Genomic DNA, 115,343 nt, shown 5'->3' on the forward strand with positions numbered 1-115,343 from the left:
GGCGGAAGGCCAGCAAAATGAGGAATCAAGCACCGTGCAAACCACCGGCGAAAATAGCTGCCCGCAGTATTCCTCAAACCGTGATCATATTATTGCCAATCACTCCAATATTGTCGACAATGGAAACGGTACAGCTACTGCGACCTTCCAGACGACTCAAGATTGCGTGCGAGTAAGCTTCTCCGCGTATGGATGGGAGGAAGGAACTACTCCAAACAGCAACGGTACGCCATACGAGAAGCAGTACCATTTTGACGGAAAATCCAATGTATACGCCAAGGCTGGAACCTACTCCATTACCATTAACATTCCTCCTTGCGCTCCATATCAGCTTGACATCTACAGCGGGGACTTATTGCTCAAACTCGGTGTAGGCGGGCACGGAGACAAAATACTAGCGTGGAAATTAAAGCTTAATAATACATGTACTACTCCAACGCCGACACCAACACCAACACCAACACCAACACCGACACCGACACCGACACCAACACCAACTCCAACACCAACACCAACACCGACACCGACACCGACACCGACACCGACACCGACACCAACACCGACACCAACATCTACACCAACACCGACACCAACATCTACACCAACACCGACACCTACACCTACACCTACACCTACACCAACACCAACACAGACACCGACACCGACACCAACACCGACACCAATACCGACACCAACACCGACACCAACACAGACACCGACACCAACACCAACACCGACACCGACACCAACACCGACACCAACATCTACACCAACACCAACACCAACACCGACACCGACACCGACACCAACACCAACACCGACACCAACACAGACACCGACACCAACACCTACACCTACACCAACACCGACACCAACACCAACACCGACAGCTACGCCTATAATCGAGGTCATTGACGATCAAGACGACCAGCCGCCAACCGACACGAATATTGCTGAAGAGGAAACCGTTCCGCTCGACACCTTACCGAAAACAGGCCAATCCAGTTCTGTTCCCTATTATCTGATCGGTGCATTTGCCATAACTACCGGTTTCATTTCACTTAGAAAGCAGCGTCATAAGAAGCAAAGCTAACCTCAATCGGCTAGCCGTATCCCTGCTATTATACCAAGTCCCCGGAGCTCCCAATTGGCAGCTTCGGGGATTTTTCAATATCCGGGAACCTGCCTAACACCTGCTCCGATCTCACTTGAGTATGTTCAGCACTCCAGCTATCCCACGAACCAGCTTTATCCTATACTGTTTTTCTCCTTTGCTCCACTATCCCTTCTGCTCAGGTGAAATCCACCATCACTTCAATCAACATATTTAGAATGCGGTCCAGATACTGCGCCAATCTTTTTCCTGAGCTAATGGGATAGTGAAGCAAAGAGAAAATAAAGCAAGTCTGGCTTGCTCTTCAAATTTTCGAGGTGTTCAATTTTAGTCACAAAACAAATAATCCCGCATCTAAGAGACACGGGATTTCACAGTTTATGTAGATAGTTGCAACTTCTGGTTGTATTCATACGTTTTAAATAGAAAGAGAAAAAAGGCCGTTACAATGTAACCCAGCCAAATTTAATCGAATGAATAACAGCTTGCGTACGGTCGTCAACTTCCATTTTTTGCAAAATGCTGCTCACATGGTTTTTGACCGTTTTTTCGCTAATGAACAAAAATTCCCCAATCAGCTTGTTGCTCTTGCCTTCTGCCATTAATCGCAATACTTCGGCCTCACGACGCGTCAACGGGCTCTCATCGCCAGCAATGAATTTAACTCCCGGCTCTTGAGCCGCTGCCGCTCCCGATACGATTCCCATTTCATCCAAATAAGTCATACGGCGCAATTGATTAATCAGCTTACCCGTTACTTTAGGATGGATGTACGCATGGCCTTGAACGACGGAACGAATGGCGTTAATCAGCGCCTCTGCCTCCATGTCCTTAAGCAGGTAGCCTGTAGCCCCTTTGCGAAGCGTCTCGAACACATAGCTCTCATCATCATGAATGGATAAAATAATAACCTTTACATCGGGAAACATGTTTTTTAAACGTTCCGTTGCAATGACACCGTTCTCGGTTGGCATGTTAATATCCATAAGCACGATTTCAGGAATCGTATGATTGCAAAATTCTAATACTTGAATGCCGTCACCGCACTCGCCAATGACTTCCAAATCATCTTCCATATTCAGAATACGTTTAAGCCCTTCACGAAACAGCTGGTGGTCATCCGCAAGTAAAATTTTAATTTTATGGTTACTGCCTGCAGGTCTCTGATTTATCATTATATTACTCCTTTCTATGTTCGACAGTAGTAGTCGGTATATCTATTATAATTTTCGTCCCACTTCCGGGATTTGAGTCTATATCCATCCTTCCTTCTATCAATTCCACACGTTCTCTCATTCCCACCAGTCCAAAATTCGCGTTCCGGCTGGCAGCTTGCTCGATCACCTCGCAGTGGAAGCCTATTCCGTTGTCTTGTATGATCAGTGAAATCCGTGCAGGCTGATAGTTGATCTCTAACATGACGTGTGAAGCGCTCGCATGCTTATACGCATTTGTAAATGCTTCCTGCACTAAGCGGTAAATCGCCGCTTCCATAGCTGAAGGCATTCGAACCTCTTTGCCGACAAGCTCGAAAATGGTATGTATCTTTGTTTTTTCTTCAAAATCCTGCGTAAATTTGCGAAGTGTCGGTACAAGTCCCAAATCATCCAATGCCATCGGACGCAAATTAAAAATAATTTTGCGTATTTCCTCCAGACCGGAACGAACCTGTCCCTTCAAATCTACTAATTCTTCCTGCACCATAACAAATTCCTGCTTAATGAGCATCCGTTCTGCAATTTCCGTGCGTAGCACGATATTTGCGAGCGACTGCGCAGGGCCGTCATGAATCTCCCTGGCTATACGTTTGCGTTCTTCCTCTTGAGCCAAAATGATTTTCAAGCCCAGCAGCTGTCTCGTCTTGGCAGATTCCAAAATCCGTGTAACCTGATTCAAGTCGCCTGATAAATATTCTAATACGACATTTATTTGGGACGCAATCATTTCTGCCCGCTCAATGGAGTTTTCTACATTTCGGACCCGCTTCTGCAAATCATCCCTGCGGGCCTTGAGGTAAGTTTCCTTCTCGCGGTACACCATTAAATCGAGTTGAATTTGTGTCGCTTTCTCATACGCGGACTTGATGTCCTCTTCCTTGTACCGAACAAAATCCCGGCTAACTTCCGTAAGCCGGATTCGGGCGCGCCGGTAGTCCTGCTCGAGCTGATCGACTTTTTCGATCGTCTTCACGGTCTCTTGGAGCACGAACTCGAGCTCCTGCTCCAGGGACTCGAGCTCCATGCGCGCCGATTCGCATATCTCAAAAATTTGGTATTTACTGCTTTCCATCACTTCGATGGCATTTTTAATGACACGATTAATATCAACTGTTAGGTGGTCCACGAAAGATCGGCAACCTTTCTCTATTAAAGGTTAATCTATTCTATCATACCACAGATTGGTTCTCTTTCGTCTATCGTTAATCGATGGTAATCTTTTTTAGCTTCGGATCATATCCAACCTTTAATCCAAGCTTCTCCGAGAACAAGCGTACCGGAATTAATGTTCGGTTATTTCGAACGATCGGAGTGATATCGGATGACTGAAGGACCCCGTTCAGAATGAGATCTTTTTTGCCAAGCGTCATCTCCATCAGCTTATTGCCGCGCAGCACCGTTATTTGTCCGGTATTGCCGTTAAATAGAAGCTTAGCCCCCATTGCATCCGATACGAAACGAACCGGCACGTACGTCGTTCCATTGAATATAATTGGCGCTGAATCGAGCTTCATCGTGTTGCCGTTCACGGTCGCCGCCATTTTTCCAACGGTCATTTCGACCTTTGTATTTGTATCGACCGTTGCCGCAGCCGAGTATTGCAGCTCCATATTATCTAATCCGACCGCACCCGTCGACGAACGTTCATCCTGACCTTCTGCAAGCGTTACGACATACACGCGCTTTAGCTTGACTGGATATTTCATGCCGACGGATGACAAATTCACTTTCACCGTCTTCCATCCGCTCCAATCGAGCTGCTTGGCGAGGTCGAGCAGATGTGCCTTTCCGTCCGCATCTATAAATTCCGCACGTACCCAGTTCAAGCTTTTATCGCTATAGAGGTCAACCGTCATCGATGCCGGCGATCCCGCCAAAGTGATGCCAGTTGAATTAAATACCGCATAGGATGCTTTCGTCCCGGTACCATTCGTGAAATCATAGTCAAGCTTTAATGCTTTCGATGACGTTTGTCCAGGAAGATCGGATACAATGTTTACGCTTCCTGTCGTTGTGGCTGGCGTTACTTGAGAAGTTATCGCATATGTCGAATTCTCAAAATCTTCTAACGTTTTGACCGTTTCTCCCTGCGTGAACGGAATCATTGCCGGATAGCCGTCATAACGGGCAATCGCATATCCTGTGCTCGTTCCGGCATTTACCGATTGTACCGTCAGGCTATCGCCATTCTTAGCAGCGGTAAAACCGATGTACTGCCATTTCAGGTAGTCGCTGCTAAGCTTGTACGCTCTACCGTCCTTCAGCTTTACCGTAACCGGAACAGCAATTGAAGCACCCTCAGCTAATAATCCTGCGGCCGTGTCGATTGACAGCGACGCAATTTGATCCTGTCCAATTACTTCAACTTCATATTGGGTCGAGATGGCGCCCGACCTCACGCTTATCGACGTTTTACCCGGCTTAGTTGCCGTAAATTCATTGCTATGGAAGGTTCCAATCGCCTTCGTAGAGCTCCATAGCGCTGACGAATTATCCACATCAACCGGATTGTAATAGGTATCATAGCCTTTTAGAGAATAGGCGGCCTTCTGTCCTATAAACATGACATTAGCACCACTTACCGTAACACCTTTTAGCGTTCCTTGCGGCGCATTCGTGAATACGCCGATACCGTTCGCAACACTGCGCTGCGTCGATCCATATTGCGTTGCATGCGCAAGCTGTAAGGAATAGCTGCCGAGCGGACGCTCGATCATCGTGGTCGAGCCGCCGCCATCCAGATTGACGCCTTTGAATACGCCAAGCAGCAGCATAATTTGCTGCAATTCCTTCAGGCTGACACCCGTGTTGCTGCCGTTTCTCTCACTTGTAATCAGATATACCTTGGTGCCGTCCTCGGAATAACCGACTGCCGAACGTGACGTATACGACGAGCCGCTCACTCCCGTAATATCGCGGGAAAATGGTGCAGCCGCACCGGCATTCACCAGCAGCGTATGCCCGCCAACCAGCATTTCAAAAGCTGTTGGATCAATCTTTGCCCCTGTTGTTTGAGAGACAAGGGAATAGTCGGCACTAATAGTCTGACCGATTTGCAGGTGCTCCTTGACATATGTAGCCGCCAGACCATGTGTCCGAAGGATGTAACCGTCCTCTGGCGCTTGTATGGCAAGCGCTTGGCCGATCGATATTTCTTCGATGATGCCGTTACGAACCAGCACTTCCGTCGGCGTGGCGCCCGAGTTTTTAGGACGCTCAGCCCCGCCCCATGCACTTGTATAAATATACATCATATTAACATGGCTGTAGCGGGACCCTGTCGTTTCCGGGTTATAGGCCGATTGATTCAGTCCCTCTAACGGGAATGTAGAGCCATCCGCTGCCGTCACCATGCCTTCAAACGTATAGTTGTCTATCATCGGCTTGCGATTTTTGGAAACGGAAAAAGCATACATGCCTTTAAGCCTAGCCGGGCTCGACAAAAATGTGCCGCTTGTGATTTGACCGCCAAGTGGCGCACCTTCATGGCCCATGACGAATACGTCCGCATTAATGGCCGCTACCGCTTCATTTTCTTTTGCCATGTTAAGAATCGTATTTACTTTGCCAATATTGTTATTTTTACCGCTTATCGCGTTTAAGGATACGTAAGGATTGTTTAAATCAATTTCAATGACATGCACATCGGTTTGCACCTTCGCGCTGCCCCGCGTCGTGTGCCATTCATAATCCAAACGTCTTGCTCCCGAAGTAACGAATGATTGTTTTGTCAGCTTAAGCACCGGAGCGGTTGCATCAGCTGCTTCAATAACTGCAGAATGCCAGCTTCCAGGCAAGATTGACGCTATTGGCTGTACCAGCAATGTTCCACCTAACACGACGATTACGACACGTTTCCCCATGCTTCTCGTCTTCCGTCCAATGATGTTTCTAACCCTACCCATTATCTTAACAACTCTCCCATCTCATAATCTATTACATATAGACTACAAGAGTGGTATAAAAGTTCCTTATGATAAAATACTGCTATCGCTTTTCACCAGTTGAAAGATATCGCCTATGCATTTGTAAAAAAGAAAAATCTCTATCCGCTCGCAATGATTGCGGGGATAGAGATTTTTTGATTTTTGTTATGGCGTAATGAATTTAATATGCTGCAATAAACGCATAAGCATGACAGCCCCTTCAGCGCGTGTCGCGTTCGCGATCGGGCTCATCGTCGTATTCGTTTTGCCGTTCATAATACCGGCGGATACGGCTTTGGCGACATCCGTCTGCGCATAGGAGCTAATTTTGCCACGATCCGTATATTTCGTCAAATAGCTTACCGCTGATGACGGCAGCGATATCGTCACATCTGCTGACTTAGCTGCTCTAACCATCATAACGGCCATTTCCTGCCGGGTAATCGGACTGTTCGGCTTGAAGCTGCCATCCGTATTGCCCGTAACTATGCCTGCTGCAGACGCGGCACCTATATAAGCACCCATTGCTGTGTTTTCATTAACGTCCGTATACGCTGCAGCAGCGCTTTTGTCACCGCTAAGACCTAGCCCCTTGGCAATGTAAGTCGCAAATTCGCCGCGTGTTATCGCGCTTTGAGGTGCGAACTTCGTCGTCGTCCGCCCTTCGACAATGAACTTGCGCGTCAACGTATTAATCGCGCTTGCCGCCCAGTGCGACGTTACGTCCGAAAAGCTGGACGAATTTCGTACAAACGCGTACGCGCTGTTTCCTTTGCGTTTGAATGTGGCGATCGTCTTCCCGCCCGTTGTCGTAATGGTCGTAGGAACGTAGGACAAAGCTCCTGCTTGCGGGTCATACCATACGACGCTCGATTGACTCGCATTTACGGAGGAGCTTGTTTGAATTGTTCGGGTCAAGTAGCCGTTAAAGGTCGTTAACGGGACCTCGTTTGCGCCATTAAGGACAGAAAGCTCAAAGTTTGCCGGTCCGGCAATGACCTGCGCACTTGAGACGCCGAGCATCGTCGATAGTCCCGACGTTTTGGATGACGCGCCCGTGTCGATCTCAACGAGCAGATGATTCGTTGCGCTGCTGCCGCCCGCCATCGATGACATCGCGGTGTAATTCAACGCATTAAGCGAGAGCTCATAAGTCACATCACCGTGCTGCACCGCAAAAACGGGAGAACCGCCTTGACGGTAGACCGTCCCAAGGGCGAGAAGCGGAATCGCCACGATTGCTGCGCGCTCGGTGCTCGGCACTTTAAACGCAACGCGAGGATTGGTCATTCCCGATGCGCGGGCGGTCTGGTATGCGACAATAATTTTGTCGCTTTGCACCGTATATCGAAGCGCAGAGTTGCCGCCAGCCGATACATCCGGCATCGTGATGGCGGTTGTCGGCTTTAAGCCTACGCCTCCCCCGTCAGACGCTTCATAATCGCCGGTCAGGCTGTCTAAGAGCGAGGTCGAATTAAGTACACTTACGTTAGAGAAGCTAGCTATCATTTGGCCCCCGTTCGTACGCAAGCCCGAAGAAGTCGAATAATAGGTAACTGTGACCCGATCATTTACGGCTACAGGCGTTGCCAGCGTAAGCGTTACTTCCGATCCGCTGACAGCCACTTTTGTGATGACTTTGGCCAAATCATTGACCATCACCAGAAACTGAATCGATGGCGGAATATACGATGCGTTTAAAGACTCGCTGTACGTCATCGTAAGCGTCGATCCTTTCACAGAAGCACCGTACATCATGCCCGATGATCCCGTACCGCCATTCGATTGCATGCCGTTAAAGGAAGGGGCCGGATTACCGATTAGGTCGGTTAATAACGTAGAGCCTGCCACATAGGATACCGATACATTTTGACCTGTTGTAACTGCAGGACTAACGGTCAAGATCACTGAATCTCCCGACACGCGTACCTGAATAACCGGACGCGAAATGTTATCCACGTACACGCTATACTGTCCGCTGGAAGGCACGCTAAGCGGATTTAAGCTCTTGTTATATTTCAGCGTAACCTGCGACCCGCTGGCGCTAACCGATACTAAGCTTGGCGCTGCCGTATCCGTTCCGCTCGAGAGATCAAAGCTGCTGACCGCAGCCGTATTATTTCCGCTGACGTCCTTTATGGGATATGAGCTTGGCGCATAGGAAACCCGGACGATTTGCCCGGACTGAATCGTCCCGTTAATCGTCAGCATGACGAGACTGCCGCTGCTTATAATCGAGGTTGGGCTGTACAGCGTGCCGCCGACATTAACTGTAAATTGCAAATAAGCGTTGCTGTTCACCGACAAAATATCTTCACTGTACGACAGCGTTATCGTACTGCCCGCAGCAGTGCCGCCGATCAGCCTTGGAACGGTTGAATCCGGCGCATTGGTCACATCGCGGTTCGATAGGCTAACCGCTTCGTTCCCGGATATATCTTGAATCAGGCCGATTACCGGTTTAGAGTAATTCAGTTTCACAAGCTGTCCATTAATGATGGGACTCGACAAAGTCAGCAAAACCGTGTCTCCAACAACCTGCGTGTTTGTAACCGTCCTTTGAGCGTCATTAACCGTTATATAAAAGCTTCCCGGCGACGGCTTCTTATTCGAATCGAGCTGTTCGTTATACGTCATAATGATGGTCGAGCCGTTCGACTCCAGTTTACTGATCGCAGGAGGAGTCAAGTCAGATCCAATCGTCTTAAACGTCCATTGATATTCGTTCAAAACACCGACGAACGCATTGCCAACCAAATCCGTAACCGCATCTTCATCTATATAAACAAAGTAAGACGCGCCTTGGCTTAAAATTTGCGTCGGCGTAATGACTATTTTGCGGTTATCCAGACTATCCACATCAAATGTCGTTGTAATGATACTCGGAGATCCGGCGCCGATACGATAAATCGTAATCGCCCCCGTGCCTTTCATGACCGCTTCACTAAACGTAGCTGTGAACTTCGCATTTTCCGCTACCGCTGATGCATTATTATTCGGGCTTAACGTGGTGACCGTCGGTTTAACGGAGTCTTGCGTAATCGTAAACGACCATTGATTCGAGCTCGAAAGGCCGGTATAGAAGTTGCCTGCTGCATCCCGAAAGGCTCTATTGCCGATGGTTACGTAATATCTCGTATTATTAACTAACGCTTTGGCGCTTTCTGTTCCAACCGCTTTGTTTGGATCAATGGTAATCGTCTTGCTTCCACCGCCCGTAACGCGCTCTGACGTGACGGAAATGGAACGGAACAACGCGCCGCTGCCGACAGCACGGATTTCAATCGTTCCGCTGCTCGGATATACGGCTTCATCAAAAGTCAGCTCCAGCTGCGTATTCAGACTGCCAACCGAACCATTGTTCGTTGGGGTCAGTTTTGTTACATATGGAGCATTCGTTTCATTCCCCGGATCTGTTGTAAAATTCCATATATTCGCACCGGATATTCCATAATACCACTGGGTCGTATCCGCCTGTGAAAAGGCGCCTGCGTCAATCAGCACATAATAGGACGTACTCGCCTCTAATGCCGGACTAGGTGTAATCGTTACGACGCTGCTATTTACATTGATGCGGCCATCGACTGCTTCTATGCGTTGAAAGGTCGAGTTATTATCAACTCTGCGAATTTCCACATACTTATTGCTGCGTGCAAATACGGCTTTATCAAACGTAATGCGAAGCGGTGAATTAACAGGCACTGAGGTAGCATTATCCGCAGGCGAGAATGGCGCAAGCGCATTCACGGGTGCGACATCCGTCGTGAAATTCCACGACGTACCATTGTAATAGTTGCCTGCTGCATCCTGAAACACAGTGCTTGGTACGGTAACTGTGTAAGTCGTGTTGGGCTGCAGCGCAGCAGGCGTTTGAATGATGATTTGATTCGTACCGCTGCCCTGGACCGAACTCGAAGTTACCGATACCGATCTTGAATCGTCTGTTGAGGTCAACAAGATATTACCGCTTACCGCATAAACGGCTTCATCAAAAGTAATGGTAACCGGCGTTGTGACGGCATTTAACGTAGACAGATGGACCGGAAGCCTAGCCGTATGCGACGGCCTGATCGTATCCACCTCTTCCAACGTGCGGAAATTCCAGCTGTTTGCGCTGTAAATACCCGCATAGCTCGCTCCGTTCGACACATTTACTAATGCGCCCGTATCAACTAACACATAGTAATTTTTTTTAATGACAAAATTGTTCTGAGGATCAATGGTAACGATTCGTTGTGTCGAATCAATGGTTACTCTGCTCGAGGTGACGCTAATGCTTTCCACCAAATTATTTGTAGAGGATTCATAAATCGATATAGTGGCCGAATTTAAGCCCTTTGTAACCGTTTCGTCAAACGTCATTTTCAAATCAGCAGTTAATGGAACATTCATTAGATCATCGGCTGGGCTTAAGCTTAACGCGACCGGACCTGCAGAAGCGGCGGTGGCGAGCTGCGGACCTGCGGACCCGCCTGCCAAGCTTATTTGCAGCAGCAGCATAACGGCGATGAACAAAGACAGCTTGCTGGTACGATTCATTTCAATTCACTCCTCAAAAAATTACACTCGTACCTTATTTGTCGGTCACTCAGCATGAAAAATTTAGGTTATTCGACTTATTTGTGTCGAAATATAAAAAAAGCCCATTCCTCGTAAAAGGTATGGGCCTTATCAATTATTTTAACTTTTATTAAACGCCAGCATCCGATTTCAACTTATCTGCTTTGTCGACGCGCTCCCAAGGAAGATCGACATCTGTACGGCCGAAGTGACCGTATGCAGCTGTCTGAGCATAGATTGGACGACGCAGGTCAAGCATCTTGATAATGCCTGCAGGACGAAGGTCGAAGTTGCTTGTAATTAGTTCTACAAGCTTATCTTCTGCAATTTTTCCTGTTCCATACGTATCCACGTTGATCGATACCGGTTTAGCTACACCGATAGCGTAAGCCAATTGGATTTCGCATTTGTCTGCAAGTCCTGCAGCGACGATGTTCTTCGCTACATAACGAGCGGCATAAGCTGCCGAACGGTCAACCTTTGTAGGATCCTTGCCGGAGAATGCTCCGCCGCCGTGGCGAGCGTAGCCGCCATAAGTATCAACTATAATTTTACGGCCAGTCAGGCCTGCATCGCCTTGAGGTCCGCCAATAACGAAACGTCCTGTCGGGTTGATGAAATATTTGGTGTCCGCATCAAGCCATTCCACCGGAACGACTGGTTTAATAACTTGCTCAAGAATGTCCTCCTGAATTTGTTCAAGAGTGATTTCTTCAGCGTGCTGTGTCGAAACGACGATCGTATCTACGCGAACCGGCTTACCATCCACGTACTCGATTGTAACTTGCGTTTTACCATCTGGACGGAGGTAACCAAGTGTATCGTTCTTACGTACTTCCGCCAAGCGGCGTGCAATACGGTGCGACAATGCGATCGGAAGAGGCATAAGCTCAGGCGTTTCGTTCGTAGCAAAACCGAACATAAGACCTTGGTCACCTGCACCGATATCTTCATTCTCTTGCTTCATGTCCTTACCATCACGAGTTTCAAGCGCAGCGTTAACGCCTTGCGCAATATCAGCCGACTGTTCATTAAGCGACGTCAAAACCGCACATGTGCTGGAGTCAAAGCCGTACTTTGCGCGCGTATAACCAATTTCCTTAATTGTACGGCGAGCGATTGCCGAAATATCGACATAATCCGCACGGCTGCTAATCTCACCAATCACCAAAACAAGACCTGTTGCTACAGAAACTTCACAAGCGACACGCGCATATGGATCTGCTTCCAGGAATGCATCCAAGACAGCATCAGATATTTGATCACAAATTTTATCCGGGTGGCCTTCCGTAACTGACTCCGATGTAAACAAGTGGCGTCCTTTAACCGACATCCGTATCAACCTCCTATAACCTTAGTATGAAATAAGTTCTTACTTTCTACACAAAAAATGAACCTTTTCCGCAAAGGAAAAGGTTGTTAGACAACTCTTCTAAAACAGTATGATACCGAAAATGTCGGTTAGTGTCAATGGACGCCTTCATTACTGATCGTTATTGGTAGCCACCCAAAACTTGTTCCGCTTGTGAAATCAACCTTCTTGTGATCTCGCCGCCTACAGATCCCGCTTGCCTTGTAGACAAAGTTGTCCATTGTACGCTTTGTCCACCGCTTGCACCTGCTGATGCACCAAGCTCGCCTGCGAACTCGGTATCTGCGCCAACACCGGCAAAGGCACCTGACGTCAATCCAAATTCAGCAGCAATTTCATACTTTAATGAATTAAGGGCAGCTTTACTTGTTGGTACTACAATTTTATTCGAACGACTCATCGGTAGTACACCTCCATTGATTGTAGGAACACATTTGTATTGTGCATCCTTCCACTCCTTTTGAAGCGTATAACCTATTGTCAACTCGGGTAAAATGTAGGACAACAACCCATGTTATTGCAATGTATAACTGCCTCTTACCAATAAGGTCAAACCATTCTTTTGTGACGGATCAGGCAAAATACCTCGACCTCCACGCGGGAATAAGATCAGATGATTGGCAGGAACCGCCATACCCTTCTTTAGCTCTGCACCATCCGTCAGATCTGAGATACCATTGCTGTCTGAGCTGTATGCAATGGCTTTGCCAACACGCACAATGACTTCAGTTCCTTGGCCAGCCATTAAGGTCCTACCAGGAGGAATGGCTACAACTTCTAATGAAGCGTCCGCAACAGTGCCTGTATCACCGCCTACAGCGCCTCCAGACAGCTTGGCGAGCTGTTCATCCACATAACTCTTCGTTACGACAGGATCCTCGACAGAGCCCGGAGTCAGCGCATTTGATTCTGCTTCTAAAGGGGAAGCAAATTGTACGCCGACCCATATGCCTGCTCCAATCAATAAAGCGGATATAATTCCACGAACTGCATATTTCTTCACTTGGTACTCTCCCTTCAAATCTAGCATCTCTTATAAAGATACTAGATTTGAGTTGGAGAAACCAGATTTTTCTTATTTTTATTTGTTTTCTACCCAATTGATATAGGTGGACCAACTGATATCTACGGATGCGAGCTTTTTCTTGTGACCCTCAAAAGTTTCATAGATATTTAGAGTATAGTTATCCCAAACCGGCGTAGTCGTCATATCTTTCTTTAATTCTGAATAGTTTTCACCAACCTTCCATGTTGTTCCTCCTTCCGTGTTACCTTCTAAATCAATAGTATGCGTCAAAATGACTTCATTTGTTCGTTCTTTCTCAAGGACCATTGTCAACTTACTTTGTGTAAAGCCATCATACATGCGGTCTTTCTCAACGGTTGCACCCATATCAATATCGAGAATGTAACCATTCATAAAAGCATTAAAGTACGTCAGATCGACAGTATATGGTCCTACCTTCATTTGTTTAAAACTAGATATATCTACCTTTTCAACAGGCAGTTCAACATGAATAGGACGAATATATCCCTTGGCTGTACCAGTTCCCTTAATAACGCCATTATCATCGTAAGCCTCACCAATAAGAAGCTGTATACCTTCTTTATTTGCATTAACAGGTAAATCTGCATATAAAACTAATTGTTCCTTATTGGAAGGTTTGATCACATTGTTAGCCTTAACCATCTTAACTTCATAATAATTACCGTCTATTGTTTTAAAATAGCCAGCCCATGTTGGAAGAAGGCTGCTTCGATTTTGTTTATTTGTCACATCGACATAGACAGCGTACAAATCACTATCTTCACCTTTGTAGGTTCTAACGTCAGTTACTTGAGCGGTAAGTTGAGATCCAGCAACAGATTGTGTATATACAGAACCTGCTTTCACGATTGGCACAGCTGCAAGTGAAGATTTTGTAAGATCAGCGAGTAAAGTTGTTTGTTCCCCTATCTTCTCATTTAATTGAAGATTGAATTGTTTCCAAGAATACGTGAAAGGAATTTCTCCAATAAAATGAACTGTCGCCGAAGCACCTGGTGCTAAACCAATAACCTCTAGTCCTGCTACTGTCTTAGATTCAAGCTTAATGTTCTCATCAATAACAAATTGTCCAGTCAAATCTGGCAAGGGAACAAATACCGATTCTTTGTTACGAATGACCATCTCAGCGATAATATGATCCTTGGTCGTCCATGGTAATCTCTGAACAGATTTGAGAGTAACCTCATATGTACCACTGTCGTTAGTAAATGTGGTAACCGAAGAACCAACGGGAGTGGTAGTTAAATTAAATGGTATATCGAATGTAACAACTGGAAGTTCTACTTTGCTCGTCTCAGAACCAACATCATTTGTAATGATAAGCTTCCAGTCTGTAATAGCTAAAGAAGATGGAATGTTACCTGTTAGTCTTACTGCATTTAATACAGTAGGTTCTAATAAAAGGGTTTCATCTGTTTTATTTTTTAAAGCAAGTTTATATAATCCTGCGGAAGTTTGAACATAATAATTATATTGGGGCAGTGTTACACCAAATTTACTAGTATTTCGCGCCACATAACTTAAGTTAAAAACATAATTTTTATCTTTTTTTGTCACGTTGATTTGATCAATTCGTACATTTACGTTTGAGTTATTGATCTGAATGGTTTTGAAGCCGCCGGCCTTCACAAAATTCGAATACCCTTTTGGGAAAGTATATTTTGCAACCGTCCGCTCATAACCAGAAACAGTAAAGTCAAACTTTATAATGTTGATAACTAACTGGTCCAAAGTCACTTTGGAGCCGACTTGACTATAAAAAGTCAACGTTGCAGACGATTTAGGGGCTATTTTCTTTTTTGTTTGATCAAGAAGCGTTAACGTATATTTCGTACCACCTATAGATTTCAAACGTGCCCAATAATCATTAAGGATAATATCTTTATTATCTCCATTGTAAAAAGTAAAAGTAAAACTTGCAGTACCTCCACTTGAGCTTGGAATCAAATTAGCATCAATTAGCTGCACATAAGATCCTTTTGTTATGTATACCTTTTTATTAACTATCGTTGCTGTATTAGCTGCCGCAAAACTGGCAGGAACAACACTAAGCAAGAAAACTAGAGCTACGATGGCAGATACAAATATAGATGCTTTTCTAAAGCTGTCTCGCATGGTAATAATCACTCCTAATTTTTAGCGTTTCATATTTAGACGGTATAAATAATGTTTTTGTTTCGCTTGAAAACCAATTGTTTTTTAAACATTTCAAACAGGTTTTCAAAACTTAGTTAACCTCCTATCCTAACTAATAAAACGTTATAATTATTAATTAAACTATAACCTTTTATTATGAACTGCGTATGAACAAAAAAAGAGCCACCGGTTACCCGGTGGCTCTTCTCTTACTTGTTCAACTTCTATTACGGAAGTTGTGTGATAACGATAGCTCCTACTTCAGCAAATCCGCCACCAACAACAGTTCCAGTTGTTGTGAAAGCTACTGTGTAGTGTGTACCAGCAGTACCAGTTGCAGCGAAAGATACTGCATCGAAACCAGCTACGGACACGTTACCGTCTTTATCGATTACATAGTATTGCGTGTTAGCAGTTGCTACGTGATCAACTGTAGCGATTTTGAATGTTTTTGTAGTAGTGTTTACATCGCTAACTTGGTCAGCAGCAGTAGCTACTGTTGCAAGTGTCTCATAACCAAGTGTTGCAGGAGCGGAATCAGTAAGAGTTACTAGTTGTTTAGCAGTAACTGCAGTACCGAAAGCAGCGTTAGAAACAACATAAGTTTTCTCTTCGCCAGCAACATTCAGTTTAACGCTGTAAGTAGTACCAGAAGCTGTTGCACTCTCAGTTTTCGAAACGAACAGACCGGAAACTTTAGCAAGCTCGGAGCTAGCTTCGTTGTCTTTAGTCAATACGATGAACGAAGCGTTGATGCTGTCGTTAACGATGACTACTTTATCGTTTTTAGTGATGTTGGAAAGAGCACCGACAGATACGTTGTTGTTAGCAAGGTCAAGAGCATTTACTACAACAGTGTTCGAAGTTACATTGTATACCGAAGTTGTTTTGATTGCAGAAGCCGAGATTTCAGTAACATCTGCAGAACCAGCTTCAGTCAATGCTTGTGGTACAGTGATACCTGTTACTTTACCAGCAGAGTCATAAGAGAATTTAGCAATGAAATCAGCATCGCTATCAGCAGCTGCATAAGTGTCAACCAGGTAAGCTACTTCTTTTGTGTTTGTTTTCAAGGAGAAGTATTCAACTTTATCCTTAGTATTTACTTGTACGCCATCAAGAACAGCTACGTTATTAACTACTTTAGTGATAACGCCGTATGCAGGAGCGCCTTCAGCAGCTGTTACAACAGTTGCTTTAACAATCTTGCTATCTTTGTTAAGAACGAAGTTGTACTCAGTACCGATTACAAGGTTAAGAGCCGATACTTCTACATAGCTAGTGCCGTTAACAACATAAGACTTGTCAGCGCCAGTAGTGGAAGTCGAAGCTACTTTACCAGTTGCTGTTTTACGAACCGCTTCGATGGATACAGCTTTCGAACCGCTAGCAACTACATCGATTACATCGTCTTTTTTCAGGTCAGTTGCAGCAGCAACCTTGCCGTCAAGTTTAATAACTGTGTTCTCATCTACAGATACAACGCCACCATCGTGAGTGATTTGAGCTGCACGGTATGATGTTTTTGCATCGTAGCTTACGAACAATTTGTTAGTTGCAGTGTACTCAGTAACAACTACTGCGCTTACTTCGTTGCCAGCAGCGTTCAGGATCAATGTTACGCTAGCGCCTGCAGCGATGTCTTTGTCAGCAGCAACAGTAACAAGTGCACCGTTTTTGATGAAGAAGAATCCAGGAGCGATTTGGAATGGAGTAGTTACGCCATCCAAAGTGATTGTACCAGCATCAGTAAGATCTACTGCTGCAACTTTGTTTTTACCAGTTGCAACTTTAGCTGCATCTTGTTTGTCGGTAACTGCTACTACTTTACCGCCAACTTTGATTACGGAAACTGTACGTCCAGCAAGCTCAGAAAGCTTTTTGCCGCCAGTTACAACAAAGTCTGCAGCAACTGTGTGTAGAGCTCCACCAACACGAATTTGTGTATTGTTGCTTTCAAGAGCTACGTTTTCAAAAACGCCTTGTGTTACTGCACCGATTAGTTCAATCAGTGTTTTAGCTGGAGTTACAAGAACTAGATTTTTGTCTGCATCGTATTTAACCAAAGAAGCGTTAAGTGTGTTGGATACCAATTGAGCTACAACACCACGGTTAGCAGATTCACCTTTAGTGATGTCAACACCTTTGAACATGTTGATTTCAGGCGAGTTAGCTTGCAGCAATACGTTATTAGGCCATGTACCGGAAAGGTTAGCGTCTTTGTAACCAAGAGCACGTACCAATACCGCTACTACTTCTTCAAACTTAACTTTGTCGCTAGGACGGAATTTTCCGTTGTAGCCTTGAACCAATTTTTTTGCTTCAGCTACGTTGATGTAGCCAGTGTACCATTGGTTAGCTTTAACGTCTTTGAAGACAGGCTTTTGAGATTTCAAAAGATCAGCGTTGCTTGCGTTACCAGTTGCAATAACGATTACTTTAGCAAGTTCTGCGCGAGTAATGTCGTTTCCTGGTTTGAAAGTACCATCTTCGTAACCATTGATTACGCCTAGTGCAGTAAGTTCCTCAACCGCGGATTGTACCGGCTTGCCAACAACGTCAGAAGGCGTTGCTGCGAATGCTGGAACAGCTACGGAAAGTACTAGCGAGAATGCTAGCACGAATGCTAATAAACTTTTTTTCATAACCTTTTTGTCATCTCCTCTAAATTGTTTCGGTTGTTGAGAGTTTTGTTTGGAAAATAAATTGCTCGTTTCCCTCATAGCCGATTCACCCCCTTCCCAGAGTAGAGCATTGATTTAGTATAATGATGTCTGCGGGTCATGCTTAACCCTATGTAAGAACATGTCGCAGAAACTTGTAAATAAAGAGAGAAAATTGCTAGAGTCGCTGCACCACTATAACATTATACAATGGGCGCACCCTACCGTAAAGAGGAAGTTGAGAATTCATTCCAATTCAATTCCAATTCAGGTTAGGTCTAATGCAGCATTTCGCGTGTTTGTTTGAGCGTCATGTATTTAAACGCATCGTTGCGGGAAAAGTTGCGACTGTTTGAAAAAAAGTTTTTAATTTTTTTCCTTTCAATTATGTACTCCCCTCACCACGTTGTTAGTATAGCTTGTTTTCATAGAACACGTCGATGCTAAAGTTTTTCCATGGATAAAACATCTAATATGAAGCTAGTCCTAAAAAAAAAGAGCCGGGCCATTCCCGGCTCTTCCATATTATAGAAACTTGAGTTTGCGCATCACACGCTCAGCAATAACAGCTGCATCCGCACGTTTTAACGGTGAATCCGGATCAAAACGGAATGTCTGTTTGCCGGCTGTTTGTGTGTTAGGCATACCTTCAATATACTTTGCTTTCGTTATCGCTAGAACGGATGCAAGTGAATAGTTTTCGATAAGATTCGAGTCTGTAAACAGCTTCTGCAGCGCTTTGCGATCCTTGTCGAAATTTTCCGCACCATTCTTAACCAAATTGCCGGCTCTTGCGATCATTACGGCTGCTTCTTCGCGGCTCAAATCTTCGTTCGGCTGGAACAACCGCGGTCCGCTTCCCCGTATGATCCCTTTTCTCGCTGCGGTTTCAATATAACGGTAATCCCACAGATTGCTTAAGCCTAGTATTGGCCGCACATCGTCGAACGTCATATTGTTCGGATCGTAGTCAAGCGGGATTTGGAACATCTTCACGAGAAGCTGTGCGAATTCGCCGCGTGTTATGTTGTCATAAACGCCAAACTCATTGTTGTCCTTATAGTTCATCAAACCGTGAGAGAACAGCAGCTCAAGCGAGTTACGCGCATAGTTATGGCCTACAACGTCCGAGAAGCTGTAACGGATCGTCTTGACGACGTAATAACCGAAGCCATCCATATCCGCCGTAATGGTTTTCTTGCCCGTGTTTACTTTACCACCTAGGTTTGACCAACGGCCATCATAGAAGCGCCAGATGCTCAAAGTAGCAGCCGTCACATCTCTAATAGATGAATCGTATTTAATGGTAACCTGACCTTTATTCGAAGGCTCAAGCCATTTCGTTAAAGGACGGGTAAAGAAGAAATTGTTCGTCACATAAGGCTGTGCGCCTTCGGAGAACGTATAGCCTTGCTGTTGCGAGCCCTGTACATAACCAGGGTCGATCCAGAACAGATTTGAGGCAAAGCCGAAATGCGCGGACGGTCTTAGCATCGCAGCGCCGATCTCGTCGTAACTTACCGTCTTAAAAGTTCCGTCTAATGCAACGTTCTGTGCATTGTCCTCAACGGCGTTATATACTTTGACCGTCCGGCCATCATTGCGATCAGCGATTCCGAACAAAATTTCTTGTGAATCGAACAAGTCGGAATTCGTAATAGATTGACCAGGATTCAAATTCGCCGAGCGCAGGAACGTGTTTTTCGGGAACGATAATGCCAGTTCACCTTTGAATGCCGATACTTTTCCATTGCTGGTAAGCGATGCTTTGTATTGGGCTCCGATTGTATTATCAGCCGCATAGTTGACGGAAAATTCACCGTCTATCTTCTCAGTGCCCCTAAAAACAGTAAATTTGATTTTGTTCGTGCCGGCTTTCAGGTTCTTCACTTGATAGCGGAACAAATCTTCCGTTACCTTCTTCGTCATCTCTGCTTTACCGATCAACACGCGGTCAGCGCCTTCTGCGCGAATACTAACATTGAGGAAGTTTTGGTTAATAACTTTCTCCTGCGGAAGCTTCGGCGAAAGCAACTCGTAAGGCGATAACTCTCTCGTAATGGTAATCGTCTGCGTGATGCTTTCGGAACCGACCAATGCGGTAATCGTAATGCTCATCGGTCCTGATTGCGGTAAGGTTAGACCGAATAGACGAAGCTTGTATGTTTTATTAAGTATGTCGCTGTTTTCAGTGTACAAATAGTTTTGATATATAGGCGAAGAGTAATTCAGCACACCGCTGGCATCAACCGAAGCCGTAGCTAAATCTTTACCGTCTACTTTAATGATCAGATTCTCCAAATTCGCTACCGTAAACAGCAAGTCTGCTTTTTGCTGCGTTGTGGTGAAGCTGTTTGTTTGCAGTTTCGTAAACTGATGATCCAAATCGGAAGTGTACCGTTCACTGCCCACGTCAAGCCTCGGATCAATCTTGTAGGGCACCGGCTGCATATTCGTAATAGCCGGTTGTGTCTTGGAGAAGCGATACAGCGTTAAAGTCGTGGATACGAGCACGCCGTTCGCCGATCCGGATAGAACCATTTCGTTGGATCCGAATACAAGATTAAGTCCAAGAGGAAAAATGAAATCGCCGGACGTCAGGTCGACTTCGCCATCCTCTAAAACTCCTTCGCTATCTGCCGCAGCAAGCGTCATCGGAATCGTAACGCCGTTCAAGCTCAGCTTTAGGCTGCTCAAATCGGCAGGCAATTTGAAATTAATGAGCTTTCCTGCAACACGGCTCACCGGTTGATTGTCGTCATAATAAATCGCCCCGTCATAAAGATTTGTAACTTGGATCGATGAGATAGGCGAATTAATGAATGTTCTCGACTCTGTATAGCTATCCGTGCCATTCGTGATGGTGAAATCGAGCTTCACTTCACCGGGAGGCAGCGCGTCTATCCGGTAAACCCTTTTCTGAATTGCGCCTGAAGCTGCCCTAAATTCTTTAATCGAATAGTTCGAGCTGCTGACTGGCAATCCATTCACACTTACTCCAACTGTTGTTGTTGTATGGTTCAAAGTAGCTAAATTAAAGTTGTTCGCATCGATTGACAGCCAAAGAGGAAGCTGGCTGACCGTCGCGTTGTTGGAAAACTTCGTATCCGATTCAAAGGTTACAATCCCTTGTGCAGCTTGATCGGACGGCGTTACGCTGTAAAGCTGTCTAATGTCGGAAATATACGGCGAACTTGCGCTCCGTACCGAGAAGTTTACCGGGAAAACCGAGGTTACTCCGTCGTATGTGCTTGTTACTGATAGGCTGTAGTAACCGTTACCTGCCGTAGAAGATGTCGTCGTTGAGACGAATTTATATTCCCTGTGCGTTGCCGTTACATTCAGAAGCGTAACTGTAGTATTATACGTAGTCGCTGGGGCGTTATCTTTGCTCAAGCCTAGCGTAATAACCGGAACAGGCGGAGCCGGGGTTACACTTGGATCGGGATTAGCCAATATTATCGTGCCTTCAAGCGTATGATTCACGAACGGCGCGACGACTTGCTGACCGTCTAGCTGAATCGAAGCACCGCCAGATTTCGCATACACATGATGCGCCGTTGGGCGTCCTGCCGGGAAATAAACGATTTCGCGGTAGACTGTATAGGACTTGCTGCCATTGCGCGAAACGATTTCAAGCTTATTCACACCTGGCAATAGCGTTATATCGGAGTGGATAAAAGTACCGCCGATTCCTTCGAACGTAACGGAGCCGTTAATCGCAACCTCTTTTGCATTCGTTGCTTTGACCATAATCGTCGGCTCCTCGGTCGTAACAATCTCCGGTTTGCCTTCCACCAGCTTCACGCCGCCCGCAAGCTCAATGCTTGTAATGACAGGTACATTGCTAAATGAAACGTAACTGGATGCAGAAACCTCTCCGCCATTCAGGCTTACGCCGCTAACTGTAATTTCATTGAGACCGTCAAAGAGCTGCACGCCGGTGAAAACAAAGTTTTTGCCGGAAGTCAGCGGTTTAGAAGTACCGATGGAAGGAACGCCAACAGGCGAGCCATTGACCATGCGTTGTACCTTATACGTAATGGATTCCGATGATACATCGCCAAACGTACCCGAGAGGCTGACGATGTTCGCATTTACAACTGTCGGACTAGCTTGAACCGTACTGAAATCCGTAAATTGAAAAAAAGTTGAGCCTGCCGCCTGAGCAGGACTAATGGGTGCCATAGTGATTAACAATGCAATAGCAACAAGTATACTTAGAGCTTTTTGAACAGGCCTAGTCAATCTACTTCCTCCTCTAACCATTTTTATACGATATTTATCGGCTGGGAGGGGAAGATTCATTAGCTTTATTATCCTTTTTTCAGATGATTTGGATTGGAATTTTGTTACATTCAAGGCTGGTGATTGTGCTTTTCTGCATATCAAAAAAGCTCTGAACCCTTCTGGGGTCCAGAGCTTTTATATTATTTCGTACGCGATTCGGCGTTTACCTTCAGCCGAAGGCGCATGCGGTTTAAGAAGTTAATGAGTGGTCTGCGCGTTTTGTCTACGATGCCGATGACCTCTGCGCCAATTTGCAGGAAGAACATGAGCATGCAAATAACGGCAAACGTAATCCAGTTAGCAGCGCTTGACTGCACGACAGCAGATTGTACGATTGCCAGTGCGCCGAATACGGCTGCAACTCCCCAAATGATGAGGACGGTGCGGCGGTGGCTGAAGCCAAGGTCGCGCAGGCGGTGATGCAAATGGCCTTTGTCCGGAGCGAAGATCGGACGTTTGTTGACCCAGCGGCGAACGATGGCGAAGAACGTATCCGAAAGCGGAACACCGATAATGAGCAGCGGCGTTACGAAGGAGACGATCGTTACTTGCTTGAAGCCAAGCATCGACAGCGTCGCGAGACTGAAGCCCAGGAACAACGAGCCGGAGTCACCCATAAATATTTTTGCTGGATGGAAATTGAATACGAGAAACCCGGCAATTCCGCCGAGGAGCAGCGTGCTGAGCAGGATGACAGGCTGGAAGCCCATCAGCGAGGCCATCACAACGATCGTTGCAATCGCGATACCGGATACACCCGCAGCAAGCCCGTCCAAACCGTCGATCAAGTTTATGGCGTTCGTTACCCCGACGATCCATAGAATCGTAAGCGGAATGCTGATCCAGCCGGCAATCGGCTGCATCGTTTCGCCGAACGGAATGTTGAGTAGATCGATTTTCACGTCAAAGACGAATACGACAACGCATGCGGCTGCAATCTGGCCCAGCAGCTTCACCTTGGCCGACAGCTCAAAGCGGTCATCGAAGGCGCCAAGGATGATGATGATCGTTCCGCCGACGAGCAGCGCGTTAATCATGTTCGAATCCTGCGCGCGAAGCAGACCGTCAGGAATGAACGGCGAGAGCAAGAAGTAAGCTCCCACGAAAGCAATATAAATAGCTAGACCGCCAAGACGCGGCATAATCCGCGTATGTACTTTGCGGTGGTTTGGTTTGTCTATTGCGCCTACCTTGAAAGCAAACTTCTTCACTAGTGGCGTCATCGCGAGCGCTAGTACAAGAGCTATAATAAATCCAATCGTATACAGCAGGCCAACCGGCATGTGTGCAACTCCCCTTTTCTTTCTACCGAAGTGAATTATACTCCGATTGAAAAAGAAACTCCAATCCCGTTTTCAACCGATTTTCACGGTTTAGCGGGATTTTTACGGTGTAGGCCGAGGTTTTGTTACGTTTTCTTTGTCGCGAAGCACTTTCACGACGAATTTCGGCAAAACAAGCATTCTTTTATACCGTTTTGGCTCTTGCAGCAAGCGATATAACCATTCCAAACGCAGCTTCTGAAAAATAATCGGCGCCCGCTTTAATTTACCCGATACGACGTCAAAGCTGCCGCCGACACCCATAATTAGCGGCACGCCGAGCTGCTGCTTGAACTTGACGATCCACGGCTCCTGCGTATCCGCGCCGCGTGCCACGAACAATAAATCGGGCGCTGCCTTCCGGATTTCTTCAACCACTTCCTCGTCCTGATCCGGTCCAAAAAATCCGTTGCGGTAACCGACGATCCGCACCTGAGGGTACTGAAGCTGCAGCTTCTCAGCCGCCGCTTCAATGACTTCCTGAGATGTTCCAAGCAAATAGGCCTTCCACCTGCGTGACTCCCCTTGCTGAAGGAGACGGTGCATCAGATCAAAGCCCGTCACCCGTTCCGCCACCGGGTTTCCTACGTATTTCGCTGCCCATACGACTCCTGCCCCATCCGGCACGATTAGGTCGGCGCGCTTGATCATTTTTCTGTAGCCCGGATCATCGACCGCGGACATAATCATAATTGGATTAGCCGTAATGACATGTGTCTGACGTCTTTCCTCAATTGCTTTTGTTAAGTAGCTGACCGTCTCGTCCATATTCATCTTCGAGAACGGTATGCCATAAATCGGCACGGTTGTTAATGTCTTCGACATGAGGAAAATCACCTCGATATGGTATGACGCAATAACTGAACGATTTGTTGCGCCGGTTTTTGCGATTGTTGTTTTAAAAGGTCGATGGCTTGCTTATGCCTAGCCTGCCAGCCATCCCGATTATCCAGCAGCGCGCACGCCGCATCGGCGAATGCTTCCGCGTCGAGCTGTTCCGTGGTGCCGATAGCCGTTATGCCCAATCGATGCAGAAACTGATCGATCTTCGGATCGTAGGACAAGCCAAGCATCGGCACCATTCGGTTGGCGGCATAGATGAGCGCATGGAGGCGCATGCCGAACAAAGCGTCGCACCGGCTGACCTCCAGCAGCATTTGCTGGGGGTCGTCGCCGGGCGCGGCCAGCTCGGCGGTGCTTCCCTCGCCGAGCCGGCCGCGCAGCCGTTCCATCACCAGCTCCGACGATTCCGTGTCGGAGGGGGTGTGGAACGGCAGGAAGCGCAGCCGCACAGGCTTGCGCTTCGACAGCGCGACTAGCGCTTCTGCGGCGCGCGCGAGGTCGGCGCCGTCACTGCGCCAGCGGCGCAGCGAGACGCCGACGAGCGGCGGCTCCTCCGCGCGGCGCGCGGACAAGCCCGCCGCTGCTGCATTAGCAGGCAGCGGCAAGCCCATGACCGGATCGGGTACAACGTCGATCCGCTCCGGTGGAACACCGATCCGCTCTAGCAATGCAGCGGATTCAACGTCTCGCACCGAGACGTACGCGCTGCGCTTCATGACATCGCGAATCATCGGATCCATCCAGCGGCGGTTTACGGGCCCGATGCCCTGCGAATAAGCGAACGTCGGCTTGCCCAGCAGCTGAGCAAGCTTCATGACTCCCGTATAATACGGGATCGTCTTCGCGCTTGTCGCATCCTGCAGCAAGCTGCCCCCGCCGCTAATAAGACCGTCACTGCCGCGCAGCGCATGCCATAAGTCGCCAGGATGCATGCGGCGAACCGACTCTACGCCGTACATTTGGCTTGTCCAAGCCGGATCAGCCGAAAGCACAACCGGTTGTATCTGTACGCCCTGCGCGCTGCCCTCTGCTTCAAGGGCAAGCAGGATCGATCGAAGCACCGCTTCATCGCCGCTATTGCTGAAGCCATAATAGCCGGAAATGACTATCCGACGAATTTGCGAATGATTGCCGGTGCCCATTTACGTAATGCTCCTTCCACAAGCTGCCACGCTGCAATCAGTAAGCATCCGATGATGATGCCTGTACCGAGACCAAGCATAATGCGAATGATCGAAATATAAAGCGGCGTGTGTATGTGCGCGAATGTATCCACCATGGTCAGCTGCCCAAGCGAACCAGCGATAACGAGCAGCCACGCCGCACGGTAACGAAGCGATAAGAACAAGCCGAGCAGCAGCAGCGGATGCCCCAGCAAAAACTCTTTAAAGCGGGGTCTTACGCCGAACGTTGTTTCCAAGAAGTTACGGATCACGAGTTCGATAGACGATACTTGGCCGGCATTGCCTGTACGCGACAAGTAATAATAACCGATCGCGCCAATGACCGCCGCAAGCAAAATCCATGTCAATGTAATCGGCTGCGACAGCAGCGTGCGAAGCTTATTAACCGATGTTTGTCCATTATAGAAAAGAACATAGACCGCTACGAGCGCAATCGGAGCCAAATGCAGCACACTTACGCCGCGGAATTGCTCCAACACCAGATTGTACGTAATGTCGTTTAACAATCCGAAAATCATCGGCACCGCCACAAGTGAAATAAGCGTCGTAACAACAAACCAGCTTAGCGCCATTCCGAAGCGGCGTCCCATCGAATGAGCAGGGAACACCCATTTCATCCGGCTTCCGCTATCAGAAATAGCGCCTGGCTGATTCGGCACCTGCGATGATTTGCTGCGGCCAACCGCCCAATCGTCTCCGCCAACTATGCGCCGGTCGCCAATGGTTCGGGAATAAATCCGGTTCATCACCCAGACAAGGGCAAGCGTCGGGGCGCTGACGGCAGCTCCCAGCGCAAGCGCCTGCTCCATCGTTGAGCTGTTAAGCACATACAAACCTGAGCTTCCGACCAAGCCCAATAAGAACACCGGAATGTAAACCCCAGGAACAAAAGCCCCGACTAGCAGTGTAATGAGCGCGATTGCTCCAACTGCTACGATGCCCCGGGCCGGTTTTGCCCATGACGGCTGTTCATAATCAAACGGCTTCGGCTCGCCAGACGTAAAGCCCGCCTTCGAAAGCTTAGCGGCAACGCCGTTCTCTCCGCCCATCGCTAGGATCAGCTTGTCCACGTTATGAACGAATTTCCCGGTGTCCGTATCTCCTTCAATCTTACCATTAAGGAAAAACATTCTAATATTACGGTCTTTCGCCGCAAGCTGAAAACGGTCGGCAATAGCGCCTGGCGTCATTTCCATGCCGTCATCAGGGGACAATGAATACAGCCGTACAACATTATAATTTGTAATATATGCTAATTTATTTATGCCCTCCTGAGGTTTTTTTAAATTTTCTATGGTTGCTATGCCAATGCCATATTTATTAAGCAATTCTCCAAAGCTATCCAAGCTGCCGTCCATCGCTTGATCGGTAGCGCCCTTTACCTTGTCGCCTTCGAATAATATACGGCTAACGCCAAGCTTCTTAAGCTCTCCGAGAGTCGTATCCATAACAGCCTGATCATAAGGCAGCACACGATCGGAGAAACGCGGCAAAATACGGAAGCCTGCGTCATGAATCGCTTGCAGAGCCATCGGGTCAAAATCCATCGTTTTCATAAGCGCTTCCGCGACCGGCATTTCAACGACCATGCCGTTCCGTCCACCATAGGACCAATTGCCGTACGGTACATCCAGACGGTCAAACGCCGCGCGTACGATAGGTCCGATCATCTCTTCCTCTTGCTCGCCATTAAATAAAATATAAGTAAAGTTTTGACCGACCGGTTCAAACTTTCCCTGCAGCAGCGCTGCGTCTCTTGAGCTGTAATACGTAAGTCTGCCTGACTGCACCAGTTCCTTCATTGTGCTCTCGTAAACGGACAACGTCGTAACGCCTGCCGCCTTCAGCTTGTCCATATGCTCGGCAAGAAACGCTTGAGGCCTGGCCTGAAGCTCTGAAACCTCCACCAAATCCCGGTAATCAAAAATATATTCCACTTGCTTCGAGGTCTGTTCCATTTCCATCCGCACGGCGCCGAGCGGCAATGCTGCCGCGACGCCGATCAACGTAATGACCCAAAGCGCGAATCTTACTCGCCGATTCCATTGCTGCCAACGTAAAAGCACGTAATTCCTCCGTTCCAAACAGGTTGATTATCAGGTCTATTCGCTACGGTCTACCCGTTCCATAACGGCTGTCCTTAACGTTTGCAAAGCTGCGGCTGCAGTATCATTGGATTCGCCTTTGACCCCAAAATAAACTTTAATTTTCGGCTCAGTGCCGGAAGGCCGCAAGCAGAACCAAGAACCGTCCTCAAGCAAATATTTTAAAACATTTTCCGGACGCAGACCGTCATGGCCCTTGCCGTAGTCAAGCACACTCTCCACTTTGACGCCGCCTATCTCCACTGGCGGGTTTTGGCGCCAATCATTCATAATGGCAGCGATTTTTTGCACGCCGTCTAGGCCTTTAAGCGTCCGGGATTCCAAAGCTTCCAAATAGAAGCCGAACTTCGCATATAGCTCCTGCAGCACATCGTACAATGTTTTACCTTGACTGCTATAGTATGCCGCAGCCTCGCAAATCAATAACGCTGCAACGATCGCATCCTTGTCGCGTGCATACGTTCCTGTGAGATAGCCATAGCTCTCTTCGTACCCGAACAGGAAGGAATGCTCACCCGTTTGTTCGTATTGAGTCATTTTTTCCCCGATATATTTAAAGCCTGTTAACGTATTCTCAACAGCTGCGCCATATGAACGCGCAATGTCGGCTCCGAGCTCGCTCGTAACGATCGTTTTGATTACAACACCGTTATCCGGAAGTTGGCCGCGCTCTTTCAATTGGCTGAGCACATAATGAACCATTAATGCTCCCGATTGATTGCCCGTCAGTACAACGTACTCGCCTTCGTTGTTCTTAACTACCGCGCCCATCCGGTCCGCATCGGGATCTGTCCCGATAATAATATCCGCATCCACCTGCTGCCCAAGCTGAATAGCGAGCGTGAACGCTTCGCGTTCCTCAGGGTTCGGCGACTTCACCGTGCTGAAATAGCCGTCCGGCTGTTCCTGCTCCGGTACGATGTGAACGTTGCTGAAACCAACCTGCTTCAATACTTCGCGAATCGGCATGTTGCCCGTTCCGTGCAACGGCGTGAAGACAACGCTGAACTTTTCGCCGATACCGTCCTTCAGCAAGTCGGCGTTTAAGCTTTGAGCCACTACCGTATCTATGTACTGCTGATCAGCCTCTTCGCCAAGCCAGCGCAGAAGCCCCTGAGCTTCAGCCTCCTCGCGGCTGATCCGTTTTACTTCATCAAAACCCGTAACTTGACCGATCGACGTAATAACCTGCTCTGCTTCCTCGGGGATAAGCTGACAGCCGTCAGCGCCGTATGCTTTGTACCCGTTATACTCAGGCGGATTGTGACTCGCGGTAATAACGATACCGCTCGAAGCGTTCAGCGCACGAACCGCATAGGAAAGCTGAGGCGTTGGACGAAGCGCGGAAAATAAATAGGTTGTAATGCCATTCCCTGCCAGCACTAGCGCAGAATCAAGCGCAAACTCCGGCGAGTGGTTACGCGAATCGTGAGCAATGACTACTGAAGGACGAGTGCCATCAGCAGTTGCCCCAGACAGCAGCCAGTTAGCAAGCCCTTGCGTCGCTTTCCCTACCGTATATGCGTTCAAACGGTTCGTTCCCGCACCCATAACCCCGCGCAGGCCGCCCGTACCAAATTCGAGATCACGATAAAACCGGTCCGTTATTTCCTTCTCTTGTCCCGCAATACCGCGAAGCTCTTCTTTCGTTGCGGCATCGATAATCGGATCATTCAGCCATGCTTCGTATTTAGCGATAACTGCATTATTCGTAGAATTAGTCATAATTAACAACCTCTTTCATTTATTATTTTTGACTACCTATTAAGAAGGATCGGACAAGGCAAACATAAGCTCGCCTTCGGCAACAACCTGATCGCCAACCTTCGCGGTTGCTTGTCCTTTTCCAATCGGCCCTTTAAGACGAGTGATCTCCACCTCCAACGTTAGTGTATCGCCCGGCTTTACTTGACCGCGGAAGCGGAAGCCGTCGATGCCTGCAAAAAAGCCCAGCTTCCCGCGGTTTGCTTCGACCATAAGCATCGCAACCGAACCAACCTGCGCAAGCGCTTCTACAATGAGGACGCCCGGCATAACCGGATAGCCTGGGAAGTGTCCGACGAAGAAAGGCTCATTCATCGTGACATTTTTGAGACCGACAGCGCGTACGCCAGGCTCTACCTCCAAAATACGGTCAATGAGCAAAAATGGCGGGCGGTGCGGAATGATTTCTTGAATTTGATTAATATCCAACATTTACAAATAGCTCCTTTCAATAGTTAGGTGGTATAAAAAATGTCCAAATGTGTGAAACTATATATATCCTTCATGAAACTGCAGTTTATGAAGGTTAAGATAAGGGGCTTGGCTGTCTGGACCCGAAGTGTCCTTCGCCAAGCCTCTTTGTTCATAAGCAGAAGCTTTGGTCACAAATGTCCAGGCGGAGTCCCCGTTACAGACTTATTAAGCGCCTTGAACATCACGATGTACATAATAGAAGTAATGAATGAAAATACGATAACGCCCCACAAATACGAATGAGCATGCGGCGCCTCAAAGAAAATAAGCATAATTGCTGCATAAAACAGTACGGTTGTCAGCTTCCCCATCCAGTTTGCAGGCACGGTCTTCTTCCCCCGGAAATGATAAAACAATCCACCCGCTATCATACCCAGGTCGCGTAAAAACATCGCTGCAGCAGCCGCCCACGAAATATGACCGGAAATCAACAGCGATACAATAACCGTTATGAGCATCAGCTTGTCGGCAAGCGGATCCAGCATCATGCCTACCGCTGTAACCTGACCGTTTCTGCGCGCGATATAACCGTCAAGCACATCGGTAATGCCGGCTGCTACCATAATGAGAAAAGCAGGGATCATATGCCCATTTACGAAAACCGCTATGTAGACAGGAATTAAAACAAACCGCAATGATGTTAATAGATTCGGCAGATTCAAACGTTCACGCTCCTCCACCTAATTGCTGACAGTCCCACCATGGTTCCCAACTATTATACAACTACCTCTCATAAAAATAAAACTCTTGCTGTTCCCCATACATGCAAAAATCCGGCCAAGCCGTTTATTCTTACCTTTTTTACAAAACCTTTATTTACATATTGTAACATCGTTGTTCAATATCGCCATCACTGAGCAAGAAAAAAAGCAGATCAGGATGGAAGTCCATGATCTGCTTTTTCTATTGTTTCTGTTACGATTCCGCAAAAATCAAGTCATATAGATGCTGCCATGTGGACCAGTGAAACACGTCGCCATCCGGCTGTTTGCCGGCAACGACATATCCAACATACAGTCCCGTAACAAGCATAATAATCATTATGAGCGGTACGATGCTTTTGCGTAAAGTCCACAGCAGCATCTTCACCCCTTTGGACCGTTGCTTCTTATTAGAAGTCCCTACATTTTTAGCCCGTTTGCGGCGCTTCTTCCTGTCGGTGCTTCCTTCATCAGCTTGACTCTCGAACCTGTCACGTTCGATTCGTTCATCGGCCATACTCATCTACATCATCCTATCCTTACGCACGCAATCCGTTTGCCAGACTCATCATCGTATCACTGGATGATAATGCTCTTGCTGCCAATTGATAAGCGCGCTGCACATTTATAAGCTCGGTCATCTCGTCCGTCAGCTCGACATTAGATTGCTCCAAGTAGCCTTGGCGCAACGAAATAAGATTTTCCGAATCCGGTACGATCTCTTGAACGACATCGCCCACGTTAATCCCGTCCGCAATAACAAATAAGTTATCCGAGACCGCAGTTAAAGCCGCCGGACGCGATGCCTGCAGCAGCTTAATGCTGCCAAGCTCAATGGTTCTTGCAGAGGAGACGCCAAGCACCGTTCCATCAGGATTAACGCGAAGGCTATAGCCTTGCGGCACTACGATATTGCCTTCAACCACGTTACCGGTTTCTGCATCTCTAACATTCGCGACAATGGGATATCCGTCTTCCGTTGCCAAAATCGTATCACCGTTTGCCCCTACCGTCAACTGAAACGCCCCGTTTCGGGTATACGCACGATTGCCGGCAGAGCCTACTTCAACCTCGAACAACGCATTTCCCTCAATTGCAATATCCGTTTCCTTATCCGTTCCCTGCATGGGACCCTGGGACAGATTCGGCTGAACCATCGTCATCTTCGAGCCCCAGCCTTGGTTAAAGTTCATTGGAGTCAGACGTCCCACCTGACTGAACGCATCCGGCTGCCGTTTAATGTTATTGAGAAGATCCTCGAATGTCGCTTCCTTGCGCTTATATCCTACCGTGTTAACATTCGCGATATTGTCTGCAAGCAGATCAAGCTTCTGCTGAAGCCCATTCATCGATACCATCGCATTAATCATTGAGCTGTTCAAGCTTCGCGCAACCCCTCTACTTCAACCTTTTGTGGCTATATGCGGCCTACATCGTTAACTGCTTTGCTTAAGGTTTGATCATAAAATTGTATGACCTTCTGATTCGCTTCATATGCGCGAAGCGCTGCCATTAGATCAACCGCCGCTTGGGCAGGGTCAACATTGGAACGTTCGACATAGCCCTGCCGCACTTCAACGCGCTCGCCTGGATTGATAGCCCGAGCTTCTCCGTCTTGGGCAGCAAACCGGAAGTTACCGTTTCCTTCACGCACAAGCTGGTTCGGGTTATCTACCCGGCTGATTAGCAATTGAACGCCGGCATCCTGTCCGTCCGCATCTATAAATCGTTGATCATCCGTTAGTATTAAGCTGTCAAGACTAACGCCGACAGGCAATTGAATGGGACGTTCATCCGTTCCAAGCACATTCGAGCCATCGCTTGTCATCAGGAAGCCTTGTTCGGTCAGCATAAACTTGCCGCCCCTAGTATAACGGATCTCGCCATTTTGATCTTGAATGGTAAAAAAGGCTTGCGGCTGGAAGGTGACCTCACCGTCCGGTCCTACATTTTTGCCGGATGCGTCAAAGGCCATCCCGTCCACTTCGATGTTTGAAATAAGCGCGAAGTCAGACGAATTGTTCGTCTGCGTCAAATCACCCTGCAAATGAATGGACAAGCTTTCTTCCGCAAATACGCCGCTAGTCAATTTTCCTAGCGTTGCCGCGTTCTCCGGTCCCGCTCCTGTCAATGACAACAGCATTTCCGGAAAAGACCGCGTAACCGCGTTTGTCTGTTTATAACCAGGCGTATTTATATTGGATATATTATTCGTTACCGTATCATGTCTGCGCTGCTGAGAAATCATTCCCGACGCTGCGGTATATAAACCTCTTAACATAGCCGTTACCTCCCCGCCGCTTTCAATCGAGCTTACCTCTATATATTATCGGTTGAAAGCAAGGCTGCCTGAATAGCCTGTCCATGCGACCTTCGACTCATTTACGCCTCAGCTCCGCCCCCCTAAGGCTCCCTACCCGCGCAAATGTCCAGCCGTGGCCGCTGCCGTCTTTACTTCTTCCCGAGCTTGTCCAAATTATCGAGCAAAATGCCTGTTCCTTTTACAACGCAGTGCATAGGGTCTTCAGCAATCAACACCGGCACCTTCAGCTCTTCTGCCAGCAGCGCATCAATTCCGCCCAGAAGCGCGCCCCCGCCTGTCAAAATAACGCCGCGGTCAATAATGTCCGCGGACAGCTCCGGCGGTGTGCGCTCCAGCACGGCCTTTGCGGCGGATACGATCGACATAACCGGATCCCACAACGCCTCGCGCACCTCTCCCGAACGAATCGTAACCGTAAGCGGAAGGCCGGAAACCATATCCCGGCCGCGAATATCGATTTCATCCTGACGATCGCCCTCGTATACGCTTCCGATCCTGATCTTAATTTCCTCGCTCGTTCTCTCGCCGATCAGAAGCTTATATTTATTCTTGATGAACTTCATAATCGCATCGTCGAACTTGTCCCCCGCAACCTTAATAGAAGAGGCGGTTACAACGTCGCCCATAGAAAGAACGGCCACATCCGTCGTGCCCCCGCCAATATCTACGACCATATTGCCGCTGGGCTGGAAGATATCCATTCCAGCCCCAATCGCGGCAGCCTTCGGTTCGTCCTCAAGATAAACTTCCTTCGCACCGCTTCGCTCCGCCGCTTGGCGGATTGCTTTCTGCTCAACCGATGTAATATTCGTCGGAGCGCAAATCAGGATACGGGGACGGCTAAACCATTTCCGTCCTTCTACGCGATCAATGAACGCCTTCAGCATAATTTCCGTTATTTCAAAATCCGCGATTACGCCGTCCCGCAAAGGGCGGATCGCCACAATATTGCCGGGCGTACGGCCAACCATTCTATGTGCTTCCTCGCCTACGGCAAGTACTTTCTTCGAATCGCTTTCAATCGCAACGACTGAAGGCTCATCGAGCACGACACCTCTTCCTTTAACATGAATGGATACATTGGCTGTACCAAGATCGATCCCGATATCCTTGCTCCACATAAGGCTTAAGTCCCCCAACGAATAATGTTTGCTTAACGTACAATTGGTCCCCTTGACAGGGAAACCGCTAACGTACATTATTCGCCAAAATGGACAAAATTCCTCTATAATTCGAGAAAAAACTTCACACTTTCCCTGCTGCCAGCACTTCACGCTTCTTTGAACTCGTTTTCTTATATTTAATCTTGGTTGCTTCTCCTCCCCTCAGGTGCCTGATCGATTTGTGGTACTCGAGAATGTGTTTAACCTGATCGGCCAGATCGGGGTTTATTTCAGGCAGCCGCTCGGTTAAATCCTTGTGCACCGTACTTTTGGAAACACCGAACTCTTTGGCGATCGTTCGCACCGTGTGCTTCGTTTCAACGATGCAGCGGCCTATTTTAATGGTTCGCTCTTTGATGTAATCGTGCACGTTCCCGCCTCCCTACTCGAGATAGTTTGGTACATTATATGAGTGGTGCGGGTATATATTCGTTATGGCCAAGCATGACAAGCCTTATTGCTAATAAATTTTCATAAAAAAGCAAAACAGGCAGGGGTTTGACCCCTGCCTGTATGTCTAAAGTCCTATTTTTTCACAAAATCGTTAACCGCTTTTAATACTACTCCATGATTAGCGAGTTCGGATTAACCGCCTTGCCGTTACTGCGTGTTTCATAATGAAGGTGGATACCCAGATCGCGCTCGAGATCATTCCTGCCTGCCACTGCAATCTTCGTACCTTGGCGAACCTCATCACCTTCGGCAACCTGCACTTCACTAACGCTTTGGTACACGGTCACCAGACCGCCGGCATGTGTTATTTCAATCGTGTTGCCATTCGTCGGATGCTTCTCGACGTAGGTTACCTTACCAGACAATGCAGCTAGTACATCGAATGTTTTGCCGCTTGGGTCAACAAAATCGATACCCATATGCGGGGAGAACGTATCGCCTACTTGAACCAATGCCGCTTCGCGTTCTGCGTCGCTCGCTTTTTCATCGTAGAAGTCAAGCTCTACTTGAAGCGCTTCTTTGTTAGCTACCGGCCACTCCATTAACTCGTCGCCAGCCACAACTTCCAATGTGTCTTCAACCTTGCCGTCCGTCGCTGCTTCTTCACCTTTCGAAACCTCAGTGGATTCGGTTTTTCCTGTTGTAGCTTGATCATCCGGTCCCTGATAGATCCACATTAAGGTTACGATAATTGCTGCCGCGGCCATGAAGATTGCTGGAGAAACCCATCGCTTTGCAAAAAGGTTCTTCCATCCACTGCTAGATTTGGCGGCAGACGCTTCTCCCAGAATAGTTTTGGGAGTTTCTTCTGGTCTTTGCTTCGGTTTGTTTTGGTTTTGATCATTCATTTATATCACCTCACTAGCCATTGTTGCCAGATCTGCTAGGTTTATACCTGAGGTGAATAGTAATTTTTAAGAGTCTGATTGGATTGGTAGCTTCGAAGCTTGCTCTACCTTAATGCCGGTATAATAGTGGCGAATAATATCTTCCGCCTTCCTGCCTTCCTGCGCCATTCCGTTCGCTCCCCACTGGCTCATGCCAACGCCGTGTCCGAATCCGAACGTCGTAATGGTAACAGTATCCTTCTGAATCGTCCAGGTGAACAGCGAGGATGCCAGGTCCAGACGTTCGCGCACTTCACGTCCACTGAACGTTTCACCGTTTATTTTGATTGTTTTGATTCGATTGCCGTCTGTCTTCTCAATCACTTTAATAGCAGGCTTTGCTGCAGCATTCTTTCCAGAGAGACCCATCTTTAAGTAAAACTCTCGCTTAGTCAGCTTGACTGTTTCTTTGTAACGAGGTGAAATATCGGTATCCCACGGGCTTGCCACGCTTCGCAAATAGGGAAGCGGCTGCGCCCAGTAATCCTCTGAGTTTTCCGTATAACCATTGCTTGTGGAGAAGAAAGCAGCTTGTATCGGTTCACCATCATACGTAATGACAAGACCTCTCGTTTCCTCTGCTGCCTGCTTCAGTTTAGCGAGGTTCTCCTTCTTCTCCTCGCCCGTCCATTTGCGTGCAAGCTCAGCAATCGGAATATAAACCTGATGCTCGATCGTATCCGTCACATCGGCCTGCTCGTCCTTCATCCCGCTTCTATCCTTCAGTCCAATTCTACGAACAATATACGTGCGCGCCGCGATGGCTTGCGCCTTCAGCGCCTCAAGCTCGAAGTCTATCGGCATTTCTCCTGCGAGAACGCCTTGTACATAGGTTTCCAACGGAACCGTTTCAATTCGTTCTTCCTTCGTTAAGTAGACTCGAATACTCACCCTATCAAGAACTTCAGCCTCCTTCGCATTTACAGAGTCGGTTACAGGCTTAGGCCTTGCTGCAGGCTTTTGAACCGGAAGAGAAGAACCGGATCCTGCAGCAATCGTTTCTTGAACTTCCCTTGAGGTCGTGCTGGAGCTCGCCCTAAGTATGGCTTGCTCCGCCGACTCCCTGCTTGATGCAATCTCAGCTAAGGACAATCGGACGAACACTAAAGCGGCACCTAGCAAAACTCCGACGCCGAACAAAGACCACGTACGACTTGTCCCAAGCAGACGCAGCCGTCCTGCCAATCTTACTATCTTTCGCTTCATGCTTACTCCTTCCCATCCTGGCCGGACAGCCGTAAGCACCTATCGTAGAGCTGTTTATACCTCTCTCTCATTCCGGCCTTGATGGTTTATTCTATGAGGGAAAATAATAGGGTAGAACGCCGAAGCGTATATCAACTTTCATATTAATCGTGTCGCAGCGCTTCAACCGGCTTCAATCCCGCCGCTTTATTAGCCGGAAAAATTCCAAATACAACGCCGACTATAGTGGAGAAAGCCAATGCTGCAAGTACGATATCCGTCGGCACTGATGTTTGTGTGCCCATTACTTTTCTATAAGGATAGAGGCGGGGTAGCCGAGCAGTATTCCTAGTATCCACCTAAACGCTTACGTTACAGCCTCGCCAAAAATTGAAACAATATGTCGCGACGCTTTGCGCCAAGCGACTTCCGAATGCCAATTTCACGAGTCCGCTCCGTTACCGAAACGAGCACAATATTCATAATCCCGATGCCGCCTATGACGGGCGATATCGCTGCAACTCCGATAAGCATCGAATTCATGGTCACATTGACCAAATTAAGTATCTCCATGGCATCCTCTTAATTGAAAATTGCGGTAACTGCTCGTATCTCCGCGAAATTTCTCCGTCAATTGGATTTCCAGTTGTGTAAACCCTATCCATCAAGCTCCGCATTCCCCTCCTTTTCTCTCCTTTGCTTCACTATCCCCTCAGCTCAGGACGTGTATATTCCGCAACTTAAGCTTTCCTGCCTTAACCTGGACTCCCCTCGTCCCAGCTACTTTCCCAGTTTAAGCCCTGCATTCGGCACCTCTGAACCAATATCTCAGTACCGTAACTGCTTATTTACTCCTTTGCTCCACTATCCCTTCTGCTCAGGAGCATTCTACAGTGAAACACCCCTCATCCCACTGATTTCAATTCATTTATTCCACCCTTTTTCTTAAAAATGATCCTACCTTCCCTATAAAAGTATTGATTTTCTTCAAGATTGTTGCTAAAATAAAAATACGAACAAATGTTCTGTTTTTAAATATAAAATTAATCAGGTGGTGTGCGGCATGATGGACAGCATTGTTCGGTTCAATCAACTTTTTTCAAAAGAAAAAGATTGTATCAGGCTCGTTCACAAGCTCAAATGGCCATCGGGCTTCCACTGTACTAGTTGTAATCACACCACTGCCTATACAATCAGCACTCGAAGGCTTCCACTTTACGAGTGTAGCAATTGCAAACATCAAACCTCATTAACATCGGGCACTGTCATGGATAAAAGCCGAACTCCTCTGCGAAAATGGCTGCTTACCATGTATATCCTCTCCACTTGCGAGAACAGCATTAATGCCGTCCAGCTATCTGAACTTATTGGTGTCACCTACAAAACGGCCTGGATTATGCTGAACAAACTCCGACAAGCCATATCAGACTCAGATCGTAGCATTCTTCTGTCCGGTGTTGTGGAAGCAAAGCTCGAAATTTATATGAAGCAACCCATTCCAACTTATGACGCTCTGCAGAAAGAGCAAGCCGTTATTGCAGCGCGTACTATTGAGCCGTCTGACTTCTCCTACTTCAAAATAAAACTCGTTCACTATCACCAAAATCCCCGTGGTTGGCTGTCCAAGCAAGCGGAAAGTGAATTTATTTACACGCACGTTAGCCCAAATCTATCTCAGATAGAAATTAACAAGAGGTTTGTGAACCCTCCACGAAGCGAAGCTGTACTACCACGTATAGCAAAATCAGCCTTTAACTGGATTAACAATACGTTTCATGGACTCGGACCTCTTTATTCGCAAGCCTACTTAGATGAATACTGCTTTCGTCAAAATCACTCCTACAAACAAGGTCATTGTCCATTCGAATTTTTACTTCAGCTATGTCTTTCTATACCTAAATCAAATAGAACTTCAACCAAATGTACTTTGATGCGGCTTGCAAGTTAATTTTGCGGCATATCGATAACAAAATGTTATATCAATGAGGTTAATGTTAGTTAAAGTTAGAAAAGGTTGGGTTGGGTTGGGTTGGGTTGGGTTGGGTTAGGTTGGGTTGGGTTGGGTTGGGTTGGGTTGGGTTGGGTTGGGTTGGGTTGGGTTGGGTTGGGTTGGGTTGAAGTTGAAGTTGAAGTTGAAGTTGAAGTTGAAGTTGAAGTTGAAGTTGAAGTTGAAGATATGAAGAATGATATCAAGGAGATAAGAAGGAGGATAAGAAGGAGGATAAGTAGGAATGATGCAAAGTTTTTTCCTGAGCTAAGGGGAGAGTGAAGCAAAGAAGCTAAAAAGTATATATGCATTTTTAATGTGGTGGTTTTGAATGTACATACATAAAAAGAAAAAATAGATTAACGCGAAAGAACGGCAAACGCCGTCCATTGTGATGTCGGGAATGCCGTTCAAATTAAGTTGAAATGCGCTTAAATTTCAGAAAGCTCGTCTAACATAGGCAGCGCTGATATCATAGGCATTTGCACACCCTACTGCATATCCCATTTCTTGAAGGATACTATAGAACAGGAGCCTTTTGCATACGCTTTAATGCCAAGCGATTGTGCACCCGGGTATATACGGCCTGTCATTACTTTTGCGCCGCCTTGGATGAATACTTCAACGGATGATTTGTCGACGAATATCCTAAGCTCCAGAAGGCCTTCTTTCAGCTCGACTTTCGTCCTGCGCTCGCCGCCCAGACCGATCCCGGCCTTGTCACGGTTAAAGAGGAACCGTCCATCTGCAGCGCTATAGGATAATACCGTCTCTTCATCGCCAGAAACGCGAAGCTTCAAACCGAATTCCTCGGCTTGATCCGCACGGAAAACGACCTCGAGCTCGTAGCAGTCTCCGCTTACACCCAAGTCCCGCTCGCCATCAAGCAAAATATTGGAAGCCTCATAGCCGATATGGCGATAATTAGCCATTTCTTCTATCGGCTTGAAAAACAATTTATCTCCCTGCATCACGACCTCGCGCGGAAGCGACATCGCTCCAGCCCAATAGTGTCCCAGCTGCGTCGGAATTTCCGTCTCCCAAGTCTCCATCCAGCCGATGACGATCCGTCTTCCCTTATCGTCAATGGTTGTTTGCGGGGCGTAAAAATCAAAGCCGCAGTCGATTTGCTCATACTGATCATACAGGAAACGGCCTTGCACCGTATCCAAACGGCCAATCATATAGGCGGTCGAGTGCAGATTTTGAAAATCATCCCCTTGCGCAGGCATGCGCTGTGGAGACAACATGAGCACGTCATGCCCCTCCAGCTCGAAGAGGTCCGGACATTCCCAGTTGTCCCCCATATATCCGTCGCTTCGTGCGATTTCATTGACGAACGTCCAATTCAACAAGTCGTCTGACCGGTACATTAATAGAAGTCCGCTGCCCATTCCGTCATTCGACCCTAAGACGGCATAGTAAACGCCGTCACGCTCGAACACCTTCGGATCGCGAAAATCCTTTTGGCTGACGTCTGCCGGAATTTGCTCGGGCCGGATCACCGGATTGCATGCCAGCTTCTGAAAATGGACACCGTCATCGGACACAGCAATATTTTGATTTTGAATATAGTGCAGATCCTTGTCCGGCCCTGTCACGATATGCCCCGTATACATCAAATACAGCATACCGTCCTTCTCGATCGCACTGCCGGAGAAGCATCCGTCACGGTCGTATTCCTGATCCGGAGCTAACGCCACCGGCAAGTGCTTCCACTCGATTAAATCACGGCTGACCGCATGACCCCAATGCATCGGCCCCCATACCGGCTGGTACGGGTAGTGCTGATAAAACATATGGTATTCCCCGTTATAATAAACAAAGCCGTTCGGATCGTTCATCCAGCCAAACTCGCTCATCAAATGGTAGCGCAGACGGTACTCCCCGTTCAGCAAATATTTCCTGCTCTCAACAAATTTGTCGGCATTCTCGCGTGTGTACAAAATAAAGCATCCTACCCTTACTCGTTATTTAATGGAGCCTTGCATGACCCCTTGAATAATGTATTTCTGTGCGAATAAATAAACGATTAGCACAGGCAGTATGGTCAGCATAAGACCAGCCATCAACGGGCCGTAATCAACCGTGTACGTACCGAAGAAATAAAAGGTCGAGAGCGGCAGCGTTCTTTCGTCCGGCGCAATCAGCACCAGGGAAGGAAGCAGGAAGTCGTTCCAAATCCAGAGTACGTTCAAAATAGCGATCGTAACCGTGGTCGGCGTCAGCACCGGAAATACGATGCGGAAAAAAGTTTGCGTTCTTGTGCAGCCGTCAATGAGCGCCGCTTCTTCAAGCTCGGCCGGGATGCTTTTCACAAATCCGTGATAAATGAACACAGCCAGCGGACTGCCGAATCCGATGTACATATATATCAGGGCCCATTTGCTGTCCAAAAAGCCAATGGATCCGTATATTTTGACGAGAGGAATCATAATGGCTTGGAATGGGATAATCATTGCTGCGACCATTAAGAAGAACGTATATTGATTGAACTTCGTTTGATGTCTAACAAAATAATGAGCCGTCATAGCTGCCAAAAGCGAAATGAGCAATACGCTAAGCACCGTTATAATAATAGAATTTGTAAATGCGGAGACATAATCCATTTTACCGAATGCGTCCAAATAATTGGTCATGCTGAAGCTCTCGGGAAGCGAAAGCGGGCTGGATGTAATAGCTTTATTCTCTTTAAACGAGTTGACGAGCAGAAGCAGGAACGGGAAAACGAACAGCAGCAAGCAAACGAAGAGGACGGCGATTTTCGTCCAAGCGACAGTTGAACTCGAATTTTTCATTACGCCTCCACCTCCATCTTCTTGCTAAAGTACACCTGAGCGATCGTAATGATCGCCACGAGCAGGAACAGCACGAACGCTTCCGCTTGCCCTACCCCGTAATCCCTCGACAGAAACGCCTTCCCGTACACGTGCATGGAAACCATCTCCGTGCTCTTGAACGGTCCGCCCTTCGTTAAGGAAATGTTCAAATCATAGACCATAAATCCTCTTTGCAGCGATAAAAAAATACAAACGATAAAGGACGGAACCATAAGCGGAAGCACCATTTTGCGCATTTTTGTGGGCAGGCTCGCACCATCGATGCTCGCGGCTTCCAAAATATCCTTCGGCACATTCATGAGGCCCGCGACATAAATAACCATCATGTAGCCTGCATATTGCCAAACGGTAACGATAATCATCGCCCAGAAGGATTTATCCGGGTCAGCCAGCCAGGAGGCGCTGAACAAGGGGATGCTCATTTCTTTGCCTAAATACACTAATACATTTGAAAATATAAATTGCCATACAAAGCCTAGCACGATACCGCCAACCAGATTCGGAATAAAGAAGCCTGCCCGGAATAGGCTTTGGCCCTTCAAACCGCTCGTTAACACATATGCGAGCAGAAAAGCGACCACATTAATAAGCACGACGGTAATGAACACGTATTTTAAAGTCAATAAAAAGGATTTCCAAAATACTGTATCTTGAAATACTGAAATATAGTTTTGAAATCCTACAAGGCTGCTTGTCGTCGAAATGCCGTCCCAGTTCGTAAAGGTCAAATAAATGCCATAAAGGAAAGGAACGATCATTACGGCAAGAAAAGCAAATAAAGTAGGTCCGGTAAACAGCAGCCGCAGTCGTAAACGATTCCACAGCCCTTTTTCCGTTATCATCATGATCCCTCGCATTCATGGATAGTTTGCTGGAGAGGAAGCAATCAAGCGTAATCGGCTTACCCCGTCATTTGGCGGGGTAAGCCGGCGTCTCGCGGCTAATGATTACTTAACCGACTTCCAATATTCCTGAATTTCTTTTGTAAGCACGGTACGGTCTGCTGCTCCAGCAAGATATTTTTGCATGGAAGCGCCTACTTTCGCCCAGTGATCTGCCGGCAATGTGCTCATGGAATCCTGAGTCTTGCCTTTCGCGATATAATCGGAAATCGACTTCGCCAGCGGATCCTTCGCTTCAAGTGTAATGTTCTTGAATGCTGGAATGATATTCGCTTTGTTCACAAGGAAATCTTGACCCTTGTCACTGTAAACCATCCACTCAAGGAATTTCTTTGCCGCCGCTTGCTGCTCTGCCGTATTTTTCTCTTTGTCGAGCACCAACCGTTTGGATACCGCGGAAGAAATTTGCGTGTTTCCAAAGTCATCCGCATTGTTGCTGACCGGTACCGGCAGGAAGCCGTATTGACCGCTTGCCGTATCAAAGCTGCTAATTTGCGGCCAAGCCCAGTTGCCTTGGAACCAGATGCCAACCTCGCCTTTGCCGAGCACTTCCGGTCCTCTCTCATAAGTACCGGACAAAGGAGATGCCTTATCGATGTTGTATTTTGCCATCAGATCAAACGTATCAAGCAGTCCGTTAAAGACGATGTTGCCAGCCAGATCAACCTTACCTGCTTTCAAATCAGTAACGAACTGTGCGACGGCTGCTGTATCCGCCGACTGGCCCGCGTAAGCAAGCGGCAGGTAATGGGCCCCAAGCGACCAATCCATAGGAGAAACGATGAGCGGCGCTTTACCGGAAGCCTCAATTTTTTTGAACAGCTCTTCCAGCGCCCCAGTCGTGTTGATCGTTGCCGGATCAAACGTACCGCCTACCGCCTGATCAACCACTGTTTTGTTATAAATAAAGCCGTAGCCTTCGATCGCTAGCGGGAATGCATAGTTCTTGCCGTCAAACGTTGTCAGTGCAGTGCTGCGGTCAACCGCATCAGCCATCCACTTTTCACCGCTTAGATCAAGAATGCGATCCTTGAATTTCTCTACGTCTCCTGTATCCAGCATCGTAATCGTAGCCGGGTTGCCGGAAGCATATAGCGCAGAAGCTTTCTCGAATGGTGACTGTCCCGCAGGCACCGGAATGATTTCCATTGTGATGTTAGGATTATCCTCTTTAAACGCTTTCGCCGCTTCTTCTAGCTGCGATTGAATTTCGCCCTTCGAATTAAGGAGCGTAATCGTTACTGCCGAGCCTTCAGCGGACCCGCCAGATTCGGTTGATTCACTTGACTTGCCGCATGCTGTTACGAGCATAACTACGATAAGCGATAATACAAGTGCCTGCATCCATTTCCAAGATTTCATTTGTCTGCCCCCGATTCACGAAAATTGTTGCGGTTTTAAGAATTTGTAAACCGCTTTCACATCGAATTATATATGCGTTGATGTCATATGTCAATCGTTTGACATATTAAACGTTTGACATATTTTAAAGAAATAAAAATCCCCGCGCCACGCAAGGGATTTCTGTACTTTGAATCTATGTCGTTGATCGTTCCACGATAGTCACCGGCAGAATGTTTTCGACTTCAAACGGCTCATCGTTCATTTGCTGCATGATCAGATCTACAGCCTTACGGCCAAGCTCAGCAATCGGCTGCTTAATTGTCGTAATAGACGGCGTCAACCACCTAGCTGCATTAATATCGTCATAGCCGATAATTTTCACATCGTCCGGAATACGCTTGCCTGCGGCTGTGCACTGCTTCACCGCAAATGCCGCAATAATGTCGCTCGTCGCAAACATGCCGTCAATATCGGGATGCTCCTCGAATAACCGTTTCATAATATCCTCGTACTGCATTTGATCAAATACATTCATGTCGGTTTGAATGATAAGATGCTCCACCTTGTTTTCTTTCATGACCGTTTGAAAGGCTTCAGTTCGCTTGTTGGCCAGCAATTGCAGCTCCAGGTTACCGCAAATATGAGCGATTTTCGTGCAGCCTTTTTCAACCAGAAGACTAGCCGCAAGGCTTCCGCCCGTATAATTATCGGAAGAGATATAAGGAATCTCATTGCTAATTTGACGGTCAATCGTAACGATCGGCGAGCTTAAATTTTTGTATTCCTCGACTTGAAGCGTGTGGCTGCCCATTATGATTCCATCGACGCGGTTCCGCTTAAGCATTTCGATATAATCCTTTTCCTTCACCGGGTCGAGCTGAGAGTTGCATAAAAGCATTTTGAAGCCTTGGTCATAGGCGTAGTTTTCAATATGGTTAGCAAGCTCGCTGAAAAAAGGATGAGAGACGTTCGGTATAATAAGCCCGATTACATTTGATTGCTTCCTGAGGAGGGAGCGCGCGATCTCATTCGGTTGATAATTAAGCTCCTCCATCACTCTAAATACTTTGGTTCTTGTCGCTTCGCTAATATATCCCCGGTTATTCAAAACGCGGGAAACCGTCGTGACGGATAGGTCCGCTTTTTTCGCGACATCGTGTATCGTTGCCATGGCATCCCCTTTGCATCGTGCAGTAGTCCCAACCATTATAGCTAACTCCAGTAAATAGTCAAACCCCATTCATAATGAAAAAGAAGCTGTTTCAGATAAGCCGGTTCGGCTTATTTGAAACAGCTCCTTATACGCGCTTGTTTGGTATTAAGCCCAAGTCGGCTGTACCTTCAGCACAGAAACCTCTTTTTCGCGCTTATAGGAAGCGGCTGCATCGCCTTCAGAAGCAGCACCGGCAGATACGGCTACCGCAGATACGGTATCCCGTGCCGGCAATGAAGCAGCGCTAACTCCCGCTTTTAGCAGCTTGCTCGAAGTTGTTGCGACAGACGCTGCAGCAGCGTCTTCTTCTTCCGTCTCTACGCGGCGGATAATCGCACCTAGCGAGGCGAGCTTACCCGTTATATTGACATAACCGCGATCCACATGGTGCAGACCCGTTACTTCAGTTTCACCGTCGGCACGCAATGCCGCACAAATAAGTGCCGCGCCTGCCCGAAGGTCGGTTGCGCATACTTTGGCTCCCGTTAGCGGCAAACCGCCGCTGACGATTGCTGTACGTCCGTCGACCTTAATTTGAGCATTCATCTTCTGAAACTCTTCCACATGCATAAAACGGTTCTCGAACACGGTTTCCGTAACGACGCTCGTTCCCTCGGATACGAGCAGGAGCGCCATCATTTGTGATTGCATATCTGTTGGGAAGCCCGGATGCGGCAGCGTTTTAACATCAACCGATTTCAATACAGCGCTTGAGCGCACGCGAACCCCATTGTCGCTTTCCGTAATTTCTACGCCCATCTCCTGAAGCTTCGAAATGACAGGTGTCAGATGATCGGCAATCGCGCCTTCCACAAACACATCTCCGCCGGTGATAGCAGCCGCAATCATATACGTTCCTGCTTCTACACGATCAGGGATCACATTGTGAGCTGCGCCATGCATCCGATCCACACCTTCAATACGGATCAAGCCGGTACCTGCGCCGCGAACCTTGCCGCCCATTGCGTTGATGTAATTCGCTAAATCAACGATTTCCGGCTCTTTGGCAGCATTCTCGATCGTAGTTGTGCCTTCGGCCAAAGCGGCTGCCATCATAATGTTCTCCGTGGCTCCTACGCTTGCAACGTCCAGGTATATTTTCGCACCTTTTAGACGTGTCTTAGTTCTCGCTTCGATGAACCCTTGGCCAAGCGTAATTTCCGCGCCCATTGCCTCAAAGCCCTTCAAATGCTGATCAATCGGTCGAGTGCCGATCGCACAGCCGCCAGGCAGCGAAATCCGGACTCTGCCTATCCGTGCCAAAAGCGGTCCCATTACGAGAAAGGACGCCCGCATTTTGCGAATAAGCTCATATGGAGCTTCAAATGTTGTGATGGTTGATGCCGATATACGCATCGTTTCATTGTTATAGGTTAATTGTGCGCCTAAAGAAGCAAGCACTTTCTGGATCGTCATAACGTCGTCGAGGAGGGGTACGTCACTGATGACGCTGTCTCCTTCGGTCGCTAACAATGAGGCCGCTAAAATGGGGAGTACTGCATTTTTGGCTCCGCTAACACGGACCGTTCCCTTCAAACGCTGGCCTCCGCGGACGATAATTTTGGTCATCTTATGGTTCCCTCCGCGAACTGCATTTTCTATTTCCTATTCGTGAATATTTTGGCATTCCACTCTTTACCCAAACCCCATCTTAACATTCATCTACATGAATCGACAAGCGTTAAATTACTTCCACATTTTGCTGGGGCTTCCTTCGTCATTTAATGACTTTTTTCGACAAAACCGGTATTATCATGGGGTAAAAAATACGTTTTCAATCCAAAAATAGGTCGTAATACATACCTATTCGTAAGCATGCTCCATTATCATACCGTCATGTATTACCCATTGTTGACATATTTCGTTTTTGTTATTCGACAAAGCTTTTTAAAAGCACCGTATAACCCCAATATTCCAAAATAAACTTGGCAAACAAATTGCCTAAAATGATCGCGACAAGCACTTGGAACAGGCGTGCCTTCGGGCTTCGGGGAAAGCGGAAAAACGTCTCCCACTTCACCTCCTGCAGCACAACCCACACAAATATAATACTAAGGATGACGATGACAATGGAAAACAATCCGGTCATGCCGGTATACCTCTGAATATCGTTATAGAGCTCATTGTCTACGTTCATGATTCCTCCTCAGCTTATATATAAATTATCGGAATTCGTTATCGAATGATTAGACGATTTTATTGGTTCATAACGCGGTGCAGCAGCATGGAGAAATCGGCGCGGCTTGCCTGAAGCTTCGGCATATAATGGTCCTGTTCCACGCCCTCAATGTTGCCGGTAAGCTTCATTGCGAACAGCATCGGTGCAGACCAATGCGTTCTGGATACATCGTAAAACGGATCGACAGCCGGCATTTGCGGCCGTACCCCGTCCGCATACCCTATGATCAGTGCCATCTCCGCCCTGGTAATCGGCTGGTCCGGCTTAAACGTGCCGTCCGGGAATCCTTTGATCCATCCCTGCTGAACGGCCTTTGCAACCGCGTCATAAGCCCAGTGGCTTGCGGTAATATCTCTAAAACGTTTCGACCCGCCCCCATTATTCGGAATTGGCTTGTAAGCTTTTACGATCATCGCTACCGCTTCGGCACGAGTAATTGCCCGCTTCGGCTCAAATCGGTTGCCCCCCGTTCCATTAATGATCCCTCGATTGCTTAAGTCGATAATTTCGTTTTCCGCCCAATGATTTTTTATATCCCGAAATCCGGCTACAAGCTCCTCCGATTGGATTTTAAACCGGTAATATTGCTTATCAAAAGGAGCCTCTGCCGTCAGCCTAACATAATATACGCCAGGCTGGAGCAGCTGTTCCTTAGACTTAAGCTTGCCTGCCGTTCCGGTATCAGCCCACGCCAGTTGTTTCATACGTTTGTCGTACACTCCAAGATTCAAATCAATATCGGCCGGAACACCGTTAACCGTCATGCTTACTACGCTCGGGTTCGAAATACGGTACTGATACCAATCGATATCAGAATAGCTTCCAATCACGCCGACATACTCGGTGCCTGGATTAACCATGAAAGCTTCATACGTTTTATCGTTTGGTTCATTGGGATCGTCATACTTCGGCATGTAGTCGATTGCAAGCGAATAGGAGCCAATGGTGGGACTTGCTTCAGACGAAATTGCATTGTGAACACGAATATAATATTTCCCCGGAGTCACAGTTATGACTGGCGATTGCTCGGTTACGCCCTCCCCCTCATCGTCATACAGAAGCAGCTGCTGACCAGCTCTTTGTATCGAAAGCCCGGGATCTATGCGGACCGTGTTCGTGCTGAGAGCAAGGCCGAGCTTTCCGCTCTGCTTAAACGTCACGGCAAACCAATCGCGGTCGGCCGTCTGATGAAACGTACCGCCAACTAACTGCGATCGGGGCTGCAAAGTGAACGCTTCATAGGCCTTATCGTTTTTTTCGTAATCATCTTGTTTTATTGTAAACGTGGCAGTAAGCAAATAAGGCAGCTCTTCATCAGCGCTCGGATTAAGGAGCTCGATATGGATAAGATGCTGACCCTTTTTGACATCAAAATCGATTGACCTGCTTGCGAGCTTCGTATCATTGACGCTGCGCTCTACACCATTCGTAAACTGGCTCACTCTTACAGGGGGTACAATTTGTCCGCTTGCAACAAGTCCTTCGTAATGGATCGTAAGCGTGCCGTCATAAGGCGTATCGACGCGGTACCAATCATGATCCGCCGTTCCTTCAAGTACGGCTGAGAGCTGCGTATTAAGCTGAAAACGCGCGGCGGCCGCCATGCTTTCGTTCGGCTCGAAGCCGTCCGCCTTTAACGCTGAACGTACAGCCTGATCGATACGCAGCAAGCCGTAGCCGGACTGACTATCCGCTCCCGCAGTTCCAATATCCATCGCTGTTTGCCTCAGCAGCCCGCGAATTTGATAGGGCTTCAGCTCTTTATAACGGGCCCAGACCAAAGCAGCTGCAGCTGCAGCTTGCGGTGCAGCCATCGACGTTCCTTCCTCTTTCTTATATAAACCGCCGACAGCGGTCGTAAACACGTTCCATGGCGCGATGAGATCAAGCTCGCTGCCTGGATTTGAACGAGGGTCGACCGTATTATTCGGCTTCGCCCCCCCGACCGCGAGAACGGTGGGATACGCAGCAGGGTATTTCACCGCCGCTTTCGCGCCATGCGACATGCCGTCGTTACCTGCCGCCGCTACAAGCAGCACGCCTTTGCTTTCCGCATATTCCACAATGTCGAGCATGTATGGCGAATAGCGATGCAAGCCTACAGACAATACAACGATGCGCGCACCGCTTCGGACCGCATACAAAATAGCCTCGCCAAGCTCCTGCTCCGTACCGTCGCCCCGGTTGTCGAGCGCTTTTATCGGCATTATTTTGGCATTCCACACGATGCCCGATACACCAATCCCATTGTTGCCGACAGCCGCGATAACACCCGCTACGCTTGTCCCGTGACCATTATCATCGTCAGGCGGCTCATTCGGCTTGACCAAATTTGCGCCCGGCACGAGATTGTCTTTCAAGTCCGGATGGTCGAGGTCGACCCCCGTATCGATGATGGCGATCGTTAAATCCGTTTGCTCGCGGACGGTTTCCCATGCTATTCGCGCGCCGGTTTGACTGAGAAAGAGCTGCTTCGACAGCTCCGGGTCATTGGCGTGGGGCACTGCAGTGGATGCTGCAGCCAGCTTTGCTGATCCTTGCGACGAGCGTTCGGCTGGGGCCGACGGGAGCGAAAGCGACGAGCGTTCGGCTGGAGCCGACGGGAGCGGCAGCGACGAGCGTTCGGCTGGGGCCGACGGGAGCGAAAACGACGAGCGTTCGGCTGGGGCCGCATTTGTGGGTGAACGCACGCCTTCCGGCGCGGCCTCTGCCGCTCCGGAAGGCAGAGCCAAGATATGCACCCCATAATTCGGGTGCACATATTCAACGCCCGGCGTGCTTTGCAGCCGGGCCAGCCACTCTTGCACGTCCGCGCCTTCATCGGCCGGACGCACGAGCTCTACCGCCGCCTCATTCTGGCGGCGGAGCACTTCAGTCCCGCGCAGCTCATGCGCGTGCGCGGGGTCACGCCATTTGAGCAGCCAGCTTTGCGGCTGCTCTGCATCGGCGCCGGTGGCGCCTGCGGCCGCATCAGCGGCGGCCGCCAGCGCCGCAGGCGCCGCTGCGGGAGCGAGCCCTCCGGGGGCTATGCCCCCGAGGGTGGCGCTCCCGAGCAATAGCGCGAGCAGCGCGCGACGAAGGAGCATGCGCGTTGCGGGCGCTTTGAATGGCGCGCTTGTCCGTTTGAGCAAGCGCGCTATTATATTTTTTATCGCTGACGTCAGATCATCCGAGCCGCTTACTGGTTCTCTTACTTGTTCTTTTGACATCCGTCGCAATTTTTGTCCTAATCGTAGCCGTTTTCGATTTCTCATCGCATTCTGCCTTTTTGAATCGTATTTGCAGCTGCTTGTTCCTAATTCAGCTTGCTAATCCTAGCTATCATTTCGATTCGCGGACATCATATCCCTTGTCATCGATCCATAAAAGGACAAAAGGCCTATAAACCGCTGCTCGGCAAGAGTGATTCTCCGATCGGATATTAGTTTCATTTCTTTAAACTAATCGTATAACTAAACCGGCAATCTGCTGCTCCTTTCAGCCCTTCTTTCTTAATAGAATAAACCTTCTCTTAAATAATACTCAACATCTTTGTCTGACAAAGGATGATATGAATAGTTTGTTTTCCTGCGGAGCGAACAATGATTCGGGTTGGATTTTTATTATTTCATCCATCTAAATAAACCAATTATCCCTTATAATGCCATCATATAAAAATAGGCTGAACGGCACTGTCTTACACAAAAATAGTGAGGAAAATCCTATTATCCGCGAGCTTCACTCATGGCGAATAAGATCCTCCTCACTAGCTTACATAAACCTATTAAATCGCCCTCCTATTGAAACATCAGATCGCTGCGTATCGAGAACACCGCATCAATCCATTCCATAAGTGGTCCCGGAAATAAACCAAGAGCAATCGTTGCAGCAGCGCATAGCCATATGACTGCACCTGTAGCTGCCGGAACGCGAATGTCACTGTCATCGCTCCCGCTTCGCATAAACATTTGGCGTACGAGACCGAAGTAGAAGTAATAGGAGATTACGCTGCTCACGACGATGATGGCTGCAAGCCAGTAGATCTTTGCATTAGCTGCGCCCAGCAGGATGAACAGCTTTCCGAAAAATCCGCCGGACACGGGCAGGCCAGCCAGCGACAGGACGAACACGACCATGGCAGCAGCCGTCCATGGCGCGCGGTAGTACATCCCTGAGAAGCCCTTCAGCTCCTCATGACCTGCTGACCTGCTAACGACCGATAGCACCGCAAACGCCCCGATCGTCATCAATAAGTAAGCGATCAAATAGTAGATAAACTCCGAGAAGTTGCTGCTGTGCACGACCGTGATCGAGAGGCCGATCGGAACAAGCATATAGCCGGCATTCGCAACGCCCGACAATGCGAGCAGCCGTTTTACATTCTTTTGCCTTAGCGCAGTCGTTGTACCGACAAGCATAGCCGCCGCAGCAAGCACAAGCACGATGAAGAAAATATCGTTCGATACATTCGCGTCTTCGCCACCAACGGCGAACAACACAGTGTTGAACATGATTCTAAATATGACCGCAAGCGCAGCACCTTTGGAAATAACCGCGAGAAAAGCGGATACCGGCGAAGGAGCGCCTTGATACACATCCGGTGCCCAAGCATGAAACGGCGCCGTGGCGATCTTAATACCGAAGCCTGCAAGCATGAACAAGAAGCCGACATACACAAGCGCTTGGAAATCAACCAACGCTCCCGGCAAAGCCTTTCCGATGACAGCAAGATCAACCGAACCTGTCACCCCGTATAGATACGACATCCCGAACAGTACCAGTGCCGAGGAGATGCCGCCTGTCACCAGGTATTTAAATGCCGCTTCAGCCGACAACGACGATTTGCGTCTCATTCCAACGAGCACATAGCTCGTAAGGCTGAGCAGCTCAAGCCCGATGTACAACGTGACGAGATTGCCTGAGGAAGACATCATCATCGCCCCGATAACGGCAGGCAGCAGCAAGTAGAAGTATTCCGCTCTATCCGTTATCGCATCATCATCCCGAACCGAACCGAGCGCAAGTAATACGATAAATGCCGTCCCTGTCAAAAATACGATTTTCAGCAGGCTCGCAAAATCATCAATCCGGTAGCTGTTGCTGAGCAAATGAACCGCGTCAGCGGCCGCCCCCGCCTTATTCATATCCAGCATCCGCCACACGACTAATCCCAGCGTTACGAGCAAGCCGGCAAACGTCAGCCAGCCAATGGACAACCGGCTCACGCTCTTGGGCAGCAACAGGTCAAGGACAATGAGCAGTAAAAACACCGCTGCAAGCGTAAACTCAGGGGCAAGGTAGAGCATATCCGTCCATGTCAGCGGTATAAATGAAACTCCTTCGTACATGGTCTATCCCCCCGCCCTTGTTGCAAGTAATTGTTCGAACAGGCCGCCGATGCTGTATTGCACCGTATCCGTCAGCACGGACGGGTAGCAGCCGAGCAGAAGAATGAACGCGAGCAGCACGATCATCGGAATCGCCTCAATGAGCCGCGCGTCCTTAAGCGGGCTATACTTCTCGTGCTGTGGGCCGAACGTGATCTTCAGCACGCTGCGCAGGACATAGACCGCCGTCAAAATAACGCCCAGAACCGCTGCCGCAGTCAGCCATCTCATCGATTCAAAAAGACCGAGCAGTGACAGAAACTCGCCGACGAAGCCGGATAAGCCCGGCAAGCCAAGCGATGCGAGACCTGCCGTGAGCAGCACTCCGCTCATAAACGGCATAGACCTGGCCAAACCGCCCAGTTTAGAGAGCTCCGTCGTTCCTGTCCGCTCGTACATGCTTCCGACGATCAGGAACAGCAGCGCAGAAATAAGTCCATGCGATACGAGCTGGAAAACCGCTCCCTGAAGGCCGATCTCATTAAATGCTGCCAGGCCGAGCAGCACAATTCCCATATGGCTTATCGAGGAGTAAGCGAGTACGAGCTTGAACTCCTGCTGCCTGAATGCGAGCACCGCTCCGTACAAAATATTAACGACGCCAAGAAGCGCAAGCACGACCGCCCAATCCCTGGCCTGCTCCGGAAAGAGCATGACGCCAAAACGCAGCAGACCGTATGCCCCCATCTTAAGCAGGACGCCGGAATGGATCATGACGACGGAAGGCGGCGCCTCCGTATGCACCTTTAGCATCCAGGTGTGAAACGGAAAGACCGGCAGCTTAATGCCGAAAGCAACGAGCAGCATAATAAACAGCACCCACTGCATCGTATCCGTCATCTGGAACGGATTGAACATATCCAACTGCTCAGGCGACATGTTGACCCATGCATTAGGATCAGCCATATTGCGTGCGATATCGGCATAGCTGCCGCTGTAAATAAAGTTCGCTTGCTCCCCAATCTGCTCAATCCGGAAGCCGGCCGTATTCACGAGCAACACGAAGGCAAGCAGCATAATCGCGGACCCGATCCCGTTGTACAGGAGGAACTGATTAGCCGCCCTTTCGCGGTTATGGTAACCCCATATGCCGATTAAGAAATACATCGCAATAAGCGTAATTTCGAAGAAAACAAAAAACAAAAATACGTCACGGGCAAGAAATACACCAAGCATCCCGGTCTCCAAGAGCAAAAACCATACAAAAAACGACTTCCACCGTTTCTTGACGTGAAAAGCAGCAAGCGCGGCCATTGCCGTCACAAGCGCTGTCAGCAGTACAAGCGGTAGTGATAATCCGTCAATCCCAAGCGCATACTGGAACTTGAACATAAATTCGGATACACCATTCTGCAGCTCTTTATTAAGTGGAACCTCTACCCAGTTCAGCTGTTCATCGAATGGAGCGCCGCTTTGCTGCTTGTCATAATCCGAATAGAGCCATAACGACAGGGCAAGCGGTATAAGCGTCGCGATGAAAGCAGCCGTCTTCAACCAGCTGCTGCGATGCTTAGGAAGAAGCAAAACAACGATTAGCCCCAGCAGCGGCGACAGCAAAATAAGCGATAATACCGGAATGTCATGCAGGATGCTCATGGCAGGAACCTCCTTCCGACAATCGCAACCACTATAATAACGAAACCGATAACGGCTGCTAAGCTGTAGGTTTGCACCTGTCCGTTCTGCAGGCGGGCGGATAATCTGCCAACCGAGCTGGTTGCCGCGCCGGCAACCCGAACGACGCCTCCAACTACATACTCATCAAATACACTCAGCGCAGCGCCAATCGCCTTTAAAGGTTTAACAATGACCGCAGCATAAAGCTCATCCACATAGTAGCTTCTCTCCAACAGCTTAACGAGCCATGGCAACCGTTCTGCGATAACCGTCCTGCTGACGCTTCCTTTTCCATAGACGAGCCAGCCTAGATAAATGCCAAGCAAGCCGACCGCGATCGATGCGATAATGACGACGCCGCTGCCGTGAGCGTCTTCAGGCTCACCGCTGAGCCATGAACCGAACCAGCCGTTCCATGGTGTCTCTACGAAGCCGGCGATGATGGCTAGAACAGCAAGCACAATAAGCGGAAACGTCATAGTAGCCGGTGATTCGTGCGCGCCTGCAGCTGCAGACTTTGGTTTACCCATAAAGACAAGGAAGAACAGGCGCGACATGTATAATGCCGTACAGAAGGCTCCCGCTAAGCCTACTACGAACAACAGCGGATTGGTCTCCAGCGCCGCCGTGAGAATCATATCCTTTGACCAAAAGCCCGAGAACGGCGGAATACCGGACAGCGCCAGTGCTCCGATCGCGAATGTCCATGCCGTAACGCGCATCTTCGAGCCCAGCCCGCCCATTTCATTAATGTTTTGCGTATGTACAGCGTGAATAATGCTGCCTGCCCCCAGGAAGAGCAGCGCTTTAAAGAAAGCGTGAGTGAACAGGTGGAAAATGCCGCCCGTTAAAGAGTGTAGACCGAGCGCCATCATCATATATCCAAGCTGACTGACCGTCGAATACGCCAAAATCCGTTTAATATCGTTTTGCGCCAGCGCGACAGTAGCTGCGAATATAGCCGTAAAGCCGCCGACATAAGCGACGGTTTCCATAGCAGCCGCAGAATCCTGAAAAATATCGTAAGTCCGGGCAATTAGGAACACCCCCGCGGCCACCATCGTTGCCGCATGGATGAGCGCACTGATTGGCGTCGGTCCCTCCATGGCGTCAGGCAGCCACACATGCAGCGGAAACTGGCCTGATTTGCCAACGGCTCCTAAGAAAATAAGCAGCGCAATCAGCGTTGTAATGCCGGTCGTAATGGCTCCCGTTTGTCCGTCGAATACGCTTTGAATCGTCGTAAAATCAAGTGCGTGATTCGGCATGTACCAGAACAGCAGCAATATACCTATTAGCAGGCCGGCATCGCCGATCCGTGTAACGATAAACGCTTTCTTGGCCGCTGCCCGCGCTTTTGGCTTTGAATACCAAAATCCGACAAGCAGAAACGAGCATACGCCAACCAGCTCCCAAAAAATATAAAGGGACAGTAAATTATCGGAGAGCACCAGACCGAGCATAGAGAAAGTGAACAGGGCCACATAACCGTAGAATACAGTAATTCGCTCGTCGTTCTTCATATAACCTGCGGAATATACATTGACCAGAAAGCTGACGAGCGTCACGACGACAAGCATCATGGCAGTGAGATTCGTTACTTCGAACCCTATTCTAAGTGTATAATCTCCGATCCTAATCCAATCAAAAGCATAATTGTAATCGACCGCATTAGCGCCAAGCCGGTCAATGACGATAAGCAGCGACAGCGCGAAGGCAGCGAGCGAGCCAATCGAGCCGATGAATACGCCTGCCCTCCGAAAGCTGCGGCCGAGCGCCGTCAAAACGAGGAACGCCGCCAGCGGGAACAGCGGGATTAGCCAAGCAGCCTGTGAGTACATTTCCATTTGCCGCGCTACCTCCTCATCTTGTCAAATTCGTCGACGTTAACCGTCCCGCGCAACCGGAACAATGCAATCAGAATAGCAACTCCGATTGCCGCTTCGGCTGCCGCAACCGTAATCGTGAACAAAGAGAAAATTTGTCCGGTCAGCGATGGAACAACTCCGTATTTCGAGAAAGCGACCAGGTTCAAATTGACCGCATTCAGCATTAATTCAACCGACAGCAGGACGACTACCGCATTACGTTTCACTAAAGCCCCATAAAGTCCGATACAGAACAATATAGCCGCCATTGTTAAATAGGATGGAAGCATAGGGTTAATCCGCCTCCTTCTTCGCCAGCACGATCGCCCCGATAAAAGCGACCGTCAGCAGGACGGAGAGCAGCTCGAACGGAATGACATAACCCGTATACAGGAGCTGGCCGATAGCCATCGTATTATCCTCTGCAGCTTGAAAGGGCTGCGGCTCCGGAAAGGCAGTCGAACGGATCGCATAAAATAGCAGACCGAACAAGCAAAGCGTGCCTACAGCGGCAAGCGTCTCATGCAGCGGTTTTACCGGCTCCCGCTCACCCTGTTGATGCTTCGTCATCATAATGCCGAATATCATCAGAATCGACACCGCGCCTGCATAAATGAGCACCTGCACGAATGCGACGAATTCCGCCTCAAGCAGCACGAACATGCCTGCCAAGCCCAGGAATGCCGCAGCCATCGAGACAACCATATGGACGACTTTGTCCAAGCTGATCATCAGCACCGCTCCGGAAATCATTATCGCCGAAAATACGAAGAAAGCGGCAAACTCGCCTGAAAATTCGATGTTGAACAATTATTTGCCGCCCCCTTTGGCCGGCGCTCCGATGTTGTTATTGTCTTCCCGGACGAGCGTATTGTTATCGGTTAACCACTCCACGTCCTTAAACAGCTCGTCACGGCTGAACGTCGACAGCTCAAAATGGTTGGTCATCACGATCGCTTCGGTCGGACATACCTCGGTGCACAGGTCGCATAAAATGCATATTTCAAAATTAATGTCGAACGTATCGATGACTTTTCCTTTTTTGTCCGGATCAGGGTTTGGCTTCCCTGTCAGCGTAATGCAATCAGTCGGGCAGATGCGCGCGCATTGGTTGCAGACGATGCACAAATCCGGTATAAAATGCTGTATGCCGCGGAACCGGTCCGGCATGACAAACGGCACATCGGGATAGGAGGTAGTCACTTTGGGAGCCGTCATTGATTTGAGCGTAACACCCATTCCTTTCAGCAATCCGTTCATTTCCTTCTCCCCTTTGCTATCTTTTGATAAACAGCTCTAAATAGGCAGCCGTCAGAAATATGTTAAGCAGAGAAACCGGCAGCAGCACCTTCCATCCGAGTCCCATAAGCTGATCCACGCGTATGCGCGGGAAGGTGGCCCGAATCCAAAACAAGAAGAACACAATAAACGCAAACTTGAGCAGAAACCAGACGATACCCGGCACAAAATCGAGAAATGGCACAGGCGCATGCCAGCCGCCAAGGAAAAGCACAGTCGTTAATGCCGCTATAGCATATACATACACGTATTCTGAAAGCATGAAGAAGGCAAACCGGAAGCCGCTGTATTCAACATGATAACCCGCTACAAGCTCCGATTCCGCCTCCGGAAGGTCGAACGGTGTACGGTTCAGCTCTGAGACCGCCGCAATAACAAAGACAACGAAGCCGATAATTTGCGGCAGGAAGTTCCAGTTCCAGAACCAGCCGCCGTCCTGGGCCGCCACGATATCCCGTAAATTCAAGCTGCCGCTGAGCAAAATAACACCGACCACCGATATGACGAGCGGTACTTCATAGCTGATCATTTGAGCCGCTGACCGCATTCCGCCAAGCAATGCATATTTGTTATTTGAAGCCCAGCCGCCCAGCACGATCCCAAGCGTCGAAATGCCGGACAACGCAACATAATAGAGTAACCCGACATTTAAATCGGCAAAATACAGATTTTGCGTGTAAGGCAGCACAGCCAGAACGGAAAAAGCGGGTATATAAGCGAGCGCCGGCGCAATAATAAACAGCAGCCGGTCAGCCTTGCTCGGTATCGTATCTTCCTTAATCAGCAGTTTGAAAATATCCGCAACCGTCTGGAACAGACCGAGCGGGCCGACCCGGTTCGGACCGACGCGCTGCTGCATCCAGCCGATCACTTTCCGCTCGAAATAAATCGCATACGTAACGAACCCGAGCACGATGAACAGGAATACGACCGCCCACAGAAACAGCACAAGCGCATTGCCCCATGTGAGCGATTCATTCAGCCAAGGCGGCATCAGCAATCGACCTCCCCGACGACGATATCAACGCCGCCCAGTATCGTAATGAGGTTCGTCATCGTTTCTCCGACGAGCAGCTTCGGTAATATCTGCAGATTAACGAATGACGGACGCCGAAACTTGAGCCGGTACGGCTCCGCTTTCCCTTTGGATACAATATGGCAGCCAATCTCTCCCCGCGGCGATTCTATACGGACGTACGTCTCGCCGGCAGGCGGCCGGATCACACGCGGCACTTTGCCCATCGTTTCTCCGTCTTCGGGAAACTGCGGAACCGCTTGCTTCAGTATACGGAGGCTCTGGCGTATTTCCTCCAGCCGGATGCGATACCGGTCGTAGCAATCGCCATTTTGTCCCAGCGGAACATCGAACTCGAACTGGCTGTACAAGCTGTACGGCTCTGCTTTGCGCAGATCCCAGTCCACGCCGGTGCAGCGGAGGTTTGCGCCCGACAAGCCGTAATCAATCGCTGTTGCCGCATCGTACTTTCCGATTCCCTTAATGCGCGCGAGAAATATTTCATTGCCGCTGACGAGCTTATCGTATTCCTCCAGCTTCTTCTCCATATACGGAATAAAGTCGCGCACCTTATCCATCCAGCCCGGCGGAGCGTCCCATTTCACGCCGCCAACCCGCATGTAGTTGTAGGTTAACCGCGCACCGCACAACTCGTTGAACAAATCGATTATGATCTCCCTGTCGCGGAACGCGTACAGAAACGGACTCATCGCCCCGATATCGAGCAGATATGTCCCCCACCAGACGAGGTGGCTCGCCACACGCTGCAGCTCCATGACAATGAGCCGAAGAAATTCGGCACGCAGCGGAACTTCGAGACCCATCATCGTTTCGACCGCATGCACGAGCACATAATTGTTAGTCATTGCGGAGACATAATCCATACGGTCCGTATAAGGAATAATTTGTGTAAAATTTAAGTTTTCCGCTATTTTCTCGGTGCCCCGATGCAAATAACCCATGACCGGCGTCGCTTCGGTAATGACTTCCCCATCAAGCTTGACGACGATTCGAAATACACCGTGTGTGCTTGGATGCTGAGGACCTACATTTAAGAGCAGTTCTTCTGTACGGATCAAGGGCTGCTTACACCTCCGAGTCTAACGGTTCATAATCTTTGCGCAGTGGATGGCCGACCCAATCGTCCGGCATCATAATACGGCGCATATCAGGGTGCCCGGGAAAATCGATGCCGAGCAAATCGAAAATTTCTCGTTCGTTCCAATTAGCGGTCGCCCAGACCGGTGTCGCGGAATAGACGGATGCTCCGTCCCGCTCCGTCTTCACCTTAATCGCCGCTTCCCGTTTACTGCCAAGCGAAACCATATGATAAACGACTTCCATATGCGACTCGTAATCGACGCCGGATACATTGCGCAAATAATTAAATTGCAGCTGTTCATTGTGCTTAAGCAGCTGCGAAACGCTGCGCCAATGATCATTTTTTACGATAACGGTCGGCATATCTCCGTTTAATTCATTCACATAAGCATCCTCTACCGCGTCGTCAGCTGCCTGCTGCCTGATCAACGCAACGATCGCATCCAGCTCAGGCTGCTTCGGAGACGGGGGCTTCGGCTCTGGCGGAGCCGCTTCCGCCGCCTCGGCGTCTGCCTTCTCCTTCGCTGCCGCCCGGGCAGCGCGCGCTTCCGCCGCCGCCTTCAGCTTCGCCTCGCGCTCAGGATCAACCGGAGATGCTCCCTCACTATCCGTAAGCGCTTTCTCCTTATTCTTCTGCTCCTCGCTCATCGGCCGGTCACCCGCTTTCCGGTCTTCGCTTCGTAGCGGATCTTCTCCTGCAGTTTGTTAATGCCATAGATAAGTGCAACCGGATTAGGAGGACAGCCGGGAATATACACATCAACAGGCACGATCTGATCGACGCCCTTAATGACGGCGTACGATTTGATGTACGGTCCGCCGGCAGTTGCGCACGAGCCCATCGCAATAACCCATTTCGGTTCAGGCATTTGATCGTACAAACGGCGCAGCAGTGGACCCATCTTCTTAGTTACCGTACCTGCAACGATCATTACATCGGATTGCCGCGGAGAAGTGCGGAACATAACGCCGAAGCGGTCGAGATCGTAATGCGACGCTCCCGTTCCCATCATTTCTATCGCACAGCAAGCCAGACCGAACGTCAGCGGCCATAACGAATTGCTCCTGGCCCAAGCTTTCAATTGCTCAAGTGTTCCCATGAACACGTTGCGCTCCAGCTCTTTGCGTTCCTCAAGCGAAATCGACTCTAAACTGAATTCCATTTCAGCACCTTCTTCTTCCAGGCATATAGAAGACCAATAAGCAGCATTCCCGCAAAAATAATCATTTCAACGAGCACAAAAAGGCCGAGCTTATTATATGCGACGGCCCAAGGATATAAGAAAACGGTTTCGACATCAAAAATGACGAACATTAACGCAAACAAGTAATAGCGGATGTTAAAACGGACCTGTCCTTCGCCAACCGGCTCATTGCCGCTTTCATAGGTCGTTTGCTTCAGCTCGGTCGGCTTATTCGGTCGCAGCAGACGGCCGACAGTCAGTGCAACAACCGGCAGCAGGATGCCCAGCACGATAAAAATAGCCACGACGACATAGTTATTGGCGTAGTTTTCCACATGATCGCCTCCGTCAATAGGTTTGGTATGGACCGTTGCCGCTTGTCAATTTTTCCTCACAATTATAACAAATGCTTCCACCATAGTCTATGATGGAGTTAAGCCCGTGACGGCTCCTTGCCCTCTAAATCCGCGGCTCCTTCAGTCGGGTTACCATCCTCCGTATGACCGCCGTCCGATCTCTTCACCTCGGGAAAGCTTCCATCGCTGCTGTCCCGTTTTCCAGTAATCGCTGCAATGACAAGCAGCAATAGCGGCAGAACAAATCCCTGAAATAAGCTGTATACCGTCCACACTCCAGTCGCAAACTCTTTAGCATGTGCAACGTTACGATACGCCAGTATCGAGAGCGGCACGATAACAAAAGCATAGGGTACAACCAGCGGCCGGTAAGTGGACAGCTTAAGCATTTGTGCCGTTAGGACGGTCAATGCATATACGCACAAAGCAAGCTTTATAAATACAGTTCCGACCCATACCATTGCGACCAAAATTTCAACGCGGACCAGGATTTCCTCGATATTAATATTTTTGGCCAAATCATATACGGAAAAAGGACTTCTGCTTACCTCTTCAGCGCCCATTACGCCAATCAAAAAAACAATTAGAAGAACACTTGTTGATACAAGTAATAGAACGGACAGCTTCAGTGACTTTCGCAGCTTAGCGCGATCCTGCTTGCTCACAAGCGGAAATATCATTGTGATAAACACAAATTCACCGATTGGAAACCCCAATACCGGATATATGCCTTTGAGCGGCCTTACAATTCCCTCATATAGAAAAGGCTCCAAGTTATGAAAATCAAATTGATTAAACAACGATACAAGAATAATAATAAAGACGAACATTACCCATCCAAACAATATTTCGCCAGTCCGGGCGATCGTCTCGATCCCGAGGAAAACGCCGTATATTACAACAATCATAAAGGTCACATCCACAAACCATACGGGTGTTCGCGGCAGTACGGAGAGACCTATAAAATCAGAAATATTTCGCAATACAAGCGCGCTAAGCAATAGAAATAACAGCAAGTACGTTAACGTGAGTACTTTACCCGCCCAAACGCCAAGCACCTTTTCCGCGTATTGTGCAAGAGACATATTCGGAAAGCGGTCAGCAAGCGCCAAGAAGACGATCAATATGAAATAATTGAATGGTCCGACCAGCAGCACCGATAACCACGCATCCTGCTTGGCAATGGCCGTTATGGCTGTTGGAAGAATAAGCACCGCGCTCCCCAGCGCAAACAGAAATAAAAGCTTTGCGCATTGACTTGACGTAATTTGCGCATTGTTCATCCCGGCAAATTTACTCATTTTGATTACAGTCCCTTCTCAACCCAGCCGACAATGGGCTTATATACCGGCGAGAAAATAGTCATAATCCAGTCTGTTGGATTCGGAACCGGCAAGCGGAGCAGTAATCCTATAGCAAGCAAGGTTCCTGTCAGCAAAATGAACAGTGCCCATCCCCTTTCCCGGAAGAGCTGCTTTGCTCCGTTGCGGATCCATATGACCGTCGCTGTCGCTGCGGCAAGCATCGTCATAATAATTATAGCCAGCATATTGATCACTCATTTCACGATAGATTCACCACGTACACCCGATCCAGAAATTTTCGTTTTGCAGACAACTTCATGCTGCACCTCTGGAAATACAGTCTCCCAGTCTTTTTCTATTCGCTTCCAAACCTCCGGCTGTTGAAGGTAGACCTCTTTCCCCCATCCAAGCGCATCCACCCGCCATTTCTTTTGCATTTTTCGAATCGTTTCTTCCGCCTCTTTCTTCACCGCTTGACTCGTAAGCTCCTCTATCTCATTCAGCACCTGCTCATCCATCACATCAATGCCCGGACACATAATTTCTTGGATGCTGCCTGTTACCTCGAGCTTCGCCTGTACAACAGGCATGCCATCTTTACTTTGTTTGATTTTATACTGGATCGATGCTTCATGAACCTCTACAATTAAGTTTCCTTTTGACTCTGGACAAGCTAGCTTTATGACGGTGCTTTTTACTTTATTTTGCAGCCAAGCGAGTCCCCTTGATTCCTTCGGCTTCAAATAATCAACAAGCTTCCCGTCGCGAAATACGGCCATCGTACTCAATGCGGGAATCGCTTCAGCGGGAATCGTTTTCACATTATCGACTGATTTTCCTGCAGCTTTATCGCCCACTATCCGAAAGGAAGGAAGAACCGCCTGCTGCTTCCCTTTCCCTGTCAGCTTCGTCAAATCCTTAACCAATACCGCATAGTTCATCGCATAGGCTTCCTGATTGACATCAATCATTTCATGGAATTGATTGACCGGAATCGATTCCATCTGCGTCGTCATTTGCAGCAGCCGCTCGGCTCGAACGCCGCGTGTAACCACAACCGAAATATCGGTTCGAATGTCAGGATTTCTTTCAATTAAATCGACAAGCGGGATAATTCCGCCCTTACGTGCCATCTTTTCTCCGATAATTAACATTTGCGTATGCGAGAAAAAGAGTCTTCTCGATGTTTTTGCACTCATTTTGCGTATGGCTTCGAATATCGTATCACCCGTTTCTGTAAAAGTCGTTACGGGCGTCCCTCCTGTTCCGCCCTTGCTTTCAGCGGCAACGTTTTGCGGCAAGACGACCTGCACCGTCAACCGCAGCTTCTGCTTGCCTGACGGGTCATCATCCACACCCATCGCGAGTACGACTCCAAGCTTGTCCAGATAGCGTAAATCCCAGCATCCGCTTAACAGCATCAGCATACATACGGCCCATAAAAAAATAGCTTTTCTCCCCATTTTCTTTATTTCAGGCAGCCGCATACGTGACTTTATGCCGCTCATTGCTCCGGCTCCTTCCGGGGTTCTGTCTTTATTTGCTGCCTTACTTGATTTTTCTCGGCTAGCTTTTGCGGACGTTGCCGCAACATCCAGAGCGGTGCCCGCACCAGCGTATCCCTCAGATCCTTCAAATATAACGGAGCAAACGGTTTAATATACGGCATGCCGAATGACCTTAAATTACTAAGATGAAGCAGCAGCAGCAATACGACTAGCCCGATTCCATAAAAGCCGAGCGTGGATGCGGCCAGCAGCAAAAAAAACCGAAGCAGCCTCGCAGCTATTCCAAGGCTGTAAGCAGGCGATACGAAGCTGGCAATTGCCGTAAAGGAAACGACAATGACGACTGCCGGCGATACGATGCCTGCTTCAACGACAGACTGTCCGATAACCAAACCTCCGACTATGGAGATCGTATTACCTGCTGCAGTCGGCATTCGAACAACGGCTTCCCGCAATATTTCAAATACAAGCTCCATAATGAAAGCTTCCAAATAAGCGGGGAAAGGAACGCCTTCCCGCTGGGCAGCCAGCTTGAGCAGCAGCTGCGTCGGTATCATTTCCTGGTGATAGTGGACTATCGCGACGTATATGGAAGGCATCAGCAATGCGATCAAGAAAGAAACAAAGCGGAGCATTCGCAAAAAAGTCGAAATATCAAAGCTTTGGTAATAATCTTCTGCCGCCTGGAAGAACATATTTAATACCGCTGGCACAATCAGGACAAATGGGGTTCCATCCACAAGTATTGCGATTCGACCTTCAAGTAAATTGCTTGCTATAACGTCGGGACGCTCGTTATACATCACGGTAGGAAACGGCGACCATATTTGATCCGAAATCAGCTCTTCAATGTATCCGGATTCCAATATCCCGTCAATTTGGATAGCTTCTAATCTTTCCCGCAAATCCTTAAGCACATTTTCATCGGCCAATCCCTTAATGTACATCATACAGACTGGCGTTTGGGAAATTTCACCTATCGTCAACTGCTCCAACCATAACTTAGGACTGCGAATCTTTCTACGGATCAATGCCGAATTTGAACGAATCGATTCTGTGAAGCCCTCTCTCGGACCTCTAATAGCCATCTCGGTTTTTGGCTCTTCAACACCGCGCTTTGGTCCGCCAATAACATTTGCTGCAATCGCATTTGCCGCACCATCGATCATAATGATCGAATAACCCAAAAACAGTTTTTGAAACAGCATCTTCCAGTCGTTTATTTCCATAACGATTCCCGTTAACAACAGACTGCTCTTTACCACTTCTAGAAACTCACTTGGCTGAATCTTCGATTCGTTTGAAAACCTTTTCCTCTGCAGCGGTCGAATAACAAAATTATTTAACCTTTCTTCTTCAACCATACATTGTATATAAACGACCAGCGCTTCTGTATTTCCGGCGTCCGTCAGCTTCAGCCTCCGTAAAATAATATCTTGGCTCCCGCCAACCTCAAAATTGATCCTGTCTATATTTTGTTGCAATGAGACGGAAAGGGGCTGCCCCGTAAAATTACCTAGCGCCTGCTCCTCATGCTTCTCCGCTTTCACAGACCTTTTGTCAGCTTTCTTGCTGCCGCGTCCTTTGCCTCGCATATAGGATCGAAACATATACCCCTCTCCTTTCCGTTTGGACATAGTTATCCGTCTTAGGATAACTCTTCCATGGCATAATTATGTACGCAAAAGAGCCACAGGTCCGTTTCATGACGGTTTTCCTGCGGCTCTATTAGATCACTCTATCTAATTCTGGAATCGGTAAGCTTAAACTGTCCGACAAGCTGCTGAAGCAGCGTCGTAATCGACTCTACGCTTTGCGACGTTTGCCGCACATTCGTCATTTCGCCGATTAACTCGTTTACTTTCCCTTCCACATCAGAGGAAACCTTGCGGTTTTCCCTGCTCACTAACGCAATTCTCTCCATCAGCTGTACAACCTCGTCAACCACCTGCGTTTTGCGAAGATCTTCGGCATGTGCTGCAGCAAGCGTGCTTGCTGCAGCCGCGACAAGCTGGTTGCCTTCCTCAACGACGCGCGTTCCTTCATCCATAGAGGCATACGCTTGCTTGGCCTCATCATAAATGTGCCGGGTAATAACATGAACCTCTTCGGTCGACTTTTTCGTCATTTCGGCCAGCTTGCGAATTTCTGCCGCAACAACGGCAAAGCCTCTGCCCTGCTCGCCGACTCGGGCTGCCTCTATAGAAGCGTTAAGCGCCAGCAAATTGGTCTGTGAGGATATTTGTTCAATGACCTGGAGAACACCTTGAATTTCCTGTACCGTCTGCATAAATTTATGGATGGTCTCATTCGTTTCTCCGACCTTCGCCGAGATATGGTGCATTTTATCTCCGATCCGGTCGACTTCTGTTTTCGCTACCGCTATTTGCTCCGCTGCTTGCTCCTCGATCAGCCGCAGCGTCGAACGCATATCGCCTGCCGCATCCTTTGCCATGTCGATATCCTTTAATTGCAGCCTTATGCTTCCGATCATGTCATTTACTTTGCCGCTGACCCGTTCCGTTGATGCAGCGGTTACAGCCGCCGATTCATTCAACACATGCTGGCTGGATAGTACATCGGCGGAAGCAAGCTTCACCTGAAGCATAATGCCTTCCAAGGAATCGATCATATTGTTGATCCATTTGGCTAATTCCTTTGATTCATCGTTATCAAAATCGGTAAGCGCCAGACGCTGCGTCAAATCGCCTTTTCCTTCAGCGTTAATGCGGATAAAGCCGTTTATTTTACGCAAATGCTGAACGACGCGCTTCGATTCCTTCCTCTGGAATACTCCGCTGAACAACAAGCCGAATAACAAATGAAAGGCGCCTGCCGCTGCCGCTGTCACCCAAGGAGAGGCATTCATCGCTAGGAATATGACGAGCAGCACAGTCAAAATGCTTAAGCTGAGCACCGATATGAGCTGCAGCTTACGCTGTCTCCAGCCGATGCTTCGAATGCGGTATACTTCCTCCAAATCGCCCTCGCACATCATGCCCCATTTATCCGGACAATGCGGCAGTTGTAAGGTAACACCCTTGCCGATAACGGAAATATGCCGATAATCGGAGTAGCCGGGAAACTGGACAAACAAGTTGCTTCCATTACGGATCGTATTAGCTACACCGGGATGCAATTGTCCGGTGGCTGGATCGGTGAATATGATTTCGAGCTCCGTATGCTCTTTTATGGACACGGTGCCCCAATCTGTCCTTACGCCGTCCTTCAGGTTTTCACCATGTGTGAAGGTGCGGTCCTCAAACCGGCTGCGTGACAATGCGGTTCCAGGTTCAATTTGCGTATTCAAGCCGGCTTTTGCCATAAACAAATAGTTATCGCCGGAATCCGGATATACGTGGCCCGACTCCCGCTGAATCAAATCGCCCAATACATCGTTAGGCACCCGGCCGCATAACGTTCCGGCAAATTCACCGCCCGCCATCAGAGGAAGAATGAACAACAGCGTCATTTTGTCGTGAAAGGATGAGGAACGGGCTCCTAGCTTCAGCGTAATCGGATCGCTGTAGGGCCCGAATAAACAAGGCTGCAGCCTGCCTTTTTGATTCGAATAAGTAAGTCCTGCCTGTAAGCAGCTGCTCGAATCGTATGTAGCTCCAATGTGTGCTGCGGAGGTAGAGCTAACGACGGTTTGGTGCGTATCTAGAAAGAATAGCTCTGTCATGTCAATTGCTCGTGCATACGTTCTTTCAAATAATCTTTCAAGTTGTGTGTGAACAGAGGAAGCAGAAGACTTTTGATCTTGTTCGAGCAACGCTGTCAATTGTTCGCCTAAGCGGCCCATATGATTCCAATAATCCGTCGCCCATGAAGTAAGCAGCTCCTTGCGCGTCTCCGCAATGCCCTCGAAGCTTTGCTCCACATCCGCCTTCAAATCCTTGTTCAATTGCCATGAAATCCAGAGCGGAAATCCTACCTTCGCACCTAACCAATCAAACATACGGCTCACCCCTGCCCAAACTTTGGTATCTAATGTTAACTATATTAACATATGAATATAGGGAAATCATTCAAAATATTAGAACTTTCGGCGAAAAAAGAAACATATAGCTAAATTACGTCGAAAATGTCCCGAAACAAGAACATTAGTGTTAGATAAAATAACACAATATGTATGGTTTAAATAAAAAAACACCTCCCACGCCATAAAGGCGTGAGCGGTGCTTGATTAATAAACTTATTTTTGTCTTACGTTCAGACGGTTCATAGCACGCTGCAGAGACAGCTCTGCACGGCGGTAATCAACCTCGTCACGCTTTGCAGCAAGACGCTGCTCGGCACGCTGTTTAGCGGCTTCCGCACGCTCTGCGTTAATGTCGGTCGCAAGCTCCGCGCTTTCAGCAAGAATAACGATCTTATCCTTGCGTACTTCGATGAAGCCTCCGCTTACCGCCAAAACATCAACTTTACCGTCGCGTTTGATGATAACGGGAGCAATACGAAGCGGCGTCACAAGCGGAATGTGGTTTGGTAAAATGCCAAGCTCACCCTCAACACCCGTTACACTAACCATGTTCGCAGTCTCCGCGTATACTTTACGCTCAGGAGTTACGATTTCTACCAAAAAGGTACTCATGTGGATTCCTCCCGCCTTTCGCTATTGCAGCGCTTTGGCTTTCTCCACGGCCTCTTCAATCACACCTACATACCGGAAAGCTTCTTCCGGAAGGTCGTCATGTTTGCCCTCGAGAATTTCTTTGAAGCTGCGAACGGATTCTTTAACAGGCACGTATTTACCTTTGATACCTGTGAACGGTTCAGCAACGTGGAACGGTTGGGACAAGAAGAGTTGAATTTTACGTGCGCGGGCAACGGTCAATTTGTCTTCTTCGCTCAACTCGTCCATACCAAGGATCGCGATAATATCTTGAAGCTCTTTGTAGCGCTGAAGAATTCTCTTAACGCCTTGAGCTACATTGTAGTGCTCGTCGCCCAAAATATCAGGGCTAAGGATACGGGAAGAAGACGCGAGCGGATCTACCGCAGGGAAGATACCCATCTCGGAAATTTTACGCTCAAGGTTTGTCGTTGCATCCAAGTGGGCAAACGTCGTTGCAGGAGCTGGATCCGTGTAGTCATCGGCAGGTACGTAGATCGCTTGGATCGAAGTAACCGAACCTTTTTTCGTCGACGTGATACGCTCTTGCAATTGACCCATTTCAGTTGCCAGCGTTGGCTGGTAACCTACCGCGGAAGGCATACGGCCTAGAAGGGCCGAAACCTCGGAGCCTGCTTGCGTGAAACGGAAGATGTTATCGACGAACAGAAGCACGTCTTTACCTTCTTCATCACGGAAATATTCAGCCATTGTCAGGCCTGTCAAAGCTACGCGTTGACGTGCGCCTGGCGGCTCGTTCATTTGTCCGAATACCATCGCAGTTTTGCTAAGTACGCCGGAATCTTTCATCTCGTGGTAAAGGTCATTACCTTCACGAGTACGCTCACCAACGCCTGCGAATACGGAAATACCGCCGTGCTCTTGAGCGATGTTGTTAATAAGCTCTTGAATCGTAACCGTTTTACCTACGCCCGCGCCGCCGAAAAGACCGATTTTACCGCCTTTTGCGTATGGTGCGAGAAGATCGATTACTTTAATGCCTGTTTCAAGAATTTCCGCTTGCGTGGACAACTCGTCGAAAGCAGGCGATTCACGGTGGATCGGAAGATTAATCGGCGATGTAACAACGCCGGCTTCGTCGATTGGTTGGCCAAGTACGTTAAATACGCGGCCGAGCGTTGGAGCTCCAACCGGAATAGTAATTGGTGCGCCGGTATCAACAGCCACCATACCGCGTACAAGACCGTCAGTCGTACTCATAGCTACGGCACGTACCTTATTGTCACCGAGGTGAACGGCTACTTCAAGCGTCAGATTAATATCTATGCCGCCTACTTCGCCCTTTTGCTCGATTTTGACAGCGTTCAAAATTTCCGGCAAATTGCCGCGTTCGAACTCTAAGTCTACGACCGGACCCATGACGGATACAACTTGTCCTTTTTTCATGGTTTTCCCTCCTGGTTCCTTCTTGTTACTGCACGCCGGTCAGCTTATCACAAGCTCCTAGCCTTTGCAGAGAATAGTTACGATTGAGCGTTTGCCCCCGCGACGATCTCGGAGATTTCCTGTGTAATCGCCGCTTGTCGCGCACGGTTGTAAGTCAGCGTCAATTGATTGATCATCTTCGTCGCATTTTTCGTTGCGCTTCCCATGGCAGTCATACGAGCGCCGAACTCACTTGCTTTGCCGTCCAGAACTGCGCTGTAAATAAGCGTTTCAGCATATTTAGGCAGCAATACTTCCAGTACGCCTTCCGGTGACGGCTCATATTCATACGACGCAACAGATGCACCGCCGCCCACTTCTTCAAGTGGAAGCAAACGTGTTTCTGTCGGTATTTGAGTAATCGCGTTAACGAATTGATTATAGTACAAGTAAAGCTCATCATAAGCGCCTTCAGCGAAATTCTTAACCGCTGTATATGCGACAGACTTGATATCCGCAAATGTAGGAGCATCCGGCAAACCGGTTACTTCCTCTACGATCGGCATATTGCGGCGGCGGAAATAATCCCGGCCTTTGCGTCCGATAACGAACAATACATATTCGTCAGCAGATTTATGCTTCTCGCGAATGGTTTGCGTTACTTTACGAAGTATATTCGAGTTGTAACCGCCCGCAAGACCACGATCCGATGTAATAACGAGGTAACCCGTTTTCTTGATCGTCCGTGTTTCCAGCATCGGATGCTTCACATCCTTCGTGCCGGCTGCGATGCTCGCTACGACTTCCTTCAGCTTATGCGCGTAAGGACGGGATGCTTGCGCAGCTTCCTGCGCGCGTCTCAGCTTGGATGCCGCGACCATCTCCATCGCTTTCGTGATCTGCTTCGTGTTTTGTTTACTCTTGATTTCGCGTTTAATATCACGCATGCCTTTTGCCATTTGTTTCACCCGCCTTTTTTGCCTTGGAGCTTGCTTAAAGCTGCTTATTGAAGACATGGACTGCGAACAGGACTATTGCCTGCGGCCGCTGTTGAAGTTGAATATTTTACGATTAGATCATAAGGGTAATATTCAGCTTCAAGAAGCGGCTCGTAAACTCTCCGGCAACAGTCCCGTTCTCCGTCCATACTTCAATGCAAGTTATAAACAGAGCTCTTATGGCCTGGTGTTGGTAGGAGTAAGGAGCCTAAGCCCGGATTGAAATACACGGGCTTTGGCTATTTATTCTTAAGCCGATACAGCAAAGCTTTTCTTGAATTTGTTGATTGCATCAACGAGAGCTTTCTCGTTGTCAGCAACAAGGTCCTTCGTATCGCGGATCGATTGTCCGATTTCCGGATGGTTCGAATCCAGGAACGCAAGGAATTCTTTCTCGAAACGAAGAATGTCCGCAACAGGAATCTCATCCAAATGACCTTTAACCGCGGAGTAGATTGAGATAACTTGCTTCTCAACCGGCATTGGCTGGTTAACGCCTTGCTTCAGGATTTCCATCGTGCGAGCACCGCGGTTAAGGCGGGCAAGCGTCGATTTGTCGAGGTCGGAGCCGAATTGCGAGAACGCTTGAAGCTCACGGTAAGCCGCAAGGTCAAGACGGAGCGTACCAGCTACCTTCTTCATCGCTTTAATTTGAGCGGAACCGCCTACACGGGATACGGAGATACCGACGTTAACGGCCGGACGTTGACCTGCGTAGAAAAGATCTGCCTCAAGGAAGATTTGACCGTCTGTGATCGAGATAACATTCGTTGGAATGTATGCCGAAACGTCGGATGCTTGCGTCTCGATGAATGGCAGGGCAGTCAATGAACCGCCGCCTCTTGCATCGCTAAGCTTCGCTGCACGCTCCAGCAAACGGGAGTGCAGGTAGAATACGTCACCTGGGTAAGCTTCCCGACCCGGTGGACGGCGGAGCAAGAGCGAAAGCTCACGGTATGCTGCCGCTTGTTTCGACAAGTCGTCATAAATAACGAGAACGTGCTCGCCTTTATACATGAAGTACTCACCCATCGAGCAGCCTGCATAAGGAGCCAGGAAGAGCAATGGAGCCGGCTCAGAAGCACCAGCTGTAACGACGATTGTGTACTCAAGCGCGCCGTGGCGGCGGAGAGTTTCAACAACGTTAGCAACTGTGGATTGCTTTTGGCCAACCGCAACGTAAATACATTTTACGCCGTTGCCTTTTTGGTTAATGATCGCATCGATTGCGATTGCTGTTTTACCTGTTTGACGGTCACCGATGATAAGCTCACGTTGTCCGCGTCCTACCGGTACCATTGCGTCGATTGCTTTAATGCCCGTTTGCATTGGCTCATGAACCGATTTACGGTCGATAACGCCTGGCGCCGGGGATTCAATCGCACGGGTTTGTGTTGTGTTGATTGGTCCTTTGCCGTCAAGCGGTTGACCAAGCGGATTAACTACGCGGCCAAGAAGCTCTTCGCCGACAGGCACTTCCATGATGCGGCCCGTACGTTTAACCTGGTCGCCTTCACGGATTTCTGTGTAAGGTCCTAGGATAACGACACCGACGTTGCTTTCCTCAAGGTTCAAGGCCATACCAACAACACCGTTAGCGAATTCGAGCAATTCGCCCTGCATCGCATTTTCAAGGCCGTGTACGCGGGCGATACCGTCACCGACGTTGATTACGGTGCCGACGTCTACGACTTGAATTTCGGATTTATATTGTTCGATCTGTTGTTTAATCAGCGTGCTGATTTCATCAGGTCTGATACTCAATTCGTTCACCCCTATCTACAGTGCATTAGATTTTAAACGATTTTTGTAAACGATCCAGCTTGCCGGACAGGCTGCCGTCATAAAGACGATCGCCGATGCGTACTTGTACGCCGCCGAGCAAGGCAGGCTCTACAATTTGCTCAGCAAGAATAGTTTTTCCTACCAATTGTCCGAAATGGGCTGCCACACCGGCAAGCTCCTCATCGGACAGCGCTTTGGCGGAATAAACCGTTGCATGCGCCTGGCCCAGCGAATCTCCCGCAATCTTCGTGTATGCTTCATATACATCAGCGATAGCTTGATGACGTCTGCGGGAAACAAGCAATTGTAACGTATTAAGCACGAGGGCAGATACTCTATCGCCGAATGCTGCTTTAAGAACGGCAATTTTGTTTTCCGAATCGATGCTCGGTAAAGAAAGAAACTTTTGAATCTCTTGATCCTGTTCAAGCGTCTCGACGATTAGCTTCAGCTGAGCTTCAACTTCCGAAACGATTTGCTGAGCGGAAGCAAGCTCGAACAATGCTTTAGCGTAGCGCTTCGCTACGACCGTATCGCGGCTCATTTGCTTCCTACCTCTTTCAGGTATTGATCAACCAACTGCTCCTGAGATTTCTCGTCGACTTGCTTTTCAATGATTTTCGAAGCGATTTTAACAGAAATGCCGCCAACTTCAGAACGAAGTGCTGCGATCGCTTTATTTTTCTCGCTTTCAATATCTTTGAGCGCGTCATCTTTCAGACGGGATGCTTCTGTTTTCGCAGTTTGGACAATATCATCCGCTTGCTTCGAGCTTGTCGTTCTCGCTTGCTCGATAATTTCGTATGCTTCTTTGCGAGCTTGCTGGAGTGCCGCTTTCTGATCTTCCATTTGCTGCTCAGCCGCTTTGCGGCTGCTTTCAGCTGTATTCATTTGTTCGAGAACAAGCTGTCTGCGCTTTTCCATTACATCAAATAACGGGCCAAACGCATATTTACTTAGCAGCCAGTATAAAACGCCGAATGCAACCATAGCTATTACTGTCGATTCCCAATGCCATGACATAGATGCCACTCCTTTCTCACCACAGTATTGTCTTAATCATAACGAAGGCGAAGAGGGCTAGGCCTTCCCCGCCAATTCTGAATGTTTAATTAAGCGCTGAAGAACGCCAAGAAACCGATAACTACGCCGATGATAGGCACAACTTCGACGATACCTACACCGATAAACATTGTTGTTTGCAATTTACCTTGAAGCTCAGGCTGACGAGCGATACCCTCAACTGTTTTACTAACGATCATACCGTTACCTACGCCTGCGCCTACGGCGCCCAAACCTACTGCCAATGCTGCTGCCAAAATTTCCATTTTGTAAATCCTCCTCGATAATTGTTGTTTTTTGTTTGTTTATAACCAAACCCTGAGCTTGAATTAGCCCAAGGGATAAAGCGCTAACCTAGTGATGATCCTCATCATGAACCGCTGCTTGCGAGATATACACCATCGTAAGCATTGTGAACAAGAAAGCCTGAATTGCCCCTACGAAAATACTGAATCCCTGCCAAGCGATTAGGAACGGCGTACCGATCCAACCCAGCATCAGAATTGTCGCGATAAGTACCTCGCCCGCGTATATGTTCGCGAACAACCGGAGAGCAAGCGTTACCGGCTTGGAAATCGTCTCGATTAAGTTAATCGGCAAGAAAACGGGATACGGTTGAAAATAATGCTTCAGGTAGTGCTTCGTATTTTGCTTCAGACCTAGGAAATGGACGATTACGAATACGATAAGCGCTAACCCGGCAGTAACCGAAATATCTGCAGTCGGCGATTTCCACCATGCGATCTCGAGATGTCCACCTTTTTCCTCCAGCATTTCCTCTGTAATGCCGATCGATTCGTAAGCGTGATGCGTTTCTGTCACGATACCGAAAGGCAGGCCGAGTAAATTCGAGATAAAGATAAACATAATGAGCGTCATACCTAACGATAAAAAAGGTTTAACACGGTTCAGCGGCATCGCACTCGAGATTAGACCATGTACGAAATCAACGACCCATTCCAGAAAGTTTTGCATCTTAGAAGGGTTTTCTACCGACAAGTTGCGAACAGCCAGCTTTGCTATTAGAAACGTAACAATAACTGAAACCGTAATCGCGATCAAAGTCGATAGCTCGATATTAAGCGGCCCTAGTGGCAGCACCGGAAATTCATGCATGTAAAATTTTCACCCCTTTCCGCTAAGATTGTCGTTTATTGTGGATATAAGCTGCTGCCAGAAGAATAAATGGCATGACCATGCAGCCGATTAAAGCAGCCGGCATGCTGAATTTCTCAGGAAAACGATAGGCAAGCATAGCAACCAGCAGCACTGTCGCGATGCGGCTTCCAAGCCCCAGACCACGCCTTACCGGTCCCAGCCCCGCTGCTCCTAAGGTGACCATTTCCACTCTTCTTCTCAGTAAAAACGCATTCATGGAACTTGCTGCCAATCCCAGAAGAAGGCCGAGAGACACCGTGCGCCATTCGGGAAGGAAAGCCCATACAATCAGGCAAACCGCCATCGCATAAAAAAGCGCTCTTACTGCCGTCTTCATTATTTTATCCATCGGCTTCCTCCATAACCTTCTTAACAAGCAGAATGGCTGAGAGTAGTCCGACAGCCAGACCAACCAGTATGCCTCCGATCGTCCATCCCTTTCCGGTGCCAATGCGTCCGTCCAAGTATGACCCGATCCAGTAACCTAATAAGATACAAATAGTGACTTGAATTCCGAGTGCGCCGACGAGTCCGGCGGCGAACAGCGGATTGTCCCTTCTGCTCTTTTTGCTCATAGGCTCATACCCCTGTCAATCCTCATTTATTTTATCGAAGCGGCGTAAGGTTTGTCAATTGATATAACTGCAAACATTTAGTGAACTAAACATGCAAAACCCTTGATTTATATGGTGTTGCGAGCCGCGAAAACCGTACAGTACTACTGTATGCTGTACATTCGCGCGGCAGGCTTTGTACTTAGGCCAAACTATGAACGTTGTGTGAACGAATCCGGACGCTGCTCCAGTCTTCCAAAATGATGCAAAATAGCGTCTACAATCCGTTCCGAAGCACGTCCGTCGCCATAAGGATTTGCCGCCTGGCTCATGCGGCCGTACAGCTGGGTATCATTCAGCAGCGCGCGTGCGCGGCTGTAAACCTGCTCCTCATCCGTACCAACCAGCTCAAGCGTGCCGGCTTCGATGCCTTCCGGACGTTCCGTCGTATCGCGAAGCACGAGCGTCGGTACGCCGAACGAAGGAGCTTCCTCCTGCAATCCGCCGGAATCCGTCATAATCATGTAAGCATGCGGGTAAAAATTGTGGAATTCGAACACATCGAGCGGTTCAATCAACCGAATGCGCGGGTGATCGCCGAGAATCTCATTAGCAGGCTCTCTTACTGCCGGATTCGGGTGTACCGCATACACGATGACGACATCCTCATGCTCGTCCGCAATCCGTTTAACCGCGCGGAAAATGTTGCGGTGCGGCTCGCCGAGCGCTTCACGGCGGTGGGCCGTCATCAAAATCATCCGCTTGCCCTTCGCCCAATCAATAACAGGATGCGAGAACGATTCGTCCACGGTATATTGGAATACGTCAGTAGCGGTATTGCCAGTCACATAAATGGCAGCATCCGGCTTATTCTCTTTGCGTAAATTGTTCGCCGACCATTCCGTCGGGGCAAAATGCACATCTGAGAGCACGCCGGCAAGCTGCCGATTCATTTCCTCCGGATACGGAGAGAGCTTATTCCAAGTACGAAGCCCCGCCTCAACGTGACCTACTTGAATTTGCTTCAGGAACGATGCATAGCTTGCCAGAAAAGTCGTCTGCGTATCGCCGTGCACGAGCACGATGTCCGGCTTCGCTTGCGTAAGCACGGGATCAAGCCCTTCCAACACGCGGACAGTCGTCTCGGTTAGCGTCTGACGGTCCTTCATTACATTCAAATCGTAGTTCGGTTGTATTTCGAAGAAATCAAGCACTTGGTCCAGCATCTGACGATGCTGCGCTGTTACGCATACGATCGATTCGATTTCGTCCTCGCGCTTTTGCAGTTCAAGCACAAGCGGCGCCATTTTGACCGCTTCCGGACGTGTGCCGAAAATTGTCATTACTTTCAGTTTAGACAAAACATTCCACTCCTATTATAAGATAAACCACTTTCGAAGAAATCCGATGATGAATAACCGCGTTTAAGGTTACTTAATCGCCACACTAATGCGGTAAATTCGCGCTGCTCTGCTCTAATTGGTTCCGAACATCCGGTCGCCGGCGTCTCCTAGGCCAGGAACGATATACCCTTTTTCGTTCAGACGCTCATCCAAGGCTGCGATATAAATATCGACATCCGGATGCGCATCCTGTACCGCCTTGACTCCCTCAGGGGCAGCGATAAGGCACATAAGCTTAATTTGATCGCAATCCCGTTGCTTCAATGAATTAATAGCCGCGATCGCCGAGCCTCCCGTTGCCAGCATCGGATCGATGACGATCAGCATCCGATTCGGAGCATCCGTAGGCAAATTAATATAATATTCCTTCGGCTGGAGCGTTTCATGATCGCGCGCTAGGCCGATATGACCAACCTTAGCGGATGGGATCAGCTTCAATATGCCGTCCACCATTCCGAGACCGGCCCGCAAAATAGGAACCAGCCCCAGCATTCTCCCGGATACGACCTTCGAATCCGTTTCCGCTACCGGCGTCTGCACCCTAATCGTATCAAGCGGAATTTCCCTTGTAATCTCGTATGACATTAATGTAGCGACTTCATCAACCAATTCCCGAAAATCTTTCGTATTCGTCTCTTTATCCCGAATAAAAGTCAGCTTATGCTGAATTAACGGATGGTCGCAAATGATTAGTTTGCTCATGGAGCGATATTCCTCCCGTTTGTTGTTGTAGGCATGGACACAATCCCGTATATTATAGCATTGTAAACTGACTGTTGCATCTTGAGTTTTGCATCTTAACAAAAAGGCTCACCCTTCCGTTGAAGGAAGGCGCAAGCTTTTGGTTAATAGCAGGACTTATGTTGTTTTAATAGCTATAGTGGATAGCTATATTGGACCTACGCACATTCAGGAGAACTAGTAGGCTACATTAGATTCCGTACAGGATAGGAGCAGAAGTTTGTTCACGAGCTGTGCCATGTTGGATTTCGGAGACTATCGATTAACTGTTCATAACTTCGAAAATCTGCTGGAGACCACAAAATTGTATGCGAAAAATCATACATAATGTGCGGCAATCCATCGAATCAATTGAATCTGTTCGAAATTTCATACATAAAACACGATTTGAGCCCTGATCCTGTAAATGTATTCGAAAAACCACATACATTCTCTGCATGCTTCCGTTCACTTCAAAACAGTTCTCAATAAATCGATAGTCTCTTTCGTACAGTAAAATCAGCTAAAATCGGTACTTTCGAGGAAATTGAACGTTCTACAGGTGTTTTATTTTGGAAAATCCATTATAAAGCACACGCAGAGGTACAAAAGCCTAAAGTTACTGCATTGATCCAGCATAGCTCAGGTGCCTGCCTTATCATTTTCATAGAAGTGCCAGCCGTACACATTTGATCTCATGCGCTCTAGCTGCTACCGCAGCCGCCCCCACCGCAGGATGAACCGCCACCGCCGCTGTCTCCGCCGCCGCTTCCGCAAGAGGAATCGCCGCCTGAGCCCCCGCCCGAGCCGCCTTCGTCTCCGCCGGAATGATCTCTTCCATCATCAGAGGAACCGCTGCAGGCGTAAGTCGAATCGCCGCTCCCGTTTGCTTTGCGCTCCTCTTCGTTTTGCTCCTGGTCCATTTGCTGCGTGAAATTATCCGGACTTGCAATCGAATGGTAGATGAGCATACCGGAAAGCATGCCTGTAGCTCCGAGAGCAGGATCATAACCGGGGCTATTGGAAGAGTGAGCATCTCTACGGATAGGCTTTTCCTTACGCAGCGCTTCGACAAGCTGAGATTTGGCTCGGTCAATTAAATAATTGACCGTATCGCTTAGGTCAGCATAATGCGCTGCTGCTTTTATATTAAACCATCGGTCCCGCAGCTGCGATTCATTCCAGTCCGCAAGCTCTTCAAGCTTTTGCTCCGACAATCGGGTCCGGAAGAACGCTCCCCACAATCTGCCGCTGGCCGGCGCCTGCGCGAACAGCTCGCCATATACCCAATCAAACCAAGCCCGCTCGTCAGGCAGCGGCTGAACGCCCGCCGCATGCGGCGCATGATGAATCATCTCACCGCAATAGCGTGTACAAAATTGCTCATACTCCCGCGTAAACATCAGCATCTCGTGCCAAACCGCGTCAACCTGTCTGCTGTACATCGGAACGCCGCGCATAATGCCGCACATCAGAAAATAACGCTTCAGTTCAAACCAAGTCCAAGCCCATTCCTTGTCGGTCATTTTCGGATATTCCTTCAACACCCGATCCTTCACCCGGCTCTCAAAATCAAGGCCAAGCGCCGACTCCAGACGTTCAGCGGCCGTTCTCGCCGGATGGCCGTAAGGTACGCCCAGCGCAGAAGGGATCTCCGCATCCGGCCACGGCGCAAAAGCATTCGTTCTGCCATAGGACCGCCCGCTGCTTCCACTCGGGTATGACCGGCGATTATTGTCTTTCGACTTCGCAATAGCCGTTACAATAATGAAGATAGCTGCCGCAAAAATAAAAATTGCAATATATTCAAGCATAGCACCCTCCTAAATCGTTTTATCTTACCCATATATTAACACATTTACGTGATATACGATCTATTCGAGTACAGGAGCCTTTCGTGGTCCAATCGGCTGACAAGCTATGTTGGAATTATCTGGATAAAAGTCAGTTTTCGTTCAAATCGCAATTGGAGAAGTACGCGTTAGAGGGATAATGTATGAAAGGCAAAGTATGATTACAAAAAAAGCCGTGCCGCAGCTTTGTGCTGCGGCACGACCTAGTCAGTTACACAGATGCGTAGTGACATGCGGCAAAATGCCCTTTCCTCACTTCGCGCAGCGCCGGCTCGTCTACCTTGCACTGGTTCGTTGCAATCGGGCAGCGCGTGTGGAATTGGCAGCCAGTCGGCGGATTGATCGGACTGGGAAGGTCGCCAGTCAACACGATGCGTTCACGCGACTCTTCGACTTCAGGATCCGGAATCGGAATGGCCGACAGCAGCGCCCGTGTATACGGGTGAGCAGGACTTGCGTAAAGCTCGCTGCTCTCAGCCAGCTCGACGATTTTACCAAGATACATAACCGCCACACGGTCGCTTATATGCTTGACCATTGACAAATCATGCGCAATGAACAAGTAGGTTAAGCCCATTTTACGCTGCAAATCCTGCATCAGATTTACGACTTGAGCTTGTATCGATACGTCCAGAGCAGAGATCGGCTCGTCAGCAATAATGAAGCGTGGATCAACCGCCAGCGCCCGGGCGATACCGATCCGCTGCCGCTGACCGCCGGAAAATTCATGGGGATAGCGCGTCGCATGATCAGGATTAAGCCCGACAAGGTCAAGAAGCCCTTCCACCTTTCTCTTACGTTCGGAGCGGCTTCCCGCCAGCTTATGAATATCGATCGCTTCTCCAATAATGTCCATCACGGTCATTCGCGGATTAAGCGAAGCATAAGGATCTTGAAATATCATTTGCATATCGCGGCGCAGTGCTTTTAACTTAGAGCCCTTCAGCTTGTGAATATCTTGTCCGTCAAAGGTAACTCCGCCGCTTGTCGGTTCGTACAAACGCATTAACGTACGGCCCGCCGTCGACTTGCCGCAGCCGGATTCGCCCACCACGCCAACGGTTTCGCCTCTGTTTATCGAAAAGCTTATGTCGTTAACAGCCTGGAGTATGCTGCCTCCCCCCAGATTGAAAAACTTTTTAAGATTGCTAACCTCAACTAGCGGTCCACTCATACCGACACACCCCTGTTCGCATACGGATGTGCCAGCCAGCAAGCTGATGCATGTGATTCGCTGCCCTCCACCGCAAGCAGTGCAGGATCATTGTCTAGGCATACTCTCATTGCTTCATCACAGCGGGAGCAGAAGCTGCAGCCCGCCGGCGGTTTAATTAAATCAGGCGGCATGCCAAAAATGGGGACCAAAGGCTCGTCCTTCTTTTGGTCCAGACGCGGCACGGAACGAAGCAAGCCTCTTGTATACGGATGCTTCGGATTTTTGAATATTTCCCATTTCGTCCCTGTTTCCACCACTTTACCTGCATACATGACGATAACGCGGTCGCACATATCCGCCACAACGCCCAAATCATGCGTGATGAGAATGATAGAAGTACCCAGCTTATGCTGCAAATCTTTCATGACGCGCATGATTTGCGCCTGGATGGTAACGTCGAGCGCCGTTGTCGGTTCGTCCGCGATTAGCAGCGACGGATTGCACGCGAGCGCAATGGCGATCATAGCGCGTTGACGCATACCACCGGAAAACTGATGCGGGTATTGATTAACGCGGGATGCGGGGTTCGGAATGCCAACGAGAGTCAGCATTTCGATCGCGCGGTCACGCGCAGCCTCGCTAGACATCCCCTGATGTTTCATAAGCCCTTCCGTAATCTGACGCCCAATCGTTAGCGTAGGATTAAGCGATGTCATTGGATCCTGAAAGATCATCCCCATCTCTTTGCCGCGGATACCTTCCATTTCGCTGTTCGACATTTTCAGGATTTCTTTCCCTTTGAAATTGATCGAACCGCTCGTCTCCGCAGGAGGCGTCGGAATCAAACGCATAAGCGATTGCGCGGTTACACTCTTGCCGCAGCCAGACTCTCCTACAATCGCCACCGCTTCGCCTTTATTAACATGAAAATTAACGCCGCGCACCGCCTTAACAATGCCGCCGTGAACTTTGAAATTGACACGAAGGTTATTGACTTCAAGCAGCTTCTCCATCATTGTCCACCTCCTACTTCTTCATTTTCGGATCAAGCGCATCTCTCAGGCCGTCGCCAAAAATATTAAAACAAAGCATCGTAATGCTTATTACTGCCGCAGGGAAAATCATTCTCCACGGGTAAAGCGTCCAGGCTTTGATTGCGTCGTTAATCATCGTACCCAAGGATGCTGCAGGGGACTGTACACCCAGACCCAAGAAGCTGAGGAACGCTTCCGCAAAGATCGCGCTTGGCACCGTCAGCGTCAGCGTGACGATTATCGGGCCCATCGCGTTAGGAATCAAATGCCTAAACAGAATACGTACCGCGTTAGCGCCGAGAGCTTGAGCAGCCATAACATATTCCTGATTTTTCAACTGCATAATCTGTCCCCGCACAATCCACGCCATGCTAATCCATCCGGTTATGCTTAGCGCAAGAACGATGGTGAACATGCTGGGCTCCATGATAACGATAAGAAGAATAATGATGAGCATGTTAGGAATCGAATAGAGGATTTCACAGATTCTGTTCAGGATTTCATCCACGCGGCCGCCGAAGTACCCCATGATTCCGCCGATAATAACGCCAAGCACCAGGTCGGCAAGCGCGGCATATAAGCCGACCTGCAGGGATATGCCTGTCCCCATCCACGTTCGGGTAAACAAGTCCCGTCCAAGATCATCCGTACCGAACCAATAGGTAACGGAAGGGCCAAGATTTTTTTCTTTCAGATGGTTCGTTTGAAAATCATGTGCCGAAATGATCGGACCTATGATCGACATAATGGCTACAATAACGAGAATGATTAAACCGGCCATCGCAATTTTATTGGAACGCAGCCTCAGCCACGCATCTTTCCATGCGGATATGCTTTCCCGGACAATCGTATCCGTTTGCTTCTCGTCTTTGCTAAGCTTCGCGAATTGATCCGGCGTCAGTTGTTTATCTTCCACCCCTTAGCCCCCCTTTCCTTTGGTAAGCTTAATGCGCGGATCAACTAAACCGTAGGCGACATCGGTTAAGAACCGTGCAGCCATCAATATAATTCCGTAGAATAAGGTAAGCCCCATAATGAGCGTATAGTCACGGTTAGTAATGCTTTGTACAAAATATTTCCCGATCCCGCCTATGCCGAAGATTTGCTCTACCACGACGGATCCTGTAATAATATTCGCCGTCATCGGACCGATATAAGTGACTACTGGCAAAATCGCATTACGAAGAGCATGGCGCACCAGTATGACTCGACCGTTCAAGCCTTTCGAACGAGCCGTCTTAATATAGTCCGCGGACAGTACCTCCAGCATGGTCGAACGCGTCAGACGCGCTATGAACGCCGCGGGCAGGAAGGAAAGCGCGAGCACAGGCATAATAAAATCGGTTGGATCGTTAAGACCAGATACATCCAGCAAGCGAAGCTTGCTTCCCAGCACATATTGCAAAATGGATGCCGCTAGAAAGTTAGGGATAGAGACCCCGAGTACAGCGATAATGATCGTTGCGCTGTCCAGCCATTTGCGGTGATTAAGCGCCGCGATAATACCTAATATTAAACCGACTGCAAGGGACAAGATTATTGCAAAAATACCGATTTGCAAGGAATATATAAAACTTTCTTTAATGATTCTCGTTACAGACATATATTGCTGCTTCATAGACATACCTAAGTCTCCATGAAGCAAGTTGTTCAGATACATCAGATATTGCTTCCATAACGGCTGATCAAGACCGTACATGGCGAAGAGATGCTCTCTAATCTTCTCGGGAATGGCTTTCTCCCGAATGAACGGGTCACCCGGTATAATTTTCATCAGAAAAAAGGTGGCCGATGCAAGCACGAACAGCGAAGCGATCATGGACAGAAACTTTTTGGACACGTATTTTAGCAACGCAATGGACACCTCCTTACATATTAAACAAGACGATAACCGCCTGCATTACGTGCTGAATAATCCTAAAAGAAAGGGATATATGCGGCACCCCGCATATATCCCTAGCTTCAGGTGCTGGAATGACGATTATTTCGCTTCGTAGTAACCTCTTGTGTAGTCAATATCGCCTTTGTAATCCAAAAAGATGTTCTTGAATCCAGGTTTCAGCATATAAACGTTGCTGTAGTAGTAGATCGGCATAATCGGCATTTGATCCATCAGAATGGCCTCTGCTTCTTTCATCGCATCGATACGTTCTTGTTGGTCGCCGCTGGCATAAGCCTTCTTGATAAGCGCATCGTATTCAGGCGATGCGAAACCAGTGCTGTTCTGTCCGCCCTTCGTAACGAACATGTCCATATAAGTCATTGGATCGTTATAGTCCGCTCCCCAGCCTGCGCGTTGTACTTGATAGTTCATCGACGAACGGTTTTTGAGCAAAACAGGGAACTCTTGATTCTCGATTTCTACCGTGATGCCAAGATTTTGACGCCACATTTCAACGATCGCTTCCGCGATTTTTTTGTGTCCATCGCTTGTGTTGAATGTCAATGTCACTTTAGGGAATTCGGTAAGTTTAAGCTCCGCCAACCCTTCTGCAAGCAGCTTTTTCGCTTCGTCCACGTTTTCCGTGAAGAAATCGTCCTTCACTTCGTTACGGTAATCTTCTTTTACGCCGATAATACCGGGAGGTACGAAACCGAACGAAGGAATCTCACCCGCCATCGTCACGCTCTCAACGATCGCTTGACGATCGATCGCCATCGCAAGTGCTTTACGAACCTTTACATTGTTGAACGGAACTTCTTCCGTGTTGAACATGTAGTAGTACGAGCTTGCGATACCTTTTTGGTAGAACTCATCCTTCATGGAGTCTTTAAGGACTGGGATTTGTTCCGCAGGAATCTCGCCTGTCGGCTTACCTGTGTAATCAAGAGCGTCAGTCTCATAGTTCGCAAGCTCCGTCGCGGAATCCGCGATCATCGTGAAGTCGATGCTTGTGAATTTCACTTGGTCTTTCGCGTAGTAGTGCTCGTTAGGAACAAGCTTAATAGATGTGTTATGCTGCCACTCACCCATCTTAAAAGGACCGTTACCGATAATTGTAGCTGCATCCGCAGCCCAAGCCTCGTTATCCTTTACTGATTGATGCGAAGGGAAATACGTATAGAAAGATGTCAGGCTCAGGAAGTAAGGAGTAGGCGCTACAAGCTTTACTTCAAGCGTTTGAGCATCGATTGCTTTCACGCCGACGCCGTCAGCATTAGCGATTTTTTCTTCGTTGTAATCTTGCGCGCCAACGATGTAATAAAACTGATAGGCATAAGTGGAACCCATAGCCGGATCCAACGAACGCTTCCAGGAGAATTCGAAGTCATTAGCCGTTACCGGGTCTCCATTGCTCCATTTCGCATCCTTGCGGATCGTGAACGTGTACGTCTTACCATCCTCGGACACTTCCCATTTCTCAGCCATGCCTTCAACGGTTTTTCCGCTCTCGTCATTACGAGTCAGGCCTTCATAAATGCCAGTTGCAATCGTACCCGAAACATTGTCCTCCATTAGTGCAGGATCAAGAGAGGACGGCTCGGAATGCAGGTTCATGCGGAATGCTTTGGCCACCGTTTGTTCGCCGTTAGTAGCGTTGTTCGGCTCGCCGGCGTTGTTTTCTTTCGGCGTACAGCCGGCAAGCACCAGCGTAAGCACAACCAGCAGTGTTAAATAAGTGAAAATAGACTTTTTCATAACATACCCTCCCAATTTTTACTTAATAAGTATAGTTTAATTCATAAAAACCGGCATAAAGTATAAATATTCATATTTATGCATATTATTGAATAATCATCAATGCATATTTATGAGTAATACTGAATTTTTAATTATAAAAACTACGAAATTTACGATTAATTTACATCCAATTTACGCAAAACACTATACAACGGTCATAAAAGATCTGTCAATCATCCAAAAATTCTCATGTTAAGTATTCTGACATGATCTTTTTTTCAACAAAAACCTCAAAACCCGCGCTACATTCAGCAATCTGCCATTTCAAAATTACTTTAAAAGCACTTTTTTTATTTGAAAAATTGTTCATAATAGGTTTTACATTTGTGAATTTTCTCGTGACGGCCTCCTGCATTTTTATGCATAATAAAAAAGGTCATGTTAAAAAAAAAGACCCTTACGGCTGATTAAACAATCAGCAGTAAAGGTCTTTAGAACCGTTATTCAGCTATTAGTAAGTCATTCCAGGGTACAACGGGTATTGAGCCGTCAATTCACGAACCATACCGCGGGCTTTCGAAAGCACTTCCTGATCCTGCGGATTACCCAGCACAAGCGCGATAACTTCAGCAATAATCTTCATTGCTTTCTCATCCATGCCGCGAGCCGTTGCTGCCGGCGTACCAACGCGGATACCGGACGTCACGAACGGGCTCGTAGGATCAAATGGAATCGCATTTTTGTTAACGGTAATTCCGACTTCGTCCAATACGTGCTCAGCAACTTTACCTGTAATGTTCAGGTTACGGGTATCGATCAACATCAGATGGTTGTCTGTGCCGCCGGAAACAATGTTGATGCCTTTTGAAATGAGCTCTTCGGAAAGCACCTTCGCGTTTTTCACCACCTGCTCAGCGTATGCTTTGAAAGCCGGCTGCAGCGCTTCTCCGAAAGCGACTGCTTTCGCTGCGATAATGTGCATCAAAGGACCGCCCTGCGAGCCAGGGAATACCGCTTTATCGATTGCTGCCGCCCAAGGCTGACGGCAAAGGATCATACCGCCGCGAGGTCCGCGAAGCGTCTTGTGCGTTGTCGTTGTTACGAAATGCGCGTACGGCACCGGGTTCGGGTGCAGGCCTGCAGCTACAAGACCAGCGATATGCGCCATGTCTACCATGAACAATGCGCCTACGTCAGTGGCGATTTGGCCGAGCTTCTCGAAATCGATGATGCGCGGGTAAGCACTTGCGCCAGCCACGATCATACGAGGACGGTGTTTGAAAGCAAGCTTGCGGACTTCCTCGTAATCGATTGTAAAGGAATCCTCTTGCACGCCGTATGCAACGAAGTTATAAAGCAGGCCGGATGCGTTAACCGGGCTGCCGTGCGTCAAGTGACCGCCGTGCGCCAGGTTCATACCGAGAACCGTATCACCTGGTTGTAGGGCTGCCAGGTAAACAGCCATATTCGCTTGTGCGCCGGAGTGCGGCTGAACGTTAGCATGCTCAGCGCCAAACAGCTCCTTCGCACGGTTGCGGGCGATGTCTTCCACGATATCAACATGCTCACAGCCGCCATAATAACGCTTGCTTGGATAGCCTTCCGCATATTTGTTCGTAAGAACCGATCCCATCGCTTCCAATACCGCTTCGCTAACGATGTTTTCCGATGCGATCAATTCGATGTTGTCGCGTTGACGCTGCAGCTCAAGGCCGAGCGCCTGAAGAACTTCCGGGTCTTGTTTACGCAAATTTTCCATTATAAATTTCCTCCTCAAAGTGGTTGGTCTAATTTATTTGATAGATCGTGATATCCAAACGTTTTTGCACCGTAACTATTACCATTACTCGCATGTACCGGCAGACTGCTCAGGCGCAATGCTTGTCTCGAGCTCGTAGACGGCACGGGCCCCGCCTATCAGCTTCGGTCTCGTGACAGCCATCGTAACATGCGCCCCGCCAATGCTGCGAATAGACGGACGCACCGGTACGGCCACCCGCTTCAGATGCATGCCGATGAACGTATCTCCGATATCGATGCCGGCATGCGCTTGTACGGATTCCACTAAGCAGGGCTGCTCCAGCTGCCGATAAGCGTATGCAGCCATCGAGCCGCCAGCCTTCGGAACAGGAACGGCACCGACTATTTCCAGCCCGAAACGTTCTGCAGCGGCACGCTCTATAACGAGCGCACGGTTTAAATGCTCGCAGCACTGGAACGCGGGGATGAAGCCAATCTCGCTTCGGACGGCATCCACTCCGGCATAAATTTGCGCTGCCGTCTCTATTGTTCCTGCCGTTCCGATCCGATGCCCCAGCACCTCGCTAGTACTTACACCGATTACAAGCAGCTGACTCATGGTGAGCCTGCCTGCCGAGGCAAGCTCACGTACGATCGTCTCAACTTGGGCAGCAATTAGTTCTGGCTGTGAAGCTTCATGTTTGGTCATCGGCATGGACCTCCTTATTAGGACTGTCCGGCATATTTTTCCTCAATTTGCTTCACTTTGTTCAAGCGTCCGACATGACGCTCACCTTTGGAGAACGGCGTTTCGATCCAGATGCGAATAATTTCTTGGGCAACCCCCGGGCCGATAATACGTTCACCTAGCGCCAATACATTCGTATCATTATGATCACGTGTAGCTTGAGCCGAGAACAAATCATGCACCAGAGCGCAGCGGATGCCTCTGACCTTATTCGCCGCAATCGACATGCCTATACCTGTTCCGCAAATCAGAATACCGCGATCTGCTTTGCCGCTCGTAACAAGGTCGCATACGGGCAATGCATAATCAGGATAGTCAACCGATTGGTCGCATGTGCAGCCCACGTCTACAACTTCATGACCAAGAGTTTGAAGAAACGGCACAACCACTTCCTTCAAACTATAGCCTCCATGATCAGCACCAATAGCAATTTTCAACGTAAAAGACCTCCTTCGGAATGAAACATCACAGTGCTAGTATACCTATTTTTGCGGAAAAAGACGAAAAAAGAGCAAGACATGCTAATTAGCATGCTGCTCTTTGCCCAGGCGACCGGCCGTATATTCCGATGCTCCACCGTGGTTAGCCCACTTCCGTCGCCAGTTACATCGGAAACCATATGTTGTTTTTATAATAGCCGATTCGCTGCAAAAAATCAATCCGTAACCAAAGAGGAAAATGCGGAATTATCGCCTCGTCAGCTTGTCCAGCAGCCGCGTAAGCGCATCCTCGATTTCTTTGGCGCAGCTGTCGTAGATAGACAACGAACCTCCGAAAGGATCAACAATATCGAAGCTTGGGATACGCCGCTCCAGCTCTAAAAGCCTATTCCGCTCACCGGACGACAGCTGCTGGCCCAGCGCCTGCTTCATATGCAGCTCCGTGTAGAGCTGCTCCAGCTCTTCGATATCCGCGAGCGTACGCGCATCCTGATAGGCGAACTCCTTCAGTGTGTACGTCTTATCTACCGCTTCCGGAAACCATTGCAGCAGTCCCCGTTTGTGGCTGGAAGTCATCGTCAAAATAATATCGGCCCACTTTACCGCTTCACCCGTTATTGCCCGCGATGAGCTCTTATGATCAATTTCCCGCCGCCGCAGGGTCTCGATTGCATGAGCAGAAACCGGCAGCCCGTCCACCGTAGAAACGCCTGCCGAGCGAACGGCTACCGTAATGCCCCTCTCTGAAGCCATCCGGCGCAGCATCGCCTCCGCCATCGGCGACCGGCAAGTATTGCCTGTACATATGAATAGTATACGTTTCACACTGCCAACTCCTTTTTCTTCCGTGTCAAAACGCAGCTTTCAAGCGTAAACGGCTGTCGCTACGCACGAACCGCTAGCTGTGTTAATGAACAGCTCGGTTCTGTGCCGTCCTTGGCGGCAAAAGCTCGTTTCGCTACGTCTTTTCTGGAGCCCGTCTGGAAGCAGGCTCATCGAAAAACGGTGTGCGGTGAAATATAAGCAACGTATAAAGTCCTGATTTATACTTTCTTATATTTTAGAAAATAAACAATATGCCGAACACAAACAAAATCGCGCCGCCGCAAGCCTCGCCGTATTCACCGAGATTGCCGCTTACTTTGCGGCCGAGCATCAAGCCAAGCACCGACATACAACCGCCAAAAAAACCGAATAGCAAAACGGTAAGCCAGATGCTTGCTGCGAACATGCCCAGCGTAATGCCTACCGAGAAGGAATCGATGCTCACGCTGAGTGCCAGCACCGTCAGTCCCCATGTAGAGCGGTGATCGAATGATTGAACCGCATCCCCCCGGAGCGAGCTATATATCATGTGTCCGCCAAGCAACACGAGCAGTATACCTGCCGCTGTCGTTGCCACATCTCCGAGCAAACCGCTTACGTATTGTCCTGTTAGCATGCCAAGCAGCGGCATCACAACATGAAACAGCGCAATAACGGTGCCCAGCTTCAAAATATCGCGCAGACGAATGCCTTTCAGGCCAATTCCGAGTCCCAGCGAAAAAGCGTCCAGTCCGAGCGCTATCGCTATGATGAGCAGCGTCACGAGCTGCCCGACTTGTAAATGAACATCGACCACAGCCTATCTCCCCCAATGTCCGCCCGTATTCTATACCAAACATATGCGGACATGAGGACAAACATACTATATACTGTGACAAGCTTATTTCATCCCACTATTTTATACGTAAATAATCCGGTTACCCGCAGCCTTTGCCATCCTGTTCATTAGCGCCGCGCCAATTCCATGCTCGGTGCAGCTCTCCGCCCAAATGCGCTGGGCGCCGGCTGCGTCGAACCTGCGCAGTGCGGCGTACAACCGATGCGCAGCATCAGTCAGCTCCGATTCACTGCCGCATGAAACAACAATATCCGCCTCGTACGCAGCGAACCGCTCCTCGAAGGCGAGTACGCCTGTCACCTCGCCCCGCTGCTGCGCCGCTTCCACCTGGCTTCGTATATACGCAATTACAGCTCCGGGAGCGCCCTGAACAAGCTGGAGCTCGCCTTGCGGCGCGTAGTGCGTATATTTCATCCCGGGCGAGCGCGGGACCGCTTCAGGTTCATCTGCCGATGCGCTGTCTACCGCTGCATCAGGAGCCGCTGTTTGAAGCTCCTCCCGCGTAATGCCGCCTGGACGCAAGATGCGGATGGTACGATCGCCGTCCAGCTCAATTACGGTCGATTCCAGACCTACACCGGTCGCACCGCCGTCAACCACGCCATCGATCCGACCATCCAGATCATCCAGCACATGCTCCGCCAGCGTCGGGCTCGGTCTCCCTGAACGGTTAGCGCTTGGAGCAGCGACCGGACAACCGGCAAGCTCAAGCAGCTCAATCGCTACTTTGTGGTCGGGTATCCGTATCCCGACAGTCGGAAGTCCCGCCGTTACGAGCGGCGAAAGCGCCCCGGGACGGGCCGGCAGCACGATCGTGAGCGGCCCCGGCCAGAAACGGTCCATGAGCGCCGAAGCCAGCTGCGGATAAGGCAGTACCAGCTCATTCAATTGACGTCGATCCGCAATATGCACGATCAGAGGGTTGTCAGATGGCCGGCCCTTTGCGGCAAAAATACGCTCGACGGCAGCCGTGCTCCTTGCGTCTGCACCCAGCCCGTAGACGGTCTCCGTCGGAAAAGCAACAAGCCCTCCTTCACCGAGCAGGCTTGCCGCCTCCTGCAGCTGCGCACGAAGCGGCTGCTTCTCAGCTTCATTGACGCACCATACTTTTGTAATCGTCATCTCTATTATTCAATCCTTGCTTTAAAATTAATTATCCAATCATCCGTTATTATAGCATAAGCTTCTGAAAACGAGCAGAAACGGCAGCCTCGTCTTCGTAAAAAGACGCGGTTGCCGTTCCATGGTAAAGCCGTTCCCTTAGGAGAACAACGACTTGATCCAGTTAATCAACGATTCAATCATTTCCCAGATGAAAAACTTGGCTTCAGGCGCGGCTGCCTGCTCTGCCGCAGCGTCAGCCTGCTCAGCGTCAGCCTGCGCAGCAACGGTGGACGATGCCGCCGAAGCTTCGCCCGATGCGGAGTCGATAAAGCAGAGCGGCGGAAACAGGACGCACCACCAGTTCTGACCTCCGCCCTCTCCGAGCGTAATACGGAGCGCTTCATAATCGCCTGCCGGGTACACTTGATTGCCGTACATTTTGGTAGGAAATGGCACCATACCGAGCTCGGCAGAGGACGAATAATCAAAGCCGCGGCTCCGCAGCACCTCCGCCGTAATCCGTTCAATTTCCGGCATATTGGCGATGATCGTCTGACGCGCTTCCTCAATCGTTTGAGGACCGGTAACCCAGCCGTTCATCGCTTTAACGATCTCATCCCGGACAAGGCGCTTTACGACTTGGTCTGCGGGATTATCGGAATTTGCTAAAATACGGAGGCGAATCGCTTCCTGCGGAATTTGGCCGCCTGCGACTGCCGCATCCATCTGCTGGGCTTCCCAGCTCATAATAAGGAGAATCAGGGCAAAGATAATGAAACCGTAGGATTTGCGGTAAGGAAATTTATAAGGGCGAAAAGATTTGGATGAAAGGGATACGGATTGATAAGAATGAAGGCTGGACATACAACACAAGCTCCTCTCGTCGCACCCGTCAGTGCGTCTGCTTGCGTTCCGGAACGTATCTATCCGTCAGTATGTCCGCTATTCCGATTATATAAACCTAGTAATCTAGCTTTCTTGTAAATTTAGAATACAGTTCAAAGTTAATGTGGCGCTATTCACTCCCGAATGACGGGACGCCGCGCTATAATGATGAAAGCTGGTATCCAAAAAGATAAGGCAGGTTCCGATATGGATTTTCAAAATACCTATACGACTTATAAGCCGTTGCTTCAATCAATCGCATACCGTTTGCTCGGTTCCATCGCCGATGCCGAGGATATCGTTCAAGATGTCTTTACGGATTACAGCCGGTTAGACACAAAAGACATAAGCAATGAAAAGGCGTATTTAATTCGGATGGCGACCAACCGTTGTCTCAACCTGATGCAATCCGCACGCAAAAAAAGGGAAGTGTATACGGGGCACTGGCTTCCTGAGCCTGACGTAAGCATGGTGCGGCATGACCCGGCGGAGCTGTACGACCTGAACGAAACACTTTCTTATGCGCTGCTTGTCACGCTCGAGCAGCTGTCGGCGGTAGAAAGAGCCGTATTTATTTTGAGGGAATCCCTGCAATACGACTATCGGGAAATCGCCGCATGCCTGCAAAAATCGGAAGCGAATTGCCGCAAAATATACAGCCGCGCCAAGGAAAAGCTGCATAAGGAAGGGGAACTGCTACCCGTTAATTCGGATAAGGCCGAGCCTCTCGTAGCAGCCTTTATCGAAGCAGCCCGATCAGGCGATTTCAATGCGGTTATTGACCTTTTGACACAGGATGCGGTTCTCGTGTCCGACGGCGGCGGTAAGGTACGCGCAGCTATTTTCTCCATTCTCGGCAGGGAGCGCGTGCTCGCCTTTTTGCAGGGTATAATACCGAAAGGGTTCTTAGGGGACGGCTATCGGCTCGCCGACATCAATGGACAAACAGGCATCATTCTTATGGAGGATGGTCAACCGAAAAGCGTCGTCAGCTTTCAATTGGATGAGCGCCAGCAGCAGATTGAGCGGATTTTTGTCATGTTGAATCCCGATAAGCTGGGGCATGTTCCGCATGAAGTATAATACTTTGTCACAAACTGATGCATGACTTTGTCTATATATGTGAAGAGGAGCCAGCTCCCTTTGCAAGATCAATACGGATCATAGAGGAGAATGAATACGATGAGACAAAGAACCGATATTTCAAAAGAAAACCCTGCTGCTTATCAGGCCATGTTTGGTCTGGAAAACTACTTGAAAAGCACCAGCATCGATGACCGCACCAAGGAGCTCATTAAAATTCGTGCGTCGCAAATAAACGGGTGCGCGTTTTGCATTAACATGCACACGAAAGAAGCAAGAAGCAAAGGCGAGACGGAGCAGCGAATTTATGCTCTTAGCGCATGGAGCGATACGAATTATTTTACCCCGGAGGAACGCGCCGTGCTCGCGCTGACGGAATCGGTCACCGTCATTTCGAAGGAGCATGTGCCGGATGAGGTGTACGATGAGGTAGCCCGATATTTTGACGCCAAGCAAGTGGGGGAGCTCATTATGGCCATCATAACCATTAATGCCTGGAACCGGATTGCTATCAGCACGAAAATGATGCCGGAGTGAGAAGGCTAAGCAGGTTTAAAGGAAGGCTGACGTCTTAACCCTTGAATACTTCGTGATGCCCATAAGCGGCTAATCCGTGGCAGATAGAGCTGATTTCTAGCTCTATGTAGCATAAACTAACCAAAAGGTGCCGGATAGAGCTGATTTCTTGCTTTATTCCGCCTCACGACCGCCGTAATGCACATAACCGCCTAATCCGTGGCAAATAGAGCTGGCTTTCACCTCTGTTTTAGCTGCTAGTATGACAATTTGAGCGCAGCCGCTTATCGAGGCTGCGCTTGTGTGGCGATGACGTGGCGCTCAATGCCTGCGTAGTCGCTGATGATGCGAATGTCATCCCATGCACCAAAGCGACGCATCATGTCCGCGACGATACGGGGCTGACCCATGCCGAGCTCGAACGCGACGATGCGGGGCACTTGTGCGAGAAGCGGGAGCTGCTCAAGCATGCGGCGGTACGGGACAAGCCCGTCAGCCCCGCCGTCCAGCGCGAGGTGCGGCTCATAGTCGCGCACCTCGCGCTGCAAGCCCGTCAAATCCGCCGCCGGTATGTACGGCGGATTTGACACAAGCACGTCGATGCCGAGGCCGGCGTGCGGGGCAGCTAAGCTGCCCAGAGACTGTTCGCGCCCAGGTATAAAGGGCGCGAGCAGGTCGCCCTGCACGAACGTCATCCGGTCCGCCGCCTCATGGCGGGCCGCGTTCGTGCGGGCGACTGCCAGCGCGTCCGGCGATAGGTCGGACGCGCTCACGCGCCAGCGGGGACGCTGCGAAGCTAGCGTCACGGCGATGGCGCCGCTGCCTGTGCCGACGTCTACGACCGTCGGCGCCTGCTCTCGCCCGCTGCCCTGCTGTGCGGCGCGGTCAGAGCCCGCGCCCGCGGCTCCGCTCTCCGCTTCGCCGGCCAGAGCACCGCTGGAGGGCGGCCAGAGGCGGTCGGCCGCCTCGAGCACCGCCTCGACGAGCAGTTCCGTCTCGGGGCGCGGAATGAGCACGGCCGGCGACACCGCAAACGGACGGCCATAAAACCATTGCTCGCCGATCATATATTGCACCGGCTCTCCCAGCGCTTTACGTCGTATAAGCTGCTCCCAGTCCGCCAACCGGTCGGCTGGGAACGGCTCATTGCCGTCACGCAGGAGCGCTGCGCGGTCAATGCCGAGCAAAAACATAAGCAGCAGCTCCGCATTATTGCGCGGCTCCTCGACCGCTTCCGCCTTCAAAATCGATGCAGCGCGCACGCACGCCTCCCGAATCGTTAACGGCTGTACGAACCACCGCCCGTCTGGTTGATTACTCATTGCTTCAGCGCCCCTTTTGTCTGCTTTTCAAGCCCTAATCACAACAAAACGCCGGACCGCCGCTTGCATATAGCAAGCACACAGCAGCCCAGCGCAGCTTTCTTATACCATTTCGCGATCCATTAGATCAGCTTGTTCTGCAATCGTAAGCGACGAAATAATTTCCTCCATATCGCCGTTCATAACCGAGTCAAGCTTGTGCAGCGTTAATCCGATCCGATGGTCCGTTACACGGCTTTGCGGGAAGTTATACGTCCGGATACGCTCACTCCGGTCACCCGTTCCCACCTTGCTCTTCCGCTCGCCCGCATATTTCGCTTCTTCCTCTTGGCGGCGAATATCGGAAATACGGGCACGAAGCACCTGCAAAGCTTTCGCTTTGTTTTCGTTCTGAGATTTGCCGTCCTGACAAGTCGCCATGATACCCGTCGGAACGTGCAATACGCGAACCGCGGATTTCGTGGTATTAACGGATTGGCCGCCCGCTCCGCTGGAACAGAACGTATCGATCCGAATGTCTTTGTCGAGAATTTCTATCTCTACCTCTTCAACCTCCGGCATAACCGCAACCGTCGAGGTCGACGTATGAATGCGTCCGCCGGACTCCGTTACCGGAATACGCTGTACGCGATGCGCGCCGCTCTCGAACTTCAGCTTGCTGTACGCGCCTTTGCCATTAATCATGAAAATAACCTCTTTGAAGCCGCCAAGGTCGTTTTCACTGAAGTCCATCAGCTCAACACGCCAGCCCTGAGCGTCCGCAAACTTGGTATACATGCGATACAAATCATAAGCGAACAGCGCCGCTTCATCGCCGCCGGCTGCTCCGCGGATTTCCACGATAACGTTCTTATCGTCATTCGGGTCCTTCGGCAGCAGTACGAGGCGAACCTTCTCGTCGAGCTCAGCTTTGCGCGCGCTCAATTCGTCGATTTCCATCTTAACCATTTCACGCATTTCGTCATCTAGCTTCTCTGCCTGCATCAGCTTAGCATCCTCAAGCTGTTCAGACACTTGTTTATATTCCGTAAAGGCATCATACGCCTCTTGTAAATCCGACTGCTCCTTGGAAAGCTCTCTAAGACGTTTCGGATCGCTGGATATATCAGGATCACACAACAGCTCACTTAGCTTCTCATACCGGTCGGCGAGTGCTTGTAAACGGTCTAACACAATCATTCACCTCTGTTTATTCCAATAGGATAATGTTTATTATACCATATCAACGGCTTAGTATCGACAGCTGGTTTGGATTAACAACAGAATCAACAACTGCCAAAAACGAGCCATGCGCGCATGCCAAAATTAAGGATCGCTAACCTCTCTCCACTTCATATGATCGTCAGCAGCCTTTTGTAACCGACAGCAGCCTAAGGGTAACTATTGCTTATTTCTAAACAAAGCCCCATAAGCGCAAATCTGCACTTACAGGGCCATTTCGTTTCCATTCTATTTACACGTTAAAACGGAAATGCATGACGTCGCCGTCACGTACGACATAGTCCTTGCCCTCGAGACGAACCTGCCCCTTCTCGCGCGCCGCTACCATCGAGCCTGCCGCTACGAGATCGCTGTAGGAAACAACCTCGGCACGAATAAAGCCGCGCTCGAAATCGGTATGAATGACGCCCGCAGCCTGCGGCGCTTTCGTTCCGTTGCGAATCGTCCACGCGCGAACCTCTTGCACGCCGGCTGTAAAATACGTATATAGGCCAAGCAGCTTGTAAGCTGCACGAATCAAACGGTTGAGGCCCGATTCCGACATCCCGAGCTCCTCGAGGAACATTTCCTTGTCCTCGCCCTCAAGCTCGGCAATTTCCGATTCCACCTTCGCGCTAATCGGCACAACCTCTGCATTTTCCTGTGCTGCGAACTCGCGAACCTTTTGGACATACTCATTGCCGTCTGTGTCCGCAACCTCCGACTCACTCACGTTCGCCGCATACAGCACGGGCTTCATCGTCAGCAAATGTAGATCGCGAACGAGCAATTTCTCGTCATCGCTCAGCTCCAGGCTGCGCGCCGGCTGATCGTTGTACAACGCTTCTTTAATGCGTTCAAGCACTTCGACCTCTTGTGCAATCTTCTTATCGCCGCTCTTTAAGTTTTTGCGTGAGCGTTCAATCTTCTTGTCCACGGAATCGATATCCGCCAAAATAAGCTCCAGATTAATAACCTGAATGTCACTGATCGGATCTACTTTACCCGAAACGTGTGTGATATTCTCGTCCTGGAAGCAGCGAACGACATGAACGATCGCATCAACCTCGCGGATATGCGCCAAAAACTTGTTGCCAAGTCCTTCGCCTTTACTTGCGCCTGCAACCAGACCCGCGATATCTACAAACTCAAATGCCGTTGGTACGATGCTTTTTGGCGTTACAAGCTCGACCAGCTTGTCTAGACGCTCATCCGGTACCTCAACAACGCCGACGTTCGGATCAATTGTACAAAAAGGATAATTGGCAGACTCAGCGCCTGCTTGCGTAATCGCGTTAAACAATGTTGATTTGCCTACGTTCGGCAAACCGACAATACCTGCTTTTAATGCCATGCTATAAGACACCCCTATTTTCCCGAAAGTAAACAACTCCCGTTATTATACCCCAGCACCACCCACATTGAAAGTACCAAGGGCTGACAGCAGGCTCTTTCAACCTGAATGGTTAGCAGGGCAGTGGAAATACTACCGAGGTGGACGCTTATGGAGTACGTTTTACTTCGCAAAATTATGGAGGAGGTAACTGACCTTATGGAAAATGAAACGCACAAGGGCAATTACAAAGGCACGACGCATATGAAAGCCAAAAATCAGGACATGGCCTTCGTCAACGATACTCTTGAGGACGCCAAATCTGTTACGAACTTTTCCACGAAAAAGAAAAAGACCGATAGGTGATTAAAACAGCAAAACGGCCTGGGAGCCGCTAGTTTTTAACTGGCGTTCACCGGGCCGCTTTACCATACTAACTTACCTCAGCGGTCCTTCACCGCTTCAATTTCTTTCTCTCCGAATTGCCCGCTACATCCGTATCGGAGCTTCCTGCAGCTCAGCCCGCGATTGTAGGTAGCGGAAGAACGCTACCGATGCTTCCGCGCGCGTCACTTGCTTCTTCGGCAGAAACTTGCCGTCAGACAAGCTCATAATTTTCAAGCCGACGACGATTGCCGCCTGCCCTTTGTTCTCGATTTGAGCCGAATCCTTATATACAGTCTTGAAGATATGATCGTAGTTCGCAAGCGCATTATAGCCAAGCGCGCGCACGATCAGCTCCGCCATCTCGTCCCGCGACACTTTGCCGTCCGGATTGAAGGAACCATCCCCTAGATCGATGAGATTTTGCTCCAGCGCGCTTTCTACGTATAGGAAGTAACTGGAATCCGCAGCGACATCATTAAATGACGCCTTCTCCATGCTCTCAGAGCCGTATAAACCCGGTGGACGGCCGCTGTTTCTTGCAAGCACCAGCATTTTAATAAGCTCGCCGCGCGTGACGGCTTCATTCGGCCGAACCTTGCCGTCCTTTACATCAAGCGCTTTGTATGCAACCATCAGCTCCAGCTGCCGCTGCGCCCAATGACCCTCGATATCCAGCGCCTTCGGCTTCTCAAGCTGCGTCGCCTCGCCGGTTTCCCGGTTGCGCCATCCGCCAGACTCCGCATCCAGAAATACGGATTCGTCAATGAGACGCGGAACCAGGCGGTATACAAGCTCTGCTTCCGTCGTAGCCTTCACTTCATTGCCTTGAACTTCGCCGGATGCCACCATCACCTTATATTTCTCAATCGGAATCGGCTGCCCGTTCCATGTAAATTGTTGAACCAGGCGGTAAGTCAGCTGGGTTTGGTAGTAATTTAACCAGTTATCAACCGCTTTGTCCTTCGCGATAATGGTTGGCGCTTTATCCGGATAAGCAAAGTTTGAAAGATAAGCTTCGTAATTAGTAATCTCGCCTGTGCGGGAGTCGATCGCTACGCTGATATTGTCGTACTCCACTATAGCGCCATGAACCTTGTGCATGAAGTTAAAATAATACGAACGATTCTCTTCCGCACTAAGTCCCTTATATTGCTCCGGATCAGGCTTTACCATATAAAGCTGGTGCGTAAGCCATGGCAAATGTTTTTTCACCGCATCCGCAGCAAGCACCGACGCTTGTTCAAGCGATATGGTCTTGCTTCCAGCCTGCGTTTGCCCGTTGAAATAATAAATGTAAAAGCTGCGGACTGCTCCTGTCCGTCCGTCCACCGACGCGTTAGCGGACCCTGTTTCCTTGCCGTCCTTCTTCATCGTCCAATTTAAATGCCAATAAGCATCCGTGGTGCCTGTTCCTTCATTGTTTTGTTCATTATAGCTCGATCCGCTCAGCTCAGCTTCTGCCGGCAGCTTGAACGCTGCCTTCACTGCTTCTGCCGCCTGCTTCTCCGTTACGGTGCCTGCTTTCGGTTCTTCTCCAACCGGCTTCTCCGTTACCGGCGTCTCGGAAACCGTCCCTGCTCTAAAATACAAATCATTCGAGCCTTCCTTCTGCTCTCCCGTTACTGCATCGATGGCAATCGGCTGCAGCTCATAGCTCAGAAGCGGCTTCCTCTTACCCTGCACATTGTAGGGTACAATATAAGTAAGCTGCGGAGTCGCCGCTGCGCGCAGCTTCGCATTAGCCTGCTCGGGCGTTAACTTCGTATCCACTTTAGGAAATGTAATGGTATTGTCCCACTGTAACGAATAACTCGTAATATGCCCCTCGCTGTCGACCTGCACTTCGATATAATTATCGACGTAGGGTATTCCGTTAACGATCCGGTCATAACGCAGCAAATGCCTCACTTCACCTGTAAGCGGCGGAAGCAGTTGTACGCCATAATCAAGGTTATATTGAATATTCGCTTTGTAATCTGCAGCTATTGTACTAATAAATTGAAAAGCGATCTGCTGCGCATCGTCACGTTCAACCTTGAGCGGGTACGTAGGCTTTGCCGCAGGGTTATCGGTGTAAGAGTTAAATTCAAGCAGCTGTCCATTATCCGCATGAATACGAACGTAAATGCTGCCCATGTGCTTGCCGTTTATTTTTTTCACAAATTCGAGGCCCCAAGCATTACGCTTCCCCCCAGCAAGCATATCCATGGAAAAATGGGCTCCCTGGAGCGCATATTCTTTCGGAATGCTTACATACTTCCGTGCAAGCGCCTCGGCTTTCTCCTTGGTCACCGCCACATCGACAGGAGCTTCGATTTCTTTCATAACGTCTCCTTCCGAAGATGGCGCGGGTGGTGCCGCCTCACTCATCCTGGCAGACTTGTTTACGCTTTCAGCAAACGCTGAAGTCGGCACTGCGCTTATGAGCATAGCTGCCGAGAGCATGACTGCAAGCTTGGTTCGATTATTCTTCTTCACTACTTCACCCTCCAATGCTTTTCCAATTTATTCATGGTATAGACGCATCCAGGAGCTTGTAGGTTGCACGGTGCGAAAAAAAATAACCTTCAAACTGTAGTCAGTTCGAAGGTCAAAATCTCTTACGCCGATTTCCTGCGCGCACCATAGGTCCAAGCTTTTTGCAAAATATAAATACAAAGCCATACCGATAAAATGATGAACAATGGCATGACCGTAAAGTTATACCTGTATTCCGGCACAAAGACGAGTCTGATCATCGTCATAATAATGATAACGACCGCGAGCATCACGCCCGGATGTCTCCAGCGCCATACGAGCGCCAGCAGCGAAATAATACTGCTGTACACCACGAACAAATGCAAGAATGGCACCTTCGGGTACGCATAATAGATGGGTTTGTGCCCTGATCCGAAGAACATGTGACTGTACGTATATTTCAGTTTGCCGACCGTATACCATTTTATATATTTCCAAGTTTGTGTAGTGAAGCCTGCCTTCAGACGCACCCAAGCATATTCCTTTTCTGGCATGCCCTTTGGCTTTGGAACAATCCGATCGGAATAATCTTTATCCGGATAGGTACCGGCCGAGAATGGGTTCGACTGCGAAGCAGTCAATACAAATTCATGCAGCGTTACAATATTGCGAATCCACCAAGGGAGCATTGTTGCTGATAAACAAAGTCCGGTAATGATGCCTAGCAAGGCAACTTTTTTGAAAATAGCCCACCTCGATTGCCCCGCAGCTTCCCGGCCTTCTTTGCGCTTGCTCCACTGCTGCAGTAAAAACACACCGTATAGCGGAACGAACAGCGGCAAAAACTCAGCTCTAACAAGTACGGTAAGCCCTAAAAGCACGCCTGCGATAGCGGCATCCCGTTTGAGATGCGTGCGGAATGCGTATAATTGCATGGACAAGTAGGCCATCAATAAAAATAAAGCCAGTGTTTCGGTTAGTACGGCACCTGTCGTCCAAATAAACGGGTGATAAATCGCTCCCGCAAAGATCGACAGTAAAGCTACCCATTTATTTTTCGTAGCTTGCATAGCAATTATGTACATCAAGGCTAGCGAGGCTAAACTGATAAGTACCTGTACCCAGCGGATAAGCGGAAATGGCTCCATACCGATTTGGTCGGCAACGATATACATGGAAGCCATAAACAACGGGTAACCAGGTGTCACCCGGGCATTGGGAACCTCTTCCTTGTAGGAATAGATGCCTTTATCGAATAATCGGTGCACCATTTCATTGTAATACTTCGAATCATGCGAGACATTATGCTTTACCGAAGTAAGAAAATCAGCTCTTAACCATAGTGCAAGCAAAAAAATGAGGACGATCATGATCGTCCAGACTTTATTTTTTCTGACCCGTTCCAACACGATCTTTCGGCCCCCTCAAATCCTTACAACACCTATTTCCAAGCTAATACAACAATCCCTATTAATATAATTGCGGCACCAATCCATCGCTGCGCCGGCACCGATTCGTGAAAGATAAACACAGCTGCAACTAAAGCAATAATATAGGCCAAACTTTGCAGCGGGTAGGCTAAGCTAAGCGGCAGCTTCTTCAGAACATATAGCCACATGACCGTCGCAATTCCATACAAAACTAGCCCGGACCAAATATGAGGAGACCACAGCAGCGAAACCCAAGAATCGCCTTTGGAAGTATCCAGCTTATTCATGCCTGTTTTCCATAACAGTTGACCGGAAACAAGCAGCAAAATATTTAAAAATAAAACAAGATATGCCATTACGAATCCGACCTTTTGCGTTCATGCAATTCATGATGCAAAATACCGAGCTCTTGGGTAAGCCGGATCACTTTCTCCGATAATTTAGACACGATAACCGTTAGATGCAAAATAAGTGCGACACAAAACAAAATTCCGACTAAAAACAGCAGAGCCGGCGCATAATCAATTCCGGCCGCATCAGCCAGTGCATCAATAATTTGTACGCGGACAGATAAAATAAGCATCACTACACCAAACAAAAGCCATAACATCGAATACTGCTCGCGCAGCAATCTGCGATTTATTAACATAATAAGTACAAATAAGAACCCTACACTTGTGATAATCCACAAGACTTGCATGGAATTTCCTCCCCAAAGTTGTGCTACGGCTGAACCTCGACCGGCTTCGTCGCCTTCAAGCTGCGAATGAACAAAGCAAGCGTAACCTTAATCATATAGTATACCGATCTCATCGCATTTATTGATGAAGTGCCTCCGGTACGGGCTTCCATCACGACAGCCACTTCGCTTGTACGAAGCCCGCTGCGATGAATGAGCACGATCGAATCCACTTCCGGATAATCAGTCGCATAGTCGCTTTGGAACACGGCAATAGCGCGTTTGTTGGCAGCGCGGAATCCGGATGTCACGTCAAGCACGCGCTTGCGCGTCATCGCACTTACAATCGTCGATAAGATTTTTATTCCGACTCTTCGTGTCGCTGAAGATAAGAATCCTGTCTGTTCAATAAACCTCGAGCCAATGGCGAGATCTGCTTTCCCGCTGAGCACCGGAGATAAAATAAGGTGAAGCTGTTCGGCTTTGTGTTGCCCGTCCCCATCCACTTGAACGGCTACATCATAGCCGTAACGGTGAGCATAACGATATCCGGTCTGCATTGCGCCGCCAATGCCAAGATTAGTCGGGAGTGTAATAACAGCCGCTCCATTAGCTTCCGCAACCTCTTGGGTACGGTCCTTCGAGCCGTCATTAATAACCAAAATATGAGCAGACGGGCAGTGCGTCTTCACATCATGAATCACATGGCTTATGCTGTGCTCTTCATTATAAGCCGGAATAATGATCAATATTTTTGAAAACGTTCCGCCTTGCAGCAGGGACTCTCCGGAAACGGTACCGTCCATTTTCGAAATAACTGCGTTCAACTCAATCACCACTCCATAAATCAATGTATTAGCGCGCCAATGCGCACAATAGTTTCAATTCTACTAAACAACTCTATTAGAAAGCAACAGAAATGGTTGTGAATTTGTGTAAATTATGTCGAAAAATCGCATGTTACTCATCCATATGCTTCCTATTATAGCAACTATTATCTAGTAAAAGGAAGCACTTCATGAAAAAAAATACCGCCTGGCAACCAGTCAACGACTGACACCAGACGATATATAGACGGATAACATCATGAGTTTGTTGCTTACAGCTGACCGGAAATTTTCGCCTTCAAAGCATCCTTGCTTTGAACGCCGACCATTTTGTCAACAGGTTGACCGTCTTTGAACAAAATGAGCGTCGGGATACTCATAACGCCGAATTGCGAAGCCAATTCCGGTTCTTCATCAACGTTAATTTTTGCGATTACGGCTTGACCTTCAAGTTCAGTCGACAACTCCTCAACGATCGGAAGCTGCATTTTGCAAGGTCCGCACCATGGTGCCCAGAAGTCCACAAGGGAAACGCCGCTTTCAACGCTTTGTGCAAAGTTTTCTTTTGTCAATGCTACTGCCATTTCAATCATCCTCTCCAAATAATGTGTATGATTAAGGGAATACCCGTCTCACCGCTAATCGGAACAACTGCAGGCGTGAATTTGTTTAAGCACATCTTGGATCGTTATCGCGCTAAAATGGTTCTCCAGCTGCTTCTCCGCCGTACAAAAAATACCGAACATCACTTGGTTCATATTCGATCCGACGACGCAATCCATCTCTGGATTGCCTGAGCACCAGCTCGGCATCAGCGAGCCTTGTGCCATAACGCGATAAATATCGGCTAATGTGACTACGCTCGGATCAATCGTAAGCCTGTAGCCGCCGCCGGAACCTTCGCGCGTATCCACGTATCCACTGCGGCGCAAACCGCTCATCACCTTCCGGACGCGTGCGGAGTGTGTGCCTACATTTTCGGCAATCATATCGCTGCTTGCCATTCTCTCCGGTAAATAGGCTAAGTAAACGAGACTGTGTACGGCAATCGTAAATTCGCTGTTCACTGTAACGGGCCTCCCTGCTTTGTACTGTAATTGTATCCGTTACAGTTACGTTTGTCAATAGTCAGGCCGCCAAATCCCTTACTTAGCATGCGGCACGACACGTACCCTTATTCTCCGCTAGATTTTGGCTTGTATGATATTCCGGAAAGGACGGAGCTAACCGTTTTCCCGCTTCCCTAAAAGTATTTTTTATAGGGAATGTCATGTTTGAAGGCTCCCGCTGAATACATATGAATTGTGCTTCTTAATCATGTTTTGCTTTGTAAAATATAACGTGCGCATTTGACGTAAGTTTTACTTCGTAAAACTGAGCACATGCTTCCGAAGCTAGTTTTGCTATGCAAAACTTTAAGGAGGTGATTGAAGATGGCACTATTTTGGAGTCGTTGGATTCCTGTTCGCACGGAAGGTGGCTCCAGATCGGAATTAATTGACCGATTGCAGGCGCATTTCAAAGCAAACGGAGTAAAATCCAAAATTACCATTGAAGGCAATTCCTTGAAACGGATTCATGTGCTTAAGAAGGATACCGCCAAAGCAAAAGAGCTGCTTGACGCTTTTGACGAGGAGAACTAAAGCGGATGCGGTAAAGTTTTGAAAGGCTTGGCTAAGCAGCGGCGCCAATGGCGGCCGCTGCTTTTGCCGCCTCCTAGGAAGAACGTCCAAATACAGAAGAATGCCGCATGAAGCGGTAGCCTTTACGCACGCCGTTCATGACCCACTCCGGTACAGGTACCGGGTTTTTGGACATGAAAGGCATATAGATGCGGTTGTATGCCCTTTTTAAATCCTCCCACATCGAGCACGGTTCTTCCTTCAAAAAATCAGAAACGTCTACAACGAGGCCGCGGCCATCGGTTACCATGACGTTCTTGCCATGAACGTCATGCGGGTGCAAGCCGCGCGAACGGGCATAGTCGAGTGCCTGATCGATATCCGTAATGACGCGGCCCGGAATGGGCACCCCTTCAATAATGCACCGATATAACGTTTTCCCATTTAAACGCCTTAGGATCAAATAATAAAACCCATTATGCTCACCCGCATAATAACAGGCGGAATAAGCAGGATGATTGCCTATTAGCCGGTAGACCTCGCATTCACTTTCCCATCCCACGCGGCCGGGGGCATATACCTTAACGGCGATATCCGGATAATCGTGATTCATAAATACGCACGCATAATTTCCTGCTCCAAGAAGCTTCCACCCCTCCGGAGTTTCATCGACACGAACCGGGTCTCCAGGGTCGATGCTGCTGAGCTCCAGGTCCGAAAGCAGCGTTTTTTCCGATAGCGCGATAAGCTGTTTCAGCCGTTTCTCCTCCATATTCGAGTGCACCCCTTTCTTCCCCGTTATGACTCTTCTATTTTAGAGCGCGCTGTAACAAAAATAAAGACCGGGATCGAAAGCTTCCCAGTCAGATGCTTATGTCTTTTAATGATTGCCACTAATGACCTTAAGCCCTATAACGCCTGTTATGATCATCGATAAAAATAACATTTTGCGCCAATCGCGTGATTCGCCGAATACGGTCATACCGAGTATTACACTGCCGATAGACCCGATTCCCGTCCATATCCCGTATGCGGTGCTAATCGGAATCGACTGCAGCGCTTTAGATAGGAAGAAAAAGCTCACGAAGCCCGCCGCAACTGCTCCAACCGTTCCCTTCCAGCGCCGGAACCCGTCCGACAGCTTCATGAACGTCACACCGCCGACCTCTCCGAGCCCTGATATAATTAAATAAATCCATGCCATATTAAGAGCCCACCTTTTCACTTTCCCGGTTGTCAGAGCTTACAGCCGCTTCAGGCTGCTCATACAAAGGAGCAGCGACTGCCGCTTCCGTCGACACTTGGGATAAAGCCTCAGCTCCCGCAACCGCTTCTGCTGGCTTCTCATTTGAAATGAGCTTGAGCCCGACGATACCCCCAACCAATAGCGCAATAAAAAATAACCGCCAAAAATCGGCCGGCTCATGAAGGATCAATATCCCGGCTATGACGGTCCCAACCGTCCCGATCCCTGTGAATAACGCATAAGCGACGCCTATTTCGAAAGTCCGCATCGCCCTCGCGAACAGCATAAAGCTTGCGGCAAGCACAACAACCGTGATCAGGCTGGGCACTAATTTTGTAAATCCTTCGGAATATTTAAGACCAAACGTCCAGCCAACCTCCAGAAAGCCGGCCAGCAGCAAATATATCCATGGCATCGCCACTCATTCCTCTCTAGCTGTCATTGTCCAAAGCTGCCACAAAGACAACCACACCATTTGCTTTCTTTCGTTGTACAACTTATCCTCGTATAATTGATTTTCGACCAGCAGCCCGTCTACGCAAACGTAAAAAGCAGCAATCATCCGCTCTTCGTCCCTGACATCGAAAATACCCTCGAAAACCCCTTTACGCATTATCGCTGCGAGGCCTTCCGACAACTCATTCTCATACCGCAAAAAATCACGTCTCAGCTGATCGCGCAAATGACGCGGCGGCATTAGTATCGTCCGCTTCAAAAACGCTTGACCTGTCGTTAAATGACTAAGATCGGTGAAAAAGTCAAATAATTTATAGATCTGCTGCTTAATCGGCTCCTTCTGAACCGCTTGAATGAGCGCCATGTATTGCTCTCTCTCTTCCGCTATAACTTCCTGGATAAGCTGGAGGAACAGGTGCTCCTTCGATTTATAATGCGCATATATGGACGGCGTCTTGATACCGACCGCGTTTGCAATTTCTGACAACGACGTTCCTTCGTAACCCGATTCCGCGAACATCGTTACGGCAGCCAGTTTAATACGCTCCGCAGTAGAAGGTCCACCAATCATTTTCGTCACCCCATTATGCCAAATTCGCTCTCTCGCCTAACGAACGTTAGTTAGTTTTATTAGTTGAAATTGTAAGACGAACCGGAAGAAATGTCAAGGTACGAAAACAGCCATACATGCTCCCTCTATGAGAGATCATGTATGGCTGGTTATTAAGACGTTAAAGCCCTACGATTTCTTGAACCGCCCGGACAAACGCATCCATCTCATCGTCTGTGCCGATACTGACGCGCAAATATTCATCAATGCGCGCCTGGGCGAAGTACCGTACAAGCACACCCTTCTCTCTCAGCTGCTTGAAAATCCCTTCTGCCGCTATCGAAGGATGCGAAATAAATACGAAGTTTGCCTTTGATTCGGTTACTTTAAATCCAAGTGCCAGCAATTGATCAGCTACTCGTTCACGTGTATGAATGACCTTTGCGGTCGTTTCTTTGAAATAAGCTTCATCTTCAAATGAAGCAATCGCTCCCGCCAAGGCAAGCCGATCGAGCGTATAGGAGTTAAAGGAGTTTTTGATCCGGTTAAGCCCCTCAATCAGCTCTTCGCTGCCGAAAGCAAATCCGACACGCAAACCTGCAAGAGAACGCGATTTCGAGAGCGTCTGCACGACGAGCAAATTCGGATACTGCTGTATAAGCTGCACGGCCGACTGTCCGCCGAAATCGATATACGCTTCATCGATAATAACGGCTTGATTCGGGTTATTGTCCAGCAGCATTTTGATTTGTTCAAGAGAAATCAACTGGGCCGTAGGCGCGTTCGGATTCGGGATAATGATGCCGCCGTTGTCGGAGTGGAATTGATCAACCTGCACGTTAAACTGCTCGTCCAGCGGTATCAGCTCCGTTTGCAAGCCGTACAGCTTAGCATAAACCTTGTAGAAGCTGTACGTAATGTCCGGAAACAGGATCTTCTTGGCCGGATCAAAAAAGGCGGCGAAGGCAAACGCCAAAATTTCATCCGAGCCGTTGCCTACAAACACCTGCCGAGCAGACAAGCCGTAATATTTCGCTGCCGCTTGCACAAGACCCTCGCAGGTCGGATCTGGATATAAACGCAGATCCGCGTTTGCGGCTGCCGTAATCGCTTCAATTACTCTCGGCGAAGGCGGATAGGGATTTTCATTCGTGTTCAGCTTTATGTACGCTTTATCCTTCGGCTGTTCGCCCGGCACGTAAGGCACCAGCGACGCGGTCAGCGGACTCCAAAATTTACTCAAGGTCTGATCTTCCTTTCATCTTCGGCATTTCAATAGTTGCATTTATTTTACCACTAATGTGATTTGAGTTTGAAGTGTAAAAAATAAATATCAGAATTTTGTGGAACCGACCGAAAAAGCAGCTCAGCCCGAATGGCTCAACTGCTTTTCTTTGACCTACTATTGTTTTAAGTAGCAACCGACGCAATAATCATAATGATACAAATGATAAACACCAAAATAATTCCCGGAATAATAACGCTCCATAGCGCTTTCCACGCCGAGAACCTGTGCGCTTCGCCAATCGCTTTCAAAGCGATGATAATGCTCCACACGCTAAGTATGACTTCGATTCCTAAGAAGAAATAGTATAAGCCCGTTAATATAGGACTGGCGTCCACACGCGGCATTTCCGTAGTAAACAGCTCCTGCCCGAACAGCAATAACTCAGGTATCCACAGTATGCCGACCATAATGACCGGCACGTTTATTCCTCTTGTGACAGCAACGCGCAGCTCCGCACTCGTCCCCGCCCCGCCAAGCCAGCTTCCTGTCCACTTTAAAATGAAAGACAAGAAATATAAGCTTACTAGTCCTCCTATCATACCCCCTGCAATAACAACGAAAATCAAAGCCCCTATTGACGAATCATCCAAATAACCTTTTGAGGAGGCTTGATTCAAAGCATTCACAATACCTGCAAGCAATGCAATAACAATCATATTGCTTGCAGGATTAGAACTGTCAAGAAATTGACGGATGGTCTCTCTCGTCCGCACCCAAACGCTCAGCCACGGGGCAAGCCCTTCCGGATCGCGCTTGTAAGGCGGTTCGTAGTGATTTTCAATTGACATATTTATTTAATACCCCCATTTGGTAACCACTATGATGAAGTGCGGAAAAGTACCTTTGTCATCATTAAACCAAGCAGCGCGCCTAATGAGTTGAGAATGATATCGTCGATGTCAAAACTGCCTACTCTCGATAGCAATTGGATGAGCTCGACGACCGCTATCATAATAATTGTAGCCCCTGTGAGAGCCGACACCCGTCTATATTTTGTATTGAGCAGCGGCAAGAATACACCAATCGGGATAAAGAGGACGATATTTCCGAAAAGATTTTTGAACCAGATTTCAAAGTTAAAATGGTCGTGATGCACAATGTACCGCTTAATCGTTTGAAAGGGGACAAGATTGTAAACGAAGCCGTCTCCTATATAGCGATGCCGATAAAATAATAAATAACTCATCATTAGGGCATAAACTAAGGTAATCACTGTTATGAAAAGATTCAGCAGCAAGCTTCGGCTGTAAGCTTTTTTGAACATTTGTGCACGATCACCTCATTTTAGTGAGCCGGTTAAGGCCTCCAAGGAACAGAATAGGTTTTAAACCCGGTTGCTCCTGTTAGTTCCAGTCCATTAAGCTGATGTCCGCTCGCGCAGCCTCCGTCAATTCCGATTTTCCCGTCTCCAAACCATATGTCCGGCTTACCGTGAATATTTATCGTTTTTGTATGTCCGAAAATAACGGTTTTGCTCACTGCGGTCGGTTTGCTGAGGAAAGGCTCTTTGATATAAAGAAAATCTCTGGCCGGCTGCTCCCGCCAATTCGGATATTTCGGATTCAGCCCCGCGTGTACATAGATGAAATGCTCGTCCTCATGATAGTAAGGCAATTCACCCAGAAACGTTACATGATGAAGATAATTTTCTTGAACGGCCGCTTTAGCACGATCTATTACGTACTCGATCGCACCTTGACTGATACCTGAGTAGCTCACTGCTGTCTCCCGGCCTCCGTGCCTGGAAAATTTAATCAGTGCCTGCTCGTTACGCTCCAGCATGACATCAACGAGCCTTTCGTCATGATTGCCTTGAATCGCGATGGCGCCGTCATCCCGAACTAAGCCAATAACCTGCTCCACCACTTCCCGGCTTCGGGGACCCCGGTCAACGAAATCTCCAAGCAATATTAATTGATCCTGGCCGGGACGGTATTTCATCAGCTCAAGCAGGTCGTTGAACGGGGAAAAGCAGCCGTGAATGTCACTAATGACTAAAGTTCGCTTCATACACGCCTCCCCGCGATCACAAGATCCCGCTCTACGCCGTCGAGCACCGCTACCTTTGGCAGATGCCCCCACTGCTCGAAACCAAACTTTCGCAGCAGCGCTAAGCTTGGTTCATTATGCCCGAATACAAAGCCAAGCAGCGTATTCAGCCCTAATCCCGGACATTCTTTAATCGCTTTATCGATGAGAACGGATCCCAATCCGCGTGAACGGTATTCCTCCGCTATATAGATGCTGATCTCAGCAGTTGCATGGTAGGCCGGCCGGCCGTAAAACGATTGGAAGCTGAACCATGCGGCAATCTCCCCTTGGATGCGCAGCACCCATAACGGCCGAAAATCCGCCGAGTGATCATCAAACCAAGCCCGTTTGCTCTCCACAGTCGCCGGCTCCAAATCCGCCGTCACCATTCTGCTTGCAATTGTTGAATTATAAATGTCAACAATGCGCGCCAAATCACTCAGCTGCGCATTGGTAATGTCGTATTGCTGACTGGACATGTTCGCCACCTCTTATCCTTCTATGTCTAGAGCCGATGATTGTTTTAATCGATTTCGTTTCGCCAGCTTACCGTCTAAATAGGCAACGGCTAACGCTTTGAAATCGACTTTATTGAGCATGGCTTTGCTCCTCTATGCTTCCGATTCTATGAATCTCTTTTTTCCAATTTTCCAGCATTGCCAAATTATATCACATCATTGGATGGCTGGGCTTACTAAAATTAAAAGCTATTCCGCCGTATATTTATTGTAATCTTCCGGTGTATTCAGGTTGGTGAAGACGTCTGATCGATTCCCTTCGAGCGGGGCGAGTTCTATTGTATGAAGCCTATTAAGCAGTCCCATCAGCCGGTAATCCTTAGCTTCGAGCGCTGCCTGTACTTGCGCGGCTATTCTGGCTTGGTAAAGGGCATGAAACGGTTGATCTGCTGTATGAATGACATCCGCTCCGCTGTCTATCTTGCTCAACAGCTGCTTCAGCAATGGCGCAGATACTTGCGGCATATCGCAGGCAATTACGAATACATACCCGTCCGCAATTACGGATAAGCCGGCATGTAGACCGGAAAGCGGTCCACAGCCGGGAAACTGATCGGCAACGAAGTTAACTTGCGGTGCCAGATCACCGAGCGCTTCACGATAAAGAGACTCACGCTGCGGCGAACCTATAGCAATCGTCACAGTCTGAGCGAATGCTGCTGTCTGACTGGCGAGCCGGTATAGCAAAGGTTTTCCTTCAATGAGCAGCAGCGCTTTGTCTGTCCCCATTCTTGTACTTTGTCCACCAGCCAATATTAAAGCATGAATAGCTTGCTGCATCACATTTTCGCCTCCTAATAGTAGAAAAAAAGCCTGCCGAGTTTCATTCACTCGGCAGGCTGTTTACGTTCCTCTTATGCTTTGGACGGATCAAACGAGCTCTTCAGCGAGACGATACGGTTGAACGCCAGCTTCTCTGCCGTTGTATCCTTTGGATCAACATTGAAGTAGCCATGGCGGAAAAATTGGAACTTGTCGCCGCCGGCTGCTTCCTTCATGTTCGGCTCGACGAAGCCTTGCAGCACTTCAAGCGAATTCGGATTGATGCATTCGAGGAATGGCTTTCCTTCCTCCTCCGCTTCATTCGTGATAAGCGGCTCGAACAACCGGAAATCGGCAGCAACCGCTTGGGAGGCATCCACCCAGTGGATGGTACCCTTTACCTTGCGCTCAGAGAAGCCTGTTCCGCTCTTCGTCTTCGGATCATACGTGCAGCGAAGCTCAATGACGTTGCCGTCCGCGTCTTTAATGGCCTCTTGGCACGTAATGAAATACGCATTCTTGAGACGCACTTCATTGCCGGGGAAGAGACGGAAATATTTACTCGGAGGATTTTCCATAAAATCGTCCTGTTCAATGTAAAGCTCGCGCGAGAACGGAATTTCGCGTGTTCCCATCGCTTCGTTCTCGGCGTTATTTTCGGCTGGCAGCAGCTCGCTTTGGCCCTCCGGATAGTTCGTTATAACAACCTTCAGCGGACGAAGGACGGCCATCGTGCGAAGCGCCTTCAGCTTCAAATCTTCTCTTATAAAATGCTCCAGGTTCCGTTCATCAACAAGACTGTTGCTTTTCGATACCCCGATCTCGCGGCAGAACGCGCGCATTGCTTCAGGTGTGTAGCCTTTGCGGCGCAGACCGCTGATGGTCGGCATACGAGGATCGTCCCAGCCGTCAACGACCGCTTCATCCACCAGCTGCTTAAGCTTACGCTTACTCATAACGGTGTTCGTCACGTTAAGACGGGCAAATTCGTATTGGCGGGGCGTAGCTTCCATCTCGCATTCCGCAATCGTCCAATCGTATAGAGGACGGTGATCCTCAAACTCTAGCGTACAAATAGAATGCGTAATGCCTTCAATGGCATCGCTGAGCGGATGCGCGTAGTCATACATCGGATAGATGCACCAAGCGTCGCCCGTACGGTGATGATGCGTGTGCGCAATGCGGTACAAGACGGGATCGCGTAAAGTAATGTTCGGTGAGGCCATGTCGATTTTTGCACGCAGCACTCGCTCGCCATCCTTGAACTCGCCCGCGCGCATGCGCGCGAACAGATCAAGGTTCTCCTCCACGCTGCGGCTGCGGTAAGGACTTTCCTTACCCGGCTCGGTCAACGTACCGCGATACTCTCGCATTTCCTCCGCTGTCAGATCACAAACGTACGCTTTGCCTTTTTTGATTAGCAATACTGCACGGTTGTAGATCTCTTCAAAGTAATCCGACGCAAAACGAAGCTCGTCCCACTCGAAGCCGAGCCAGCGGACATCCTCTTGTATGGATTCCACGTACTCCGTATCTTCCTTCAGCGGATTCGTATCGTCGAAGCGAAGGTTCGTTCTGCCCTTGAACTCATCTGCGAGCTCAAAGTTCAGACAGATCGACTTGGCGTGACCAATATGCAAATAGCCGTTCGGCTCTGGCGGAAAGCGAGTGACAACTTCCTGTACGTGGCCGCTCTTTAAATCTTCGACTACAATGTTTTTAATAAAATTCGAGGATGAGGACTTGCTTTCTAATGTGTTTTCCATCTGCGACCAACCTTTCCCACGGAAAATATTCATCCTCTTATAATACACAAAATTCCTTTAAAATATAAGGGAATCGGAAAGGCAAACTCTTATCGATGTTTTTCGAAAGACGCATATGGGTCCGGTTACAGCGTGATGATTCCTGCCGAGTATAGAACTACGAGCAGGACGAGAATTGGCGCGATATACCGGAGCATGAACAGCCAGAGCCGGAACCACCATGGGGACAGCCCCGCTTCCTCTGATGCACCTTTCCATGCGTAACCTACAAATAAGGTAACGACCAGCCCGCCGAGCGGCAAAATGATGTTGGAGCACACGAAGTCCATCCAATCAAAAAACGGTTTCCCTCCGAACGTAAGTGCAGGCACTTTATTCCCTAACGATAACGCAGAAGGTACGCCTAGCAGGAAACACAGCACGGTCAGGAGAACGACCGAAAATTTACGGCTCCACCCAAATGCCTCGCGGACGAAGGCGACAGGCACCTCAAGAAGCGAGACCGTCGAGGTGAGAGCTGCGAACGCAAGCAGCACGAAGAACAATCCGCCGAACAGCGATCCAAGGGGCATGGCAGAGAACGCTGCCGGCAGCGCAACGAATACAAGGCCGGGTCCTTGCGACGCTTCAAGACCAAATACAAATGTCGTTGGAAAAATGATCAGTCCTGCAAGAAAAGCATATATAAGATCGCCTGCACCTATGGCTAGCGTCGCTAATCCGAGAGACTGCCGCTTATCGACATATGCGCCATAAGTCATCATCGCGCCCATGCCGAGCGATAAAGAGAAGAACGCGTGTCCGAGTGCGACGAGTGCGGACTCAGCCGTTAATTCGCTAAAGTCGGGCCTTAGGAAAAAGGAGACTCCCTCCCCCGCTCCTTCAAGCGTTAATGCGCGCACAGCAAGAACAAGCAGCAAAATGACAAGGCCGGGAATAAGCACCTTGTTAAATCTTTCGATACCGGCCGATACACCCCTTATGATAATGAAGCCTGTAAGAAACATAACAATGAATTGCCATAATAACGGCATCCAGCCTCCAATAAATCCGGTAAACAGCGCGGCATAATCATTATGCTCGAACAGCTTTCCTGTGAACGACAATACAGCGTAATGGATCGTCCAACCCGCAACAACGGCGTAGAAGGACAATATGACAAACGCGCCCAATATCGTAATAAAACCAAAGCCACCCCACAGCCTGTTGCCGCTGAGACGAATGAGCGACGTCGACGCATTTCCTCTGCCGCCCCGTCCCACAGCAAGCTCGGCGAGCAGTACAGGAAGTCCCACAACCAGCAAGCATATAATGAAGAGCAAAAAAAACGCCGCGCCTCCGTAAAGGCCAGTTATATAAGGAAACTTCCACATATTCCCCAGTCCAACCGCGCTTCCGATTGCCGCTAAAATAAATCCCGAAGACGAAAAACGTTCCCCTGCGCCTTTCCCGTCACCCTGCTGAGAAGCAGATTGATATTGTTCACTCATGCCAGTATCCACCTCATACGTTTCTGCCTTACAACGAACCGCACATTGTACTGATGGGTAGTATGACCAACTTTGAGAAATATATCTGCATCCGTACCTACTTCGCTGCACGTTTGAGCCCTGTTCGAGGGCGAGCGCCATATTTCACACAATATGTGTTATCGAATAATTGATGAGATAATCCAAACTCCCCTCCCAAAATTCCCTTAGTAAACATCATCATTATTTGTATATTATCAACTTATCGAAAAATTCGTCACATATCTCAATTTCCCCAAATAAAACAAAGAAAAAATGTAATTACTTTTGGTGGTATACTTTTTTAATTGCATATTTACAACCGATCATTTCCTTTTAAATTCGATTTGAAAAACAATAACATGGAAGCTTCCCAATACAAATAAAATGGACAGAACGGCAAAACCGTTTCTGTCCATTTTCACCCAAGTCTTCACGCCAAGGATCAAGTATGATTGAAGCTGACTGATGGGGTGAAGTGCGTGCAAATTGAATCGTTTCAAACAAGCAGCAGCATCCATCGCATTTATACGAGATTCGTTGCCGCATAGCTGGATTTCTCGTTCAGTCGCTATGTAGGAGCGCTTTATACCGCCGTACTTGAAGGTGCATGCGCTCTT

Annotated in this window: 104 protein-coding genes, 1 pseudogene and 1 riboswitch; of the genes and pseudogenes, 8 read left to right on the plus strand and 97 right to left on the minus strand. The window is 48.8% G+C overall.

The annotated features are described in order from the left end of the window. Positions 1 to 423 precede the first annotated feature (423 nt). Positions 424 to 915 (plus strand): hypothetical protein, encoded by a 492-nt coding sequence (locus DFP97_RS31590; RefSeq protein WP_245976351.1) that lies wholly within the window; start codon positions 424 to 426, stop codon positions 913 to 915. 34 nt (positions 916 to 949) lie between these two features. Next, entirely contained in the window at positions 950 to 1,093 is a 144-nt protein-coding gene (locus tag DFP97_RS32295) for an LPXTG cell wall anchor domain-containing protein (RefSeq protein WP_425453537.1), read from the plus strand. 464 nt (positions 1,094 to 1,557) lie between these two features. Here DFP97_RS32295 and DFP97_RS17810 read toward each other — a convergent pair whose 3' ends face one another. The 26 genes from DFP97_RS17810 to DFP97_RS17930 form a co-directional block, all read right to left on the minus strand. Beyond that, positions 1,558 to 2,289 carry a response regulator gene (locus DFP97_RS17810; protein ID WP_114381542.1) on the minus strand — a complete coding sequence of 244 codons (732 nt, stop codon included), beginning with the start codon at positions 2,287 to 2,289 and terminating at the stop codon, positions 1,558 to 1,560. 4 nt (positions 2,290 to 2,293) lie between these two features. Further along, a complete protein-coding gene (locus DFP97_RS17815; RefSeq protein ID WP_114381543.1) occupies positions 2,294 to 3,457 on the minus strand; it encodes a sensor histidine kinase in 1,164 nt (387 codons plus the stop codon). 76 nt (positions 3,458 to 3,533) lie between these two features. Then, positions 3,534 to 6,236, minus strand: a complete 2,703-nt coding sequence (locus DFP97_RS17820; RefSeq protein ID WP_114381544.1) for a stalk domain-containing protein — start codon at positions 6,234 to 6,236, stop codon at positions 3,534 to 3,536. Between the two features lie 186 nt (positions 6,237 to 6,422). Then, positions 6,423 to 10,796: an Ig-like domain-containing protein gene (locus DFP97_RS17825; RefSeq protein WP_114381545.1), complete on the minus strand. Its 4,374-nt coding sequence runs from the start codon at positions 10,794 to 10,796 to the stop codon at positions 6,423 to 6,425. A 151-nt stretch (positions 10,797 to 10,947) separates the two neighbouring features. After that, on the minus strand, positions 10,948 to 12,150 hold the full coding sequence (gene metK, locus DFP97_RS17830) for a methionine adenosyltransferase (RefSeq protein WP_114381546.1): 1,203 nt from the start codon (positions 12,148 to 12,150) through the stop codon (positions 10,948 to 10,950). A 160-nt stretch (positions 12,151 to 12,310) separates the two neighbouring features. Further along, positions 12,311 to 12,589 carry an alpha/beta-type small acid-soluble spore protein gene (locus tag DFP97_RS17835; protein ID WP_114381547.1) on the minus strand — a complete coding sequence of 93 codons (279 nt, stop codon included), beginning with the start codon at positions 12,587 to 12,589 and terminating at the stop codon, positions 12,311 to 12,313. Positions 12,590 to 12,703: 114 nt separating this feature from the next. Beyond that, positions 12,704 to 13,192, minus strand: a complete 489-nt coding sequence (locus tag DFP97_RS17840; RefSeq protein WP_245976354.1) for a hypothetical protein — start codon at positions 13,190 to 13,192, stop codon at positions 12,704 to 12,706. A gap of 78 nt (positions 13,193 to 13,270) precedes the next feature. After that, the gene (locus tag DFP97_RS17845; protein WP_114381549.1) at positions 13,271 to 15,352 is read right to left on the minus strand and encodes a hypothetical protein; all 2,082 of its coding nucleotides are present in this window, start codon (positions 15,350 to 15,352) and stop codon (positions 13,271 to 13,273) included. 248 nt (positions 15,353 to 15,600) lie between these two features. Next, positions 15,601 to 18,096 carry an S-layer homology domain-containing protein gene (locus DFP97_RS17850; RefSeq protein ID WP_114381550.1) on the minus strand — a complete coding sequence of 832 codons (2,496 nt, stop codon included), beginning with the start codon at positions 18,094 to 18,096 and terminating at the stop codon, positions 15,601 to 15,603. Positions 18,097 to 18,561: 465 nt separating this feature from the next. Beyond that, complete coding sequence (locus tag DFP97_RS17855) at positions 18,562 to 22,284, minus strand: S-layer homology domain-containing protein (RefSeq protein WP_181873568.1); 3,723 nt, start codon at positions 22,282 to 22,284, stop codon at positions 18,562 to 18,564. Positions 22,285 to 22,466: 182 nt separating this feature from the next. Continuing rightward, entirely contained in the window at positions 22,467 to 23,609 is a 1,143-nt protein-coding gene (locus DFP97_RS17860) for a glycosyltransferase family 4 protein (RefSeq protein ID WP_114381552.1), read from the minus strand. A gap of 102 nt (positions 23,610 to 23,711) precedes the next feature. Beyond that, positions 23,712 to 24,473: a WecB/TagA/CpsF family glycosyltransferase gene (locus tag DFP97_RS17865; protein ID WP_114381553.1), complete on the minus strand. Its 762-nt coding sequence runs from the start codon at positions 24,471 to 24,473 to the stop codon at positions 23,712 to 23,714. A gap of 8 nt (positions 24,474 to 24,481) precedes the next feature. Further along, complete coding sequence (gene csaB, locus DFP97_RS17870; protein WP_114381554.1) at positions 24,482 to 25,633, minus strand: polysaccharide pyruvyl transferase CsaB; 1,152 nt, start codon at positions 25,631 to 25,633, stop codon at positions 24,482 to 24,484. Continuing rightward, a complete protein-coding gene (locus tag DFP97_RS17875) occupies positions 25,597 to 27,741 on the minus strand; it encodes a DUF5693 family protein (RefSeq protein WP_114381555.1) in 2,145 nt (714 codons plus the stop codon). The genes csaB and DFP97_RS17875 overlap by 37 nt, the downstream gene beginning before the upstream one ends. A gap of 36 nt (positions 27,742 to 27,777) precedes the next feature. Beyond that, positions 27,778 to 29,505, minus strand: a complete 1,728-nt coding sequence (locus DFP97_RS17880) for a phospho-sugar mutase (protein ID WP_114381556.1) — start codon at positions 29,503 to 29,505, stop codon at positions 27,778 to 27,780. Between the two features lie 39 nt (positions 29,506 to 29,544). After that, complete coding sequence (gene fabZ, locus DFP97_RS17885; RefSeq protein ID WP_114381557.1) at positions 29,545 to 29,976, minus strand: 3-hydroxyacyl-ACP dehydratase FabZ; 432 nt, start codon at positions 29,974 to 29,976, stop codon at positions 29,545 to 29,547. A gap of 170 nt (positions 29,977 to 30,146) precedes the next feature. Next, positions 30,147 to 30,680 (minus strand): CDP-alcohol phosphatidyltransferase family protein, encoded by a 534-nt coding sequence (locus DFP97_RS17890; RefSeq protein WP_114381558.1) that lies wholly within the window; start codon positions 30,678 to 30,680, stop codon positions 30,147 to 30,149. A gap of 253 nt (positions 30,681 to 30,933) precedes the next feature. Beyond that, the gene (locus DFP97_RS31595; protein WP_245976356.1) at positions 30,934 to 31,242 is read right to left on the minus strand and encodes a DNA-directed RNA polymerase subunit beta; all 309 of its coding nucleotides are present in this window, start codon (positions 31,240 to 31,242) and stop codon (positions 30,934 to 30,936) included. Positions 31,243 to 31,258: 16 nt separating this feature from the next. Continuing rightward, complete coding sequence (locus tag DFP97_RS17900; protein ID WP_114381559.1) at positions 31,259 to 32,101, minus strand: flagellar hook-basal body protein; 843 nt, start codon at positions 32,099 to 32,101, stop codon at positions 31,259 to 31,261. Positions 32,102 to 32,136: 35 nt separating this feature from the next. Then, positions 32,137 to 33,000, minus strand: coding sequence for a flagellar hook-basal body protein (locus tag DFP97_RS17905; protein ID WP_114381560.1), 864 nt, complete (start codon positions 32,998 to 33,000; stop codon positions 32,137 to 32,139). Positions 33,001 to 33,170: 170 nt separating this feature from the next. Next, on the minus strand, positions 33,171 to 34,163 hold the full coding sequence (mreB, locus tag DFP97_RS17910; protein ID WP_114381561.1) for a rod shape-determining protein MreB: 993 nt from the start codon (positions 34,161 to 34,163) through the stop codon (positions 33,171 to 33,173). Positions 34,164 to 34,287: 124 nt separating this feature from the next. Continuing rightward, entirely contained in the window at positions 34,288 to 34,575 is a 288-nt protein-coding gene (gene spoIIID / locus DFP97_RS17915) for a sporulation transcriptional regulator SpoIIID (RefSeq protein ID WP_087569465.1), read from the minus strand. A gap of 190 nt (positions 34,576 to 34,765) precedes the next feature. Continuing rightward, complete coding sequence (locus DFP97_RS17920; protein WP_114381562.1) at positions 34,766 to 35,506, minus strand: M23 family metallopeptidase; 741 nt, start codon at positions 35,504 to 35,506, stop codon at positions 34,766 to 34,768. A gap of 66 nt (positions 35,507 to 35,572) precedes the next feature. Then, positions 35,573 to 36,751 (minus strand): stage II sporulation protein D, encoded by a 1,179-nt coding sequence (spoIID, locus tag DFP97_RS17925; protein ID WP_114381563.1) that lies wholly within the window; start codon positions 36,749 to 36,751, stop codon positions 35,573 to 35,575. A 143-nt stretch (positions 36,752 to 36,894) separates the two neighbouring features. Next, entirely contained in the window at positions 36,895 to 37,035 is a 141-nt protein-coding gene (locus DFP97_RS30795; RefSeq protein WP_181873569.1) for an ABC transporter permease, read from the minus strand. 67 nt (positions 37,036 to 37,102) lie between these two features. Beyond that, a complete protein-coding gene (locus DFP97_RS17930) occupies positions 37,103 to 37,303 on the minus strand; it encodes an FtsX-like permease family protein (RefSeq protein WP_114381564.1) in 201 nt (66 codons plus the stop codon). A 490-nt stretch (positions 37,304 to 37,793) separates the two neighbouring features. Between DFP97_RS17930 and DFP97_RS17935 the strand changes: the two genes are divergently transcribed. Continuing rightward, positions 37,794 to 38,678: a transposase gene (locus DFP97_RS17935; protein WP_114381565.1), complete on the plus strand. Its 885-nt coding sequence runs from the start codon at positions 37,794 to 37,796 to the stop codon at positions 38,676 to 38,678. 156 nt (positions 38,679 to 38,834) lie between these two features. Then, positions 38,835 to 38,999, plus strand: a complete 165-nt coding sequence (locus tag DFP97_RS30800) for a hypothetical protein (RefSeq protein WP_181873570.1) — start codon at positions 38,835 to 38,837, stop codon at positions 38,997 to 38,999. Positions 39,000 to 39,208: 209 nt separating this feature from the next. Here the strand turns inward: DFP97_RS30800 and DFP97_RS17940 are convergent, their stop codons facing one another. The 49 genes from DFP97_RS17940 to spoIIR all read right to left on the minus strand — a co-directional run bounded on the left by DFP97_RS17940 (position 39,209) and on the right by spoIIR (position 91,721). Continuing rightward, on the minus strand, positions 39,209 to 40,663 hold the full coding sequence (locus DFP97_RS17940) for a glycoside hydrolase family 32 protein (RefSeq protein WP_114381566.1): 1,455 nt from the start codon (positions 40,661 to 40,663) through the stop codon (positions 39,209 to 39,211). 24 nt (positions 40,664 to 40,687) lie between these two features. Continuing rightward, entirely contained in the window at positions 40,688 to 41,515 is an 828-nt protein-coding gene (locus tag DFP97_RS17945; protein ID WP_114381567.1) for a carbohydrate ABC transporter permease, read from the minus strand. Next, positions 41,515 to 42,399: a carbohydrate ABC transporter permease gene (locus DFP97_RS17950; protein ID WP_114381568.1), complete on the minus strand. Its 885-nt coding sequence runs from the start codon at positions 42,397 to 42,399 to the stop codon at positions 41,515 to 41,517. Before DFP97_RS17950 ends, DFP97_RS17945 begins: the two co-directional genes overlap by 1 nt. A 105-nt stretch (positions 42,400 to 42,504) precedes the next feature. Further along, positions 42,505 to 43,821 carry an ABC transporter substrate-binding protein gene (locus DFP97_RS17955; RefSeq protein WP_114381569.1) on the minus strand — a complete coding sequence of 439 codons (1,317 nt, stop codon included), beginning with the start codon at positions 43,819 to 43,821 and terminating at the stop codon, positions 42,505 to 42,507. Positions 43,822 to 43,996: 175 nt separating this feature from the next. Continuing rightward, positions 43,997 to 44,974, minus strand: coding sequence for a LacI family DNA-binding transcriptional regulator (locus tag DFP97_RS17960; RefSeq protein ID WP_114381570.1), 978 nt, complete (start codon positions 44,972 to 44,974; stop codon positions 43,997 to 43,999). Between the two features lie 147 nt (positions 44,975 to 45,121). Next, positions 45,122 to 46,585 (minus strand): UDP-N-acetylglucosamine 1-carboxyvinyltransferase, encoded by a 1,464-nt coding sequence (gene murA / locus DFP97_RS17965; protein ID WP_114381571.1) that lies wholly within the window; start codon positions 46,583 to 46,585, stop codon positions 45,122 to 45,124. 301 nt (positions 46,586 to 46,886) lie between these two features. Then, entirely contained in the window at positions 46,887 to 47,153 is a 267-nt protein-coding gene (locus DFP97_RS17970) for a DUF1146 family protein (RefSeq protein WP_114381572.1), read from the minus strand. A 59-nt stretch (positions 47,154 to 47,212) separates the two neighbouring features. Further along, the gene (locus DFP97_RS17975) at positions 47,213 to 50,404 is read right to left on the minus strand and encodes a S8 family peptidase (protein ID WP_245976358.1); all 3,192 of its coding nucleotides are present in this window, start codon (positions 50,402 to 50,404) and stop codon (positions 47,213 to 47,215) included. A gap of 567 nt (positions 50,405 to 50,971) precedes the next feature. Then, on the minus strand, positions 50,972 to 52,522 hold the full coding sequence (locus DFP97_RS17980; protein WP_114381573.1) for an NADH-quinone oxidoreductase subunit N: 1,551 nt from the start codon (positions 52,520 to 52,522) through the stop codon (positions 50,972 to 50,974). Positions 52,523 to 52,525: 3 nt separating this feature from the next. Then, positions 52,526 to 54,157, minus strand: a complete 1,632-nt coding sequence (locus DFP97_RS17985) for a complex I subunit 4 family protein (protein WP_181873571.1) — start codon at positions 54,155 to 54,157, stop codon at positions 52,526 to 52,528. Further along, a complete protein-coding gene (nuoL, locus tag DFP97_RS17990; protein ID WP_114381574.1) occupies positions 54,154 to 56,025 on the minus strand; it encodes an NADH-quinone oxidoreductase subunit L in 1,872 nt (623 codons plus the stop codon). The genes DFP97_RS17985 and nuoL overlap by 4 nt, the downstream gene beginning before the upstream one ends. A gap of 8 nt (positions 56,026 to 56,033) precedes the next feature. Next, complete coding sequence (gene nuoK / locus DFP97_RS17995; protein WP_181873572.1) at positions 56,034 to 56,336, minus strand: NADH-quinone oxidoreductase subunit NuoK; 303 nt, start codon at positions 56,334 to 56,336, stop codon at positions 56,034 to 56,036. Between the two features lie 4 nt (positions 56,337 to 56,340). Beyond that, positions 56,341 to 56,856 carry an NADH-quinone oxidoreductase subunit J gene (locus DFP97_RS18000; protein ID WP_114381576.1) on the minus strand — a complete coding sequence of 172 codons (516 nt, stop codon included), beginning with the start codon at positions 56,854 to 56,856 and terminating at the stop codon, positions 56,341 to 56,343. After that, the gene (nuoI, locus tag DFP97_RS18005) at positions 56,857 to 57,306 is read right to left on the minus strand and encodes an NADH-quinone oxidoreductase subunit NuoI (protein WP_114381577.1); all 450 of its coding nucleotides are present in this window, start codon (positions 57,304 to 57,306) and stop codon (positions 56,857 to 56,859) included. Positions 57,307 to 57,322: 16 nt separating this feature from the next. Beyond that, positions 57,323 to 58,339 (minus strand): NADH-quinone oxidoreductase subunit NuoH, encoded by a 1,017-nt coding sequence (nuoH, locus tag DFP97_RS18010; protein ID WP_114381578.1) that lies wholly within the window; start codon positions 58,337 to 58,339, stop codon positions 57,323 to 57,325. After that, on the minus strand, positions 58,339 to 59,439 hold the full coding sequence (locus DFP97_RS18015) for an NADH-quinone oxidoreductase subunit D (protein WP_114381579.1): 1,101 nt from the start codon (positions 59,437 to 59,439) through the stop codon (positions 58,339 to 58,341). Before DFP97_RS18015 ends, nuoH begins: the two co-directional genes overlap by 1 nt. Before the next feature lie 7 nt (positions 59,440 to 59,446). Next, positions 59,447 to 60,109 (minus strand): NADH-quinone oxidoreductase subunit C, encoded by a 663-nt coding sequence (locus tag DFP97_RS18020; RefSeq protein WP_114381580.1) that lies wholly within the window; start codon positions 60,107 to 60,109, stop codon positions 59,447 to 59,449. Continuing rightward, entirely contained in the window at positions 60,106 to 60,624 is a 519-nt protein-coding gene (locus DFP97_RS18025) for a NuoB/complex I 20 kDa subunit family protein (RefSeq protein WP_114381581.1), read from the minus strand. The genes DFP97_RS18020 and DFP97_RS18025 overlap by 4 nt, the downstream gene beginning before the upstream one ends. Next, positions 60,609 to 60,980 (minus strand): NADH-quinone oxidoreductase subunit A, encoded by a 372-nt coding sequence (locus tag DFP97_RS18030; protein ID WP_114381582.1) that lies wholly within the window; start codon positions 60,978 to 60,980, stop codon positions 60,609 to 60,611. The genes DFP97_RS18025 and DFP97_RS18030 overlap by 16 nt, the downstream gene beginning before the upstream one ends. Before the next feature lie 98 nt (positions 60,981 to 61,078). Next, positions 61,079 to 62,302, minus strand: coding sequence for a GerAB/ArcD/ProY family transporter (locus tag DFP97_RS18035; protein WP_114381583.1), 1,224 nt, complete (start codon positions 62,300 to 62,302; stop codon positions 61,079 to 61,081). A gap of 5 nt (positions 62,303 to 62,307) precedes the next feature. Then, positions 62,308 to 62,550 carry a hypothetical protein gene (locus tag DFP97_RS18040; protein WP_114381584.1) on the minus strand — a complete coding sequence of 81 codons (243 nt, stop codon included), beginning with the start codon at positions 62,548 to 62,550 and terminating at the stop codon, positions 62,308 to 62,310. 9 nt (positions 62,551 to 62,559) lie between these two features. Next, complete coding sequence (locus DFP97_RS18045) at positions 62,560 to 63,813, minus strand: Ger(x)C family spore germination protein (RefSeq protein WP_114381585.1); 1,254 nt, start codon at positions 63,811 to 63,813, stop codon at positions 62,560 to 62,562. Further along, positions 63,810 to 65,423 carry a spore germination protein gene (locus DFP97_RS18050; protein ID WP_181873573.1) on the minus strand — a complete coding sequence of 538 codons (1,614 nt, stop codon included), beginning with the start codon at positions 65,421 to 65,423 and terminating at the stop codon, positions 63,810 to 63,812. The genes DFP97_RS18045 and DFP97_RS18050 overlap by 4 nt, the downstream gene beginning before the upstream one ends. 128 nt (positions 65,424 to 65,551) lie before the next feature. After that, a complete protein-coding gene (locus tag DFP97_RS18055; protein WP_114381587.1) occupies positions 65,552 to 67,774 on the minus strand; it encodes a methyl-accepting chemotaxis protein in 2,223 nt (740 codons plus the stop codon). A 237-nt stretch (positions 67,775 to 68,011) separates the two neighbouring features. Next, positions 68,012 to 68,410 carry a F0F1 ATP synthase subunit epsilon gene (locus DFP97_RS18060; protein WP_114381588.1) on the minus strand — a complete coding sequence of 133 codons (399 nt, stop codon included), beginning with the start codon at positions 68,408 to 68,410 and terminating at the stop codon, positions 68,012 to 68,014. A 21-nt stretch (positions 68,411 to 68,431) separates the two neighbouring features. Beyond that, on the minus strand, positions 68,432 to 69,838 hold the full coding sequence (atpD, locus tag DFP97_RS18065) for a F0F1 ATP synthase subunit beta (RefSeq protein ID WP_114381589.1): 1,407 nt from the start codon (positions 69,836 to 69,838) through the stop codon (positions 68,432 to 68,434). Between the two features lie 77 nt (positions 69,839 to 69,915). After that, complete coding sequence (gene atpG / locus DFP97_RS18070; protein ID WP_114381590.1) at positions 69,916 to 70,776, minus strand: ATP synthase F1 subunit gamma; 861 nt, start codon at positions 70,774 to 70,776, stop codon at positions 69,916 to 69,918. A gap of 288 nt (positions 70,777 to 71,064) precedes the next feature. After that, on the minus strand, positions 71,065 to 72,579 hold the full coding sequence (gene atpA / locus DFP97_RS18075) for a F0F1 ATP synthase subunit alpha (RefSeq protein WP_114381591.1): 1,515 nt from the start codon (positions 72,577 to 72,579) through the stop codon (positions 71,065 to 71,067). Between the two features lie 25 nt (positions 72,580 to 72,604). Continuing rightward, positions 72,605 to 73,144, minus strand: coding sequence for a F0F1 ATP synthase subunit delta (locus DFP97_RS18080; protein WP_114381592.1), 540 nt, complete (start codon positions 73,142 to 73,144; stop codon positions 72,605 to 72,607). Further along, positions 73,141 to 73,623 (minus strand): F0F1 ATP synthase subunit B, encoded by a 483-nt coding sequence (gene atpF, locus DFP97_RS18085; protein ID WP_114381593.1) that lies wholly within the window; start codon positions 73,621 to 73,623, stop codon positions 73,141 to 73,143. The genes DFP97_RS18080 and atpF overlap by 4 nt, the downstream gene beginning before the upstream one ends. 89 nt (positions 73,624 to 73,712) lie before the next feature. Next, the gene (gene atpE / locus DFP97_RS18090; RefSeq protein WP_091189914.1) at positions 73,713 to 73,928 is read right to left on the minus strand and encodes a F0F1 ATP synthase subunit C; all 216 of its coding nucleotides are present in this window, start codon (positions 73,926 to 73,928) and stop codon (positions 73,713 to 73,715) included. Between the two features lie 88 nt (positions 73,929 to 74,016). Continuing rightward, complete coding sequence (gene atpB / locus DFP97_RS18095) at positions 74,017 to 74,778, minus strand: F0F1 ATP synthase subunit A (RefSeq protein WP_114381594.1); 762 nt, start codon at positions 74,776 to 74,778, stop codon at positions 74,017 to 74,019. A gap of 22 nt (positions 74,779 to 74,800) precedes the next feature. Further along, a complete protein-coding gene (locus DFP97_RS18100) occupies positions 74,801 to 75,169 on the minus strand; it encodes an ATP synthase subunit I (RefSeq protein WP_114381595.1) in 369 nt (122 codons plus the stop codon). Further along, positions 75,162 to 75,395 (minus strand): AtpZ/AtpI family protein, encoded by a 234-nt coding sequence (locus DFP97_RS18105; RefSeq protein ID WP_114381596.1) that lies wholly within the window; start codon positions 75,393 to 75,395, stop codon positions 75,162 to 75,164. The genes DFP97_RS18100 and DFP97_RS18105 overlap by 8 nt, the downstream gene beginning before the upstream one ends. A 191-nt stretch (positions 75,396 to 75,586) precedes the next feature. Further along, positions 75,587 to 76,735 (minus strand): non-hydrolyzing UDP-N-acetylglucosamine 2-epimerase, encoded by a 1,149-nt coding sequence (gene wecB, locus DFP97_RS18110; protein ID WP_114381597.1) that lies wholly within the window; start codon positions 76,733 to 76,735, stop codon positions 75,587 to 75,589. Between the two features lie 114 nt (positions 76,736 to 76,849). After that, on the minus strand, positions 76,850 to 77,479 hold the full coding sequence (gene upp, locus DFP97_RS18115) for a uracil phosphoribosyltransferase (protein WP_114381598.1): 630 nt from the start codon (positions 77,477 to 77,479) through the stop codon (positions 76,850 to 76,852). A gap of 722 nt (positions 77,480 to 78,201) precedes the next feature. Beyond that, on the minus strand, positions 78,202 to 79,311 hold the full coding sequence (locus DFP97_RS18120; RefSeq protein WP_114381599.1) for a glycine-rich domain-containing protein: 1,110 nt from the start codon (positions 79,309 to 79,311) through the stop codon (positions 78,202 to 78,204). Between the two features lie 250 nt (positions 79,312 to 79,561). Further along, a complete protein-coding gene (locus tag DFP97_RS18125; protein ID WP_114381600.1) occupies positions 79,562 to 80,524 on the minus strand; it encodes an ABC transporter ATP-binding protein in 963 nt (320 codons plus the stop codon). Further along, complete coding sequence (locus tag DFP97_RS18130; protein ID WP_114381601.1) at positions 80,521 to 81,519, minus strand: ABC transporter ATP-binding protein; 999 nt, start codon at positions 81,517 to 81,519, stop codon at positions 80,521 to 80,523. The genes DFP97_RS18125 and DFP97_RS18130 overlap by 4 nt, the downstream gene beginning before the upstream one ends. 13 nt (positions 81,520 to 81,532) lie before the next feature. Beyond that, positions 81,533 to 82,456 carry an ABC transporter permease gene (locus DFP97_RS18135; RefSeq protein WP_114381602.1) on the minus strand — a complete coding sequence of 308 codons (924 nt, stop codon included), beginning with the start codon at positions 82,454 to 82,456 and terminating at the stop codon, positions 81,533 to 81,535. Positions 82,457 to 82,459: 3 nt separating this feature from the next. Then, the gene (locus DFP97_RS18140; RefSeq protein WP_114381603.1) at positions 82,460 to 83,392 is read right to left on the minus strand and encodes an ABC transporter permease; all 933 of its coding nucleotides are present in this window, start codon (positions 83,390 to 83,392) and stop codon (positions 82,460 to 82,462) included. A 129-nt stretch (positions 83,393 to 83,521) separates the two neighbouring features. Then, positions 83,522 to 85,180 carry a peptide ABC transporter substrate-binding protein gene (locus DFP97_RS18145; RefSeq protein WP_114381604.1) on the minus strand — a complete coding sequence of 553 codons (1,659 nt, stop codon included), beginning with the start codon at positions 85,178 to 85,180 and terminating at the stop codon, positions 83,522 to 83,524. Between the two features lie 493 nt (positions 85,181 to 85,673). After that, positions 85,674 to 86,921 (minus strand): serine hydroxymethyltransferase, encoded by a 1,248-nt coding sequence (locus DFP97_RS18150; protein ID WP_147275068.1) that lies wholly within the window; start codon positions 86,919 to 86,921, stop codon positions 85,674 to 85,676. Positions 86,922 to 87,005: 84 nt separating this feature from the next. Then, a complete protein-coding gene (locus DFP97_RS18155) occupies positions 87,006 to 87,611 on the minus strand; it encodes a TIGR01440 family protein (RefSeq protein ID WP_245976361.1) in 606 nt (201 codons plus the stop codon). Between the two features lie 17 nt (positions 87,612 to 87,628). Continuing rightward, complete coding sequence (gene rpiB, locus DFP97_RS18160) at positions 87,629 to 88,087, minus strand: ribose 5-phosphate isomerase B (RefSeq protein ID WP_114381606.1); 459 nt, start codon at positions 88,085 to 88,087, stop codon at positions 87,629 to 87,631. Between the two features lie 98 nt (positions 88,088 to 88,185). Further along, a riboswitch (ZMP/ZTP riboswitch) is annotated at positions 88,186 to 88,267 on the minus strand. A 69-nt stretch (positions 88,268 to 88,336) separates the two neighbouring features. Further along, positions 88,337 to 88,915, minus strand: a complete 579-nt coding sequence (locus DFP97_RS18165; RefSeq protein ID WP_114381607.1) for a low molecular weight protein arginine phosphatase — start codon at positions 88,913 to 88,915, stop codon at positions 88,337 to 88,339. Between the two features lie 235 nt (positions 88,916 to 89,150). Continuing rightward, positions 89,151 to 89,711, minus strand: a complete 561-nt coding sequence (locus DFP97_RS18170) for a manganese efflux pump MntP (protein WP_114381608.1) — start codon at positions 89,709 to 89,711, stop codon at positions 89,151 to 89,153. 102 nt (positions 89,712 to 89,813) lie between these two features. After that, complete coding sequence (locus DFP97_RS18175) at positions 89,814 to 90,875, minus strand: L-threonylcarbamoyladenylate synthase (RefSeq protein WP_114381609.1); 1,062 nt, start codon at positions 90,873 to 90,875, stop codon at positions 89,814 to 89,816. 138 nt (positions 90,876 to 91,013) lie between these two features. Next, complete coding sequence (gene spoIIR / locus DFP97_RS18180; RefSeq protein ID WP_114381610.1) at positions 91,014 to 91,721, minus strand: stage II sporulation protein R; 708 nt, start codon at positions 91,719 to 91,721, stop codon at positions 91,014 to 91,016. Between the two features lie 186 nt (positions 91,722 to 91,907). Here spoIIR and DFP97_RS18185 point away from each other — a divergent pair, with 186 nt between their 5' ends. Both DFP97_RS18185 and DFP97_RS18190 read left to right on the plus strand, forming a co-directional pair. Next, positions 91,908 to 92,825, plus strand: a complete 918-nt coding sequence (locus DFP97_RS18185) for an RNA polymerase sigma-70 factor (protein ID WP_342773281.1) — start codon at positions 91,908 to 91,910, stop codon at positions 92,823 to 92,825. A gap of 99 nt (positions 92,826 to 92,924) precedes the next feature. Further along, positions 92,925 to 93,362, plus strand: a complete 438-nt coding sequence (locus DFP97_RS18190; protein ID WP_114381611.1) for a carboxymuconolactone decarboxylase family protein — start codon at positions 92,925 to 92,927, stop codon at positions 93,360 to 93,362. 263 nt (positions 93,363 to 93,625) lie between these two features. On the opposite strand, the gene prmC is transcribed toward DFP97_RS18190, so the two are convergent. The 3 genes from prmC to ychF form a co-directional block, all read right to left on the minus strand. Then, complete coding sequence (prmC, locus tag DFP97_RS18195; RefSeq protein ID WP_114381612.1) at positions 93,626 to 94,663, minus strand: peptide chain release factor N(5)-glutamine methyltransferase; 1,038 nt, start codon at positions 94,661 to 94,663, stop codon at positions 93,626 to 93,628. A 102-nt stretch (positions 94,664 to 94,765) separates the two neighbouring features. Continuing rightward, on the minus strand, positions 94,766 to 95,836 hold the full coding sequence (gene prfA, locus DFP97_RS18200) for a peptide chain release factor 1 (protein ID WP_114381613.1): 1,071 nt from the start codon (positions 95,834 to 95,836) through the stop codon (positions 94,766 to 94,768). Between the two features lie 280 nt (positions 95,837 to 96,116). Then, positions 96,117 to 97,217, minus strand: a complete 1,101-nt coding sequence (gene ychF / locus DFP97_RS18205) for a redox-regulated ATPase YchF (RefSeq protein WP_114381614.1) — start codon at positions 97,215 to 97,217, stop codon at positions 96,117 to 96,119. Positions 97,218 to 97,367: 150 nt separating this feature from the next. Between ychF and DFP97_RS18210 the strand changes: the two genes are divergently transcribed. Then, complete coding sequence (locus DFP97_RS18210; protein WP_114381615.1) at positions 97,368 to 97,562, plus strand: hypothetical protein; 195 nt, start codon at positions 97,368 to 97,370, stop codon at positions 97,560 to 97,562. Between the two features lie 123 nt (positions 97,563 to 97,685). Here DFP97_RS18210 and DFP97_RS18215 read toward each other — a convergent pair whose 3' ends face one another. From DFP97_RS18215 to DFP97_RS18245, 7 genes and pseudogenes are all read right to left on the minus strand, one after another. After that, positions 97,686 to 100,061 (minus strand): YcdB/YcdC domain-containing protein, encoded by a 2,376-nt coding sequence (locus DFP97_RS18215; RefSeq protein ID WP_114381616.1) that lies wholly within the window; start codon positions 100,059 to 100,061, stop codon positions 97,686 to 97,688. A gap of 122 nt (positions 100,062 to 100,183) precedes the next feature. Continuing rightward, complete coding sequence (locus DFP97_RS18220) at positions 100,184 to 101,449, minus strand: phospholipid carrier-dependent glycosyltransferase (RefSeq protein ID WP_114381617.1); 1,266 nt, start codon at positions 101,447 to 101,449, stop codon at positions 100,184 to 100,186. A 32-nt stretch (positions 101,450 to 101,481) separates the two neighbouring features. Then, positions 101,482 to 101,826, minus strand: a complete 345-nt coding sequence (locus DFP97_RS18225) for an EamA family transporter (RefSeq protein WP_114381618.1) — start codon at positions 101,824 to 101,826, stop codon at positions 101,482 to 101,484. After that, the gene (locus DFP97_RS18230; RefSeq protein ID WP_114381619.1) at positions 101,826 to 102,170 is read right to left on the minus strand and encodes a DUF2304 domain-containing protein; all 345 of its coding nucleotides are present in this window, start codon (positions 102,168 to 102,170) and stop codon (positions 101,826 to 101,828) included. The genes DFP97_RS18225 and DFP97_RS18230 overlap by 1 nt, the downstream gene beginning before the upstream one ends. Positions 102,171 to 102,193: 23 nt before the next feature. Continuing rightward, positions 102,194 to 102,976: a glycosyltransferase family 2 protein gene (locus tag DFP97_RS18235; RefSeq protein WP_245976367.1), complete on the minus strand. Its 783-nt coding sequence runs from the start codon at positions 102,974 to 102,976 to the stop codon at positions 102,194 to 102,196. Positions 102,977 to 103,248: 272 nt separating this feature from the next. Further along, positions 103,249 to 103,581, minus strand: a pseudogene (gene trxA, locus DFP97_RS18240) (thioredoxin); the annotation flags it as partial. 33 nt (positions 103,582 to 103,614) lie between these two features. Further along, positions 103,615 to 104,043 carry an RrF2 family transcriptional regulator gene (locus tag DFP97_RS18245; protein WP_114381621.1) on the minus strand — a complete coding sequence of 143 codons (429 nt, stop codon included), beginning with the start codon at positions 104,041 to 104,043 and terminating at the stop codon, positions 103,615 to 103,617. Positions 104,044 to 104,409: 366 nt separating this feature from the next. On the opposite strand from DFP97_RS18245, the gene DFP97_RS18250 reads away from it, so the two are divergent. Beyond that, complete coding sequence (locus DFP97_RS18250) at positions 104,410 to 104,619, plus strand: hypothetical protein (protein ID WP_114381622.1); 210 nt, start codon at positions 104,410 to 104,412, stop codon at positions 104,617 to 104,619. A 73-nt stretch (positions 104,620 to 104,692) separates the two neighbouring features. On the opposite strand, the gene DFP97_RS18255 is transcribed toward DFP97_RS18250, so the two are convergent. The 12 genes from DFP97_RS18255 to DFP97_RS18310 all read right to left on the minus strand — a co-directional run bounded on the left by DFP97_RS18255 (position 104,693) and on the right by DFP97_RS18310 (position 114,705). Continuing rightward, positions 104,693 to 105,370 (minus strand): serine/threonine-protein kinase, encoded by a 678-nt coding sequence (locus tag DFP97_RS18255; protein ID WP_114381623.1) that lies wholly within the window; start codon positions 105,368 to 105,370, stop codon positions 104,693 to 104,695. Between the two features lie 108 nt (positions 105,371 to 105,478). Beyond that, the gene (locus DFP97_RS18260) at positions 105,479 to 105,802 is read right to left on the minus strand and encodes a DMT family transporter (RefSeq protein ID WP_114381624.1); all 324 of its coding nucleotides are present in this window, start codon (positions 105,800 to 105,802) and stop codon (positions 105,479 to 105,481) included. Between the two features lies 1 nt (position 105,803). Further along, positions 105,804 to 106,259, minus strand: coding sequence for a DMT family transporter (locus tag DFP97_RS18265; protein ID WP_114381708.1), 456 nt, complete (start codon positions 106,257 to 106,259; stop codon positions 105,804 to 105,806). A 6-nt stretch (positions 106,260 to 106,265) separates the two neighbouring features. Continuing rightward, entirely contained in the window at positions 106,266 to 106,871 is a 606-nt protein-coding gene (locus tag DFP97_RS18270) for a TetR/AcrR family transcriptional regulator (RefSeq protein WP_114381625.1), read from the minus strand. 160 nt (positions 106,872 to 107,031) lie between these two features. Then, positions 107,032 to 108,093: a histidinol-phosphate transaminase gene (gene hisC / locus DFP97_RS18275; RefSeq protein ID WP_114381626.1), complete on the minus strand. Its 1,062-nt coding sequence runs from the start codon at positions 108,091 to 108,093 to the stop codon at positions 107,032 to 107,034. A gap of 167 nt (positions 108,094 to 108,260) precedes the next feature. Beyond that, positions 108,261 to 108,926: a YIP1 family protein gene (locus tag DFP97_RS18280; protein WP_114381627.1), complete on the minus strand. Its 666-nt coding sequence runs from the start codon at positions 108,924 to 108,926 to the stop codon at positions 108,261 to 108,263. Positions 108,927 to 108,955: 29 nt separating this feature from the next. Further along, positions 108,956 to 109,402 carry a VanZ family protein gene (locus DFP97_RS18285; RefSeq protein ID WP_114381628.1) on the minus strand — a complete coding sequence of 149 codons (447 nt, stop codon included), beginning with the start codon at positions 109,400 to 109,402 and terminating at the stop codon, positions 108,956 to 108,958. Between the two features lie 32 nt (positions 109,403 to 109,434). After that, positions 109,435 to 110,148: a metallophosphoesterase gene (locus DFP97_RS18290; protein ID WP_114381629.1), complete on the minus strand. Its 714-nt coding sequence runs from the start codon at positions 110,146 to 110,148 to the stop codon at positions 109,435 to 109,437. After that, the gene (locus DFP97_RS18295) at positions 110,145 to 110,648 is read right to left on the minus strand and encodes a GNAT family N-acetyltransferase (protein WP_114381630.1); all 504 of its coding nucleotides are present in this window, start codon (positions 110,646 to 110,648) and stop codon (positions 110,145 to 110,147) included. Before DFP97_RS18295 ends, DFP97_RS18290 begins: the two co-directional genes overlap by 4 nt. Positions 110,649 to 110,876: 228 nt before the next feature. Next, the gene (gene mobA / locus DFP97_RS18300; RefSeq protein WP_114381631.1) at positions 110,877 to 111,467 is read right to left on the minus strand and encodes a molybdenum cofactor guanylyltransferase; all 591 of its coding nucleotides are present in this window, start codon (positions 111,465 to 111,467) and stop codon (positions 110,877 to 110,879) included. A gap of 74 nt (positions 111,468 to 111,541) precedes the next feature. Further along, complete coding sequence (locus tag DFP97_RS18305; RefSeq protein WP_114381709.1) at positions 111,542 to 113,215, minus strand: glutamine--tRNA ligase/YqeY domain fusion protein; 1,674 nt, start codon at positions 113,213 to 113,215, stop codon at positions 111,542 to 111,544. A gap of 125 nt (positions 113,216 to 113,340) precedes the next feature. Then, on the minus strand, positions 113,341 to 114,705 hold the full coding sequence (locus tag DFP97_RS18310; protein ID WP_114381632.1) for a sodium-dependent transporter: 1,365 nt from the start codon (positions 114,703 to 114,705) through the stop codon (positions 113,341 to 113,343). Between the last annotated feature and the right edge of the window lie 638 nt (positions 114,706 to 115,343).

Origin of the sequence: Paenibacillus prosopidis (assembly GCF_003337375.1) — a bacterium.
In the GTDB taxonomy this organism is placed as follows: domain Bacteria; phylum Bacillota; class Bacilli; order Paenibacillales; family Paenibacillaceae; genus Pristimantibacillus; species Pristimantibacillus prosopidis.

Bases quoted from the DNA above. Each gene is read 5' to 3' on its own strand.
- nuoH (WP_114381578.1), bottom strand. From the start codon at position 58,339: ATGCCGCCTTGGCTGAATGAATCGCTCACATGGGGCAATGCGCTTGTG.
- nuoL (WP_114381574.1), bottom strand. From the start codon at position 56,025: ATGGAAATGTACTCACAGGCTGCTTGGCTAATCCCGCTGTTCCCGCTG.
- DFP97_RS18045 (WP_114381585.1), bottom strand. From the start codon at position 63,813: ATGAGCGGCATAAAGTCACGTATGCGGCTGCCTGAAATAAAGAAAATG.
- DFP97_RS17955 (WP_114381569.1), bottom strand. From the start codon at position 43,821: ATGAAATCTTGGAAATGGATGCAGGCACTTGTATTATCGCTTATCGTA.
- DFP97_RS18280 (WP_114381627.1), bottom strand. From the start codon at position 108,926: ATGTCAATTGAAAATCACTACGAACCGCCTTACAAGCGCGATCCGGAA.
- DFP97_RS17945 (WP_114381567.1), bottom strand. From the start codon at position 41,515: ATGAAAAATTCGAGTTCAACTGTCGCTTGGACGAAAATCGCCGTCCTC.
- DFP97_RS17860 (WP_114381552.1), bottom strand. From the start codon at position 23,609: ATGCCGGTTGGCCTGCTGTATACGATTGGATTTATTATAGCTCTTGTA.
- DFP97_RS18100 (WP_114381595.1), bottom strand. From the start codon at position 75,169: ATGGATAAAATAATGAAGACGGCAGTAAGAGCGCTTTTTTATGCGATG.
- DFP97_RS18155 (WP_245976361.1), bottom strand. From the start codon at position 87,611: ATGACCAAACATGAAGCTTCACAGCCAGAACTAATTGCTGCCCAAGTT.
- csaB (WP_114381554.1), bottom strand. From the start codon at position 25,633: ATGGGCACCGGCAATCATTCGCAAATTCGTCGGATAGTCATTTCCGGC.
- DFP97_RS18050 (WP_181873573.1), bottom strand. From the start codon at position 65,423: ATGTTTCGATCCTATATGCGAGGCAAAGGACGCGGCAGCAAGAAAGCT.
- nuoK (WP_181873572.1), bottom strand. From the start codon at position 56,336: ATGCTTCCATCCTATTTAACAATGGCGGCTATATTGTTCTGTATCGGA.
- spoIID (WP_114381563.1), bottom strand. From the start codon at position 36,751: ATGAAGCGAAAGATAGTAAGATTGGCAGGACGGCTGCGTCTGCTTGGG.
- DFP97_RS18060 (WP_114381588.1), bottom strand. From the start codon at position 68,410: ATGAGTACCTTTTTGGTAGAAATCGTAACTCCTGAGCGTAAAGTATAC.
- DFP97_RS31595 (WP_245976356.1), bottom strand. From the start codon at position 31,242: ATGAGTATGGCCGATGAACGAATCGAACGTGACAGGTTCGAGAGTCAA.
- DFP97_RS17835 (WP_114381547.1), bottom strand. From the start codon at position 12,589: ATGAGTCGTTCGAATAAAATTGTAGTACCAACAAGTAAAGCTGCCCTT.
- DFP97_RS17960 (WP_114381570.1), bottom strand. From the start codon at position 44,974: ATGGCAACGATACACGATGTCGCGAAAAAAGCGGACCTATCCGTCACG.
- DFP97_RS18255 (WP_114381623.1), bottom strand. From the start codon at position 105,370: ATGGAGGAGAAACGGCTGAAACAGCTTATCGCGCTATCGGAAAAAACG.
- DFP97_RS17975 (WP_245976358.1), bottom strand. From the start codon at position 50,404: ATGTCAAAAGAACAAGTAAGAGAACCAGTAAGCGGCTCGGATGATCTG.
- DFP97_RS17810 (WP_114381542.1), bottom strand. From the start codon at position 2,289: ATGATAAATCAGAGACCTGCAGGCAGTAACCATAAAATTAAAATTTTA.
- DFP97_RS18270 (WP_114381625.1), bottom strand. From the start codon at position 106,871: ATGATTGGTGGACCTTCTACTGCGGAGCGTATTAAACTGGCTGCCGTA.
- DFP97_RS18295 (WP_114381630.1), bottom strand. From the start codon at position 110,648: ATGTCCAGTCAGCAATACGACATTACCAATGCGCAGCTGAGTGATTTG.
- DFP97_RS18210 (WP_114381615.1), top strand. From the start codon at position 97,368: ATGGAGTACGTTTTACTTCGCAAAATTATGGAGGAGGTAACTGACCTT.
- DFP97_RS18125 (WP_114381600.1), bottom strand. From the start codon at position 80,524: ATGAGTGGACCGCTAGTTGAGGTTAGCAATCTTAAAAAGTTTTTCAAT.
- DFP97_RS18020 (WP_114381580.1), bottom strand. From the start codon at position 60,109: ATGAGCGAGGAGCAGAAGAATAAGGAGAAAGCGCTTACGGATAGTGAG.
- DFP97_RS17845 (WP_114381549.1), bottom strand. From the start codon at position 15,352: ATGCGAGACAGCTTTAGAAAAGCATCTATATTTGTATCTGCCATCGTA.
- atpD (WP_114381589.1), bottom strand. From the start codon at position 69,838: ATGAAAAAAGGACAAGTTGTATCCGTCATGGGTCCGGTCGTAGACTTA.
- DFP97_RS17905 (WP_114381560.1), bottom strand. From the start codon at position 33,000: ATGTTAAGAGGTTTATATACCGCAGCGTCGGGAATGATTTCTCAGCAG.
- prmC (WP_114381612.1), bottom strand. From the start codon at position 94,663: ATGAGTAATCAACCAGACGGGCGGTGGTTCGTACAGCCGTTAACGATT.
- DFP97_RS18310 (WP_114381632.1), bottom strand. From the start codon at position 114,705: ATGAGTGAACAATATCAATCTGCTTCTCAGCAGGGTGACGGGAAAGGC.
- DFP97_RS18035 (WP_114381583.1), bottom strand. From the start codon at position 62,302: ATGAGTAAATTTGCCGGGATGAACAATGCGCAAATTACGTCAAGTCAA.
- DFP97_RS18025 (WP_114381581.1), bottom strand. From the start codon at position 60,624: ATGGAATTCAGTTTAGAGTCGATTTCGCTTGAGGAACGCAAAGAGCTG.
- DFP97_RS18225 (WP_114381618.1), bottom strand. From the start codon at position 101,826: ATGGCATATCTTGTTTTATTTTTAAATATTTTGCTGCTTGTTTCCGGT.
- DFP97_RS18055 (WP_114381587.1), bottom strand. From the start codon at position 67,774: ATGTTTGATTGGTTAGGTGCGAAGGTAGGATTTCCGCTCTGGATTTCA.
- DFP97_RS18305 (WP_114381709.1), bottom strand. From the start codon at position 113,215: ATGGAAAACACATTAGAAAGCAAGTCCTCATCCTCGAATTTTATTAAA.
- DFP97_RS17865 (WP_114381553.1), bottom strand. From the start codon at position 24,473: ATGTCGAAGACATTAACAACCGTGCCGATTTATGGCATACCGTTCTCG.
- DFP97_RS17930 (WP_114381564.1), bottom strand. From the start codon at position 37,303: ATGGAGATACTTAATTTGGTCAATGTGACCATGAATTCGATGCTTATC.
- atpB (WP_114381594.1), bottom strand. From the start codon at position 74,778: ATGCATGAATTTCCGGTGCTGCCACTAGGGCCGCTTAATATCGAGCTA.
- DFP97_RS17850 (WP_114381550.1), bottom strand. From the start codon at position 18,096: ATGAGGGAAACGAGCAATTTATTTTCCAAACAAAACTCTCAACAACCG.
- DFP97_RS18265 (WP_114381708.1), bottom strand. From the start codon at position 106,259: ATGCCATGGATATATTTGCTGCTGGCCGGCTTTCTGGAGGTTGGCTGG.
- DFP97_RS18145 (WP_114381604.1), bottom strand. From the start codon at position 85,180: ATGAAAAAGTCTATTTTCACTTATTTAACACTGCTGGTTGTGCTTACG.
- DFP97_RS18285 (WP_114381628.1), bottom strand. From the start codon at position 109,402: ATGTTCAAAAAAGCTTACAGCCGAAGCTTGCTGCTGAATCTTTTCATA.
- fabZ (WP_114381557.1), bottom strand. From the start codon at position 29,976: ATGTTGGATATTAATCAAATTCAAGAAATCATTCCGCACCGCCCGCCA.
- DFP97_RS18175 (WP_114381609.1), bottom strand. From the start codon at position 90,875: ATGACGATTACAAAAGTATGGTGCGTCAATGAAGCTGAGAAGCAGCCG.
- DFP97_RS17935 (WP_114381565.1), top strand. From the start codon at position 37,794: ATGATGGACAGCATTGTTCGGTTCAATCAACTTTTTTCAAAAGAAAAA.
- mobA (WP_114381631.1), bottom strand. From the start codon at position 111,467: ATGCAGCAAGCTATTCATGCTTTAATATTGGCTGGTGGACAAAGTACA.
- DFP97_RS30795 (WP_181873569.1), bottom strand. From the start codon at position 37,035: ATGGGCACACAAACATCAGTGCCGACGGATATCGTACTTGCAGCATTG.
- upp (WP_114381598.1), bottom strand. From the start codon at position 77,479: ATGAGCAAACTAATCATTTGCGACCATCCGTTAATTCAGCATAAGCTG.
- DFP97_RS18130 (WP_114381601.1), bottom strand. From the start codon at position 81,519: ATGGAGAAGCTGCTTGAAGTCAATAACCTTCGTGTCAATTTCAAAGTT.
- DFP97_RS17980 (WP_114381573.1), bottom strand. From the start codon at position 52,522: ATGTACGAAGGAGTTTCATTTATACCGCTGACATGGACGGATATGCTC.
- nuoI (WP_114381577.1), bottom strand. From the start codon at position 57,306: ATGAACGGATTGCTGAAAGGAATGGGTGTTACGCTCAAATCAATGACG.
- atpG (WP_114381590.1), bottom strand. From the start codon at position 70,776: ATGGCAAAAGGCATGCGTGATATTAAACGCGAAATCAAGAGTAAACAA.
- DFP97_RS17880 (WP_114381556.1), bottom strand. From the start codon at position 29,505: ATGACTAATTCTACGAATAATGCAGTTATCGCTAAATACGAAGCATGG.
- DFP97_RS18230 (WP_114381619.1), bottom strand. From the start codon at position 102,170: ATGCAAGTCTTGTGGATTATCACAAGTGTAGGGTTCTTATTTGTACTT.
- DFP97_RS17820 (WP_114381544.1), bottom strand. From the start codon at position 6,236: ATGGGTAGGGTTAGAAACATCATTGGACGGAAGACGAGAAGCATGGGG.
- spoIIR (WP_114381610.1), bottom strand. From the start codon at position 91,721: ATGTCCAGCCTTCATTCTTATCAATCCGTATCCCTTTCATCCAAATCT.
- DFP97_RS18290 (WP_114381629.1), bottom strand. From the start codon at position 110,148: ATGAAGCGAACTTTAGTCATTAGTGACATTCACGGCTGCTTTTCCCCG.
- DFP97_RS18190 (WP_114381611.1), top strand. From the start codon at position 92,925: ATGAGACAAAGAACCGATATTTCAAAAGAAAACCCTGCTGCTTATCAG.
- DFP97_RS18260 (WP_114381624.1), bottom strand. From the start codon at position 105,802: ATGGCATGGATTTATTTAATTATATCAGGGCTCGGAGAGGTCGGCGGT.
- DFP97_RS18080 (WP_114381592.1), bottom strand. From the start codon at position 73,144: ATGAGCCGCGATACGGTCGTAGCGAAGCGCTACGCTAAAGCATTGTTC.
- atpE (WP_091189914.1), bottom strand. From the start codon at position 73,928: ATGGAAATTTTGGCAGCAGCATTGGCAGTAGGTTTGGGCGCCGTAGGC.
- mreB (WP_114381561.1), bottom strand. From the start codon at position 34,163: ATGTGGAGCAAGGATATCGGGATCGATCTTGGTACAGCCAATGTATCC.
- DFP97_RS18040 (WP_114381584.1), bottom strand. From the start codon at position 62,550: ATGCTGGCTATAATTATTATGACGATGCTTGCCGCAGCGACAGCGACG.
- DFP97_RS18120 (WP_114381599.1), bottom strand. From the start codon at position 79,311: ATGCTTGAATATATTGCAATTTTTATTTTTGCGGCAGCTATCTTCATT.
- ychF (WP_114381614.1), bottom strand. From the start codon at position 97,217: ATGGCATTAAAAGCAGGTATTGTCGGTTTGCCGAACGTAGGCAAATCA.
- DFP97_RS17950 (WP_114381568.1), bottom strand. From the start codon at position 42,399: ATGATAACGGAAAAAGGGCTGTGGAATCGTTTACGACTGCGGCTGCTG.
- DFP97_RS31590 (WP_245976351.1), top strand. From the start codon at position 424: ATGTACTACTCCAACGCCGACACCAACACCAACACCAACACCAACACC.
- DFP97_RS17985 (WP_181873571.1), bottom strand. From the start codon at position 54,157: ATGAGCATCCTGCATGACATTCCGGTATTATCGCTTATTTTGCTGTCG.
- DFP97_RS17825 (WP_114381545.1), bottom strand. From the start codon at position 10,796: ATGAATCGTACCAGCAAGCTGTCTTTGTTCATCGCCGTTATGCTGCTG.
- DFP97_RS17970 (WP_114381572.1), bottom strand. From the start codon at position 47,153: ATGAACGTAGACAATGAGCTCTATAACGATATTCAGAGGTATACCGGC.
- DFP97_RS17920 (WP_114381562.1), bottom strand. From the start codon at position 35,506: ATGAATGATCAAAACCAAAACAAACCGAAGCAAAGACCAGAAGAAACT.
- murA (WP_114381571.1), bottom strand. From the start codon at position 46,585: ATGACCAAAATTATCGTCCGCGGAGGCCAGCGTTTGAAGGGAACGGTC.
- atpF (WP_114381593.1), bottom strand. From the start codon at position 73,623: ATGTCATGGCATTGGGAATCGACAGTAATAGCTATGGTTGCATTCGGC.
- DFP97_RS18185 (WP_342773281.1), top strand. From the start codon at position 91,908: ATGATGAAAGCTGGTATCCAAAAAGATAAGGCAGGTTCCGATATGGAT.
- DFP97_RS18250 (WP_114381622.1), top strand. From the start codon at position 104,410: ATGGCACTATTTTGGAGTCGTTGGATTCCTGTTCGCACGGAAGGTGGC.
- metK (WP_114381546.1), bottom strand. From the start codon at position 12,150: ATGTCGGTTAAAGGACGCCACTTGTTTACATCGGAGTCAGTTACGGAA.
- DFP97_RS18105 (WP_114381596.1), bottom strand. From the start codon at position 75,395: ATGAGCAAAAAGAGCAGAAGGGACAATCCGCTGTTCGCCGCCGGACTC.
- DFP97_RS18150 (WP_147275068.1), bottom strand. From the start codon at position 86,921: ATGGAAAATTTGCGTAAACAAGACCCGGAAGTTCTTCAGGCGCTCGGC.